Below are 112,088 nucleotides of genomic sequence, written 5' to 3' on the forward strand. Positions count from 1 at the left end.
TGATGCCCATGCGAATGCGTTTGGGCATGTGGATAAGCTCTTGATAAGCCTCAATTCCCTGCCATTTTTCTCTCAACTGTCCACAAAAAATAAATACAACATGTCCGAGGGACTCACCCCAGAATTTCAGATGGATGCCGGCCAGGCTTTGTGGCAGGCTTGCGTGGACGAACTGTCCCGCGAGCTGCCCGAACAGCAGTTCAACACCTGGATCAAACCCCTGACCGCACAGCTCTCGGAAGACCAGCAGCGCCTCACCCTGTTTGTGGCCAACCGCTTCAAACTCGACTGGATCCGGGCCCAATATGCCGGCCGTCTGGCTGCCTTGCTGGAGAACTTGCAAGGCCATCCGGTTCAAATAGAGTTAGCGATCACTCCGCGTGACGGCACCGTCAAACCTGTTCGTCAGTCCACGCCATCGTCGATGGAAAACGGCCCCGAGCCGATCGAGCTGCCCGAAGAACCCGCGACCAACACCTTCCGCAGCCGGCTCAACACTGCCCTGACTTTTGACAACCTGGTCGAGGGCACGGCCAACCGCATGGCGCGTGCAGCGGCCATGCACGTGTCGGGCTCGCCGGGGCATCTGTACAACCCCTTGTTCATTTACGGCGGTGTGGGTTTGGGCAAGACCCACCTGATGCACGCCATCGGCAACAAGCTGCTGGCCGACCGCCCGGAATCCAAGGTTCTCTACATCCACGCCGAACAATTTGTGTCGGATGTGGTTAAGGCTTACCAGCGCAAGACTTTTGACGAATTCAAGCAGCATTACCACTCGCTCGATCTGCTGCTGATCGACGATGTCCAGTTCTTTGCCAACAAAGACCGCACGCAAGAAGAATTCTTCAATGCCTTCGAGGCCCTGCTGGCCAAAAAGTCGCACATCGTGATGACCAGCGACACCTACCCCAAGGGCCTGGCCGACATCCATGAGCGTCTGGTGTCGCGTTTTGACTCGGGTTTGACGGTGGCCATGGAGCCGCCCGAGCTGGAGATGCGGGTGGCGATCCTGATCAACAAAGCCATCAGTGAAGGCAGCGAAATGCCCGAGGAAGTGGCGTTTTTCGTGGCCAAAAACGTGCGCTCCAACGTGCGCGAGCTCGAAGGCGCGCTGCGCAAAATCCTGGCCTATTCGCGCTTCAACCAGAAGGAAATTTCCATCCAGCTGGCCCGCGACGCCCTGCGTGACCTGCTGTCGATCCAGAACCGCCAGATCAGTGTCGAAAACATCCAGAAAACGGTGGCCGATTACTACAAGATCAAGGTCGCCGACATGTACAGCAAGAAGCGCCCGGCCAGCATTGCCCGCCCGCGCCAGATTGCCATGTACCTGGCCAAGGAAATGACCCAAAAGAGCCTGCCTGAAATTGGCGAGCTGTTTGGCGGTCGTGACCACACCACCGTGCTGCACGCCGTGCGAAAAATCAGCGCCGAGCGCCAGCAAATGACCGAGTTGAACCAGCAGCTGCACGTGCTGGAGCAAACCCTCAAGGGCTGATGACAGACCATTTTTCCCCTGTAGGAGGCCGCCCCTGCGGCCGAATGCTGGCGCCCCGGTCGTGCGGGCATTCGCGAGCGGGTGCTCGCTCCCACGAAGGCCCCAGCCGATCCCCGGCAAAAGAATGCCCAAACAGGCGTTTTGGGCAAAAAAACAGCCGAAAAACGGCGAAAATGTACCCTGTTTGCATCCACTCGCCCATTCTGGGCTGACGCCTGAAAAGAACCACCAAAGGTAGACAAATGATCGTCCTGAAGGCCACCCAAGACAAATTGCTGTCGGTCCTGCAATCCGTGTCCGGCATTGTCGAGCGCCGCCACACCCTGCCCGTGCTGGCCAACGTGCTGATCCGCAAAACCGGCCACGCCGTTCAGCTGACCACCAGCGACTTGGAAATCCAGATCCGCACCACCGCCGAGATGGACGGCGACCCAGGCGACTTCACCACCACCGTGGGCGCACGCAAACTCATCGACATCCTGCGCACCATGCCCGCTGACCAAACCGTCAGCCTCGAATCGTCGCAAGCCAAGCTGATCCTAAAGGGCGGCAAGTCCAAGTTCACCTTGCAGACCTTGCCCGCTGAAGACTTTCCGCTGGTGCAAGAAGCGGCCAGCTTCGGCCCCGTGTTCAGCGTGCCGCAAAAAACCCTCAAGCAATTGCTGGGGCAAGTCTCGTTTGCCATGGCCGTGCACGACATCCGTTACTACCTCAACGGCATTTTGTTTGTGGCCGAAGGCAACCGCCTGAGCCTTGTCGCGACCGACGGCCACCGCCTGGCCTTCACTGCCGCCACGCTTGATGTGGAAGTGCCCACCAAACAAGAAGTCATCTTGCCGCGCAAAACCGTGCTCGAGCTGCAGCGCCTGCTGTCGGACGCCGACGGCGCGATCGAGATGCAGTTCGCCAACAACCAGGCCAAGTTCAGTTTTGACGGCATGGAGTTCGTGACCAAGCTGGTCGAAGGCAAGTTCCCCGACTACAACCGCGTGATCCCCAAAGGCCACAGCAACAACCTGACCCTGGGCCGCCAAGCCCTGTTGTCTTGCTTGCAGCGCACCGCCATCCTGACCAGCGACAAGTTCAAGGGCGTGCGCCTGAATCTCGACCCCGGCAGCCTGCGCGTGGCCTCGACCAACGCCGAACAGGAAGAAGCCGTGGACGAACTCGACATCGACTACGGTGGCGACAGCATCGAGATCGGCTTCAACGTCACCTACATCATCGACGTGCTCAGCAACATGGGCCAGGACATGGTCCGCATCGATCTGGCCGACGCCAACAGCTCGGCGCTCATCACGATCCCCGAGAACGACAACTTCAAATATGTGGTGATGCCCATGCGCATTTAAGGCGAAAGCCCCCACGGCCCCTTTCTGGCCCACCTTATCGAAACCCGCGACCTCTCGCGGGTTTCGGCCATTCAAGCGACAGAGAAAATTGAACATGACCGACGAAATCAACCCCAGCGAAGACGCTTTCACCACCGCACAACCCAAGATCGACGCCAACCAGGCGGGCGCATCCGAAGGCTACGGCGAAGGCTCCATCCAGATTCTGGAAGGCCTGGAAGCGGTGCGCAAACGCCCCGGCATGTACATCGGCGACACCTCTGACGGTACGGGCCTGCACCACCTCGTGTTCGAGGTCGTCGACAACTCGATCGACGAAGCGCTGGCGGGCCATTGCGACGACATCGTCGTCACCATCCACAGCGACAACTCCATCAGCGTCACCGACAACGGCCGCGGCATCCCCACGGGCGTGAAGATGGACGACAAGCACGAGCCCAAGCGCTCTGCCGCCGAAATCGCCTTGACCGAGCTGCACGCAGGCGGCAAGTTCAACCAGAACAGTTACAAGGTCTCGGGCGGTTTGCACGGCGTGGGCGTGTCGTGCGTGAACGCTTTGAGCAAGTGGCTGCGCCTGACGGTGCGCCGCGAAGGCAAAGTGCACCAGATCGACTTTGCCAAGGGCTTTGTGCAAAACCGTTTGCTCGACACCGTCGACGGCGTCGAAGTCTCGCCCATGCGCGTCACGGGTGCCACCGACAAGCGCGGCACCGAAGTGCACTTCCTGCCCGACACCGACATCTTCACGCAGAACCACGACTTCCATTACGAGATCCTGGCCAAGCGTCTGCGCGAGTTGTCCTTCCTGAACAACGGCGTGCGCATTCGCCTCAAAGACGAGCGCAGCGGCAAGGAAGACGACTTCTCCGGTGCAGGCGGTGTGCAAGGCTTCGTGCAGTTCATCAACGCCAACAAAAAGGTGCTGCACCCTACGGCCTTCCACGCCAACGGCGAGCGCCCGGCCGACAGCTATGGCGGCATCCCCGGCACCAGCATTGGTGTGGAAGTCGCCATGCAATGGAACGACGGCTACAACGAGAGCGTGCTCTGCTTCACCAACAACATCCCGCAGCGTGACGGCGGCACCCACCTCACGGGCCTGCGTGCGGCGATGACCCGCGTCATCAGCAAGTACATCGAGAAAAACGAGATCGCCAAAAAGCAAAAGGTCGAAGTCAGCGGCGACGACATGCGCGAAGGCCTGTGCTGCGTGCTGAGCGTGAAAGTGCCCGAGCCAAAATTCAGCAGCCAGACCAAAGACAAGCTCGTGTCCAGCGAAGTGCGCGCCCCGGTGGAAGACATCGTGGCCAAGGCCCTGACCGATTATCTGGAAGAGCGCCCGAACGACGCCAAGATCATCTGCGGCAAGATTGTGGAAGCGGCCCGCGCCCGCGAAGCTGCACGCAAAGCCCGCGAAATGACGCGCCGCAAAGGCGTGCTCGACGGCATGGGCCTGCCCGGTAAACTGGCCGACTGCCAGGAAAAAGACCCGGCCCTGTGCGAAATCTACATCGTCGAGGGTGACTCCGCCGGAGGCTCGGCCAAGCAAGGCCGCGACCGCAAATTCCAGGCCATCCTGCCTCTGCGCGGCAAGATCCTGAACGTCGAAAAAGCCCGCTACGAAAAACTGCTGACCAGCAACGAAATCGTCACGCTCATCACCGCCTTGGGCACCGGCATTGGCAAGGCCAGCGCCGAATCCGGCAAGAGCGGCACCGACGACTTCAACGTCGACAAACTGCGCTACCACCGCATCATCATCATGACCGACGCCGACGTGGACGGCGCGCACATCCGCACCCTGCTGCTGACCTTCTTCTACCGCCAGATGCCCGAGCTGGTCGAGCGTGGCCACATCTACATTGCCCAGCCGCCGCTCTACAAAGTCAAAGCCGGTAAAGAAGAGCTGTACCTCAAGGACGGCCCGGCGCTGGACGGCTTCTTGCTGCGCATCGCGCTCAAAGACGCCAGCATCAGCACGGGCGGCGCTGCACCGCAAGTGCTGAGTGGCGAAACGCTGGAAGCACTGGCCCGCAAACACCAAGTGGCCGAGCACGTCATTGCACGCCTGTCCAACTTCATGGACGCCGAAGCCCTGCGGGCCATGGCTGACGGCGTGTCGCTGAACCTGGACACCATGGAGCAAGCCGCTGCATGCGCCCCCGCACTGCAAGCCAAACTGCGCGAACTCAACACCACAGGCATCCCGGCCGAAGTGAGCGCCGAGTTTGACGTGCGCACCGACAAACCCATTCTGCGCATCAGCCGTCGCCACCACGGCAACATCAAGAGCAGCATCATCACGCAAGACTTTGTGCACGGCGCGGACTACGGCGCTCTGGCCGAAGCCGCCGACACCTTCCGTGGTTTGCTCAGCGAAGGCGCCAAGGCCATTCGCGGTGAAGGTGAGCGCCAGAAAGAAGAAAAAGTCAGCGACTTCCGCCAGGCCATGCACTGGCTCATCAGCGAAGCCGAACGCACCACCAGCCGCCAGCGCTACAAAGGCCTGGGCGAGATGAACCCCGCCCAGCTGTGGGAAACCACCATGGACCCCACCGTGCGCCGCCTGCTGCGCGTGCAGATCGACGACGCCATCGAAGCCGACCGCGTGTTCACCATGCTCATGGGCGACGAGGTGGAGCCACGCCGCAATTTCATTGAGAGCAACGCGCTGCGGGCGGGGAACATTGATATTTGAGTGGGTGTTGTAGGCAAAGACACAAGCCATCGAACTCAAAACCACAAGCCATCGAACTTGTGGTCTCTCATTACTTCAAGGCATAAAAAACCAAGAAGCTAGATGTCAGTCTTTGAACGGCTGAGTGTTTTGCTGCTAACCCGCTTCAGTCATCCAGCGCCTTGAGCAAAGCATCTCGTCCATCCTGGTAGAACTCGATATCGAGCTTGGTGGCCATTTCGTCAGACAGGTCGAACAACTGGCGACGGCATGAGACTGGGAGCAGCAAGGCCTTAGCACCCTTCTCGACGGCAATCTCTGCCAGAGTGACGGCGTTGTGGACAGCCTCAATGGTGCCTCCCAGGGTCACTTCACCAACAATAACCAGGCCCCCCCGGACTGACTTCTTGAGCAAGGCACTCGACAAAGCGATGAGTGCACCGACCCCGGTCTTGGCTCCAGCCTTTGCCGCGTCAAAGCCACGCAGTTGCACAGAAAACTCATGTGACCTTGGGTCTCGGTCGCCCACCAGTTGCTGTGCACGAGCGTAGAGGTTTTGCTCTGCGCAGCGGATGGACTCTTTGAACGGCGCGGGGACTGGGTTGTTCAAAACTCTGACTCCATTGCCGGGACCTTCATTGATTTCGAGCCTGAACAAACCCGGATGTTCGTCATCTCCACCCGGGCTCAGCACCCATACCTGTCCACACTCGAGTGGCTCGTCTCCAATGCCTCCTTGACTCTGAAGTTCTGGGGTGCTGACAAACTTCTCTACGCCCTCCGTACCAATGGTATAGCTGAAGTGGGTGTTGCGGAACTCAGCTGCGCCAATGCGCTTTTGCTGCTCCTTGACTCGACGACGCACTTCAAGGGCCAGCCGCACGGCCCACTCCAGGTCTTCCTCGCTCACGGTCATGTCAGAGCCGGGGTAGAGCAGCTTGAGCAAGCCACTGACCGTCTTGTTGACCCCGTTGAGGTCTCGACCCGAGAGCGCCCCACCCCAACGGACACGGCCCTGCAATGTAGAGACACGGCTCTGACCGCGGAGCTGAGTGAAGCACTCAGAAAGGAAATCACTCACCAAGCCAAAGTGGGATGTGAAAAGACCCGGATTGAGCTTGGGTACGTCCCAACCAGGCAAGAAGCAATGAATCCGGTCCATGAACGCGGTGTCATCACGCATCTCTGGTGGCAGGGGTCCAAAAAGATGTCCAATCCGCTGCTGATGCTCAACGTCCACATCGAAGTTACCCACGAGAACAATGGAGCCATCTGCGCGAATGCTTTCCTTGCCACGAGAGAACTCACCGCTCTCCATGTAGCCCTTCATGATGTTGACGCCGTCTTTCTGGTCGAAAGAAACGCCAGACACCTCATCAAAGCAAACCACGTCGTACTGGCAAACCAAGCCACGCTGACCGCTGGCGTTGTTGACGAACATGCGCGCTACGGTTGCCTTGCCACCAGAGATAAGGTGGGCGTAGGGGGACACCTGCTGGAAAAGATGCGATTTGCCGGTGCCGCGAGGACCCAGTTCAACCAGGTTGTAATTGCGTTCAACAAATGGAACCATGCGCAACAGCAACGCATCCTTGGCGCGCTCTGGCAAGGTTTCCGGTTCAAACCCGACACTGCGCAGCAACAAATCACGCCACTCGGCAGTCGAAAACTGTTCCCGGCCTTTGGCCAAGACATCCAGCACTTCACGTTTGGACAGCTGGATGGCGCGCAAAGCATCCACGCCAAATGGACGACCACCCTTCTCCTGAGCGATGGATGCGTCGTACCCGAGAGTGATTTCGGCGTAGAAGCCACCCGTGAGCATGCGCTCATGGTCTTTGACCATTTCTGGGGTGAGCCGTACATCGGTCAGCCTGAGGCTGGGCAAGGTGGCCACGTATGAATCGGTTTTGGAATCTAAACGCGCCGTGATGATGTCGATGATTTTGACGGAGCCGGACTCACGAGCCCTGGCTTTGAAAAGCTCCTCTTCTCCAGCTTTCACAGTCCTGGAGGCCAACTGGCGCTGAACAATGTCCAGACCCTCCTGGATTTCAGCTTCATCCGTGGTGGCGCAATACCGGCCTAGCAAAAACTCAACCACATAGGTCGGCACAGGAAACTGGCGACTGAAAGTGCGCACCAGGTCCTTGCGAACCACATAGCCTTCGAAGGCAGAGGTTGCTTTAACGTCTAATTCATCGAGTTGCATATTCAGTTTCCTCCAACCGTCGTCGACTGTTTCTGCAGGACTTGACCCTCCGCAGACAGGACAACAACAACGGCTGCGACGCCCATGTTGTCATCATCAGCCACAGCCAGGCTTGCCTTACCGTTCTCGACAGCTTTCACACTCGCTGCCAAACTGGAAGCGGCCAAAGCCGGTTTGGTGCGCAAGTCAACCGACAAACCAGAAGCGGCACTTTCGACCTCTACGGAACAGCGCAGACCTTTCCAGGTTACAGCCTTGATGGTGACTTGCAGCTGAGTTGATTGAGCACCAGAGAAGTCAATATCCAAGACAGGCACCAAGCACTCCTGCAAGCTCAATCCGCCATGTGCGTAATCCGAACCGGCAATGAAGGATGACACGCCCGGGGCATAGGCCACCTGAACGTCCTTGCACCAATCCCAACCAAAGGTCAATGGCGTCCCGTGGGCAGAGTCCTTGAGAACTGCACAGCGGCCCCAGCGCGTTTCCGCCTGGTGCTTGGGCAATTCGGTCTTGGGCAAACCACCGGGTACCAGCAGCCAACCGTGGTCGGTAACGATGCGAATCCGACTCCAACCGGCGTCGCGGAGTTCTTGCACGCGTTCAACCACCGTAGCCAGCTGGGCATCCACGTCACGCGCCAAACGAACGCCGTGTTCATGGCCATAGTGGTCTAAGTCCCCGGATTCGGTCCAGCCGCATCCGCTCGGGTCGCCCGTCTCTTGCTTGTCCAGCGCTTGCACGCCGTTCTCACTGAGCAATTTGCGAAAGTGATGGCCAGAAAGAGGCTTGCCTTCTGCGGCAACGCGAGGCTCGAACTCCATGTCATCAGCTGTACCGGCAACCAAACCGGCCACCGGAGAACACCATGCTTTGCCTGAGGCTGTGACCGAAGGCATGCTGGTCCAGCGTGCTGTCAATGTAGCCGTGCCTAATCCTTGCAGTGTGGACTGCAGTCGCTGGGCGACGTCGTATCTCAACCCATCGACAAATACTGTGCAAGTGCCCTTGTCTTTCACCAACAGGTCCAGAGCAGACTCCAACGGAGGTAGGCCGCCCACTTTCTTCACTGCATCCTGAAAACGCTTGGCCGCTTCTTCCAGCCATGGTAAGTAAAGAGCACGGACCGCAGCACCGACGGCATCGGTATCCAACTTGGTGTGAACTGCTCCCATGGCTTTGGTTGCAGCATCGTCGACTCTCCAGCCACCCTGCTCATAGCTCGCAGCCAACTCATTGGGTGTATTGCCAATGGGCAATGCGGCGCTCAGCTCTGCCAAACGAGCCAAATGCTCCAAGGCTAATGCGAGGGAGGATTGCCCCATGCGTGACCACAACCAGCTACGTCGTGCACCGTGCTCTTTTTCAGCAGCAACGACGGCAGCACGCGCCTGCGCGGCATCCATCGCGGCACAAGCAGACATAGCGTACCGCAGGCTCGCTTCGCCTTGTTCGTTAGCCTGCGGGTAGCCGGCCAGTTGGTCCATGTCAGGGAAGAGCCCCATTTCAGGTGGTTGTACTGTGCGAAGCAGCGTCAACACCTCTGGGAAGCTGGTGTAGGAGTCCATGTAAAGCTCAGCCACGGCTGCCCACTTACCATCCCGACGAGCCAACTTTTCAGCTGCTACCAATGGTCCGTCGCTGACCGGGTCAAAGTTGAAATCAGTCTTGGCCAGCTTGCAGAAGACGTCCCAGCGAACACCAGCCCATTGATGTTGCGAAGTCTGAGGCGCATTCAGCCACACGAGCAAGTCGCGGGTCGGGTTGGGTGCCAATAAGCTAAGGAGCCATTCAGCGTTTATTTGTCGGCCCTTCAACTCATCAAGAGGTCTGTTGAGCAGTACACCAGCAGCTACCGCCTGGGCCAGTGCCTCCTGGGTAGCCTTGTCTTGTGCCACATCCAACCCGAGTCCGCCGTTGTTCGAGGACAGGAAAGCACTGACCGTCCAGTCCTTGGCATTAACTTGACACCAGAAAGCACCCCGGTACTGCAGCTCAGCCAGCGGCTGCAGGTCACGTGGGCAGCTCTCGATGGCCCGTAACTCGGCACGGCTCACACCAGGCAGGTATACGACTGGTACTCCGTTCAGCGGCACTTCGGACACGAGCCCAGCCAACGCACACTTCAGCCATATGGAAGGACCAGAGCGTCGCTCAACGTCGTAGCTGCCCAGTATCAGCAGGTTGGGCATCGCCTGCCGCAATAAGCCAATAGCCGGCTCCCACTGACGGTCCTTGTCGGGCCAGAGCACTGCGGCTGTCGGGGCGGCCGTGTGCGAGTTACCTTTCGCTGCGGACAAGAGGGCCTCAGCAAGCGCGTTGCTAAGCAAAGACATTGACGTAGTCCGGTTCGTAAAAGCCTTCACTGCTTAGCTCCTAGCAGACCCATTTCGAAAAGAAACCGCGATGGCGCCTTGGGCCATCCGTTGTACTTTTCTCCGTAGCTCATGGTCAGCGTTTCCAAGGTTCTTGTGATGGCAACGAAGCAGTTGCGACGCTCTTCCTGCATCTCGCGACTGTCATCGCCAGACTTCTTGCTCTGGAACGATGGCAACTGGTCCTCGGACATGCCAACGAGATAAACATGCTGGAATTCAAGCCCCTTGGAACTGTGAACGGTCAAGCAACGCACTGAGTTGGCCGGTGATTCAGGTGTCTTGTTGGCAAGCGCAAGCTCTTGCAGAAACTGGCCCAGCGAAAGCGAATAGGCGTCTTCCTCGCCTCCAATCTCCCGAATGATGCTTTGCCACACAGCGCGTTCCGACGGGTACTCGGCGTACTGCTCGTCACCGCTGTCTCGGCTTTCTCTCTCGACGGAATCGAAATAGGCCAACGCTTCTTGAATGAATCTCGCGTAGTCGCCACGGACCAAGGCAAAGACCGATTGCTGCAGCGGTCGAGGGACTGCTGCACTGTCTGTGACTAGCGCTCCAAGTGCTTCCAGTTGGTCACCATTGAGCTGTGCGGAGAAGCCCGCCAAATCTTCCTCGCTCGAGTCTTGCTCGACGCAGTCCGACAGCGCCTTCGTGACTGTTGCAGCCAATTCATCATCTGACCGCACCAACGCCAGCTTCAGAGCCGACGCTATGAATCGGAGAGGCGCGCTTTCGAACTGAGACTTCCGCCGCTGCACGTGGCTTGGAACCGAGACCTCGCCCAGGGCCTTATGAACACGCTCCAGCAGCTTGGTCGCACGGGCCAAAACCACCACATCTTCAGGGCGAGCCCCGGCTGCAAGCCTTTCCTTGATGCGTTCGGCGATACCTCGAGCCTCCTGCTGGTCATCTTCGAAGGCCAAAAGCTCGATGGGGTCCGCCCCCGAGTCAGCCTTCATGGAGAGCAGGGGCTTCTTGTCTGCAGAACGTTCACCGTTGTGAACGATAAGCGCGTTAGCCAAGGCCACCACCTTAGGCGGACATCTGTAGTTTTCCGGCAGTTGGATGGTCGTCAGGTCGTAGTGCTGCACAAGCTCTCGCACCCTGGTTGGACTGGCCCCGTTCCACTGGTAGATGACTTGGTCATCATCCCCCACGATAAAAACGTTGGCGGCCTTTTCAGGCGCCAGGGCACGCAGCAGGCGGTACTGCGCGACGTTGGTGTCCTGAAACTCGTCAACGCAAATGAAGCGATAGACCGTGCGCAGTTGCTTGCTGATGCGAGGACGCTCTCGGAGCAACTCCTCGCAAAAGTACAGGATGGCTCCATAGTCCAAGCAGTTCTGCAGCTTCAAGAGTTCCTTGTAGCGTGCGAACAGTACTTGGAGCTGCTGTCCTGCTTCTGGGTCCTTAAGCAGAGTCGGAACCTTTTCATTGGGCGTCGCGTTCCGAAGTAGGAAGTCGACGGCAGTCAATGCCCGCTCGGCAGAGACGAACTTTGTAAGTTCGTCTGCCTTCTCCGCCAGCAGCGACTTGATAAGGCCAACTCTCTCCGACTCCTCAAGAATTTCGAAGTCTGGGCTCAAGCCAAAGTGACTCCCGTGCTGCCGAAGGATATCGGTGGCGAACGAGTGAAACGTTGTCAGCAGCACTCGCTCTTTCGCGTCTGGCACCAGCTTCAGCAGCCGCTCGCGCATTTGAGCTGCCGCCTTTCTCGTGAAGGTCAAGCACAGAATTCGGAAGGCTTCATCACGACTCTGCTCGACGAGTCGCCCGACACGGGCAGTTAGGGTGGCCGTCTTACCAGACCCTGGGCCCGCCAGCACCAGTAAGGGGCCCTCGTTCCACTGCGCCGCTGCTAGCTGATTGGGGTTGAGCTTCTCAAGGTATTTCACTGGTCGCCCTTTGAAAGTTGAACAGCGGCTTTCAGGCATTCAGCGATTTCTGTTGGGACAGACTCGCTTCCTGCGACGACCATCGCCGCCACTACAGCGTGGGCTGCCGACGGCTTGCCGTTGTTGGGGAGACATTGGTAGAGCTGGCCGGGATAGGCATCGTCCGTCTTGTCTACCGTGATGTAACGTGGCCTGTTCTGCGCGCTGGCATGCTCTTCGAAGATTTCCATGAAGCCACGCCGACACAAGAACGGCTCAATTGGCTCGTTGTTCGGAAGAAGCGATACGTGTGCACCCTCGTCTCGGCCAGCAAGTGCATCCTGTGCCTTCTTAATGTTCTTGAGGCCCGCCGGGTCGCCGTCTGAGAACACATGCCACTGGATGCCAAGCGCATCGGCAGCGGCGACAAAAATAGAGAGGTCGCTTTGCGCGTAGTCAACGATACGCACTGCCGCTTGCTCCAATTCAATGCCGAGCACTCGAGCAGCGCCACTTAGGATGATTACGTCCGTTTCCCCCTCCACCAGAAGCCACGTCCTGGCAAAAAAGAGTTCTCCACGAGTCCTGCGTACGAAATAGTCGAATTTCTGCGACTGCCGCTCGTCCAGGAGTCCACGAGGTAGCGCGCCGACTTGTACTTTTCCATCCTTCTTGTACAGCCGGCGAATTGAATGGACGTCGACCTCGGAAAGCAGGTCGCCCGAATGTGTTGCGACCAACTTTTGGCCATCAATATCGTCAATGGTCTTCCACAGCGCCCTGACTGCGTTCGGATGCAAGTGAGCCTCGGGCTCTTCCAGCGCAACGATGGGCTTCGACTCCTTGACGCCTTGCTTCCTGGCCAGTTCGGACTTCAGGAATGCGTCGAAAAGCATCAGCACGGTCAAACTCTGCGTGCCCTCGCCATGTCGCCCAATAGGCAGTCGGGCACCGGTGGACGAAGCGATGCTAACCTGCGTGCGGCTCAGCATGTCGAACACCCTTGCCGGCACGGCGTCCACACTGACAACATCCTGCCCGCCCAGCGCGACCAACTCTTGAACCTTGGCCAGATGCTCACGCACCCCTTTGAAGGTGCCATGAGCCTCGATGATTTGGGCGTTGATGTCCTCTAGCTGTGTTTCGATGGCAGCTTTGGTCGCGTCGTCGATTTGGGAGTTCTTGACGAAGGGCGACCAGAACTGTGAAGTCCGCGAGAACTCTTTACCCGCGTCGCGCAAGGCCGACAGGTAGAACAGCGGGCGCAGCTGCTGCAGGCTTGTCAGTCTGCTGCGGTTCTTGGTGGGCAGAGGATTCCCAGCAGCATCGAGAAACTCAAAAACGGTCTCAATTTCTTGAGTCACTGGCGAATACTGAGCCGTGACACGCATCTGAACCCGGCTTCGGTCGTCGGGGGGCATCAAGGCAATCACGCCACCGTCGCCGCCAAGCCGCTGCTCGACCTCATCCGACCACTCACCCGCAGTCGCCTCTTCAAAGGTCAGTGTGATGACGATGGGCGGCGCGGTAGTGGGGTCCGCCGCCTTGCTGTCGAAATGCAGGTCGAACTCTTCAAACGGCGATGCTCGCCCAGCGGAGCGCAAGGTGTACAGGCAAGACCGCAGCGCATGGAGCACCGTCGTCTTGCCGCAGTTGTTCTCCCCAACCAAGACGGTCGTAGGGCCGAGCACGAGCTCGAGTGCCTTGATGCCTCGGTAGTGTTCAATCTTGAGACTGGTCAACAGCATCAGGCAGCCCCTCTGGCCCGTTGCTTCTCCGCCACTGTCAGATGGTGGTCGTTGATGCGGTCGCCCTTGAAGACCTTGAACCACGGTGCGCTCTCGACGTCCTTGCCCCGGTCCTTGTCCCAGGTGATGTTGAGCTTGGGCTTCTTGTTGTGGCGCAGGACCTCGGCGGTCATGAAGGGGCGGATGTTGAGCCGCACGCCATCGTTGAGGTCGGGGTTCCAGCCGATGGGCTGTTCGGCGAGCTTCTTCCAGCGGACGAAAATGTCGTAGGGCGGCTCGCCCTCCAGGATGAGTTCCAGCCGGCGCTTCAGGTCCTGCGCAGCGGCCAGGCGGGTGGATGCTCCATCTACGCCAGAGCGAACGCCGGCCTCCTGCTGGCGAATCCAGTCGCCCAGGTAGGTGTGGATGAGGCGCTCCAGCTTCTTGTGGTCGAGCTGGTGGTAGTTCACCAGCGCGGCAAAGCCATCCTTCAGGCCGTCCCACACGTGCCAGATGAACGGGCGGTGATGGAAGCGCTTGGCGTGCTGCTCGAAGAACTTCTCGCGCAGCCAGACGTCCAGACCCTTGCCGGCGCACTCGGCGTCGGCCAGCAGCTTGTCGAGCACGGCGGGCTTCCAGCTGCCAAGCTGCACAGTCTCCCAGGCGGCAATCAGCAGCTTGAGCAGACGGTCATGCGCGGGCGCCTCGCCGCGCACAGAGGGCAGGCAGACGATGCCGTCGTCGTCGGTGTGCTCGGCCAGTTGTTCGCAGCGGACAATCCAGGTGCGTGCCTCGTCGGCCAGTTCCATGGCGGTGTCGGTCTCGGCCGGCCAACGGTAGCCGGCCAGGCGGGCGACGGCGACTTGCAGCGGGTCAGTGGCGGGCTGCGGGTGGCCGTGGAACAGCCATTGGGTGGCGTCGTTTGAAGATTTTCCCGGAAGGCCAGCAGGGAACTGCTGCTCATAGACATTAGTCCATTCGTCAACGTCAAACGGCACTTCAAGCAAGGCGCCCCGCACCTTCAGTGCTTGGCTAACCTTTCTTACCTCGCTTGTATACCTGTCGGAGCTACAGAACGCCCAGATTGGTCCGAGGTACTTGGGCTTTGAGGGAAGCAAGACAACGCTGTTGTCATCGAAGCAATGCCCGGCATATAGGGACACGGGGAGCGCGCCCATCGCACTAACTTGAATACCTTCGCTACCCCAAGCTTCCTGTCCTCGCAGCCAGGCTCCTGTCGCTCCTTCCAACTTCTCCTTGACGTAGCTAACCAGGTCTCCGCGCCCCTGCTGCCAAAGGAGTGCCTGGGTGCAGCCCCCATACAAAGTGGTGCCATCCACCGTAGTTTGCTGAGGAATCCAGTCAATGCCGAACTTAGGCAATTCCCAATGGCAGCGACCAAAGCGCTGGTAGTCACCGGTCTGGAAGCCGTTGGTGAAGGAGGCGAAGTCACCGAGCAGAGTTGACATTTCGCGCTCATCGACGCGAATCACACTACTTGGGCTATCGAGTTGGTCCCTCTGGCGGAGCACAACCACCTCTTGTTGCGTGAGCTCCGCAGCCTTTCGGGCTACGGTATTGAAGCTCGTCACATCAAGACCCGCGAATCGATGCGCAAGACTTGGCGGCTGGCGCGTCACTACAAAGAGCATGACAGTGACGACTTCGCCAGAGATGCCTTCAAATGCGCCCGGCCCAAGCTTCGCCAGCAGGTTGAATGACACGTCTTCAAGCTGCTGACGCCGTTGGGCTTCGTATCGCGGCTGATAGAGCCAGTTCTGTGGCATGACCGGCGCTGCAACACCAGCGTCCCCCGCGAGTTCCAGGCAGCGCTCCAGGAAGACGTTGGCCAAGTCGTTCTTGGCCTCAGGGTAGTGGGTCTCGCAGTAGTCTTTCAGTGTGTCGTGCTGTTTGCCCCGCGCCAAGTAAGGCACGTTGGTCACAACCAATTGATAGCGCCCATCCAGTAGCCGGGCAGCATCCAGCAAGCCCTTCGCGGTAAGGGCCAAGTCCCAGCTGTCGTCTTGTAGCTCGCTCGCCTGCCCCCAAAGCGTCGCTGGACGCTCGGTGGCTAGTGCACGTCCCAGCAGGTCACGCAGGGTGTCAAAGCTCGACGTGGCCAGGTCGTTCTTCAGACTGCGCGCCGGGTCCAGCAGGCTGCCCAGCAGCGGCGCCTGGGCGAAGCTGGCATGCAGCAGTCGCAGTTCCTGCCGCAGGTAAGCCGCGTTCGGTGCGTCATCCGGCACGAGGGCCATCCAGTCCTCGGGCTTAGCGGCCACCTTCAGGCCGCAGCAGGCCACCTGCGGCGCGGGCATGTCGGCGCGCACGCCCAGCGGGTCGCCGTTTTCGTCCGGGAAGCGCCAGGCCGCCAGGGCCAGTGCGAACACGGCGATTTCCACGCAGCGGGCGTCCAGTTCCAGGCCGTGCAGGTTGTCGGCCAGCACGGCGTCCACCGCGTCCATCGCGCTCAGTCCCTCGGCCGCCATGCGCATCGGAACCAGCAGCAGGAAGGCCGCCACCAGGAAGTGGCCGGAACCGCAGCAGGGGTCCAGCAGCTTGAATTCGCTCAGTTCGTTCGGCCAGCCTTCGAACTTGCCGGCCGCCGGCGTGCCGTCTTCCAGCGTGCGCAGGTAGGTCAGCGGCACGGGGCAGGCCTTGCCCGGGTGCCGCGTCACCCACCAAGCCCCCAGCGAGTTGTGGAGCAGGAAGTCCACCATGTACGGCTCGGTGAAGAGCTGGGTCACGGCGGGCAGCTCGTCGGCGCCAATCTTCACTTCCGAGGCGTTGACCTCGTCCTTGCGCTTGGCCTGCCAGAACTGATAGACCCAGCCCAGGCTGTCGGAAGCCTTGAACACCTCGGGCGGCAACGCAGCCAGCAGACGCTCTAGCTCGCGCTGGTGCTCGGGCGCGAAGGCCAGCTCAAACACAGGGCTCTGCGGCTTGAACACCTGGGGCAGCATGCGGGCAGCCAGCTTCCCGGCCAGTTCCCAGTGGGTCTTGGAGCCGAGCTTCTCGCCCTCCAACATGGCCTGTTCGTGGTCGACCAGGTTCTGGCAGTCCTCCAGCGACACCGGTGCGCCCAGCTCCCACATCAGCAGCCCGTTCTCGGCCAGAAAGCGGGCGAACAGCATGCGGTGCCAGTGCTCGTAGGCCACCTCCCACACCAGATGCTGCAGGCCCTGGGTGTCGTCCTTGGCCTTCACGTCGCCCAGCGCACGGCCATGGGCGCGCAGGCGGCGGCGCAGGGCCTTGAGGTCGTCGCTCAGGTAGTCCGGGGCCTTCGCCTCGCTCACGGCTAGCTGCCGAAGCGCGGCCAGCGCGGCCTTCTCGGCCACGTCGCGGGCGGACTTGACGGTGTTCTCGAGCTGGCTGCGGAGGGGCTTGGCCAGCGGCTGGTTGTTTTGGGTTGTCATACGTGTCAATTCCAAATCGGGTCCGCTTCCCAACCCGTAGGAAAGCCCAGCTCGGCGGCTGCAATGGTGGGGTGGGCCTTGAAAAGGTCCATCAGGCGCACAGGCCATTCATCGTGAGTGTCAACCGCCCGAGAAAACAGTCGCATCACCACAGCCAGGCAGTAATAGCTTTGGGGGTCAGCGAAATGCTGAGGTGCTTGGGCGTACACCTCGGGGCGGTAGCCGAAGCGGCGGTTCCAGATGCGCCCGTGGTGGGCACAGGTATTACGCAAAATGGTCAAAGCGTGCAGCCACGACTCCAATAGGCTGACCGATAGGCCAAAAGCCTTGGCGACCGTCTTTTTCGGGTTGGGATGCGCTGGGTCTGCCTTCTGGAGGTGCTGGTAAAGCACCGACCACTTACCGAACGAGAGGCATTCGGCCATGAGCCAGCTAGGGGGCAGCAGCGGCTCTGTATATGTGCTGAAGTAATGCTGCGCAAACGTGTCTTTGGACCGTTGGGTTTCGCGCTCCACCTCTCCCAGAAAGCCCCCCAATTTGAAGGGCTCGAGTTTTCCCTTAGGGCCAGTCGCATGACCCAGAACCTGTGCGGGATGGTTAAGGTACCAAAAAGGCCCGTACTGCATCGACATGACATTGCTGATGACAGTGCGCACGGCCACTTCAATGCGTTCGAGCTGGCCCAGCGTTATGCGACGCAAGTCACGGTCCAGCTCGTAGCGAACCAAGATATCGTTAAAGGTCGCACCGGGATTGAACTGACGCCCTGCAGGGGTTTGCGTCATCAGTGGCAGGGCATAGCCCCTCAATCGGAAGTACCCGATGAAATTCAGCGCTCGCTCAGCATCTACAGCGCTAGCGATGACCAAACCTTTGGCGTGCCATCTGGCCAGCAGGTCAGCGTTGCTTAGGGCGGGTTTGTGGTACTTCACAGCAAACCCGCTCCGAAAAAGAGAAACCCGCCCTGGGAGCACTGTACAAGCGTCGAAACGCAGGCCTGAAGTGTGGCGGGTGTTGTTGCAGGGAATTTTGCCATAAAACGTTATTCGGTCAACAAATACCAGCCCATCACAGGGAGATAGGGCCTTGTTTGAGCTTGTCGCTCAACAGTGTCTCTACCTCGGTCAACCAGACTTTGAGTTCGGCTTCGTCGTTGAGAGTGCGCTTGGGCAGCGACACGCGTACGACATTGGGCTTGAGCAGTTGCACCGCCGCATGCCGTGCAGCCTCGAAGCGGCTTGGCAAGGCCTGAGTTTTGGAGACCCAGTGGTCCAAGTCGCAGTCGTCCAGTGCATCCTGCAGTTGCTCTGGCGTACCAATGACCACTTGAGCAGGTTTCGTCAGGTGGTGCTTAACCGTCAAATCCTCGCGCTGGGCGTCGCTGAGCTTCTTCCAGTCAGCATCTTCCTGCAGCTGCGACCATTGCTGCACGAAAACTTGCTCAAAACCATCCAGCTTGGCCTTCAAGGCTTGGCGCAGCAGGTCAACTGCTTCATCCAGCAGGGGTCGAACCGGGTCTGGTTCAGCCAGCAGACTGCGCTGGTTCAGAACAGCATCCGTCTCGGCCTTGAGCTTGGCGTAGGGACCTAAAGCTTTGGCATGGCGCAGCAGGTCGCCCAACTTGTTCCACGTGGGCAAGCGCTTGGCGATTTCTTCGGCGGTCTTGCTCCACGCCTGTGACAGCGCCAACACTTCATCGTTTCTATTGAACAGCTCCAGCAGCTGAGCATTACCACTTTGTGCCTCGATGGCTTCGACGACGGTCAGCTTTGGAGCCTCTGGCGCAGGGGCAATTCCTCCAGCCTTGGAGGCCTGCTCGCGCAGCCTGGACAGCAGCGCTGGCATCTTGTTTAACTCTTCCTTAGGCTGGCAAGGTACACCCACCGCGTCGAAGAGCTTGCGAATCTTGATGAGCTGAATCGGCGTGATGTTGATGCTTTCACGCCGGAAACTCGTTTGCGTGAGCTTGGCGCGGTCCAGGCTTTTGGCATCGACCGGCTTGGATGCTGCGTCGGTCGCGTTAATGTGCCCTGCCGCCAGCAGTGCGTAGAGTGCGCCATCAATGGCGTCACGCGGCCAGCCATAAGGCGGGGCATCAAAGTTTTCACGAATCTCCGAGCCTTTTTTGCCCGGGCCGATGTAGCCCAGCAGCTTCTGACAGACCGGATGTTTGTCAGCTTCCTGGGTGTGGCCAACAGCTTTTAGAGCCTCCAGGTTGCCCTTGCGTGCCTCTTCAAGCACTTTGCCCCATTGCTCATGGTCAGCCGCGTCAAACTGGCTGTAGAGACGGATGGCTGAAGATTTGGCCGCACGGTTGATGCGGTCGGCCAAGTCATTTCCATCGCTGGCTTCTTGCCCACCCGCCTGGAAAACGCGCACACCCGACATCAGCTTGTCGATTAAATCGGCCAGCTCTTTTTCTGCGTTGCGCTGTCGACTCTCCATGGAGCGCTGGGCATCCCGACCTTCTTCTGTGGCTGGCGTTCCCTTTTTCTGCAAGGTGGTTCGAGCAGCTTCGAGCGCCACGATGGCATTGGTGAGCTCTGTCTTGTTTTGCGCAGGCAGGTAGGCAAACAGTGTCGGGTTGTCCGCGCTCTTGCCTTTGGATTCGGCAATGACAGACTTCTCATCGTTTTGCCATCCATCCTGAATCCAGATGAACAGGTTTTTGTCGTTGTCTTTCGGAAGGCTGTCGTCGTAGCTGGGCGTGAGCGTGCGCACTTCTGGGCTCTTGCCCTGCGTCACTCTGACTTTCTTCAAGACTTCGCCAAAACGGGCCTTGAGTAACTCAGAACGCTTTTGCTCAACCCGCTGGGGCGCGGCCTTGAGTTCAGCCTCCTGAGCACGGAATTCGTCGTACCAGGCACTGGACTCGCGGGTCTGGAGACGGTATTCGGTACCCGAGCCACCTGCCATGGCCATGACCAGGCGGTCGTTGTTCTGCAGCTCATCGAGCAGTGCAGGCAAAGACTTGCGCAGTTCAGATGAACCTGCCGACAGGTCGGTGACCAACAGGTCAGCCAGTGACTCTTCAGTGGCCTTCAGACCAATGTCCAGCGCGGCATCGGCTGGCAATTTGTTGATGAGATAAATGAGCTTGAGCAGCTTTGCCTTGAGCTGGGCTTTCTCGTCTCCAGCCGCAAAGCGTTGCACGTTCTCAAAAACCTCTTTGGGCAGTTGCGCAGTAGAGACGAGGTTGGCGGCAATTTGGTCATACAGGAAGTCGCCAGAGACCACATGACCCAGCGGCACGTCTGCCGTAGCCAAAACTGCCTCGTGAACCACCCGAAGCTGGCTTCGCAACTGAGACACCGTACCGGTAGTGTCAATCGTGCGCAAAACACGTTCCCAGAAGCGACGACGGACCGGCAGTAGCGGGTAGTCGGACGTCATGACGCTTTCGTCTTCCGTCACATGCTCAAGCTTGGTGCCCCGCAGATGGCGAGAGATTTCACCCAGGTTGCCACGCCAGACTTTTTCAATGTCAGGTTGGACCGAAGGCTTCTTGGCCAAGATGATTTGACGGGTGACGTTTTCGACGTCCCAGTCACCCAGCATGACCTGAACCGGAAAACGTCCCATCAGGCGCTGCAGATTAGGCATGCCCGAGAGCGCAGACTGTCCGGTGCCCACAAACAGGAGCCGGCCATTGAAGTGTTTGCTCAGTGTCTCTGTCACTTCCTGAACCTGGAAGGCCTTTTCGGCATCAGCGCCAATGAACTGCTGCACCTCGTCCAGCACCACCAGGGTCAGCGGGAATTTGCCATCCTCCGCCAAGGCGGCCTCGATAGCTGTTGTCATTTGGTCGCTGGTGACATCGGTCACCTGAGGAAACTGCTCTTTGAGAAGCTTGCGGGCATCGGCTTCGGTATGCGCCAGGTCTGGGCGGGCTTTAAGAATCGCCTTGGCCAGGTACCCGGAAACGTACATGTGCGGCAACTCTTGCGCGAGCGTGCGGCCGTTGGCCTTGAGCTCAGACTCGACCTTGTCCAGAATCTCCTCACGCTTTAGCCAGAGCACCAGCTGGGCCTGGTTGTATTGCTCTGGCAGCCCTTTGGACTTGAACACGATGCCCAGCAGCGCCAGCCGCACCTTGTCACCAGCGCCAGAACCCAGCTTGCCGGCTGCGGCGTGCAGACCTCCATGGCGCTTGGACTTGTTGGTCAGCTCTTTGAGGGACTCAAAAACACCCGTTGGCACTTTGGCGATGCTGCGTGCAGTTGCGCCATCGGCAAACTGGTAGTCCGTCCAGAGGGTGCGCAGCATTTTGGCCAAGTGTGACTTGCCGCTACCGTAGAAGCCCGAAATCCAGACACCCGGCTGTTCGGTTTGTGAATCCAGGTTGAGAAGGAACTTCTCAAGGATGGTCTCCAAGCCCTTTTCGTACTGACCGTCGCAGACGAAGGTCTCGAGCTCGTAACGCAGGATGGCCTGCGCGGCCTCGGAGTGGTCCTCGGAAACTTCGGCCACGCCGTTATTCACGAGGCGGTTTTCTTTCGGGGGCTTGTTGTAGATGTCCCTGTTGAGCATGGTGGTCATTGCCTTTGCTTCGATGTTTTTTATCAATCCTGCGCCATGAGAGGCACGGCCAAATAATTCCATCCGTCCCTGGCATCCAACAGACGGTAGGTGTGGTTCTCGGGGTGATGCTCGCCCGGGAAGAACACCAGCAGACGACCCTCTACGGCGTCTTTGATGCCCTCCACCAGGGATGAGACACGGCCCAGTCCGAACAGAGCACCCACGCCGAGCAAAGCGACCACGGTGTCCGGACCAGCAACGCCCTCGATTTCAGCCTTCAGCTTGGCGGTGAGGTCTGCAACGAATTCGGTCAGTTCACCGCTTTGGTAGCCAGCCAAGTCTTCGGGCGATTCGAAATAGGCATCCCGATACTCCTGCGCTGCCATCCATTGCGGGAAGGCATTCGTGACATCCAGCAGCAGCCATTTCTTGCCTGCCTGCTGAGTGACCAACGCGAACTCATCGACATTCGCTCGCAGACGCAATTCATCAGTTTTGTCATAAACCGCAAAAATGACACGCTGAATCGCAGCGAGTCCGCCTTGCCATGGCACGGTCAGGTGTTGCCTGTAAGCGGCAACCAGCTTGGCCACCTTAGATGACATGCAAGAGCTCCTCTCGTACTTTTTCTTCTTCGGGCGTCAGGTATCCCGGAAAACGGACCTCTTTGACCCCACCTGCATTCATGAAAACCAGCAAGCCGCGGTGAGATGCCGAGCTTGCCATGGCCTCTAGCTCACCAGATGAGCCACTGAACAAATTCATCCAGTCCGAAGTGAACAAACGCTGGCCGGTTCGGCCTTCCAGGTAGCCTAGAAACAGCAGCATTGCCACAGACTCTGGATAGGGCTGCAGGTACTGACGCACTTTAATGGCGCGACCTTGCAACAAACCTGCAGCGGTCCATGTGCCCGCGATGTTTTGCGCCAAAGACTTCAATGAAGCAGCACTGAAACGTTCAGCATGTGCAGTACCGAGATTGGTCTCGACGTGCTCTCGCTGAACCTTGGCTCCTACTGGCAAAGACAGAAAGATGTTCTGCGTGCCCCTGAGCAAAGGGTCTCGCGCAAAAGCAACTGCGAGCGCCAAGACCGGCTGCGCCGCTTCATTGACAGGCCACAACCGTAACAGGGCCCGAAAAATCGGGTTGTCTGGATTCAAGCCGTAGAGGGCGACCAAGTATTTGAGGGTGAGCTCTCGCGTTTTGCGGGTGGCCTTGCCAAGCACGTTGTCATCAACGACAGCTCTGGCGTAATCCTCACGCGATGCGCCTGGTGGGGTGTGCGCGAGAAGCAAACGCAGGTCATCGAGCATCATGGTTCTTGATGCATGAGGCCCCCCGATACCAAACCGGAAACCCAGCTTCGCCAGCAATTCTTGCTGAAGTTCAGTCACGCAGATTTCCCCAGCAGGTTGGTGTTGGGCAGCGTTTCTTTCGGCACACCTTCCAAGGGGTAGCCTTGGGCGCGGCAATAAGCCACCACCATGACCTCCACCATGTTGGCCAGACTGCGCATTTCACGCTCAGCCGCCAGCTGAAGCGCCGCCTTGATATGCGGCTCCACTCTGACACTGACGACTTGAGACTTAACGACGGACATGGGTTCGCTCCTGCAAGCACAACGCTAGCAAAACGCTAGCTTAACGCAACATACTGCACTGCGCCAGTCTATTGTTACAGAAATTATTTTCCGGATTTGGGAGCTCATGCGCTTGCATCCATTCGAAATATCGAAGTCTTTTCGAGGTATTTTTGAATAATCATCCTAATGCTTGATTATTTTCAGAAAATACAGCTATACATATTGGCAAACCGATTTTCTGTTTGCCGCTCAACTGGTCGGGGCTTTTACTAACGACAGCGGTTGGGGGAGAGCCCGGGACTGTGGGAAAGTCTTGAGAACCCGGGGAAGGTGGCGAAGTTAGCGCCTTCAGACGAACGGCTGACGGGCGGCACCTTTTCTCTACGACTCAGCGGGGAGACAGGCCTGAAGGCATCTTGCGGTCTCTTGCCGCAGGATGGCTGGGCGTGCTCTCACTACAATAATATTCAATAGAATACAGAGCCTCTAAACATGGATAAACCGAAGGTTAAGAGGTTTATCCAAATATTCATAAATAACATATAGAGTTATATTCTATACATCACCTCTGTTTCTTCATCAATTGGATGGAGAACATGATTGGGTGATTTTCGATTTGATATTTGAACAAGATAATCCTGTGGTGTGACTGTCACCAGGCCAACCAGGAAGACATGGAAGGTGGAGACCCAAGCTCAGAGGCATGCTGGCAGGTCTGTGGTGCTTACCATGCGTTGCTGGCATAATTGAATTTGTGACGAATTCAAAAGATGCTCGTGGTGGTGCTCGGCAAGGTGCTGGTCGAAAGGCCCAGTACGGTGAGGCAACGACCACCATGCGGGTGCCTGTGGGTGCCAAGCCAGTCATCACTACCTTGCTCAGTGCCATCAAGGCCCAAGCGGCCAATGGCAGCGCACCTCTACCCAAGGACGCTTGGTTTCCTGCGGTCGACGCCCCCAGGCTTGAGCTGCCAGTGGGTCTGTCAAAGGTCTCTGCCGGTTTCCCATCCCCTGCAGAGGACTTCCAAGACCGCGAGCTCGACATCAACGAGTTCCTCATCTCCAGGCCCAAGAGCACGGTGTTTTTTCAGGTCGATGGGCCGTCTGTGCAGGAGTTCGGAGTGTACGACGGTGACTTCGTTGTCTGCGACCGCAGCAAGCCCCCTCAGTCCGGTCAAATCGTCGTGGCTTTCGTCAACGGTGAGCGCCTGGTCAAGAAGTACCAACAGACCCCCGATGGCCGGGTGTTCTTGGTGCCTGGGCACCCAGACTACAAGCCCCTGGAAATCAAGGAAGGCATGTCGTTCGAAATCTGGGGTGTGGTCGTCGGCAAGTTCGGCAAGATAGGGCTGTGAGATGGAGACCGGCACCGCGCCAGTCTTTGCACTGGTAGACGTCAACAATTTTTACGCGTCATGCGAGCAGCTGTGGGAGCCCAAGCTGCGTAACCGGCCCGTGGTCGTGCTCAGCAACAACGATCTTATTGATCAAGTTTGTTAGTAGGATGCTTCATGTCTTTCGGACTTTGGATATTTGGATTCATCGTCTCTTTGAGACGAGTAGCAGGTGGGGGTCTGGGGGAGGAAACGGAGCGTAATGAGATCTGTGGATAACTTTGACCTGGCGCGGTGGCGGGAGATGGATTCCCTCTATGTCCTGCGCCTGCTGGCTGAACACATCAAAGAAGATCCCTCGTTTCATCCACGATCGAGTCATCTGACCACCCGTTGGCACGCCCATGCTGCCGGCCATGATTGGGAGCTCTTGTGCACCGGACCGAAGTTTTGGGATGTGCGCATGGACCGTGGGGGTGGCGGCGCCATTGATTTGGTCATGCACATTCACGGCATCAACTTCAAGGCGGCCGCCAAGCTACTGAAAGAGAGGGGGGTGTGAGGCTTGTGCTGGCTACAACGGACCTCACGGTTGAAGGTCGTTCGTTTGCGGGTTTCCCGTTGCTTATCGACGATGACGGATGGCCCCTGGAACCTGCGCAATCGTTCCTGTGGCACACCTTGGTCACCCATGGAAGCATTGAGAGCAAGCTCACTTGGGAAGCGTATGGCCGCAGGCTATACGACTACTTTGCATTCTTGTCTGCCAACGACTTGACCTGGGATGAGGACCAAAAGCCGCATGGGCTGAGCGTTGTGGCCAAGTATCGTGATTGGTCGCTTGGCGAGCTAGGTCTGAATCCGAATACCGTGAATAAGCGGTTGAACCTGGTCGTGCGGTTTTACGATTGGTGCAAACGCCAGGGCTACGTCTCCCATCTGCCATTCGGCATGCGCGACGTTCGGACTCCATCCCATCAGGGGTTTCTTGCCCATGTGGATTGCACGGGTGGCATGGTCTCAAAGCCGGTGGTAATGGCCCGCGAGCGTAAGGCAACGATCAAATTCTTGATTAAAGAGCAGGTCAGGCAGTGCCTTGGCGCAAGGCTTGACCCAAGCCATGCTCTTTTGTTCAACCTGATGGTGCGCACCGGGATGCGCTCCTGTGAGGCGCGCTCCTTTCCATTGACGTATGTCTTCAACCCGAGAACCCGAACGGGGCTTACTCCTGGGCAGATGATCCGCGTCAATCTGGAGCCTGCTGACATGCACCTCAAGTATGGCAAGCCCAGAAGCGTGGATGTGCCGTGGTCGCTGATGGAAGACATGTGGACCTATTCGCTGCACCAGCGAGAGGTCCGGCGGCAAAGGGCTGGGCAGGTCCCGACGGCGCTTGTGCTGACAGAGCTTGGAACAGAATTCTCGAAAGGCGCGGTCGTCGACGCCATGAAAGCCATTGAGAAAAAAGTTGGCTTCCCGGTGAGGGCGCACATGCTTCGGCACACCTATGGAACCTACACGCTGTCGGCTCTGCGCAAAAGCACGGTCTTCCAGGGTGAGCCGTTGCTTTATGTCCGCGACCGCATGGGGCACTCGGATGTGCAAACCACTGCGATCTACCTGCATCTGATCAATCAGTTGGACGCCCAGATCGTTTTGGCCCATGAAGACGAAATGGACATGCTGTTCGCCAACGGTGGCGAGGCACAGATCGCGATGGGGAATCGTTGATGGCCCGCACAAAGAACTACAAGGCTAAGGCATCTGGAACCGCCACCGACCTGGCCGCTGGCTTGGGAGCAACTGATGCGCTGGTCGAGCTGCCTCCCAATCCGCGACATCAGAACCTGATTGACCTGCGCCCATGGTTGGGGCGTGGCATTGACGACTGGATTTCGGCAGTGACCACGGTATTGAAGGCCCGGCTCCACAGTGGGAACTATTCGGTGGCAACCATCGCGAGTTTTGCATCCAACGGGATCAAAGTGTTTCTCCCATACCTTACGGGAAGCCATGTGGACACCATGCCCTCTAGGCCGGCTGATATGCGGCATGGAGATGTCGCACGATACATCGCGTGGCTCAGGCTCAAATACCCCAAGGGCTCCACTGCCAAGAACTACTACAGCGCCTTCAAGTCGGTGGTGGTTGGCCTGATGGACTATGGCTTTATCGACCAAACTCCTGAGGCTTTACTGCCCGCCAATCCATTCCCCATGAACGCTAAGGTGACGCGAGGCGAAACATCTTTAAGTCAGGCGGAAATGCAGAAGTTGGCCACGGCCCTCAAAGCCGACCTTATTGCCATCCATCATGGACGATTTGTGGGATTGGAGTCGGAAGCCATTGCGGCCCTCATGCTCATCATTGGCATGCGCTCGGGCATCAACACAACCCCACTTCTGGAAATGAAGCGGGATTGTTTAGACCCACATCCTTTCATGCCCAATCTCATGCTAGTTAAAACCTTCAAACGCAGGGGCAAGGGCGCGCAATCTACGTCGTTGCGGCAGACCCAGGTCCACGATCGCGCCGCGATCATTCCTATGGATGGAGTTGCGGTGCTCAAGAAGGTATTGGCTTTAACGGAGTTACTGGTGCCCGATGCACCTGAGGCGATCAAGGATCGTGTTTGGCTCTACCGATCGGCGCAGCGTGGAAAAGGCAAAGGGAAAGTGCTTTGTCTGAATGTGGGAAACGTGTCCGAACTTACGCGGGCAATCGTTCAACGACACAGGTTAGTGGCAGATGACGACTCACCGTTGCGGGTGACACTTGGACGCCTGCGAAAAACCATGGAAAACCGGCTCTGGCAGCTCAGTGATGGCGATCTGCTTGCCGTGTCCGCTGTGATGGGACATTCCCCTCAGGTAGCAGACAACCACTACTTGCGCCTTGACGAGCGCACCAAGGCGGAAGGTGCGAAATTCATTGGCGAAGCGCTGCCAGCCAAACTCAGGGGGCAAGACCTCGTGCCAACCCCCACAGGTAGTTGCAAAGACAGCTTGCAAGGCGCGCACGCTCCGAAAGACGGCTCCACACATTGCGCGGAATTCACGCATTGCCTGGGGTGTCCAAGCTACGCCATTGTGGGGACGGTCAAAGACCTGCACCGGCTCTTCAGCTTCCAACGCTTCCTGATGTCGGAGATGCGCTACTACGCCAAAGAAGAGTGGCATGAGTGGCAAGGTCACCATCGAGACCTCATCGCGCAAATCGACCGAATTACAGTCGACAACTTCTTCCCAGAAATGGTGGAGCAAGCTAGGGCGCTGGCCGAAAAAGACCCACATCCCTTCTGGGCGATACGCATGCACCAGTCTCAATTGAATCGAGAGGCCCGCTATGGCCGGTAACGCCCTTGCATTGCTACCGCCTAAGGCATACGACCTATTGGCTGACCAGCCCGTTTCATCCAAAGGGCTATCGGAATCCGAGAAATCCAATATCGTGGTCAGCGCGGTGGCTGACACGGATGGCAGCAATCACGTTCTCTCCAGATTTGGTGATCCCATTTGGGACTTCAGGCCCTACTTTGAGCAATCCAACGTGGCCGATGGTCAGAAATACATTCCTTGGCCAGGGGATTGCTCACAGGAGTTGGTCGATGACTGCAAGGCTGTCCTGTATGCATGGTTCAAGCGAGGACTGCCAGGCTCGAAGCCTCCGGTGGCAATGGGTATCTGCCAGGCTGCCATTGCAGCAGCAATTCCGATGATGCGTTGGCTGACTGCACTGAACATCAAGGGATTCGACCAAGTGAAACCCATTCACGTCGCCAACTATGTTCATTACACGAAATCTCGACTTACACGCAATGCAAGTAGCGTCTACGACAGCTTGCGCATCCTGGACTTCTTATGGGTGTTTCGCAACGATACGTCATCCCCGCTTGCTGCATGCCCTTGGGGCGACAGCTCGCTGTGGCGGGTCAGTGGTTTGGCAAAACAAATTGGGCGAACTGAAACCGGGAAAACGCCCATCATCCCTCCTGATGTGCAAGCCAAGGTATTCAACTATTGTGAAGAGATTCTTGCAGCGGCACCGGGAATTCTGAACGAACGCGATACCGGGAGGTTGGGGTTTAGAAATCCTGCGCTGGTCCGCATTCGAGATGCTGCGCTTTATGTCCTGTCGATAACCAGTGGCATGCGCAATGAGGAGGCGATCGGGGTCGAGGCCGGATCATGGCGCAGCGAAGTGAGAGACGGCGTTGAATTCCACTGGGTCGCCACCACCGAGCACAAGACGGGAAAAGGCAAGGTGGAGTTCTTGATACCCGAGCTCACGGTTAAAGTCTTGGATCTGATGTGGCGCTATGCAAAGCCACTTCAAGAAAAGCTAACTCTTGAAATTGCGGAGCTGGAGTGCAACCCCACACATCAGGACATGACGGACCGGATGGTGCGGTTGGCAAAAGCGAAGAGAGACGCCCAAAAGTTATTTCTTTGCACAAGCATGTCTGGGCAGAGCGCATCGACTGGCTATCACGTTGACGCGCTGTCCAATGCTGGATCGAAGGTCTCATTCCGGCGATTGGCAAAGGCTGCTGGCACGGACTGGCAGTTGGCACCCCACCAGTGCCGCAGAACTTACGCGCGCAACATTGTGGAGTCGCGCATGGGTCGCTCCTCGCTTGTCTTCCTCAAATGGCAGTTCAAGCATTCCAGTATGAGCATGACCCAGTTGTATGCATCCAACCCGATGCAAGACGCATCGCTGTTCGATGAGGTTCTGGAAGAAATGACCGACTTCAAGGTGGACTTGATCGAGTCTTGGCTTGGTGAACAGTCCTTGAGCGGCGGTGCTGGACGAGAAATCAAAAAAGCGCGTGCGATTACCCTGAAAAGTCGAACCGCATTGTTGGCTGAAACAGCAGCCCAGGTTCACATCCGAGCAACGGGCCACGGATGGTGCCTGGCGCAAGAAAAGGGGTGTGGCGGCGCGGGTCTGTATGAAGCGACCCGGTGTGTTGGCTGCAAGAACGGCGTCATTGATGAGTCGTTCACCGACATCTGGAAAGGCATCTATGAGCAACAAATTGAATTGTTGAGCATTGACGATGCTGGACCGGCGGTTAAGCAACGTGCTGAGCGCGACGTTCAATGGGCGCGCCAAGTGATGGTAGACCTTGGTGTTCTGCTGACACCGGACACGTCAAATCTTAATGGAGCTTCAAATGAGTGACTCGAAGGCTCGTAGCCGAAAAAAGACCGTTGATGAGATCCAGCTGGCGATTGCGCAGGTGCAGGCTGACCAGGGCAAGGTTTCCATTTCTGCGGTAGCCAAGTTGGCAGGTGTGACCCCCGCACTGATTCACAACACCTATCCCGACCTTGCCGAAAAAATCAGAGGGCTAGTGGGCAAGGCGACGCGAACCCAACGCGATGCCAAGCATGATGCGCTGGTTCGTGAGCGCGAGGTCAACCGTGCTCTGAGGCAGGAACTGGCAGAGTCGCGCGTGGACTTGGCCAAACTTGCATCTGTCAACCAAGTCCTTCTGAACGAATTAGCCTTACTCAAAGGCATGGCTACTGGCAAAGTTGTTTCGATTCTTCAACCAAAAGGCACAGGAGTTTAGTCCTGTTCAGAGGCGCTGTTCATGTTCGCTCTGGTTGATGGCAATAACTTTTACGTCAGTTGATCTGACTGTATGAAGTTGTTAGTAATATTCAGCCTTGTATTCCTGCCTTCCTGACTTCGGGTTCATCGTCTCTTTGAGACGAGTAGCGGGTGGGGATCTGGGGGAGGACGATGCCTGTTGATAACTCTGAATTGGCCCGTTGGCAGTCTCTTGATGCAGCCATGTTCACTTGAGCGGCAGCCTCCAATCCATCGCGATGATGTAACTGCTCAACGGTCAAAGTGGCTGCAGGCTACAACCTCCAAATGCCGAAAGCTAATCGTCTCGGCACTCTTGCTCCAGCCAGCCACGAAAAGCTTTCATCCCATCGGTCTCTTTGCGAGGCTTGAGCTTGGTCAACCAGTAGCTTCCCGTCTCAATTCGAGTGTCAAATAAGGTCACCAGCCGACCGCCGAGTAGGTCCCGCCCAAAGAGGCGAATCGGCAACAACGCCACACCAGCTCCTTGTGCGGCTGCATCAGCAAGTACAAGGGACGAGTCAAATACAGGGCCTGTCAAATGTGGAGGGCTTAACCCAACCGCCTGAAACCATGCAGTCCATTCGTCTGCCCGATACGAGCGCAATAGCGTTGCCCGTACCAAATCACTGGGGGTGTGGATGCGACTTGCGATGAAAGGGGCGCAGACAGGCGTGAGTGGCGCAGAAAAAAGCTTCGACGCTTCTGTGCCGTGCCAGTGGCCATCCCCAAAGCGAATTGCGAAGTCCAGACCATCCCCTGCCAAGTCGACTCGGTTGTTGTTGGAGAACAGTCGAAGATCTATGAAGGGGTGCTTGACTTGAAAGTCGCGTAGGCGTGGCAGCAACCAGCCCACTGCAAACGTGCCCACGACGCCGACAGACAAAACTTCTTTCTTATGAGGCGTCTTGAAGTTCTCAAGCGTTGAACCGATCCGTTCAAAAGCATCGGTCAACACTGGTAACAGGGCGGCCCCTTCATCTGTCAAAGCAAGCCCTCGCGGGATACGCCGGAATAGTTTCTTGCCGAGGCGGTCTTCTAAGTTCTTGACGTGCTGACTGACGGCGGTCTGCGTCAGGTGCAGTTCAAGGCCCGCACGGGTGAAGCTCAAATGGCGTGCAGACACCTCAAATGCGCGCAGCGCGTTAAGCGGTAGGTCCATGATGATCTCAGTTTTTCTTGGGTCTGGGCTGCAGATTTCCCGTTTGAAGAGGCTACCGACGAACCATATGATCCCTCATTTTCAAACAGTGGGAACTATGAAAAGACGCAACTTCTCCGTCGGGATGGCATTTTCTGCCTTTGGCTTCAGTGCGATTTTGCCCAAGAAAAGCTTTGCCATCGGTGAGCAAAGACAGATGACTGCTGTGTTTCAGCAACTCGAGGCAAAAGCCCAAGGCCGGTTGGGCGTACATGTCATAGACACAGCGACCGGTCACGAATTTGGCTACCGCTCTGACGAACTTTTCATGATGCTCAGTTCGTTCAAGCTGCTGGCGAGTGCCTTGGTGCTGGCGCGCGTGGATCGTGGTGAAGAGTCGCTCACTCGACGTATTCGTTACCGTAAGCAGGACTTGGTGCCTTGGTCGCCAGTGACCGAGGCAAATGCGGATGGAGAGGGGCTGACTTTGGCCCAACTCTGTCACGCGACGATAACCACCAGCGACAACACAGCGGGCAATCTCATACTAGCCAGCTACGGTGGCCCTCAAGCTCTCACCCAGTATGCCCGTCAACTCGGTGACAAGGTCACGAGGCTCGATCGCAACGAACCCGACCTCAACACCCGAGTCGAGGGAGGAACCTTGGATACGACCTCACCGCGAGCCATGGCCATGACCATGAACAAGCTCCTCTTGGGCGATGCACTCTCACCCTCATCGCGGAATTTGCTTCGCCAGTGGCTGCTCGAAAATACGACTGGAGGAAAGCGCCTCAAGGCCGGAGCCCCTGCTGATTGGACCGTTGGCGACAAGACCGGAACCAACAAGACAGATGCGAACGACATCGGAATATTGCTGCCACCGCAAGGCGCACCGGTCCTTGTGACTGCTTACCTCGCTGACAGCACGGCAAGCAGCCAAATCAAAGATGCAACGCTTGCAGAGGTAGGTAGGCTCACCTCTATGGGCATACGATGAAGTCGGAGCGGGGATAAGGATTCGTTCCAGCAACCGCGTTGGCCGAAAGCAGTCAGACAAAGCGTTGTCCTCGACTTGCAGCATTCGCTGCTTTGCTGTAGCACCGTGATGAGGGAGGTGGGGCTGCGCAAGGCATGGCACCCCTCTCTTGTGCAGTCTCCGAATCGTCTGAAAACCGTTAGTTACGCTTCAATAAGCAAAACCTGTCACTTTATCCCGACTAACTGTTAGGGTCATTCAGAAATAACGATGGCTGCGTGGTCTCCCGCTCGAACGAGGCCAAGGCCATGGGGATCAGGATGGGCCAGCCGTGGTTTGAATGCAAAGCTTTGGCCGAAGAGCGTGGCATTCTGGCCATGAGCAGCAATTACGCGCTGTATGCCGACCTGTCCAACCGGGTCATGAACATCCTGAGCGACTATGGCCCGCAGCATGAGGTGTATTCGATCGACGAATGCTTTGTGGACCTGACCGGCATCCCCAAGCTGCGTGAAGTGAGCTATGCCATGCGCCAAAGGGTGATGATGTGGACGGGCATTCCGGTGTGTGTGGGCATTGGCCCGACCAAGACACTGGCCAAGCTGGCCAACCATGTGGCCAAGAAGCATCCGCGATCACGGGGTGTCTTCAACTACAACGCCCTGACCGATGACCAGAAAACACGACTGCTGCAGCGCATACCGGCCGAAGAAGTCTGGGGCGTGGGGCACAAGCTGACGCAGAAACTGGCAAGGCACGGCGTGCACAGCGTTCACGACCTGCGACAAGCCCATGTGCCGACACTGCGGGCTGAGTTTGGCGTGGTGATGGAGAAGATCCAGCGCGAGCTGCAAGAGATGCCTTGCATTGAGTTGCAGGAGATCCAGCCCGACCGACAACAAATCATCTCCAGCCGATCATTCGGAAAGATGGTGACGGAGTTGCCTGTGCTGCAGGATGCACTGTCCAACTTTGTGGCCAATGCCTGCGCCAAGCTGCGGGCACAGGGCAGCCATGCGTCGGTGATCCAGGTTTTCCTGCAGACCAACCGTTTCAGGAAAGACCTGCCGCAGTACATGCCCAGTCTGGCGGTGCCATTGCCGTACCCGACCAACGACAGCCTGGAGGTCAACCGCTGGGCCGGCTACCTGTGCGAGCGCATGTTCAAACCGGAGTACCAGTACAAGAAGGCCGGGATCATGCTCAGCGAGATCAGCCCTGTCACGCAAAGGCAAGGCGACTTGCTGGAGCCCGAGACCACCAGCAACGCCAAGCTGATGCAGGCGCTCGACAAGCTGAACCAACGCTATGGGCGCGGCACGGTGAAGGTGTCAACGCAGGGCGCGTTCAAGGGCTGGCAAATGCGCCAGGAGCTCAGGTCGCCCAACTACACGACGGCTTGGGATGACGTTCCGCTTGTTTAGCCGACGCATGACACATGCAACCGAAGCTGGACAGGGCCAGTTCTGAACTTGGGGAACATGCCTCCCTATAATTTCTGCATGTTGAAATACCAAACTATCCCTGTCACGCCCTTCCAGCAAAACTGCTCCTTGATCTGGGACGACCAGACCCTGCAGGCGGCGGTGGTGGACCCGGGTGGTGATCTGGATTTGTTGTTGGGGGCTGTCCAGCGTTTGGGCTTGAAGCTGGAGCAGATCTGGATCACCCACGGCCATGTGGACCACGCCTCAGGTACGGCCGAGTTGGCCGAGCGATTGGGTGGTTTGCCCATCATCGGACCGCATCCTGCAGACCAGTTCTGGATTGATGGCTTGCCTGCTGCGGCGGCGGCCTATGGTTTCCCACCTGCGCGTGTGTTCAAGCCCACGCGTTGGCTGGCCGATGGCGACACCGTCACTTTGGGTGCGCACACCTTGCAGGTGCGCCATTGCCCGGGCCATACACCTGGCCATGTGGTGTTTTATTCGCCTGAGATCAAGCGTGCGTTTGTGGGCGATGTGCTGTTTGCGGGCAGCATTGGCCGCACCGATTTCCCGCAAGGCAACCACGACGATTTGATTGCCAGCATCACCGAGCGTTTGTGGCCCATGGGCAATGACACGGTGTTCATTCCGGGGCACGGCCCCGAAAGCACATTTGGGCGCGAGCGGCAAACCAACCCTTATGTGCACGACCGTTGAGGGGATGGATGCCCGATCAAGTCGGGCATGACAGTTGATCGATTCAGGGATGGATGCCCGATTCAGTCGGGTACGACAACCATGCTGTCATATCACCCTCTGTCATACCCGCGAACGCGGGTATCCATGCCTTTGAAACCATGGATGCCCGATCAAGTCGGGCATGACAGCTCGCTTGTCGGGCATGAATGGTGGCTTTCCAGGCATGAATGGTCGCTTTCCGGGCGTGACAGGTCACTTTCCGTGCGGGATAGGTCATCGTTGAAGTGATGACCGCACGCTTGGCGCCTTGGGCCGTTTCAGCCCCTGCGGGCTTGTTCGTACAGGTGCTGAACTTTCGGCAGGTTGGCTTCGAGTTCCTGGATGCGGTTGGCGCCGCTGGGGTGCGTTGACAGGAATGAGGGGCTGCCGTTGCTGTTGGCGGCTTGCATTTTTTGCCACAGGCTCACGCTGGCTTCGGGTCGATAGCCGCCGCGTGCGGCGATCTCCAGGCCCACCAGGTCCGATTCGGTTTCGTCGTCGCGGCTGTATTTCAGGGTGAGCAATTGCGTGCCCAGGTTGGCCGCCACATCGCCCAAAGAGCCCAAACCCAGCAGTTGAGAAGCAATGGACAGGCCGATGCTGGTGGCCTGGCTTTTGGCCAGACGTTCGCGTGCGTGTTCGCGCAGGGCGTGTGCCATTTCATGCCCCATGATCATGGCCACTTCGTCGTCGTTGAGTTTCAGCTGGTCCAGGATGCCGGTATAAAAAGCGATCTTGCCGCCAGGCATGCACCAGGCGTTGATTTGCTTGCTGCCAATCAGATTCACTTGCCACTTCCACTCGCGAGAACGTGGGTTCCAAGACGCCGTGTGCGGAATGAGCTTTTGCGCGATGGTGTGCAGGCGCTGCAGTTGCGGGTGGCCGTCGGGGGCCAGGGCGCCTTTGGCGCGGGCATCGGCCAGTACCTGCGCGTATTGCTGCCGGGCTGAGGTTTCCAGCGTTTCGGCCGGCACCAGTTTGCGCAAACCCGAGGACGAGCCCACGTCCACCTGTGCCAAAGCCGATCCGGCAGCCGAGGCCCCGGCCGCCAGCAAAAAGGCGCGCCGGGCTTGCCAGCGCGGCGCGGCGGAGGCCGATGCGCTGGGCGCGGCATCGGCTGCAGGGGTTTTGAGGTCACAGAGCAAACACATGGTGTGTAAATGATAGCGACTTGGCCAACTTCAAGGTGCACGAAGCGTTGCGGGGTCGGTCGATAATGGGCATATGGCCGAAACCGCACCCTCCCCCGAAACCGCCCCACCGAGCACCGTGCGAACCTGGCGCGAGGCGCTGCGCCTGTATTTGCAGCCCGCCAGCTTGCGCATGCTGGCGCTGGGTTTTGCCGCGGGCTTGCCCTTGTTGCTGGTGCTGGGCACGCTCAGCTTTCGCCTGCGCGAGGCGGGCATTGACCGCAGCACCATCGGTTACCTCAGCTGGGTAGGCTTGGCCTATGGCGTGAAATGGATGTGGGCCCCGCTGGTGGACCGCATGCCTATTCCCTGGCTCACACGCCAACTGGGGCGCAGGCGCAGCTGGTTGCTGCTGTCGCAGCTGGTCATTGCGCTGGGGCTGGTGGGCATGGCGCTCAATGATCCCTCGCAGCTGCTCGGCCCTTTGGTGGCCTGTGCTTTGGCGGTGGCCATCGCTTCGGCCACACAAGACATTGCGCTGGACGCCTACCGCATCGAGTCGGCCGAGGTGAATGCCCAAGCCGCCTTGGCGGCCAGCTACCAGACGGGATACCGCCTGGCCATGATCTGGGCCGGAGCGGGGGTTTTGTGGGTGGCGGCCTGGGCGCAAGGCGATCAAGCCACGGGTTACTCGCAATCGGCCTGGCAAGCGGCTTATTTGGTGATGGCGCTGAGCATGCTGCCGGGCATGTGGGTGGTGCTGGCCTCGCCCGAGCCGGTGCCCGCACCCTTTGCGCCAGCGCGCAACGTGGCCGAATGGCTCCAGGGTGCTGTGCTTGAGCCCTTTGCCGATTTCTGGCTGCGCTACCGCTGGCAGGCGGTGCTGGTGTTGGCGTTGATCGCGGTTTACCGCATCAGCGACGTGGTCATGGGCATCATGGCCAACCCGTTTTATGTGGACATGGGCTTCACCAAAAGCGAGGTGGCCAGCGTGACCAAGGTCTACGGCGTCATCATGACTTTGGTGGGGGCGTTTGTGGGCGGCTTGTTGGCGGCACGGCTGGGCGTCATGCGTGTGCTCATGTTGGGGGCGCTCTTGAGTGCGCTCACCAATTTGCTGTTTGTCTGGCTCAGCGGCGTGGGCCACGATGTGCAGGCGCTGGTGTGGGTGATTTCGGCCGACAACCTGGCCAGCGGCATTGCGTCTGCGGCCTTCATCGCCTATTTGTCCTCGCTCACCAACATCAGTTATTCGGCCACGCAATACGCGCTGCTCAGCTCCATGATGCTGCTGCTGCCCAAGTTCATTGCCGGGTTTTCGGGGGAGTTTGTGGATGTCCACGGCTACGCCAGCTTCTTCACGGCCACGGCCTGGTTGGGTGTGCCGGTGTTGTTGCTGGTGATGCTGGCTTCACGTGTGCACGCCCGCCAGTTGTCACCCCGTACTCCATCTGACCCCAAACCCTCAAGAGCGTCACCTCGCGCTTGATCTGGCCCCAAGTCCCCAAGACTGTCACCCCGGACTTGATCCGGGGTCCATGTCTTCGTGGATCCCGGCTCGGAGGCCGGGATGACAAGGAGGAGGTCAGGGGGGCAAAGAATTGGCACCCTTCGGATTTACCCAGATTTACACAACCGACACGTTCAAGCCTTGCAAAAAGGCGATGATTCCCCCATGCAACAACTCTTGATGATCGAAGACGATGCCCGTCTGGCGGGCATGGTGGTGGACTATCTGGGGCAAAACGGGTTTGCTGTGGCCCATGCGCCCGATGCGCAGAGTGGTCTGGCCCGCTTGCAAAGCGCGGGCGTCGATCTGGTGATCCTGGACCTGATGCTGCCTGACATGGATGGTTTGCAGGTGTGTCAACGCATCCGCGCCTTGCCTGGGAGCCAGGGTCAGGTCCCGGTGCTCATGCTCACGGCCAAAGGCGATCCGATGGACCGCATCATTGGCCTGGAAATGGGCGCTGACGATTACCTGCCCAAGCCCTTTGAGCCGCGCGAGTTGCTGGCCCGCATCAAGGCCATCTTGCGCCGCCAAAACAGCGCCCCTGACAGTGCCCAGCAGCTGATGCAATTCGGTTCGCTCGAGATCGACCGCGATGCACGGCGCGTCAGTGTCAAGGGCCAGGCGTGTGATCTGACTTCTTACCAATACGACCTGCTGGTGGCCTTGGCCGAACGTGCGGGGCGCGTGCTCACGCGGGATCAGATCATGGAGGCCGTGCGGGGCAGGGAGTTGGAGGCCTTTGACCGCTCGATCGATGTGCACATGGGCCGCATTCGGGCCGCCATCGAGGCGGACCCCAAAGCGCCGCAACGCATCCTGACGGTGCGCGGTGTGGGCTATGTGTTTGCCCGCCAACAAGACTGAGCGGCCCATGCCCATTCGCAGCTTCTCGCGCCACTGGTCACGCCATCTGTACCTGCGCATTTGGTTGGCCGTGGTGCTGGTGGTGACGCTGTTGATGCTGGTGGTGGGCTGGGCCTGGCGCGCCACGGTCGAGCACCATGCGGCCCCGCCCGCGCCGCGCGAGTGGGTGGTGCTGAACGCCCAAGGTGAGGTGCTGGCCAGCACCACCCGGGCCGGGCCGGGTGCACCGTTGGCGTTTGATCTGACCTTGCCCGATGGGCAGCAACTCCAGCTGCAAGTGCAGCGGAACGGGGAGCGCAATGGGGAGCGCAATGGGGAGCGGGACCGCCCGCATGCCATGCCGGGCATGCCAGGTTTTGGGCCCGCAGGTGCGGGGCCTTTTTCATCCCATTTACCCCCTCACTTGCGCAAGGACATGCCCTGGTGGGCCAAGCCTTCGGGGTTTTTCTGGATGCTGGGCCTGATTGGCCTGGCGGTGGCGATGGGGCTGTACCCGGTGGTGCGCAGGCTCACGCAGCGGCTGGAAGGTCTGCAGCGTGGTGTGCAGCGTTGGGGTGAGGGTGATTTGTCGGTGCGCGTGCCAGTGCAGGGCGACGACGAGGTGGCCGACCTGTCCGAGCGCTTCAATGCGGCGGCCGAACGCATCGAAGGCCTCATGGCTTCGCAAAAGTCATTGCTGGCCAATGCTTCGCACGAGTTGCGCTCGCCGCTGGCCCGCATCCGCATGGGGCTGGAGTTGATGGGCAGCGCCACAGCCGATGCATCTGCGCAGGCCCGCAACCGGACTGAAATTTTGCGCAACATGGCCGAGCTGGACCAGCTGATCGACGAAATCTTGCTGGCCAGTCGCCTGGATGCCCAGGAAGCCGATATTGGCACCGTGGAGGCCGTGGATCTGGTGGGGCTGTGTGCCGAGGAGTGTGCGCGGGTGGGGGCGACGCTGGAAGTGCTGCCAGGTCAGCCGCAGCTGGAGGTGCCGGGGGTGGCCAAGCTGCTGCGGCGTTTGGTGCGCAACCTGCTGGAGAACGCACGGCGTTACGGGGCGAGCGGCCAGCCAGCGCCAGAGGAAGGGGGCATTGCCCTGACCTTGACTCAGCAGGGTTCAACGGTTCGCGTCACCGTTTGTGACCACGGCCCGGGCGTACCCCCTGAATACCGCGAGCGGATATTCGAGCCTTTTTTCCGCCTGCCCGGTGCCAGCGAACGCGTGGGCGGCGTGGGCTTGGGGCTGTCACTGGTCCAATCGATTGCCAAGCGCCATGGCGGTCGGGTGCAGTGCACAGACCGGCCCGGTGGTGGTGCCTGCTTCGAGGTGAGCTTGCCCCAAAGCAAAACGGCGAACACCTGAGTGTTCGCCGTGATGTGTCCGGCCATCGCAGGGATGGCGACACCGGGTACTCAGTGGTGGTGGCCCACCACCTCGCCCGCTTTCAGTTTGTAAACGGTGCCGCAATAAGGGCACTTGGCTTCACCGGTTTTGGCCACATCCAGATAGACCTTGGGGTGGCTGTTCCAGAGTTTCATGTCGGCTTTGGGGCTGGGACAAAACACACCGCCCTGGGGGTTCAGGTCGGTGGCCAGCAGTTCAACGGCTTGGGTACTCATGCTTGAACTCCTCAAACCCGGGTCAGCCAGTGGGCGTATTTGGGGTTGCGGCCGTTGACGATGTCAAAGAACGCGGTCTGGATTTTCTCGGTCACCGGACCACGGCTGCCCGCGCCCAGCTGGATGCGGTCGAGTTCGCGGATCGGGGTGACTTCGGCGGCGGTGCCGGTGAAGAAGGCTTCATCGGCGATGTAGATTTCGTCCCGGGTGATGCGCTTTTGCACGATCTCCAGGCCCAGGTCCTTGGCGATGTGGAACACCGTATTGCGTGTGATGCCGTTCAGGGCGCCAGCCGACAAGTCGGGGGTGTAGATCACGCCGTCCTTGACCACAAAGATGTTTTCGCCCGCGCCTTCGGACACAAAGCCCGAGGTGTCCAGCAACAGGGCTTCGTCGTAACCTTCGTCGGTCACTTCCATGTTGGCGAGGATCGAGTTGGTGTAGTTGCTCACCGCCTTGGCTTGCGTCATGGTGATGTTGACGTGGTGGCGGGTGTAGCTGCTGGTTTTCACGCGGATGCCGCGCTTCATGCCTTCTTCGCCCAGGTACGCGCCCCAGGTCCAGGCGGCGACCATCAGGTGGATGGTGTTGCCCTTGGGGCTGACGCCCAGCTTTTTGTCGCCGATCCAGGTCAAGGGGCGGATGTAGCCGCTTTCGAGCTTGTTTTCACGCACCACGGCGCGCTGGGCTTCGTTGACCTGCTCTTTGGTGAAGGGGATCGCCATGCGCAGGATCTTGGCGCTGTTGAACAGGCGGTCGGTGTGCTCCTGCAGGCGGAAGATGGCGGTGCCTTGCTCGGTTTTGTAAGCACGAACGCCTTCAAAAGCGCCGCAGCCGTAGTGCAGGGTGTGGCTCAGCACATGGATCTTGGCATCACGCCAATCGACCATCTGGCCGTCCATCCAGATTTTGCCGTCACGGTCTGACATCGAAGGAATGACAACGCTCATGAAAGTGTCCTTTAAAGAAGGGGCAGTCAACAATACAAAAAGGAGATTTTAAGGTCTCGCGTCCGGGGGGGGCTGGCGCTGGCGCCACCCGGGCTCAGTCGAGGGCAGGGCTTGCGCTGTTTGGTGTGGTGGCTTCGCTGCCTTCAGAAGCCGGGCGCTCCAGAGACCATTCGGTCAATTTGCCGCCGACAAAGGTGCAGTCCACACGTGACTGGCCAGCATCGGTCCAGCGGTAAACCTCGGGTTGGGCGTCTTTTTCGGTTTGCAGTGCACCCAGCGAGCGTGTCATGGCGATGACATGCATCAAGGTGACGCCTTTTTTCAATTTGGCGTTGAGCATCACGGCGCTGGCCACATGGCCGATGGGTCGGTTGGCAGCTTTTTTCAGGATGGTGACCATGCGGGTGAAGTGCAGCAGGATCCACATGACCACGCCCCCCACAGCCAGGGCAATGCCCGCCCATTGAAAGGCCTGCCAAGCCCCGACGGTGAAAACGATGATGGCCAGTGGGGTCAGTATTTTGGTGAAATTCATGGGCGTGGATTGTGCCTTCAGTCCAACCCTCGCACCACCTGCATGGCTTCTTCGATGCGTTCGACGGGGTAAATCGTCAAGCCCTCAAAAGCTTTGTCGTTCTTTTTGGGTGCGTTGGCTTTGGGCACCACGGCCACTTTGAAGCCGAGTTTTGCGGCTTCTTTCAGGCGGTCTTGCCCGCGCGGTGCGGGGCGCACTTCACCGGCCAGACCCACCTCGCCAAAGGCGATGAAGCCTTTGGGCAGGGGCTTGCCACGCAAGCTGCTGGTGATGGCCAGCATGACGGCCAGGTCGGCGGCCGGTTCGCTGATGCGCACACCGCCCACCGCGTTCACGAACACATCCTGGTCCATGCAGGCCACACCCGCATGGCGGTGCAACACGGCCAGCAGCATGGCCAGGCGGTCGCGGTCCAGGCCCACGCTCAAACGGCGGGGCGATGGCCCGCCGCTGTCGACCAGGGCCTGAATTTCGACCAGCAGAGGGCGTGTGCCTTCGAGCGTGACCATCACGCAGCTGCCGGGCACGGGCTCGGCGTGCTGGCTCAAAAAGATGGCGCTGGGGTTGCTCACACCCTTGAGGCCTTTTTCAGTCATGGCAAACACGCCAATTTCGTTCACCGCGCCAAAGCGGTTCTTGATGGCGCGGATCAAACGGAAGTTCGAATGCGTGTCGCCTTCAAAGTACAGCACCGTGTCCACCATGTGTTCCAGCACACGGGGGCCAGCCAGTGCGCCTTCTTTGGTCACATGGCCGACCAGCACGATGGTGGTACCGGTGGATTTGGCGGTGCGCGTCAGGTGCGCTGCGCATTCGCGCACCTGTGCCACCGAGCCGGGGGCGCTGGTCAGTTGGTCCGAATACACCGTCTGGATCGAGTCGATGATGGCGATGCCGGGCTGGCGCGATTGCAGGGTGTGCAAAATCTTTTCCAGCTGGATCTCGGGCAACACGGGCACCTCAGAGTCCGGCAGGCCCAAACGGCGAGAGCGCATGGCCACTTGTGCGCCGCTTTCTTCGCCCGTGACATACAGGGTGTTCATGCCGCTGCGCTGCAGCGCGTCCACCGCCTGCAGCAGCAAGGTGGATTTGCCGATGCCCGGGTCGCCGCCGATCAGCACCACGCCACCTTCGACCATGCCACCGCCCAGCACCCGGTCGAGTTCGTCGATGCCGGTGGGGTGGCGCTCGAAGTCGGCCGCTTCGATTTGGGCGAGCGGCAACACCTCCGAGGTGGGGGCCAGCGAGGCATGGACCGAGCCAAAGCGGTTCTTGCCGCCAGCGGGCTCAGCCGAGGCTTCGATCAGGGTGTTCCAGGCGTTGCAGCTGGGGCATTTGCCCATCCAGCGGGCGCTGGTGCCGCCGCATTCGGTGCAGGTGAATATCGATTTGTCTTTGGCCATGGGGTGCAAGTGTGCCTGAGCGCAAGGCTCATGCGCTGGCCCATGCCTGCAGAAATTCGCGGGTGATGTCGGCGGCGGGTAAATCGCGGCAGCCACTGGCGTTCTGGCCCGACCACAGCGGCGTGAAATCGCTGCTGCCCGCCGCTTCTGCGGCTGCGCGCAGGGGCGCGATGGCGGCCGTGGCCAAGGGAAAAGCGGGTGCCGCAGCGTTGAGGGGCCCGAGTTCGCGCATCAAGCGATTGAAGATGCCGCGCGCCGGGCGTCCAGAAAACAGGGTGGTCAAAGCGGTGTGCTGCGCGGCGGGCGACTGCAGAGCGCTGCGGTGCAGAGCGCTGGTGGTGGCTTCGTGGCTGCAGAGGTAGGCGGTGCCGACCTGCACGCCTGCGGCACCCAGCGCCTTGGCGGCCGCGATGCCTGCCGCGCTGCTGATCCCGCCAGCCGCAATCACCGGCAATTGGACCGCCTGCACGATCTGGGGCAGCAGGGCAAAGGTGCCCACCTGGGTGCTGAGCTCGTCGGTGAGGAACATGCCTCGGTGTCCCCCGGCCTCCAGGCCCTGCGCAATGATGGCGTCCGCCCCGTGGGCCTGCAGCCACAAGGCTTCGGCCACGGTGGTGGCCGAAGACAGGACCAGACTGCCCCAGCTTTTGACGCGGGCAACCAGTTCGGGAGACGGCAGTCCAAAGTGAAAACTCACCACCGCTGGACGAAAGGCCTCCAGCACATGGGCCGCTTCGGCGCTGAAGGGCACGCGTCCCGGCCCTGTCGGAATGGTTTCAGGGTCGAGCCCCAGTTCGCGGTAATAAGGTGCCAGGGTCCGATGCCAGGCCTGCTGGCGGACGTCATCGGGTGCGGGCGGGGCGTGGCAAAAGAAGTTGACGTTGTAAGGATTTTGGGTGGATTGGTGCAGCGCTTGGAGTTCGCTTTGCAGGTCGGGGAGACTGAGCATGGCCGCTGGCAGTGAACCCAGGCCACCGGCTTCGCACACAGAGGCTGCCAGTCGGTGGTTTTGCACGCCAGCCATGGGGGCTTGCACGATAGGAGGCAGGATGTCCAGCAATCGGTGATGGGGCTTCATGTGTTTGTGTCAGGGCCGTGGGCTTTGGATCAGTTTGACCAGATCGGCCAACATTTTTTCCTTGGCGGAAGGGTTGGAGCCGGTCCATGAGAAGGTGGTGTTGTCGGTGCCATAGGTCAGCATTTTTCGGTCGATGGGACCCTGAAAAATGCCGTGGGCAGCGTCGTCGTAAAACCAAACGTCGATGTCTGCGCCTTGGGTTTTGAGCCGCTGCATCCAGTCGATGGGTTTCTCGGTCATGTCTGCCGGGTTTTGTCGTGCGTTGCATTGTTGTGCATTGCCCATCGGGATCTCGGGGCTGGGCAGACGGTTGACACGGCAGCTCTCCTGGCGTTGCCACATCCAGTCCTCTTGGTGTTTGCCGCCGTAGTTGTCCAACTTGCCAAAGACAAGCCGGACGGGCACAGCCACGGTGTCGGGCAGACCGATGCCCATGCCCGGCAGGCCTTCCGGGATGACACCTCGAACATGTTCGGGACTGACCACGCTGGCCAGGTTGGCCACCACCGCTGCACCGTTTGACACGCCTTGCAGGAAGATGGCCCGGGTGTCGACTTTGTCTGACTGCGTGAGGGCCCATTCGTAAGCGCCTTTGGCGGCTTTGTAGATCATGCGTTGGCGTGATTCGTTCGTCGCTTGTGACCCCCAAAAGGGGTAGCCTTGGTAAAAACCGTTGAGTTGGTAGGCGTCAAAAACCAGTGTGGCGATGTCGTGCTTGCGCAGCGCTGTGGCCAGGTTGTTTTCAAGCATGCCCAGGCCGCCGCCGCCATGCGCAATGATGACCAAAGGGGGTTTGCTGGGCAGCGGACTGACATTCCAGCGGGTGGGAACGGACAGCCTGGATGCTTTGTGACAAGGGTCAAACTCAGCCAAAGGCCCCTTGACCGTATGAAAACGTGGACGGATTTGCACCAACTCGGCGACGTTTTCTGGGGCGGGTTTGCAATCCGACGCAGACTGGGCTGCACATCCCAGCCCCACGAGACTCAGGCATGCGGCCAGCAACCAATGTTTCAAATGACGGAAAAGGACCACGAAACCTCCAAGTGCTAAGCCATCTTATTGGAAAAGTTTCATCGGCTTGGAGTGCGTGATGGCGTTTCTCGGTAGAAACCCGCATGGGTAAAGGTTGGAATTCATTTAACATGTTAAATAAATGAGCCGTTCCACCCCCTTTGTCCACCGCAACCTGCCGCGCCTGCTGCTGCAGGCGCGTGAGGCCGTCATGGCCCACACGCGCCCCAGCCTGCGCGAGCATGGTCTGTCTGATCAGCAATGGCGTGTGCTGCGGGTGCTGGGCGAGCATGCCCATGAGCCGGCCGGCATCGAAACTGGTCGTGTTGCCCGCGAGGCCTACCTGCTGGGGCCCAGTCTGACGGGCGTGCTCTCGCGCATGGAGCGCGATGGCCTGATCGTGCGCGAGCGCTGCCCGCAGGACGCCCGCCGCAGTGTGGTGCGTGCCACGGCTCTGGGCTTGGACAAGGTGCAGGCGCTGTCGCAAACCATTGAGGCCCATTACAGCTGGATGGAGCAGCAGTTGGGCAAAGGCAAGCTCAGACAGATGTATGCCCTGCTGGATGAACTGATCGCGCTGGAAAGCCCTGACACCGAAACCGCCGAGGAACTGGCCGAGGAAGAAGAACGATGAACCCGTGGACCCTCCGATGGACCCCGAAAGGCACGGTGTACGGCACCTTGCTGAATTTCCGCCGAGAGTGGGACCTGTGGTCTGCGCGCATGACGCAGGACCCGCACAAGGCCGCACCCCAAGCGCCCGTGCTTTACGTCAAGACGGCCAACACTTTCTGCCCCGCTGGGCAGGACCTGCTGCTGCAGGACGGCGTGAGCGAAGTGGACATCGGCGCCACGCTGGGTCTGGTGATCGGTGAACAGGCGCAGGTCGTGGGCGCCGTACTGCTCAATGACTGGAGCGTGCCGCACACCAGCTATTACCGCCCACCGGTCAAGTTCCGCTGCCGCGACGGTTTTCTAGGCTTGCCCGCGCAGGTCACGAGCGGCCAGGTGCAGGACTGGGCCACATTGCAAATGGATGTGCGCCGCAACGGCGAGCGGGTGCAAACCGTCAATCTGCGGGGTCTGATGCGCAATCTGTCCGCACTGCTGGCCGATGTGGGCGAGTTCATGACGCTGCAACCCGGTGATGTGCTGATGGTCGGAACAGACTGCCTGGCAGACGGCACGCGCCCACGCGCCAAAGCCGGTGACCAGGTGGAGATTTCCGCGCCAGGCTTTGCCTCGGTCATCACTACGGTTCGAGGTGCCGCATGAAACACGCCCGCATCGCCTGGTCCGGCGCCATCCAGCAAGCCGTTGAAGCCGACGGCCAGTTGCTCATCACCCAAGGGCCGCACAAGGGCCGCCGCGTGGCTTTTGACGAGGTCGTCTGGCTGCCTCCGCTCGCATCCACAGCTCAGGCACGCACCGTGATCGCGCTGGGCCTGAACTACGCCGACCACGCCAAGGAATTGGCCTTCAAGGCGCCCGAAGAACCCCTGGCCTTCATGAAGGGAGAAGCCTCGCTGATCGGCCACAAAGCCTTCACCAAGCGCCCGGCCGACGTGAAGTACATGCACTATGAATGCGAACTGGCCGTGGTGATCGGCCGCACGGCGCGCCATGTGAAGAAGGCCGATGCCTACGACCACATTGCCGGCTACACCGTGGCCAATGACTACGCCATCCGCGATTACCTGGAAAACTGGTACCGCCCCAACCTGCGTGTGAAGAACCGCGACACCTGCACACCGATTGGCCCTTGGCTGGTGGACGCCGCCGACATCCCCAACCCCATGGCGCTCAAGTTACAGACCACCGTCAACGGCCAGGTCACGCAAAGCGGCAGCACGGCCGACATGATTTTTGATGTGCCCACGCTGATCGAATACTTCAGCAGTTTCATGACGCTCAATCCCGGCGACCTGATCCTGACCGGCACGCCCGACGGCATCGTGAACGTGGAGCCCGGCGACGTGATCGTCACCGAGATCGAGGGCATCGGGGCTTTGACCAACACCATCGTGGCCGCATGAGCAAGGTCACGGCATCTGGTCAGCCGGACATCATGCACCTGATGTGTCATACCCGCGTTCGCGGGAATGACAGCCCAGTAGGTCGGTGGCTTCAGCCCCGACAAGCCTGAAAGAAAGACACGACATGAAAATCGACCACCTCATCAACGGCCAATCCGTCGCGGGCAGCGACTACTTTGAAACCATCAACCCCGCCACGCAAGAAGTGCTGGCCGAAGTCGCTTCGGGCGGCGAAGCGGAAGTCAACGCCGCCGTGGCCGCCGCCAAAGCCGCCTTCCCCAAATGGGCCAACACGCCAGCGACCGAGCGCGCCAAGATCATGCGCAAGCTGGGCGACCTGATCACGAAACACGTGCCCGAGATTTCGGAAACCGAAACCAAAGACTGTGGCCAGACCATCAGCCAGACCGGCAAGCAGCTGGTGCCGCGTGCGGCCGACAACTTCCACTATTTCGCCGAGATGTGCACCCGCGTGGACGGCCACACCTACCCCACGCCCACGCACCTGAACTACACCCTGTTCCACCCGGTGGGTGTGTGCGCGCTCATCAGCCCGTGGAACGTGCCCTTCATGACCGCCACCTGGAAGGTCGCGCCCTGCCTGGCTTTTGGCAACACCGCTGTGCTCAAGATGAGCGAGCTGTCGCCCCTCACGGCCGCCCGCTTGGGCGAGCTGGCGCTGGAAGCGGGCGTGCCTGCAGGCGTGCTCAACCTGGTGCATGGCTACGGCAAAGAAGCGGGCGAGCCGCTGGTCTCGCACCGCGATGTGCGCGCCATCAGCTTCACTGGCTCCACCGTCACGGGCAACCGCATCGTCCAAAGCGCGGGCCTCAAGAAGTTCAGCATGGAACTCGGCGGTAAGAGCCCCTTTGTGATTTTTGAAGACGCCGATCTCGATCGCGCCTTGGACGCTGCCGTGTTCATGATTTTCAGCAACAACGGTGAGCGTTGCACTGCGGGCAGCCGCATTCTGGTGCAGCAAAGCAGCTATGCCGACTTTGCCGCGAAATTTGCCGAACGCGCCAAGCGCATCACCGTGGGCGACCCGCTGGATGAAAAAACCATCGTCGGCCCGATGATCTCCAAGGCCCACCTGGCCAAGGTGCGCAGCTACATCGAGCTGGGCCCCAAAGAAGGCGCGACCATGCTCTGCGGCGGTCTGGACCAGCCGTCTTATGCCGCCGACCTGTCCGCCCATGTGCAAAAAGGCAACTTCGTCTGGCCCACGGTGTTTGCCGATGTTCAGAATTCCATGCGCATCGCGCAAGAAGAAATCTTCGGCCCGGTGGCTTGCCTGATCCCGTTCAAGGACGAGGCGGACGCGATTGAAAAGGCCAACGACATCGAATATGGATTGAGCAGCTACGTCTGGACCGAAAACCTGGGCAAGGCCCACCGCGTGGCCGCCGCAGTCGAGGCGGGCATGTGCTTCGTCAACAGCCAGAACGTGCGCGACCTGCGCCAGCCCTTCGGCGGCACCAAAGCCAGCGGCACCGGCCGCGAAGGCGGCACCTGGAGCTACGAAGTGTTCTGCGAGCCCAAAAACGTGGCGGTCTCGATGGGTTCGCATCACATTCCACATTGGGGAGTTTGACCATGGGACAACTCGAAAACACCAGGAGTGCTCGTCATGGGTAAGCTCGCATTGGCCGCCAAAATCACCCATGTGCCCAGCATGTACCTGAGTGAGATTCCCGGGCCGCGTTTTGGCACGCGCCAAAGCGCCATCGACGGCCACAAGGAAATCAGCCGCCGCTGCCGTGCTCTGGGGGTGGACACCTTGGTGGTGTTTGACACGCACTGGCTGGTGAATGCGAACTACCACATCAACTGCGCGCCGCACTTCAAGGGCAGCTACACCAGCAACGAGCTGCCGCATTTCATCAACCACATGGCGTTCGAGTCGCCCGGCAACCCCGAGCTGGGGCACCTGCTGGCCAAGGTTGCCAATGAACATGGCGTGGAAACGCTGGCGCACGACAACACCACGCTCGACCCCGAGTACGGCACGCTGGTGCCGCTGCGCTACATGAACGAAGACCAGCACTTCAAGGTTGTCTCGGTCTCGGCCCTGTGCATGGTGCATTACCTCAACGACAGCGCCCGCCTGGGCTGGGCCATGCGCGAGGCGGTGGAAAAGCATTACGACGGCAAGGTGGCGTTCCTCGCCAGCGGCTCGCTCTCGCACCGCTTTGCGCAGAACGGTCTGGCGCCGGAGTTCGCCCACAAGATCTGGAGCCCGTTTCTGGAGCAGCTCGATAAGCAAGTGCTCCAGATGTGGGCGAACCGCGAGTGGAAAGCCTTTTGCGAGATGCTGCCCGAGTACGCCAGCAAAGGCCACGGCGAAGGCTTCATGCACGACACCGCCATGCTGATGGGGGCCCTGGGCTGGACGGGCTATGACGGCACAGTGGACATGGTGACCCCGTACTTTGGCGCGAGCGGCACGGGCCAGCTCAATGCCATTTTTGAAGTCACACCGCAGGACGGCGCCAAAGTGCCCGCTGCTGTGGCCAGCCATGCCGAGGGTTACACGGCGGTGAGCACCAGGCTGTGAAATGAGCCAGCGGGATGTCTCTCCCTGTCATCCCGGACTGGATCCGGGATCCCTCTGTGGTTCAGCATGGATCCTCGGGTCAAGCCCGAGGATGACAAAGTCTGAAGTTCGCATGACAAAGTCAGAAGGTCCACCATGCCTCACCTCGTGATCCTTTATACCGGTCAGCTGGACGCTGAGGTCAATATGACCACCCTCTGCCGTCAAATGGCCGACGCCATGCTCACCGTGCAGGACGAGCAAGGCCAACAAGTTTTCCCTACGGGCGGCACGCGTGTGCTGGCCTACCCCGCGCCGCACTACGCCGTGGCCGATGGCGGTGCAGCAGGTCAAGCTGCGGGCGGCACAGGCGACTACGCCTTTGTGTACCTGAACCTGCGCATGGGCCGAGGGCGCAGCGAGGCGGTGCAGCAAGGCGCAGGCCAAACCCTGGTCGAAGTGGCCAAGGCGTTTTTTGCCCCGGTCATGGCGCAACGCCACATCGGCATCACGCTGCAGATCGACGTTGGCCCCGAAGTGTTCGACGCCAAGCACAGCAACCTTCACCCCCTCTTCAACAAGGTCTGACATGACATTGAATCTGATTTTTGTGGGAACGCCGACATGTTTGACGACGCCTTGATCCAGCAGCTCGCGCAAGAGCTCAACCAGTCCGAAAAATCGCGCACCCAGATCGAGCACTTTTCCAAGCGCTTCCCGGGCATGACCATCGACGATGGCTACCGCATCAACCGCGCCTGGATGCAGATCAAGTTCGCCGAAGGGCGCACCCTGATTGGCCACAAGATTGGCCTGACAAGCCGCGCCATGCAGGTCTCCAGCCAGATCGACGAGCCCGACTACGGCACCCTGCTCGATGACATGCTCTACACCTGCACGCCCGGTCAGGTGCTGGACATCCCGTTCACGAATTTCATCGCGCCGCGTGTCGAGGTGGAGCTGGCCTTCATCCTCAAAAAAGAACTGCGCGGCCCCCATGTGACGGTGCAGCAGGTCCTAGAGGCCACCGATTACGTGACACCCGCCATCGAGATCATCGACTCGCGCATCGAGCAGTTCGACCGCCACACCAAGGTGATGCGCAAGGTCTACGACACCATCAGCGACAACGCGGCCAACGCGGGCATCGTGCTCGGCGCCAAGCGGGTCGACCCGCTCACCACCGACTTGCCCTGGTGCGGTGCGGTGCTGCGACAAAACGGCGTGGTCGAGGAAACGGGTCTGGCTGCGGGCGTGCAGGGCCACCCGGCCGTGGGCATCGCCTGGTTGGCCAACAAGCTCGCGCCTTGGGGCGAACATTTGCAAGCTGGCGAGATCGTGCTGGCCGGTTCCTTCACCAAACCAGCTCCGGCTAAAGTAGGCGATGTGTTCGACGCGGACTACGGGCCTTTGGGCAAGCTGGAGTTCAAGTTCACTTAACACCTGGCCGCTACGAATGCCCGCGCTGATCGGGCCAGGCCCGCCAGGCCCGATCAGCACCCTCTTCTAAGCCATCACCCAAGGAACTGACCCATGAACACCCCTGTGAACCTCTTCAAGCAAGCGCTCCAAGACAAACGCCCTCAAATCGGCCTCTGGATGGGACTGGCCAGCGCCTACACCGCCGAAATCTGTGCTTTGGCCGGATTCGATTGGTTGGTGATTGACGGTGAACATGCGCCCAACGACCTGTCCAGCATCCAGGCCCAGTTGCAAACCCTGGCTGCTTACCCCGTCAGCCACCCGGTGTGCCGTGTGCCTGTGGGGGAGACGGCGCTCATCAAACAATACCTGGACCTGGGGGCGCAAAACATCCTGGTGCCCATGGTCGATACCGCCGAGCAGGCCGCGCAGTTGGTGCGTGCCATGCGTTACCCGCAAGACGACGGCCAGGGCGGCGTGCGGGGCATGGCCGGGGCACGTGCTTCGCGCTGGGGTCACTACAGCGACTACTTCAAGCGCGCCAACGAAGAGGTTTGCCTGCTGGTGCAGGTCGAATCACGCGAAGCGCTGAAGAACCTCGATGCCATCGTCGCCACGCCCGGCGTGGACGGCGTGTTCATTGGCCCAGCCGACCTCTCGGCCTCCATGGGCCATGTGGGCAACGCCGCGCACCCCGATGTGCAGGCCGCGATTGCCGACGCGATCGCCCGCATCCTGAAAGCCGGCAAGGCGCCGGGCATCCTGACCCCCGACCGTCAGTTGGCCGAGCAGTACTTGAAACTGGGCGCAGTGTTTGTCGCGGTGGGTCTGGACACACAAATCCTGATGCGCCAGACTGCCGAGCTGGCTGCGCACTTCAAAACCACAGTCAAGGCGGTGTCGGCCGACAAAGGCCAGACTTATTGACACGGTGCCAGTGGCCCCATTCCATTTTTCAGCGAGCGTTTTTCACATTCAACCAGGAGACTTCCATGCGCATTTCCCGTCGTCAATTCGTCCAATCTGCCAGTGCCGGCGCTGTACTGGCCACACTGGGCCGGCAGGTCATGGCCCAGGCCCAGATTGACAACTTCAAGATCGTCACCGGCTTTGCCGCTGGGGGCACCTCGGACACCACTTGCCGCCGCGTGGCCGCTCGCCTGACGGGCAGCTATGCCAAGACCGCTGTGGTCGAAAACAAGACGGGTGCGGGCGGTCAGATCGCCATTCAGTTCGTCAAGAGCCAGCCGGCCGATGGCAGCACCATGCTGCAGACGCCCACCTCGATGCTGACGATTTACCCGCACATCTACAAAAAGCTCAGCTACGACCCAGCCACCGACCTGAGCCCGGTGTCTTTGGCTTGCGTGTTCGACTTCGGCTTTGCCGTGGGCCCGGCTGTGCCCGACAGCGTCAAGAACATCAACGACTTCATGGCCTGGGCCAAGGCCAACCCCACTTTGGCCAACTTCGGCTCGCCCGCCGCAGGCTCTACACCGCACTTTGTGGGCGCTTTGCTCGGACGCCATGCCGGGGTCGAGATCAAGCACGTCGCTTACCGTGGCACCCAACCGGCCATGCTTGACCTGCTGGGCGGCCAGATCGCAGCAGTCAGCGGCCCCATCGGTGACATCACCCAGCACCTGTCCACGGGCAAGGTGCGCATCCTGGCCACATCGGGTGCCAAGCGCAACCGTTTCGCGCCCGATGTACCCACTTACGCTGAGCAAGGCCTCAAGGACATGGTGCACAGCGAGTGGTTCGCCTTCTTCCTGCCTGCCAAGGCCACGCCCGAGGTGGTGGCGCGCCTGAATGCGGCCGTCAAGAGCGCCCTGGCATCCAAGGACGTGATCGACGGCCTGGCCACTTTTGGCCTCGAGGCCATGTCCAGCTCGCCCGCCGAGCTCACCGAGCTGATCCGCAAGGACACGGCCAAGTGGGCCCCCATCGTCAAGACCATTGGCTTCACCGCCGAGGCTTGATTTTTATAGGTCTGGAGTTCGCGCCATGAATGCCATTTTGAAATCTGTGCCCACCGATGTGCCTGCCCCAGCGCACATGCACCCTGATGAATGGCAGGCGCGACGCCAGCTGGCCAGCTGCTACCGCGTGTTTGCCATGCTCGGCTGGACCGAGATGATCTACAACCACATCACGCTGCGTCTGCCCGACAGCGCCACGGGGGGTGAAAAGCATTTCTTGATCAACCCTTTTGGGCTGCATTACAGCGAAGTCACCGCCAGCAACCTGGTCAAGATCAACCTGCAAGGCGAGGTGCTCGATGGCTCGCCCTACAAGGTCAACCCCGCCGGGTTCGTGGTGCATGCTACGCTGCACGGCGGCATCGAAGGCGCGCACTGCGTGATGCACACCCACACCACGGCGGGCGTGGCGGTGGCGTGCCTGGAGGGGGGCCTGTCGCAAAGCAATTTTTATTCGGCGCAGTTGCACGGCATGGTGGCTTACCACGACTTCGAGGGCATCACCATCCACGCCGAAGAGGGCCCGCGTGTGCTCCAGAGCATTGGCGACAAGCCCGCCGTGATTTTGCGCAACCATGGCTTGTTGTCCTGGGGTCATACCTTGCCGCAGGCCTTTGCGATCTTGTGGACGCTGCAGCGCGCCTGCGAAATCCAGCTGGCCACGCAAAGCATGGGCACACCGATTCCCGTGCCCGAAGCGATTGCCGCCAAGTGCACGCGCGACGCGCTGCAGTTCAACCCGAACCACGGTGCAGGACAGGATGTGTTTGATGCCCTGGTGCGCCAGGTGGACCGCATCGATGCGGGGTGGCGTGCATGAGCGACAAGATGAACGAGATGCCATTCCAAAAAATCGCCATCGTCGGTGCAGGAGCCATCGGCGGCTGGATGGGCGTGCATTTGGCGCGTGCTGGTGCGCAGCTGAGCGTGCTGGCACGCGGGGACACGCTGCAAGCTTTGCAGCAGCACGGCTTGCAATTGCACCAAGGCGGCGAGTCGCACACCGTGCCCGTGAAGGCCTCCAGCGATGCTGCCGCGCTGGGCGAGCAGGACCTGGTGGTGATCGCTGTCAAGGCCCCGGCCTTGGCCACAGTGGCACAGCAGGTGGGTCCGTTGATCGGCCCGCACACCGTGGTGTTGACGGCCATGAACGGTGTCCCGTGGTGGTTTTTGCAGGGTTTCGGTGGCCCTGTGGCTGGGCGTTCGCTCGACGCGGTGGACCCGGGCGGTGCCATCGCCCGTGCCTTGCCTGCTCGGCACATCATCGGCTGCGTGGTCCATGCCAGCTGCTCGGTGGATGCGCCTGGCGTCATTCGCCACCACTTTGGTGACGGACTGATCGTGGGCGAGCCTTCTGGAGAGACCACCCCGCGTGTGCAAGCGCTGCACGCGCTGCTGCGTCTGGCGGGCTTCAATGCCACGCTGTCGCCGCAAATCCAGAAAGACATCTGGTACAAACTTTGGGGCAACATGACGATCAACCCGATCAGCGCCTTCACCGGGGCCACCACCGATCGGATCCTGGACGACCCCTTGGTGCGCCAATTTATCTCGGGCGTCATGCTCGAAGCCAAAGCCATCGGGGCTCAGATCGGCATCCCCATTGCGCAGGAGCCTGAAGACCGTCATGCGGTGACGCGCAAACTGGGGGCGTTTCGCACCTCCATGCTGCAGGACGTGCAGGCGTCAAAGCCTGTGGAGCTCGATGCGCTGGTGTCGGCGGTGCGTGAGTTGGGTCAACTCACCCAGGTCCCAACGCCACTGACCGATGTTTTGCTGGGCCTCAGCCGCTTGCATGCCCAAGGGCTGGGGCTGTACGAGACCCGCGCTGACCGTTGAACAGCACCCATCTAACAATCTTTAACAACTTAAGCAGTATCTTTGACTCATAATCACCTTAGCAAACAATTATAGATGCTTTGGTATTAAAAGGTGCTTTTATGTTGATTTCAATGCTTCTCTTGGGTGTTTTGATGGTTTTTCTGGGTGTTTTGTATTTCAAGACCGTTCAGGACATCGAACGCGACGACATCCACGAGGCCATGGCCCGCGCAGAGCGACTGAAAAACAAACGCGCTGCCAACACCTACGCCGGGGCCTGACCCCCTTCATCCAGTCGCTTGGATGTCATCTCCCAGGCTTGCGGGGCGTTAAATTGCCCCCATGTCCTCTGCCTCAGCACCCCCCGCTCCCTTGTCCCGGTTGTCCCTGACCGGATTCCTCACGCTCTTGCTGATCGCCCTGATGATGGGCGCCAACCATGTCGCGGCCCGCACGGCCTTCAACCATGGGGTGGACGTGGTGACCGCCGTCACCTTTCGCAGCACCGTCACCGCCTTCGTGGTCGCCTTGATTCTGTGGCAACAAAAGGTCTCGCTGCAACTCACGGGCCGTCACCGAAAAAGCCTCTTGCTGATCGGCGCTTTGATCGCCATTCAAAGTGTTTGCCTTTACTCGGCCGTGGCACGTTTGCCCGTGGCCTTGGCCTTGCTGGCCTTCAACACCTACCCTTTGTTGACCGCGTTTTGGGCGCGTGTCCTGTACGGCCACCGCCCTGAGCGCATGGTCTTGCTGGCCATGCCGGTGATGCTGCTGGGTCTGGCGCTGGCGCTGGATGTGCTGGGCGCGGCTTCAGGCCTCGGGGCTGCCGAGCACTGGGGCCAGATTGGCGCAGGCGTGGCATTTGCGCTGGCTGCGTCCGCCACCTTCGGTTTGGCGCTGGTCATCACCCAGCACGAAGCAGCCGACGTGGACGGGCGCTTGCGCACTTTCACCACCATGGGCACGGTGGCGATTTTGGCGGCTGTGGTGGCCCTGACCCAAAGCGGCATCCATTTGCCCAACGCCAGTGCAGGCTGGTGGGGCCTGGGGGCCTTGACGTTGTTGTACGGCACGGCCTTCACCATCATGTTCACCGTGCTGCCCAAGTTGGGCGTGGTGGGTAACTCGGCCATCATGAATGTGGAGCCGGTCTTTGCGCTGGTGCTGGCCTGGGCGCTCTTGGGGCAAACGATCGCGCCCATGCAATTGGTCGGCGCTTTGGTGGTGGTCGCCACCGTCATGTGGCTGGGTCTGCGCAAGCGCTGAAACCTTTCGTTAGCGGCCCACCATGGCTGTAAAAAATTTGAAGCCTTTGTTGTGGGAGGCTGCCCCTTCGGCCGAATGCGTGATGTGGCTCCGGCCAAAATTCGCGAGCAGGGGCTCGCTCCCACCAAGAGGCTGATCCCATATGCGAGCAGCCGCCTGCACAGCGCTCAGCCGTTCTTCAGCGCCAAGGCCTTGTCGTAAAGCTCGTTTTTGGACTCGCCCGTGATCTCGGCAGCGAGTTTGACGGCGGTTTTCAGGGGCAGTTCGGGCAGCAGCACTTGCAACACCCGCAAGCCCTCACCTGCAGATGCCGCCACTGGCGCGTCGTGCAGCACCAGCACAAACTCACCGCGCAGACGCTCGGGTTTTTCAGCCAACCAGCCCGGCAGGGCCTGAGCGCTGAGGGTTTCGATTTGTTCAAATTGCTTGCTCAACTCGCGCCCCACAGTGATGGCGCGTTCGCCCAGCACCGACAGCGCTTGTGCCAAGGCTTCGATGCGGTGCGGTGCTTCCAGCAGCACCACGGCTCGGCTTTCCATCGCCAGGCTTTGCACGGCGCGTGCGCGTTCGGCCGACTTGCTGGGTAAAAAACCCGCGAACACAAAGCCGTCGTCACCCGTCATGCCCGATGCGCTGAGCGCGGTGGTCACGCTGCTGGCCCCCGGCAAGGGCAACACGCGGTAACCGGCTTGGCGCACGGCGCTCACCAGCCGGGCACCGGGATCGCTGATGGCGGGGGTGCCTGCATCGCTCACGTACGCCACCCGCTCGCCTTGGCCCAGGCGGGTGATCACGTTGTGGGCGGCTTCGGCTTCGTTGTGCTGGTGAACCGCCAACAGCTGCGAGCCAGGACGGTCCAGACCATAGGCCCTGAGCAGCTGCTGGGTGTGGCGGGTGTCCTCGCAGGCAACGGCATCCACCTGCGACAAAACATGCAACGCACGCAGGCTGATGTCGGCGAGGTTGCCAATCGGGGTCGCCACGACATACAGTGTGCTGGCCGGGTGGTTTTGCGATCCGGCGGCGTCGTGCGCGGCTTCTAGGGCTTTGGCGAACGAGGCAGACAAGGGAGAGGGCGTCAATGCAATTCCTCAAAAAAGACAAGGTGGGCCAGACCACCAAAGCCCGGGGTGATGCGGGCGAAGACGAGGCGCTGGCCTATTTGCAGGCGCGTGGTTTGCGCTTGCTGCAGCGCAATTATCGGACCCCCGGCCGTGGCGGCGGTGAAATCGACCTGATCATGCAGTCCGCCGATGGCACCGTGGTGTTTGTCGAGGTCAGAAAACGCAGCCGCACCGACCATGGCGGTGCGGCCGCGAGCATCGGCCATGCGAAGCAAAGGCGCATTATTTTTGCGGCCCACCATTACCTCTTGCGCTGGCGTCAACTTCCCCCAGCACGCTTTGACGTGGTGACCATCGAGGCCAATGGGCCGCAATGGCTGCAGGCCGCTTTTGATGCCGCCTGAAATCCCGGGTAAAAAACTGTATTTCAGGGCGGCAGCGCTGTGGGCGGGGTTATCATCCCCTGCGCATGCTAGACCTTCGAATCCAACAACATTTCATCGACAGTGCAGATCTGCACTACCAGGTGGCCGAGACTTTGGCCAAGCCTGTGGATGCGGCTGTTCAGGCGGTTCTGGCCTGCGTCACAGGGGGTGGCAAAGTTCTGGTCGGTGGCATGGGCCCATCTGCTGCTTTGGCCCAGTACCTGGCCAATTTGCTGGTGGGCGGGTTCGAGCGTGAGCGCCCGGGTTTGGCGGCCATGGCATTGGCCTCGGACGCCTTGACAGCCACCCGCTGGGCCGATGGTCAGGCCTTGGCCCGCCAGGTGCTGGCGCTGGGCCAAACCGGTGATGTGCTGGTGCTCATCAGTGCCGATGGCGGTGAGCCGGCCCTGATCGATGCGGTTCAGGCCGCCCACGACCGTGAAATGACGGTGCTGGCCTTGACCGGACACCATGGCGGCGGCCTGGCCCGCCAGTTGCGTGAAACCGATGTGCATGTGTGCGTGCCGCACGAGCGGGCGGCAAGAATTCGTGAGGTGCAGCACCTGGTGCTGCACTGTCTGTGTGATGGAATTGACACCCAGTTGTTGGGTGAACAGGAGCCTGTTTAAATGAAACGCAATCTTCAATCTTGGGTTTTGACCAGTGCCGTGTTGGCCAGCACCTTGACGGCGCTCTCCGGCTGCGCACCGTTGATCGTGGGCGGCGTGGTGGCCACGGGCATTGTGGCCACCGACCGACGCACCACGGGTGCGCAGGTGGAAGACGAGGGCATTGAGCTCAAAGTGGCCAGCGCCGTGCGTCAGGAGCTGGGTGACCGTGTGCACCTGAATGTGACCAGCTTCAACCGCAAGGTGCTGCTCACTGGCGAGGCCCGCACGCAGGCCGACAAGGACCGTGCTGAGAAATTGGCGCAAAGCCAGGAAAACGTGCAGTCTGTGGTGAACGACCTGGCGGTGGCACCCCCCAGCAGCCTGACCCAGCGCTCCAAAGACACGGTGACCACCAGCCAGGTCAAGGCCGCCTTCATCGACGCCAAAGACCTGCAGGTCAACTCGATCAAGGTGGTCACCGAGCGGGGTATCGTGTATTTGATGGGCCGCGTGACCGCCCGTGAAGCCAAACGTGCCAGCGACATCGTGCGCGGCATCGGTGGCGTGACCAAAGTTGTGCGCGTGTTTGACGAAATTTCTGAAGAAGAACTCAAGCGCTTGAGCCAGCCACCTTTGGCCAAGTGACACCGGGCATGCGCCCAAAAAAAGAGCGGCTTGTGGGCCGCTCTTTTTTTGCCAAGGCCATCTCAGCCGCGTTGAGCGGCTGGCGATGACCTGTGGTTAGCCGCTCAGCGCAGGCGACGGATCAGGCTGGAGGTGTCCCAGCGGCCGCCGCCCATTTTTTGGACATCGGCGTAAAACTGATCGACCAGGGCGGTCACAGGCAGGCGGGCACCGTTGCGCTTGGCTTCGTCCAGCACCAGGCCCAGGTCCTTGCGCATCCAGTCCACCGCAAAACCGAATTCGAATTTGTCGTCGGCCATGGTCTTGCCGCGGTTGTCCATCTGCCAGCTTTGCGCCGCACCCTTGCCGATCACGTCCAGCACCTGGTGCATGTCCAGTCCGGCTTGCTGGCCGAAGGCAATGGCTTCAGACAGGCCCTGCACCAGACCGGCAATGCAAATCTGGTTGACCATTTTGGCCAACTGGCCCGCACCGGATTCGCCCAGCAAGGTGAACGCGCGAGAGAAAGCCATGCCCACGGGCTTGACGGCGTCAAAGGCGGCAGCGTCGCCACCGCACATGACGGTGAGCAGGCCGTTCTGTGCGCCAGCCTGACCGCCCGAGACGGGGGCATCGATGAACTGCAGGCCCTGTTTTTGCGCTTGCGCCGACAATTCACGGGCGACGGATGCCGAGGCGGTGGTGTGGTCCACAAAAATCGCGCCGGGCTTCATGCCCGCAAAAGCGCCATCTGCCCCCAAGACCACGCTGCGCAAGTCGGCATCGTTGCCCACGCAGGCAAACACGATGTCGGCACCCGCTGCCGCTTCACGCGGCGTGGGTGCGGTGGCGTTGCCTGGGCATTCGCCGGCCCAGGCAGCGGCCTTGGCGGCGCTGCGGTTGTACACGGTGACGTGGTGTCCAGCGCGGGCCAGGTGGCCGGCCATGGGGTAGCCCATCACGCCCAGGCCCAAAAAGGCGACTTTCTTGGCGGGGGTGGCATCGTAGGTTTTGGCAGCGATTTGGCTCATGGGTGTCTCGTTGTGAAGTGGATAAAAGGGCTATTTTGGCAGCCTGTCGGTGTTCTGGCGCGCACCGGGTGCTTTGGGCTGACCATTGCGAGACATCAGGGGTGACAGCGCCGCTTTTGGTACGCTCAGACCATGAACTCCTCGATCGCCGACAACATCGCCCGTGTGCGGGCGCAAATTCAGGCCGCTTGTCAGGCCGCAGGCCGTGCGCCGGACAGCGTGCAGTTGCTGGCCGTGTCCAAAACCTGGGGGCCGGATGCGGTGCGACAGGCCCATGCTGCCGGGCAAACCGCTTTTGGCGAAAACTACATCCAGGAAGCGGTGGACAAGATCACCGCTTTGCGAGATTTGCCGCTCGAGTGGCACTGCATCGGCCCGATCCAGAGCAACAAGACGCGCTTGGTGGCCGAGCATTTCGACTGGGTGCACAGTGTGGACCGCCTCAAAATCGCCCAGCGCCTGTCCGAGCAGCGCCCGCCCGAGCTGCCACCCTTGCAGGTGTGCATTCAGGTGAACATAGACGGCGGCGAAAACAAATCGGGCGTGAGCCCGCAAGAGCTGCCCGCGCTGGCGCAGGCCGTGGCCGCCTTGCCGCGTTTGCAGTTACGCGGCCTCATGACCATTCCCGAGCCCGCCGAGACCGAAGCGCAGATGCGGGCGGTGCACGCTCAGGCCCAAGCGCTTTTCGAGGCTTTGCGCCAGCAAGGCCTGCCGCTGGACACCTTGTCGATGGGCATGAGCGCCGACATGTCAGCCGCCATTGCCGAGGGCAGCACGATGGTGCGGGTGGGCACGGCGATTTTTGGCCAACGCTGAACGCTCAAGACCTGAGTTTCAGGCGCCCTCGCCTGTGCGCAACTGAAACAGGCTGCGCCGCTCGCCCACAGGCACCCCGGCGACATTGAGCAGCACTTGCGCACGCCAAGGGGCCAGTGCCTGACGCTGCGCATCGTCGAGCCAGCCCAGCTGGTCCAGCGCCTCTACGGTGGCGGCAAACAGCGCCGCCTTGTTGCCGTCCATGATCTTGATGGCCAGGGCTTGGCCCCTGGAGCGACTGCCCACCACCTGTACACCGTCCGCACCCACCTTGGTCACCCAGTCGCCGCGACCCACCCGCATGAAGTCGGCGTCGTTGCGGCCGGTGCCCGAGACCAGTTCGGGGTGGGCGCTCATGGCCTCGCCCAGTTGCTTGAGGCTCTCGCCATACAGCCCGTCCGACTCCGGCTGGGCCAGCCGGGCATAGCTGCGGGCCAGGCGCGACAGGGGCATGGCGTAGTTGGGGGCCGAGCAGCCGTCGATGCCCAGCGCCAGATCTTCTTCGCGCAGGCCCGCCAGGTGCGCCACGGCCTGGCGAATCTTTTGTTGCAGCGGGTGGTCCACCTCGGTGTAGCTGTCGGTGGGCAGGCCGTGCTGGACGCAATACGCCAAAAAACCGCTGTGCTTGCCGCTGCAGTTGTGGTGCCGCTCGTCGTAGGCAAAGCCTTCGGGCATGGGGCGGTCAAAAAAAGTGAAGCGGTAGGGCACATGGCAGCCGCAGCGCATCTGGCGCGTGCTGCTGCCACTTTTGTGCAGGATGGATGTGACCTGCTCGACGTGTATGTCCTCGCCGTTGTGGCTGGCGCACATCAGGGCCAGCTCGGTGGGCGTGAAGCCGAAATGCGCCACCCCGCCTGACTGCACCAAGGGCAGCGCCTGCATGGCCTTGAGGGTGGAGCGGGTGAAGCACAGCCAATGCGGGTTGCCCACCTGGGCCAGCACCCGGCCTTCGGTGTCGGTCACGGCCAGCGCGCCCATGTGCACGCATTCCTGGATGCCGTTGCGGGTCAGTTCGATCAGGGGTTCAAAGTTCATGGGCTTGTTCGGACGCATGGAAAAACCCAGTTTAAATTGTCCCGGACTTGACCCGCTGTCGCCGGGGCAGCCGCGCACAATGAATGGATGCACAACATCCATTCCCCCCTTCAGGCGCAACTGGTTCAGTGGTTGGTGGCCCCCGGTGCGACCGTGGCCGCTGGCGACGTGTTGGTCATTCTGGAAGCCATGAAAATGGAGCACGAAATCCGCGCCAACCAGCCCGGGCGCGTGGGCGAGTTGTACTTTCAGGCAGGCGAAGCGGTGGGCGAAGGCGAGGTGCTGGGTGTGCTCGCGCCCTTGACCGAGGATGCCCCCCGACCTGAGGCGCTTGCCGCCCACACGCCAAGCGCTCCTTTTTCAAAGGACCGCGCCGATCTGCAAAAACTGCAAGAGCGCCTGGCCTTCACCCAGGATGCTGCACGCCCCGAAGCCGTGGCCAAGCGCCATGCCTTGGGGCTGCGCACGGCCCGCGAAAACATCGCCGATCTGTGCGATCCCGATTCCTTTGTCGAATACGGCGCCTTGGCCGTGGCCGCACAAAGCCGCCGCCGCAGCGCCGACGATTTGATCCGCAACACGCCCGCCGACGGCATGGTCACGGGCATTGGCACAGTCAACGGCCAGCGCGTGGTGGTCATGGCCTACGACTTCACCGTGCTGGCCGGCACACAGGGCATGCGCAACCACCAGAAGACCGACCGCATGCTGGGTGTGGCCCTGCAAAACCACTTGCCCGTGGTGCTGTTCGCCGAGGGCGGCGGCGGCCGCCCGGGCGATGTGGACGTGGCCATCGTGGCGGGCCTGAACCTGGCCACCTTTGCCTCGTTTGCGCGCCTCAACGGCCGGGTGCCGGTGTTGGGTGTGGTGGCTGGGCGCTGCTTTGCAGGCAATGCGGCGTTGTTGGGCTGCTGTGACGTGATCATCGCCACCCAGGGCAGCAACATCGGCATGGGCGGCCCGGCCATGGTTGAAGGCGGCGGGCTGGGTGTCTTCAAGCCCGAGCAGATTGGCCCCAGCGACGTGCAGCACAACAACGGCGTGATCGATGTGCTGGTGGATAACGAAGCGCAAGCCGTGGCGGCGGCGCGGCATTACCTGTTGTTTTTTCAGGGCGTCACCTCCAGCTGGCAGACACCGCCTGCCGAGGCCCTGCGCCATGTGGTCCCCGAAAACCGCCTGCGCGTGTACGACACCCGCGCGGCCATGCAGGGCATCGCCGACGAAGGCAGCCTGTTGATGTTGCGCACGGGTTTTGGCGTGGGCATCCATACCGCACTGGCCCGCGTGGCCGGGCGCCCGGTGGGGCTGATGGCCAACAACCCTTTGCATCTGGGCGGCGCGATCGACGCCGACGCGGCCGACAAGGCGGCCCGTTTCATGCAGCTGTGCAACGCGCACGGGCTGCCGATTGTGAGCCTGGTGGACACGCCCGGCTTCATGGTCGGGCCCGACACCGAAGCCACCGCGCAGGTGCGCCATGTCTCGCGCCTGTTCGTGGCGGCGGCACATCTGCGGGTGCCGCTGCTCAGCGTGGTGCTGCGCAAGGGCTACGGGCTGGGCGCGATGGCCATGACCGGTGGGGGCTTCCACGAAACCCTGGCCACGGTGGCCTGGCCCACGGGCGAGTTTGGCGGCATGGGCCTCGAAGGCGCGGTGCGCCTGGGTTACCGCAAGGAGCTGGAGGCCGTGCCCGAAGGCCCCGAGCGCCAAGCCCTGTTTGAGCAGCTGCTGGCGCAGCAATACGACAACGGCAGCGCGATCAACATGGCCGCCACGCTGGAAATCGATGCGGTGATCGACCCTGCCACCACGCGCGATTGGCTGGTGTCGGGACTGCAGGCCGGGCGGGTGAGGCCCGTCGATGGCACGTTGGCCATCGACACTTGGTGATGGCCGTCATGGGCCCCCGATCAAGTCGGGGGCGACAAAGGTCTGTCATACCCGCGCAGGCGGGTATCCATTCACCACTGGAGGCATGGACACCCGATCAAGTCGGGTGTGACAAGTGGAGCTGTCATACCCGCGAATGCGGGTATCCATTCACCACCGGAGGCACGGACACCCGATCAAGTCGGGCGTGACAAGAGGAACTGTCATACCCGCGAATGCGGGTATCCATTTCCCACCGAAGCCATAGACGCCCGATCAGGTCGACCGTGATCAAGGCACCCGTGCAGGCAGCACCGTGCCCACGCATTCGCCAAAGCCGATCCGCGCTGCGCCATCGCGCTCGCACCAGCCGCGCAGCACCACGCTGTCACCGTCTTCCAGCCAGGTGCGTTGCTCGCCGTTCGGCAGCGCAATCGGGTTCTTGCCACCCGTGGTCAGCTCGATCAGGGCTGCGGCCTGGTCCAGCGTCGGGCCTGAGAGCGTGCCGCTGCCAAACAGGTTGCCCGGTTGCAGGTTGCAGCCGTTCACCGTGTGGTGTGCAACCATTTGCGCCACCGTCCAGTAGGCGTGGCGGTAGCTGGTGCGGCAGATGCTGGCGTCCGCCTGTCCGGCCTCACGCATTTTGGGCGTTTGCAGGCCCACCTGCAGCTGGATGTCGAAAGCACCTTGCGTGCGGTTGGCTTCGGAGTCCAGATAGGCCATGGGCTGCGGGTCGCCCTCGGGCCGGGTGAAGGCCACGCGGTAGGGGGCCAGCGCTTCGAGCGTGACGACCCAGGGCGAGACGGTGGACGCAAAGTTCTTCGACAGGAAGGGGCCCAGGGGCTGGTATTCCCAGCCCTGGATGTCCCGCGCCGACCAATCGTTGAGCAGGCAAATGCCGAACACATGGTCTTCGGCTTCGGTGATGGCGACCGGTTCGCCCAAGGCATTGCCGCTGCCGATGAAAATGCCCAGCTCCAGCTCGATGTCCAGCCGCTTGCAAGGGCCGAACGATGGCTCGGTGGCACCGGGCGGCATGGTTTGGCCCACAGGGCGGTGAAACTGCTGGCCGGACACGCCAATGCTGGACGCGCGGCCGTGGTAGCCAATCGGCACCCATTTGTAGTTGGGCAGCAGCGGGTTGTCCGGGCGAAATTGTTTGCCGATGTTGGTGGCGTGGTAGACCGAGGTGTAGAAGTCGGTGTAGTCGCCGATGCGGGCGGGCACGTCGTATTCGGCCTCGGCTTGCGGCACCAGGCAGGTTTGCAAGGCGGCCTGGACTGTCGAGCCTTCGCGCAGGGCGCGTGACAGGGCCAGGCGCAGCGCGCTCCAGGCGGTGCTGCCCAGCGCCATCAAGGCGTTGAGTTTGTCTTGCGCACCCGCTTGTGCCGCAGTGGCGGCTTCGCCTTTCAGTAGGCCTGACTTGGCGAGTGCAGCCAGGTCCACGATCTGGTCACCAATGGCCACGCCGCCACGGAAGGCTTCGGATGAGCCCTTGCGGCGGAACACCGCAAACGGCAGGTTTTGAATCGGGAAGTCACAGCCTGCGTTGTTGGCCGAGTGGAGCCAGCTTTGGAGGGCCGGGTTGTGGGTTTCGTTGAGCAAGGTCATCACCCTTCCTCAAGAAGTCATGCTGCCGTCGTGCATCCAGGCGGCGTGCTTGGGTGCGCGCTTGGTCTGGCTCCATTCTTCGAGCATGTCCCATTTCACGTCGTCGAGTTTTTTCATCATCTCGGGCGTGCCGCAATCGGCGGCCAGCTCCAGGCGGTGGCCGTTGGGGTCAAAGAAATAAATGCTCTTGAAGATGGTGTGGTCGGTGGGGCCGAGCACCTCGATGCCCGCATCGACCAGTTTCTTTTTGGCTGCCATCAGGGTGTCGAGTGAGTCGACCTTGAGCGCCAGGTGCTGCACCCAGGCGGGGGTGTTTTCGTCGCGGCCCATTTCGGGCTGGTTGGGCAGCTCAAAAAAAGCCAGGATGTTGCCGTGGCCCGCATCCAGAAAGACGTGCATGTAGGGGTCTGGGGCCTTGGTGGAGGGCACTTCGTTTTCGGCAATGGCCAGCACGAATTTCATGCCAAGGTGCTTTTCGTACCACTGGACGGTTTCTTTGGCGTCTTTGCAGCGGTAAGCGACGTGGTGAACGGATTGAACGAGCATGGGGGTCTCCTGGTGAATGAGGGGGTTCAGAGGTCTTGCAGGGCGGTGGTGATCTGCTGCTGGAAGAGTTGTGCGTCGGCCAGCGCGTTGGCGTTGAGCAAGGCGAGTTTGACGAGGAACAATTGGGCCTTGTCCGGGCCGGCCTGGTCAATGGCAGTAGCCAAGGCGTCATACACGGACTCCAGCCCTTCGATGGTGAGTGTGGGTTGTGACATGGGGTGTCCTTATTGGGGCAGTGCGGTGGTCAGCGCGGCTTGCAGGCGCGTGGCGTCGAGGGTGAGCCAGCGCGCACAGATGTGCTGGTCGGGGCGCAGCAAATACGCACCGCCGTTGGCGGGCACGCCGTAGCGCTGGCGCAGGTGGCCGTCGGCATCGGGCAGGGTTTTGTCAGCCCCTGTGACAGGCTGGCTCGCGCCGACAGCGATCACTTTGATCGGCAGGCCTTGTTTTCGCGCCTGTTGAATGACTTGCTGCAGTGCATCGGGGACAGCGGGCGCGTCGGTGAAGTACAGCAAATCAAAGCCGCCGCCCAGGTGGTCGAGCAGGAAGTCGTTGGCGCCCAGGCGCACGTTTTGCGGCGGCGCGCCGTGGGCCGGGCCGCTCTTGAACAGGGCGTTGTCATCGCCCGTGCTGTTGAGCATGGAGTGCGTGTACTCGTGCGGTCTGGAGGTGCGCCAGTGGTACAGGGGGCGCACGAATTCCTGCGTGAGCGAGAGCGACAGCACCGCGTCGCGCAGCAACCTGAAGCCCGGGCTGGGCGGTGTCATGAAGCGGGTGCTTTTGCCTGCTTCGGTGATGATTTCTCGGGCGGCGCCCACGCGCTCGGCGCTGTGGTTGGCCAGCAATTTCTTGCCCGCGAGGCCCTTGACCACAAAGGCCAGATGCCAGCCCAGAGACTGCGCATCCTGAAAGGCGGTGTTGGCCCCGCGCACGCCAAAAATCGGCAGCAGGTGCGCCGCGTCGCCCGTGAAGATGACGCTGCCGTGAACGAAGTCGGGCAGGGTGAGCGTGCGGGCCGAGTAGACCGAAGACCAGTCCATCTCCCAGGGCAGGCCTGCGTGGCCGATCATGGCCAGTTGCGCGTCGATGCGGGCCTTGAGCGATTCGGGTCGCAGTGCCTCTTCGGGCGTCTCGCCGGGGGGCAGCTGGTAGTCCACGCGCCAGATGCCGTTCGGTTCGCGGTGCATCAGGATGGTGTTGCCGGGGTTCCACTCGGGGTCAAAAAAGGCCAAGCGCTCGGTGGGGTAGGGCAAATCGATCTTGATGTCGGCGATCACGAAAAAGCCTTCGTAGGACGCGCCTTCCATCTGCAGGTTCATCGCGCTGCGGATGGCCGAGCGCCCGCCGTCGGCGGCCACGACCCAGTCGCTTTCCAGCGCGTAAGGACCTTCGGGCGTGTCGACTTCGAGCACGGCGTAGCCGTCTTTCTGGTCCACCCGGGTGACCTTGTTGCCCCAGCGGAAGTCGATGAGCGGGTTGGCTTTGCACGCGTCGTGCAGGTACTCCTCCATGAACTGTTGCTGCACGTTGATGATTGGGAAAAACCGGTCATCGGCATCGTGCGGCGCCTCCATGCGGAACACGCGCTGGCCCCGGTAAAACGAGTTGCCAAAGCGCCAGGGCAAGCCGCCTGCGGTCATGCGATCGGCCACGCCGACTTGCTGCAGGATCTCCATTGAGCGGCGGGTGAAGCAAATCGCCCGACTGCCTTGCGAGAACTGCAGCTCGGCGCTCAGCACCACGCTGGGCACGCCGTGGCGGGCGAGTTCGAGCGCGGTGACCATGCCTGCTGGGCCGGAGCCGACAACCACGACTTTTTGGCAGTCTTGCTGTGGGTGCGCCGAGGCCAGCCAGGGCTTGAAAACCTCGTAGTGGTAGTAAATCGAAGGCCGTGCTTCGGTGCTGGGGGTGTGCATGTGTTTTCCCGTGGTGTGGGGTTCAGCGGGGGCGGGCGTGCGAAATCAGGCGGTCGAACATGGCGCTCAGGCTGGCTTGTTCTTTGTCAGACAGGCAGCCAAAAATCTGTTCGTTGCGCTGGTTGACCATGTCCATGGCGCGTTTGAAGACTTTGCGTCCGGCGGGGGTCAGGGTCAGCACCACGCCGCGGCCATCGTCGGGGCGGTCCTCCTTGCGCACCAGACCCTGGTCCACCAGGGCTTGCGCCCCGCGGCTGGCCTGGGCCTTGTTCAGGTTGGATTTTTCGGCCAGCTCCTTGACCGACAAGGGCTCGAAGGTGCCGATCGTGGTCAGGCAGCGCCCGTCGCTCATCGACAAGCCGGTCTGCTCGGGATAAACCGACTGGCTGTCCGCATCGGTCAGCTTGTGCAACTGGTGCAGACGGTAGGTCAGCGTGCGGTCAAGGGGCGTGGACATGCCGTGTTTCAGTCTGAATGGTGTGTTGAAGCCTTGATCTTAGGCTTATTTGGTTGCGCTCGCAACTAAGTAGAAACACGGATGGTTGCGGTTGCAACCAGATTTCTCTTGTAGGTCGGTGGCTTCAGCCCCGACGGGGTGAACCATCGACATGTGTCAGAGGTGAAGCCGCCGATCTACCAGACTGCCGTTCCCATTCCTGAATCCATACTTGCTGACTCGTTCAAATCGTGGCTCAATGACTACAAAAAATCAGGGAGAAGCAGCCATGCAATACCGTCGTTCAGACACGCCGGGCGGCACATTCTTTTGTACGGTGGTGACCCACGAGCGGCAGCCCTGGCTGGTGGAGCCTTGGTGTGTGAAGACTTTGGGCGATGTGATGCGGCATGTGCGCGCGCAGCGGCCTTTTGAAAACCTGGCCATGGTGCTCATGCCCGACCACCTGCATGCCATCTGGCGTTTGCCGACGGATGACGCTGATTTTTCGACCCGTTGGATGCTCATCAAGCAAGGTGTGGTGCACCAGCTGCGCGGTCGCATGGGGGTTCAGGCTTTATGGCAAGGGCGATTTTGGGAGCACACCTTGCGTGATGAGCGCGATGTCGAGCAGCACATGCATGACATCCACTACAACCCAGTCAAGCACGGCCATGTGCAACACGTGCGCGATTGGCCGCACAGCACGTTTCATCGGTATGTCAAAAATGGCGTTTATCCAACCGACTGGGGTAGCGCCCCAGGCCCCTTGCCTGGTATCAGAGAGTGACGTGTTTCTGTTTTTTGTAGGTCGGTGGCTTCAGGTCCGACGATGTCTTCAGCATCGCTGACGCTGCGGAATTTGCAAAGGCCTTATGTCGGGGCTGAAGCCGCCGACCTACAGCCTACTGGCACTGGATGGTTCAGAACCGGGGCAAATCGGGGTGCTTGATCGCCCCCGCTCGCACCAGCATCTTCCCGTATTCGGCGCAGCGGTTCAGGGTCGGGATCACCTTGCCGGGGTTCAAAAGGCCTTGGGGGTCGAAGGCGCGTTTGACGGCGAACATCTGTTCGTTTTCTTCAGCACTGAACTGCACGCACATGCTGTTCACTTTCTCGATGCCCACACCGTGCTCGCCCGTGACGGTACCACCCATGGCCACGCTGGTTTCCAGGATGTCGGCGCCAAACAGCTCGCAGCGGCGCAGCTGGTTCGGGTCGTTGGCATCAAACAGGATCAGCGGGTGCAGGTTGCCGTCCCCCGCGTGGAACACGTTCAGGCAACGCAGCGCGTACTTTTCTTCCATCTCTGAGATGGCCTGCAGGATGTCGGCCAGGCGCTTGCGCGGGATGGTCGAGTCCATGCACATGTAGTCGGGGCTGATGCGGCCCGACGCCGGGAAGGCGTTCTTGCGGCCACTCCAGAACTTCAGGCGCTGGGCTTCGTCTCGGCTCACGGTGATGGCGGTTGCGCCGCAGTTGCGCAGCACTTCGCTCATGCGGCCGATTTCTTCTTCGACTTCTTCGGGTGTGCCGTCGCTCTCGCACAGCAAAATCGCCGCTGCGCTCAGGTCGTAGCCCGCGTGCACAAAGTCTTCCACCGCAATCGTCATGGGGCCGTCCATCATCTCCAGCCCGGCCGGGATGATGCCTGCCGCGATGACGGCCGCCACCGCGTCGCCCGCTTTGCGCACGTCGTCAAAGCTGGCCATGATGCAGCGGGCCAGTTGGGGCTTGGGCACGAGCTTGACGGTGACCTCGGTGGTCACGGCCAGCATGCCTTCGCTGCCCACCAGCACCGCCAGCAGGTCGTAGCCGGGGGTGTCGAGCGCGTCGCTGCCAAACTCGATCGGCTCGCCTTCGATGGTGAAGCCCTTCACTTTGAGCACGTTGTGAACGGTCAAGCCGTATTTGAGGCAGTGCACACCGCCTGAGTTTTCGGCCACGTTGCCGCCAATCGTGCAGGCGATCTGGCTGGATGGGTCGGGTGCGTAATACAGGCCGTAGGGCGCAGCGGCTTCGCTGATGGCCAAGTTGCGCACGCCGCACTGCACCACGGCGGTGCGGCTGACCGGGTCCACGGTTTTGATCTGGTTGAAACGCGCCATCGACAGCGTCACTCCCATGCGGTGCGGCATGGCCCCGCCCGACAAGCCCGTGCCCGCGCCGCGGGCCACCACCGGCACCGCCAAGGCGTGGCAAGTTTTGAGCACGGCTTGCACTTGTTCCTCGGTCTCCGGCAGGCAGACCACCAGCGGCCGCTCGCGGTAGGCGGTCAGGCCGTCGCATTCGTAAGGCGTGGTGTCCTCGGGGGTGTAGAGGATGGCGTCGGCGGGCAAGACCCGGCCCAAAGCCTGCACCACGGCGCGTTGGCGCTCGGCACGTTCGGTGGCGGTCAGTTCGCGGATTTCGGTGGGGGTGTTGGCGCTCATGGCATGCAAAACCTCAAAATGAAGGCTCCACTGTAAGCCCAAGCCCGGCCGTCAGGGCTGAATAATCTTTGATGGGCTTGTGAAAATGGCTGTGTCTGTCGGGAGTCCGGTGTTGTTGTGGGAGGCAGCCCCTGCGGCCGAATGCGGGCTGTGCCAATGCACACATTCGCGAGCAGGGGCTCGCTCCCACGGGGGAATGCTTTCCCGAAGGACTTCAGGCCAACACGCTTTTGAGCCAGTCGGCAAAGGTCGCGCATTCCCAGCGCTCCATGGTGCCGGTGCGCCAGCACAGGTAGTGGGCGTGCGGGCTGGGCACGCTGCGCTCAAACAGGCGCACCAGCTGGCCGCTCTCCAGCCAGGGCGCACCCAGCTTGGTGCGGATCAGGCCGACACCCAGACCTTGGGCAGCGGCGTCGCACATGAGGCCAATGTCGTTGAAGGACGACCCGTCCATGGGTTCGGGCCAGTCGAGGTCGTGCGCGGCAAACCAGGTGCGCCAGGGCTCCAATGGGCTGCGCAACAAGGGCACGCGCTGCAGGTCTTCCACGCTGGCAAAGGGGCCGTTTTCACGCAACCAGGCGGGCGATGCCAAGGGGGTGACGTCGTCCTTGGCCAGGCAAATGTGTTCCACATCCGAATAGCGACCCGTGCCAAAACGCACCGTCAAATCGGCGTCTTCGGCCACCACGTCGAGCAGGGGAATGCTCACTTGCAGCGTGATGTCGATTTCAGGATAAGCATCTAAAAAATGCTTGAGGCGCGGCATCAGCACCGAGCGTGCAAAGGTGGGTGTGACCGCCAGCCGCAGTTTGCGCCGCCCGGGTGTGTTGCTGGCGCTGGGAAAGCGCTGCAGCGACACCAGGCCTTCGCGCACATGGGCGAGGTATTCGTTGCCTTCGGTGGTGAGCGAAAAATCGGCCCGGCCAAACAGCTTGGTGCCGATGATCTGTTCGAGCTGCTTGACACGGTGGCTCACGGCGCTGGGCGTCACGCACAGCTCTTCTGCCGCTTGGGTCACGCTGCGCAATCGCGCCAGCGCCTCGAAGGTCAAAAGACACTGGATGGGCGGGATGCGTGAGTTGGCGGACATGTTGAATCAGTTGGTGAAAGAGCTAAAGATCTGTCCCGTAAGGTTATTTATTTGAAAATCACCGTCTTGTGGCCGTTGATCAGCACGCGGTGCTCGCTGTGCCATTTGACAGCGCGGGCCAGCACCTGGCTTTCGGTGTCGCGGCCCGTGGTCGTCAGGTCTTCCACCGTCTTGCTGTGGTCCACTCGGGCCACGTCCTGCTCGATGATCGGGCCTTCGTCCAGGTCGGCCGTCACATAGTGGGCGGTGGCACCGATCAGCTTCACGCCCCGGTCGTGGGCCTGGTAGTAAGGCTTGGCCCCCTTGAAGCTGGGCAAAAAGCTGTGGTGGATGTTGATGGCGCGGCCAGCCAGCTTGCGGCACAGATCGTCGCTCAGGATTTGCATGTAGCGGGCCAGGACCACCAGTTCGGCGCCTTCAGCCTGGATGATCTCGTACTGGCGGGCTTCGGCCTGCTCTTTGGTGGCCGCCGTCACCGGGATGTGGTGAAACGGCACGTTGTAGCTGGCGGCCAGTTGGTAAAACTCGCGGTGGTTGCTGATGATGGCGCGGATGTCCAAAGGCAGCAGGCCGCTTTTCCAGCGGAACAGCAGGTCGTTGAGGCAATGCCCTTCCTTGCTGACCATGAGCACGGTGCGCATGGGCTGAGTGGCCGTGTGCAAGTCCCATTTCATCTGGAAGGACTGGGCAAACGCGCCCCACTCGGCGTTCAGGGCCTGACCATCGGCTTGGGCGCAGGCGAACTGCACCCGCATGAAAAACAGGCCCGTATCGTGGTCGTTGTACTGCGCCGCTTCTTCGATGTTGCCGCCCCGCTCCAGCAAAAAACCCGACACGGCGTGCACGATGCCGGTACGGTCGGGGCAGGAGAGGGTGAGGATGTAGGTGGTCGTCATGGCTGAAAACTGCGGGGTTCGCCGTGACCTTGGAGAGGGTGGGCACGGTCGTTTCGTCGCCTTCTATTGTAGGAGACCCCTGTTGGCCGATCGCGCAGGGTGTCACGCCGGAGCGAGCGCCTGCCCGTTTGCGCTTTAAACTGACTGGCTTGATCGATTCAGAGGAGTTTTTGCCGTGGCCCATACCGACCTGAACATGGACAACCAATGGTTGCCCTTCACCCCCAACCGCACTTTCCGCCAGGACCCCCGGGTGTTTGTGGGTGCCGAGGGCATGCACTTCACCACGCACGACGGCAAAAAAGTCATCGACGGCATCTCCAGCCTGTGGTGCGTGGGCGCGGGTCACAACCGCAAGCCGATCAACGAAGCCATCAAGAACCAGCTCGACACGCTGGACTACGCCACCGCTTTCCAGGCCAGCAACGACAAGGCCTTCAAGGCGGCGCAAATGATCGCCGCCATGGCCCCCGGCGACCTGAACAAGGTGCTGTTTTGCAATTCGGGCTCGGAAGCGGCCGACACCGCCCTGAAAGTGGCGCTGGCTTACCACCGCGCCCGGGGCGAAGGCCACCGCAACGTGTTCATCGGCCGTGAAAAGGGTTACCACGGCGTGAACTTTGGCGGCATGAGCGTGGGCGGCCTGCCGGCCAACCGCAAGGTGTACGGCGCGCAGCTGCTGCCGCGTGTCGACCACATGCGCTTCATCCACGACCCGGTGAACCATGCCTACATCCACCACGAAGAGCCCGTGTGGGCCGAAGACCCGCTGCTGGAGCTGGAAAACCGCATCCTGGTGCTGCACGACCCGAGCAACGTGGCGGCCGTGATCGTCGAGCCGATTGCAGGCAGCGCGGGCTGGTACATCCCGCCCAAGGGCTATGTGAAGCGCCTGCGCGAGATTTGCGACAAGCACGGCATTCTGCTGATTTTTGACGAGGTCATCACCGGCTTTGGCCGCCTGGGCGTGAACTTTGGTGCCGACTACTACGGCGTGGTGCCCGACATGCTGAACTTCGCCAAGGCGGTGACCAACGGCGTGATCCCGCTGGGCGGCGTGATTTGCCGCGACTTCATCTACGACGCGATGATGAACGCCAATTCGCCCGCCCACGCCATCGAGTTCTTCCACGGTTACACCTATTCGGGTCACCCCGTGGCTTGCGCGGCCGCCATTGCCACGCTGGACCTGATGAAGGAGGAAAACCTGTTTGCCCGCGCAGGGCAAAAGGGCCGCGTGCTGGGCGACGCGATGCACAGCGCCCTGAAGGGCTTGCCCAATGTGATCGGCATCCGCACCCTGGGCCTGGCCGGGGCTGTGGAGCTGGCCAGCATCCCGGGCACGCCAGGCAAGCGGGCTTATGACATTTTCATGGACTGCTTCCACAAGGGCGTTTGGGTGCGTCCGGCGGGCGAGAACCTCGTGATTTGCCCGCCCTACATCGTGGAAGACGCGCACATCGACCAGATCGTGCAGACGGTGGCCGACAGCATCCGCCGCCACGCCTGAAGCGACCACTTTTGACCTGACCCTGACCGCCTGCGTGGGCGGTCTTTTTTTGAGCCCATGAATTTTCGTGAATTGACCCGGGTGGCGCTGACCCTGCTGGCGGCGCTGGCTGCCGCGCAATTGTGCGTCTGGCTGCACACGCCCATCCCCTGGATGTTGGGGCCCTTGCTGGCCACGGCGGTGGCGTCGGTGCTGGGCGCGCCGACACGCAGTGCGCCACTGCTGCGCAACGGCGGGCAGTGGGTGATTGGCGCGGCGCTCGGCCTGTATTTCACACCGCAAGTCGGCGAGCTGGTGGTCAGCCTGTGGTGGGCGATTGCACTGGCCGTGGTGTGGGCGCTGGCATTGGGGGCCTTGTTTGGCCTGTGGTTGCAACGCCAGCATGTGGCCGATTTTGCGCACCTGCCGCCCGGCGCTTGGCGGGCCACCAGCTACTTTGCCAGCGCCATTGGCGGCGCGTCCGAGATGACTTTGCTGGCCGAGCGGCACGGTGCACGCACCGATCTGGTGGCGGCAGCGCACAGTGTGCGGTTGGTGATCGTGGTGGTGTCGGTGCCCTTTGCCATGCAATGGGCGCAAAACCACTGGGGTTTGCAGGTCGATGTCCGCTTGCTGCCCGGCCCGCTTGTGGCGCAGTGGCCAGGTTTGCTCTGGTTGGCGCTGGCCACGGCGGGCGGTGCCTTGCTCATGATCTGGTTCAAGCGCACCAACCCCTGGTTCATGGGGGCTTTGCTGGTGTCGATGGTGCTGACGCTGTCGGGTGTCAACTGGTCGGCGGTGCCCACGGCGTTGTCCAATGCCGCGCAGCTGGTCATCGGGGTGAGCTTGGGCGTGCGCTTTCAGCGCGAGTTTGTGCACACCGCGCCGCGCTGGCTGGCCTCGGTGGCCACAGGCACGGTGGTGATGATGCTGTTGTCATTGGGGTTTGGCCTGTTCCTGGCCCACACCACGGGCCTGCACCCGGCCACCCTGATTTTGGGCACCTCACCCGGCGGCATTGCCGAGATGGCGATCACCGCCAAGGTTTTGCAGCTGGGGGTGCCCGTGGTCACGGCCTTTCAAGTCTGCCGTCTGGTGGCGGTGCTGATTTTGGTGGGGCCGATTTACAAGTGGGTCGGTGGACGCAATCAAGCCGCCTGAGGGGTCACAGATCAAAGAACTCTGTCATACCCGCGCATGCGGGTATCCATGGCTTGAATTCCGTTAATGCCCGATCAAGTCGGGCATGACAAAACAACAATCCACCGATACCGACAAGCGGTGTCAGTGCACCACCACCGGTTGTTGGGCCAGGCCTGTGTAGCCCTCCAGGGTGTCTTCGACTTCTTCCTGCGTGGGGGTGTGCTGTTGCCAGGCCTGGATTTGCTGCTGGAACATTTCGGCCCATGAGCCGTCCAGGTACACCTCCTTGCCCGAGCGCTTGTCCACGATTTCAAAACCATGGCGCTCCAGCTGGGGTTGGCTGGTCACGGGAGCCGGTTCCGCAGGCGCGTTGGCCAACACATGCATCACGGCAAAAGTCTCGGATTCGTAAAGCAGGTTCATGCGTTCATTCTCCCTCAAGTTCTGCTTCACAAGTGGGGCTTCGCAGAACAACTTCAAGATGGTGTGGTTTTTTCTCCGGCAGGGGCCGTGGCAGGCAGTGGGGGCAGGGCTTCCTGGCCGCGCAGCATCAAGTCAATGAAGCTGCCGCTGACCTGGGTGATGCGGATGCGCACCGGCATCCACGCGTGCTGGGCCGAGACCCAGAACTCCACGGTGGCATCGAAACGGTTACGCGGCTGACACACCCATTTGAGGGTGGAGACCGCTTGACCGTTCAGCTGCAGGGTTTCGGGTGGACCCAGGGTCAAGAGCCAGGGCAGGGCGTCCCGGACGGTGGCGGTCTGCAGCTGCAAACGTGTGCCGGGCTGAAAGCGCTGCGGCTCACCGGCCATGGCCGCGGCCAGTTGCACATACAGGCTGATCTGGTCTTGCGCGCCTGCCTCCAGTGCGGCTACCGGAGCGTTGTTGCTGAAGACCACCCGGTTTTGCACGCGGTCAAAGTGGGCGGCTCGCTCGTTGCGCCAGCTGTCTGAAAACCGGGTGGGGGTCAGGCCGGCGCTGGTGATGTCACCCTGGCTGCGCCAATGGCGTGAGCCCACCAAGAACGCCTTCACCGACAGGGCCAGCGCATAGGCTGATTCGTTGTGCTGCCAGCGCAATTCACCGCTGGCGTGGTAGGTCAATCCCTTGTCCTGGCCCGTCAAACGGTAGCTCAACAAAACCGGGGGCGGCAATGCGCCCAGCGGAATGGGCGGCAAGGTCACACTGGCCGTTTCGGGGGGGGCGGCAGGCGTTGGGGTGTCAGGTACGGGCACGCTGGTGTTCGGGCTGGCGCTGTGCCCTGATGCCTCCGCTGAAGCGGGCACCTCGGCAGGGGCTTGCCCCGTCTGCTGAGGTGGGGGCTCGGCCGCGCTGCTGTCGTTGGCGCTGGCCACATCGACAGGCGGGGCCGTGGCGGGTTCTATAGACGGTGGCGGTGCGGCTTTGGGCTCGGTGGCCACCCGGGTGCGGGGCTTGGGGGCGGCTGCTTGGACGGGCGTGGCCTTTGGCGCAGGGGTGGGCGGCACCCAGCGGGTTTGCATGGGGGCAACGCGGACCGGTTCTGCCGTTTGCAACCGCCACTCCAAGGGGCCGGTCAGGCCCAGGATCAGGGCCACATGCACGGCCAACACCGCCGCCACCAGCCATACCGGCGCACGACGCAGCGGTTGCGCTGGCCCGGTCAAGGCAGCGTTGGCGTTGGGACGTGCAGACACCCGACCGCTCCAGTTCAGCGGCCGGACCAGCCCAGATCGGCCGACAGTTGCTGGGCAAACTGGCGCAAGCTTTGCGCAATCGGCCCGTCCCATGCGGTGTCGAGCGTGGCGGACGAACCCAGCGCCACCACGCCCAGCACCAAGTGCCCGTCGGCATCAAAAACCGGGGCACAAAAGCCCGAAATGCCGGGCAGCAACACATTGACCACGCGGCCCAGGCCCTGTTCCCGGGTTTCTTTCACCATGGCCTGCAGTTGAGCGGGCGTGCTGGGCAAGTCGGTGCGGCCCAGTTTGCGGGCCAAAGCCAACTCTTCTTCGATCATGGGGCCCGCTTTTTCGGCCGCACCGCCGTGGCTGTTGAAGGCGGCAAAGCACCGCCCCGTGGCCGAAGACAACAGCGGCATCACATCGCCCAGGCGCAAGCTGACCGGCATGGCCAGCGGAGTTTCTTGCCAATGCACCAAGGTGGGCCCCCGGTTGCCCCAGACGGCCAGGGCCATGGTGTGGCCGGTGGCCTCGATCAAGGCGGGCAAACGCTCGCGGGCCATCTTCACGGCGTCCAGACGCGACAAGGTGGCCAGCCCCAAGCGCAAGGTGGCGGGCCCCAGCTCGTAACGGGTGCTGGTGCTGTCTTGCACCACCAGGCCCAAACGCTGGAAGCTGACCAAATAACGGTGGGCTTTGGCCGCGCTCATGTGGGCGGCGGCCGCAAGGTCTCGCAGCATCAAGGGGGCGGGCGCTTGCGCCAGCACATCCAGCAGGGCAAAACCGACCTCCACCGACTGAATGCCTGCGCGTTCCTTGTCGCTGTCTTTGGCTTGGATGGCTGTGCTGTCTGGGTTCATGTCGCCTAAAATCCGGTTCCGTTTAGTTAAACGGGTTTAACAATGCGTAACTTCTCGGTGGTGCACACTGTAGCCCATTGCGACCCGAACGGACACATTCAACATGAAACTGGCGACCTACAAAGACGGCTCACGCGACGGACAACTGGTGGTGGTCTCACGCGATTTGAGCACTGCCCATTATGCGACCGGCATTGCCAGCAAACTCCAGCAAGTCCTGGACGACTGGAACTTTCTGGCCCCCCAGCTGGAAGACCTCTACACCACCCTGAACCAGGGCAAGGCCCGCCACGCTTTTCCGTTTGACCCGGCCCAATGCATGGCCCCGCTGCCCCGCGCCTACCAGTGGGCTGACGGCTCAGCCTACATCAACCACGTGGAGCTGGTCCGTGCGGCACGCAACTCCGAAGTGCCCAGCAGCTTCTACACCGACCCGCTGATGTACCAGGGGGGCAGCGACGACTTCATCGGCCCCTGCGACCCGGTGGTGTGCGCCAGCGAGGCCTTTGGCATCGACTTTGAAGCCGAAATCGCCGTCATCACGGGCGACGTGCCCATGCAAACCAGCGCTGACGATGCGGTCGAAGGCGTGCGCCTGATCATGCTGGCCAACGACGTGAGCCTGCGCAACCTGATCCCGAACGAGCTGGCCAAAGGCTTTGGCTTCTTCCAAAGCAAGCCCGCCACCGCCTTCAGCCCTGTGGCCATCACACCCGACGAATTGGGTGACGCCTGGCAAGGCGGCCGGGTGCACCTGACGCTGCAGTCCACCTGGAACGGCCGCAAAGTGGGCATGTGCGAAGCCGGCCCCGAGATGACCTTCCACTTTGGCCAGCTGATCGCCCACATCTGCAAAACCCGCAACGTGCGGGCTGGCTCCATCGTGGGCAGCGGCACGGTGAGCAACAAGAGCGTGGAAGTGAATGGCAAACCCGAGTGGCCCAAGGGCTACAGCTGCATTGCCGAAAAACGTGCCATCGAAACCATCCTCGACGGCAAGCCTTCGACCGAGTTCATGAAATACGGCGACACCATCCGCATCGAGATGAAGGGCCTGCACGGCGAGAGCTTGTTTGGGGCGATCGAGCAGGAAGTGGTGCCGTTGAACCAGGCTTGAGTCGGAGGCGATTGGTCATCCAGCCCTGCGCTTTTTCACCCGACCTTCGTCATGTCACCCCCGACTTGATCGGGGGTCCATGCCTTCACTCACCATGGATACCCGCGTTCGCGGGTATGACAACCACGACTGTTTCACCCCGTCATGGGGCTGGCACCCTTCACGCTCACTTTGACTTGAAGCGTAAAAAAAGCCGTTTATGCTTCATCAATGAAGTGCAAACGGCGATGGTGGCAGAGGACGGTCAACCCAGCTTCTTCATCAAGAGCGCATTCACCTGCCCCGGGTTGGCCTTGCCCTTGCTGGCCTTCATGATCGGGCCGACCAAACCGTTCAGGGCTTTTGCGTTACCCGCCTTGAACTCTTCCACGTTCTTGGGGTTGGCGGCGAGCACCTCGTCGATGATCTTTTCCAGCTCGCCGGTGTCGTTCATCTGCTTGAGGCCTTTGGCTTCGATGATGGCGTCGACTTCGCCCTCACCGTTCCACAAGCCTTCAAACACCTGACGCGCCGCGTTGTTGCTGATGGTGTTGTCGCTGATGCGGCCGATCAGGGCGGCCAATTGGGCGGCGCTGACGGGCGCTTGCTCAATGGTCAATTCGCTCGCGTTCAGGCGGCGCGACACTTCGCCCATGATCCAGTTGCTGGCGAGTTTGGGCTGGCCGCAGGCCTTGGCGGTGGCTTCAAAGTAGGCGGCGACCGCCTTGCTTTGGGTCAGTTGGGTGGCGTCGTATTCGGGCAAGGCGTAGTCTTTGACAAAGCGCTCGGCCATCACGCGGGGCAGCTCGGCCATCTCGCCTTTGACGCGTTCGACCCAGTCGCGGCCGATCACCAGCGGGGGCAGATCCGGGTCGGGGAAGTAGCGGTAGTCGGCAGCGTCTTCCTTGGTGCGCATGGCGCGGGTCTCGCCCGTATCGGGGTCGAACAGCACGGTGGCTTGCTGGATGGTGTGGCCGTCCTCGATCTGGTCGATTTGCCAGCGCACTTCGTAGTCGATGGCTTGCTGCATGAACTTGAACGAGTTCAGGTTCTTGATCTCGCGGCGGGTGCCCAGCGGCTGGCCGGGCTTGCGCACCGACACGTTGGCATCGCAACGGAAGCTGCCTTCTTGCATGTTGCCGTCGCAGATGCCGATCCAGGTGACGATTTTGTGCAACTCTTTGGCGTAGGCCACGGCTTCTTCGCTGCTGCGGATGTCGGGCTGGGTCACGATTTCGAGCAGGGGTGTGCCCGCACGGTTCAGGTCAATGCCGCTTTGACCAATGAAGTCTTCGTGCAGCGATTTGCCCGCGTCTTCTTCGAGGTGGGCACGTTCCAGGCGCACGGTTTTGCGCACCGTTTCTTTGCCCTCTTCCAAAAAGAAGGACACTTCACCGCCTTGCACCACCGGGATCTCGAACTGGCTGATCTGGTAGCCCTTGGGCAGGTCGGGGTAGAAGTAGTTTTTGCGCGCAAAAATGCTGCGCTCGGCAATGTGGGCGTTGATGGCCAGGCCGAATTCGATGGCGCGTTCCACCGCGCCGATGTTCATCACGGGCAGCGTGCCGGGCAGGGCCATGTCCACCGCGCAGGCTTGCGTGTTGGCTTCGGCCCCAAAGGCAGTGGGGGCGCGGCTGAAGATCTTGCTGGTGGTCGAGAGTTGGGCGTGTGTTTCAAAGCCGATGACGACTTCGTAGCCTTGGACGAGTTTGCTCATGTGTGGTTCACCTGATGAATCAGAAGTTGTGGGAGGCCGCCTCTGCGGCCAAAGCATTCGCGAGCAGGGGCTCGCTCCCACAAAAACCTGGGTTCACTGAAGGCCCTCCGGTTGGCGGAGGTGGAAATCGGTCGCTTGTTGCAGGCGGTGTGCGGCGTTCAGCAGCTGGGCTTCCTTGAAGTAGTTGCCGATCAGCTGCAGGCCGACGGGCATGCCGCCCGCGCCAAAGCCTGCGGGCACGCTCATGCCGGGCAGACCGGCCAGTGAGGCGGGCAGGGTGAAGATGTCGGCCAAATAGTCGGCCACCGGGTCGTTGGCGTTCTCGCCAAACTTCCAGGCCACCGAAGGGGCCACGGGGCCAGCGATCACGTCGCACTGCTTGAACGCATTCTGGAAGTCGTCGGCGATCATGCGGCGGATTTTTTGGGCCTGCAGGTAGTAGGCGTCGTAATAACCGTGGCTCAACACATAAGCGCCCGTCATGATGCGGCGTTTGACCTCGTTGCCAAAGCCTTCAGCGCGGGTCTTTTTGTACATGTCCACCAGGTCGGTGTAGTCCTTGGCGCGGTGGCCAAACTTCACGCCGTCAAAGCGGCTGAGGTTGGAACTGGCTTCGGCCGGGGCAATGATGTAGTAGACCGGAATGGACAGTTCGGTGCGTGGCAGGCTGATGGGCACCAGCTTGGCGCCCAGCTTTTCATACTCGCGCAAAGCGCCGTCTACTGCAGCGCGCACATCGGCCGCCAGGCCTTCGCCAAAAAACTCTTTGGGAATGCCAATGCGCACACCTTCTAGGGAATTGTTGAGCGATGCCGAAAAGTCTTCGGTCGGCATGTCCAGCGAGGTCGAGTCGCGGTCGATGTCGCCGCCGCACATGGCGCTCAAGAGCAGGGCGCAGTCTTCGGCGCTGCGGGCCATGGGCCCGGCCTGGTCGAGGCTGGAGGCGTAGGCGATCATGCCGTAACGGCTGGCGCGGCCATAGGTGGGTTTGATGCCGGTGATGCCGCAAAAACTGGCAGGCTGGCGGATCGAGCCGCCCGTGTCGGTGCCCGTCGCTGCGGGGGCCAGGCCAGCGGCCACAGCGGCGGCGCTGCCGCCCGATGAACCGCCGGGCACGCGGGCTGTGTCCCAGGGATTTTGTACCGGGCCGTATGCCGAGTTTTCGTTGGCCGAGCCCATGGCAAATTCGTCGCAATTGAGCTTGCCCAAAGTGACCATGCCCGCCGTGCGCAGGCGCTGCACCACGGTGGCGTCAAAGGGTGAGCGGTAGCCGCTGAGCATTTTGGAGCCCGCGGTGGTGTCGAAATCTCGGGTGACGAACACGTCTTTGTGCGCCACGGGCACGCCTTCGAGCGGGCCAGCTGTGCCGTCGGCCAGTTTGGCGTCCGAGGCGCGAGCCTGGGCCAGCGTCACTTCGCTGTCGATGTCCAGAAAGGCGTTGTGAGGGTTGCCGCCCATGCGGGCCAGAAAGCGCGTCGCGACCTCGACGGCGCTGACTTCTTTGGACTGTAAAAGGGTGGCCAGCGCTTTCACGCTGAGGTTGTGCAGGTCACTCATGGCTTACTCGATGACTTTGGGGACCAGGAACAGGCCGCGCTCGACGGCCGGGGCGCTTTGCTGGTTCAGATCGCGTTGGTTGGGCTCGCTGGCCACGTCGGGGCGCAGGCGCAGCGTGATGTCCTGGATGGCGGCCACGGGGTGGGCCATGGGGGTGATGCCGGTGGTGTCCACCGCCTGCATGGCTTCGACGATGCCAAAGAAGCCGTTGATCTGAGTGAGCATGCGCTCGCTTTCGTCGGGCTTGAGCTCCAGCCGGGCCAGATTGGCGATCCGGGCAATATCCTGCGGGGTCAGGGACATGGTTTGAAAAGAGTTGTAAAGGACGTGTTTTTCCGGCCCAAACGGGGCTGCTGCGCAGCTGTTTTACCGGGGGATCGGGTATTATCCTGCGTTTGGTGCCGCTCACTGCGCCGTCTCTGAGCCCGCCCTGACGACACCCCTGATTTGACAGCCGCGCTTGCCCCAGCACTGCCACCCATGCGCTTGGTGTATGGCGCGTCAAAGGACCCCCGAATGTTTTCCTCTTTCCGCCGTTATTTTTCCAGCGATCTGGCCATTGACCTGGGCACCGCCAACACCCTGATTTTTGTGCGTGACAAGGGCATCGTGCTCGACGAGCCTTCGGTGGTGGCCATTCGCCACGAAGGCGGCCCTCAGGGCAAGAAAACCCTGCAAGCCGTCGGTCACGAAGCCAAGGCCATGCTGGGCAAAGTGCCCGGTAACATCGAAGCGATTCGCCCCATGAAGGACGGCGTGATTGCCGACTTCACCGTGACCGAGCAGATGCTCAAGCAGTTCATCCGCATGGTGCACCCCCGCAGCACCTTTCGCCCCAGCCCCCGCATCATCATTTGCGTGCCTTGCGGCTCGACCCAGGTCGAGCGCCGAGCCATCCGCGAATCGGCGCTGGGCGCAGGTGCATCCGAGGTCTACCTGATCGAAGAACCCATGGCCGCAGCCATTGGCGCGGGCTTGCCCGTGTCGGCCGCTTCCGGCTCCATGGTGGTCGACATCGGCGGCGGCACCACCGAGGTGGGCGTGATCTCGCTGGGCGGCATGGTCTACAAAGGCAGCGTGCGCGTGGGTGGCGACAAATTTGACGAAGCCATCATCAGCTACATCCGCCGCAACTACGGCATGCTGATCGGTGAGCCCACCGCCGAAGCCATCAAAAAGACCATCGGTTCGGCTTTCCCCGGCAGCGAAGTCAAGGAGATGGAAGTCAAGGGCCGCAACCTGTCCGAAGGCGTGCCACGCAGCTTCACCATCAGCTCCAACGAAATCCTCGAAGCCCTGACCGATCCGCTCAACCAGATCGTCTCGGCCGTCAAGACCGCGCTGGAACACACCCCGCCCGAGCTGGGTGCCGACATCGCCGAGCGCGGCATGATGCTCACGGGCGGCGGCGCTTTGCTGCGCGATCTGGACCGCTTGCTGGCCGAAGAAACCGGCCTGCCCGTGCTGGTGGCCGAAGACCCGCTGACCTGCGTGGCCCGTGGTTGCGGCATGGCGCTCGAGCGCATGGACCAGCTGGGCAGCATTTTCACCAGCGAATAAGGTTTGCTTCGGGCTGTCGGCCATCGGTCAACGAACTCGCTTTTCCTCACCTGAATCCGGCGCAACACATTCATGGCTCTGGATACCCTCGAACGCAGTGCCCCGCCGATCTTTCGGCAGGGTCTGTCTGCGACCTCCAAACTGGTGTTGCTGTCCTTGTTGTCCATTTTGTTGATGGCTTCGGACCACCGTTTCCAGATCTCGCAACCCTTGCGCTCGGGCATCGCCGTGGTGTTGGCCCCTTTGCAATGGATCGCACTCCAGCCCGTGCGCGCGGTCAGCGGTTTGGGCCAATACTTCAGTGATCTCGAGGCGGCCCAGGACGCGGCGCAAAGCTTCCAGACCCGCACCATCGCACAGGCTCGGCGGCTGCAACAAGTGGAGCAGCTGACCCAGGAAAACGCCCAGTTGCGCGAGCTGCTGGATTTGCGCGAGCAAATGGCCGGACCATCCAAGGCCGTTGAAGTGCTCTACGACACAGCAGACCCCTACACCGACCGCATCGTGGTCGACCGCGGGCAAGTGGCGGGCATTGTGCAAGGCTCGGCCGTCATCGATGTGGGCGGTGTGGTGGGCCAGGTCACGCGCGTTTACCCTTTGGTCAGCGAAGTAACGCTGCTGACCGACCGTGACCAGAGCATCCCGGTCATGAACGCCCGCACTGGCAGCCGCCATGTGGCCGTGGGCAACCCCGGCATAGCGGGTGGCGCACTGGAGTTGAAGTTCGTGCCTTCAGGGACCGACGTCAAGCAAGGTGATTTGCTCACCACCAGTGGCATTGATGGCGTCTACCCCCCGGGCTTGCACGTGGGACAAGTCAGCCAGATTGACCGCCGTGTGGATTCCTCGTTTGCCCGGGTGCATGCCACCCCGTCGGCCAAACCACGAGGGCGGCATTTGCTGGTGTTGATGCCTGTGAAAGATTGGCCTACATTGCCAGCGGCTGCACCAGAGCCCAAGCGCAGCGGCAAAGGCCGTGCGGTGGCCCCTTCAGCATCAGGAGGCAAGCCATGATCATGCCCGCAGGGCGTCCCCTGCTCTTGCCTGCCAACCCCCGCTTCATCGCCTTGACGGTGGTGGTGGGCTTGCTGCTGAACATGTTGCTGGGCCTGGTCGGCTGGCGCTGGCTGCCCGATGTGCTGGCCATCGTGGTGGTGTTCTGGAATGTGTACCAGCCACGGCGTGTGGGCGTGGTTTTGGCGTTTGTGCTCGGCCTGGCGCTGGATGTGCACGAGTCGGCTTTGCTGGGGCAGAACGCCTTGTCTTATGTGGTGCTCAGCAGCATGGCGCTGGCCGTTCAGCGCCGCCTGTTGTGGTTCCCCCTGCGCGAGCAAGCCCTGCAGATCGTGCCCTTGTTTTTGGTGGCGGCCCTGCTGGAGTGGGCCACCCGACTGATCGTTCACGATGCCTGGCCGCACTGGAGCCAATTGCTGGCGCCGTTCTTGCAGGCCGCCCTGTGGCCCTTGGTCGGTGCGGTCTTGCTGGCGCCACAGCGGCGTGCGTTTGACCCCGACAACATCCGCCCCCTTTGACCATGTCGCTCAGGCTGCCTTCCCTTGCCGAGTTGCGTGACAGCCAGGCCGAATTGCAAAGATTCCGCGCCCGGGTGGCGGTGGCGCAGGTGTTTGTACTGGTGTGTTTTTTGTTGCTGGTGGCCCGTCTGTCTTATTTGCAGATCGTGCGCCATGAAGACTTGCACGAACAAGCCGAAAGCAACCGCACGGCCGTGATCCCGACGGTGCCGCCCCGCGGCACCATCCTGGACCGCAACGGCGTGGTGCTGGCCAGCAATTACTCGGCCTACACCCTCGAAATCACACCGTCGCAGGTGCCTGACCTGGAGGCCACGATCGACGCTCTGGCCGAGGTGGTGGAGATTCAGGGCAAAGACCGCCGCAGGTTCAGGCGTTTGCGCGAAGACGCGCGCAGCTTTGACTCCTTGCCGATCCGCACCCGCTTGAGTGACGAAGAGGTGGCGCGTTTCAGCGCCCAGCGCTACCGTTTCCCGGGGGTGGACATCAAGGCCCGATTGTTCCGGCAATACCCTTACGGCGAATTGGCCAGCCATGTGATCGGCTACATCGGCCGCATCAACGCCAAAGAAAAAGAGCGCATCGAAGAAGAAGACGATGCAGGCAATTACCGGGGCACCGAATACATCGGCAAATTGGGCGTGGAGCAACGCTACGAGCGCGAGCTGCATGGCATCACGGGGGTGAACCGGGTCGAGACCTCGGCGGGCGGGCGGGCCACCCGCAGCCTGTCCAGCCGTCTGGCCACACCCGGCCAGAACGTGGTTTTGTCGATCGACATCCAGTTGCAGAAAATGGTGGAGGACCTGTTTGGCACCCGCCGTGGCGCGCTGGTCGCGCTCGACCCGAACACCGGGGAGGTGTTGGCGTTTGTCAGCAAGCCCACGTTCGACCCCAATTTGTTTGTCGACGGCATCGATGTCGAGAACTGGCAAATGCTCAACGAGTCGATCGACAAGCCCTTGCTGAACCGTGCCTTGCGTGGCACCTACCCACCGGGTTCCACCTACAAGCCTTTCATGGCCATGGCCGCTCTGGCCACGGGCAAACGCAGTGCCACGACCATCATCCACGATGCCGGCTCGTGGACCTATGGCGGCCACACTTTCCGCAGCCATGGCGACACGGGGCTTGGGCCTGTGGACATGGTGCGTTCGATCGCGCTGTCCAGCAATGTCTATTACTACTCGCTGGCCAACGAGATGGGGGTGGACGCCATCCATGACTTCATGAAGCCGCTGGGCTTTGGCCAAATTACGGGCATCGACTTGCCGGGCGAAGTGCGTGGCATCTTGCCCAGCACCGAGTGGAAGCGGAACTATTACAAAAAGCCCGAGCAAAAGAAGTGGTACGGCGGCGAAACCATTTCGCTGGGCATTGGGCAGGGTTACAACACCTTCACCATGTTGCAACTGGCCTCGGCCACGGCCACGCTGGCCAGCGGCGGGCTGCAGTTCAAGCCCCGGGTGGTCACGGCCACGCAAGACGCCTTGACGCACGCCCAGACGCGGGTCAATACGACCGAGCCGGTGAACCTGGGCTTTAAGCCCGAGCACATGGAGGTCATCCGCAACGGGCTCACGGGGGTGGTGACCTCAGGCACTTCGGCCCGCGTGTTTGCCGGAGCGGCCTACACCAGCGCGGGCAAAACGGGCACGGCCCAGGCCGTGACCATTGGCCAAAAGGAAAAGTACAACGCGGCCAACTTGTCCGAATACCAGCGTGACCATGCTTTGTACATGGCCTACGCGCCCGTTGAAAAGCCGCAGATTGCGGTGGCGGTGGTGGTGGAAAACGCGGGTTTTGGTGCGGCTTCAGCCGCCCCCATCGCCCGGCGTGTGTTTGACTATTGGCTGCTGGGGCAATACCCCAGCGAAGAAGACATGGCGGCCACGCAAAAAGGCCAGTCGGCCGCCCCGATCGGCAAGCCACGCGCCAAACAGGACGTGCCTCTGGAAAGCCGAAGGCTCAATTCGGCCAATTGAGGCCAGGCCGCAGGCGCCTCAGTGTGGCCAGCTTTGCGCCAGTGACTTCAGGCCCCGGATCAGCATCTCCACCGAGATGGACACCAGAATCAGGCCCATCAAACGCTCAAAGGCCGAGACCACGCGCAAACCCACCACACGCTGCAAACGCTCGGCCAGCAGCAGCACCACGGCGCACACCAACATGGTCACCGTGAGCGCCGCGACCCACTCCAGCCGACGTTCGGGGGCTTGGCTGACCAGCAGCAGCACGGTGGCCATGGCCGATGGACCCGCCAGCGCGGGAATGGCCAAAGGCACGATCAAGGGCTCGGCCACCGGCACGGGCGAGTCCTGCGGTGGTGGCGGAAAGATCATGCGCAGGGCGATCAAGAACAGCACCACCGCGCCGCCGATTTGCAAGGACACGTCCGACAGGCTCATGGCCTTCAAGAACGACTGGCCGACAAACATGAAGGCCAGCAGCAAACCAAAAGCGATCAAGACCTCGCGCACGATGACGCGTGCACGACGCTCGGGTGGGACAGCCCGCAAGCTGTTGACAAAAATCGGGATGTTGCCCAGCGGGTCGGTGATCAGCAGCAGCAAGATGGTGGCCGAAGCAAAGGTGTGCTCCATGCCCATCAGCTCGCGTACACCGTGCTCAGGTCGGCAAAGCCTTTGACCTCGATCGGGTTGCCAAACGGGTCCATGAAGAACATGGTCCATTGCTCGCCCGCAAGGCCTGCAAAACGCAGATGGGGTTCGACCACAAATGGCATGCGGGCCGCTTGCAGGCGGTCGGCCAGCGCTTGCCAGTCGTCTTTTTGCAAGACCAGACCGAAATGCGGCATCGGCACCAAATGGTCGCCGACATGGCCCGTCAGGCTGGTCTTGAAGGGCTCGCCCAGGTGCAGGGAAATCTGGTGCGTGAAAAAGTCAAAGTCCACCCAGGTGTCGGTAGAGCGACCCTCTTGGCAACCGAGCACGCCGCCATAAAAACGGCGGGCTTCGTCGAGGTTGGTGACGTGAAAAGCGAAATGGAACAGGCTGTGCATGCGTCAAAGCATATCAGCCCGCCAGCGGCTGGAACAGCGGGAAGAACCCGCAGTGCAGCTGTTTCAGCGGCGCAGTTCGGCCACAGTCTGGCAATCGAGGCAGCGTTTAGCGGTGGGGTAAGCGTTCAGGCGTGCAGGCGCAATGGTCACGCCGCAGTCGGTGCATTGCCCGTAAGTGCCGACCTGAATGCGCTCCAGCGCGGCGTCGATGTCGCCGAGCTCGGCGGTTTCGTGTTCGTTCATGGCGAACTCGGTTTCCCGCTCGGAGCGGATCTGGGCACGCGACTGAAAGCTGTTGTCAAAGTGCTCAGCGGCCATGTCGGCGCGCGACACCACGCCGCCGCGTTCGAAGGCGATGCGTGCCAGCAGCTGCGACCGGGCCTCGATCAGCTGGGCCTTGTAAATGTCGTGAGGGGAAGATGTGGATGTGCTCATGAAATTCATCATGAGCCTCGGATGCAGGACGCTTGTTGATGCAGGTCAACCATGCGGGGGCTGGCTGGGCATGGGCTCGCCGCATTTGACCTGCATCAATCGGAAGGCGCGTGGAGGTGCCTTCCGCTGGGTCAGGCTTTGGCTTTGGCGCGGGCCATCATCAGTTCGGTGTTGGCTTTGCGGTCGGCGTTGACTTGTTGCAGGGTGGGGCGTTCGCCCATGCGCTTGAGGTAATCGCGCACGGGCAGATCGGCCAAGAAGTCGCGGCCGTAAACGATTTTGGTGGCCGCCGACACCAGCGGCAGATGGACCACCGCCGCACAGTCGGCCAAGCTCAGGCTGTCGCCGAGCATGTAGGGGTTGAACTTGGCGAGTTGCGCGAACGCCGCCACGTTCTTTTCAAGTTGGGCACCCGTTTTTTCTTTGGCGCTGTCGCTGATCTGCCCGCCAAAAAAGGCTTGCGGGTAGAGGTTGCGCGCTACCAGTTCTAGGTGCAGCTCCAGAAAGGTCACCAGTTCACGCACCTTGGCCGCCGCAAACGGGTCGGCGGGCAGCAAGGGGTGCTGTGGGTATTGGTCTTCGATGTACTCCATGATCACGCCCGACTCGCACAACGTGCCTTGTGCGGTCTTGAGGTAGGGCACCTTGCCCAAGGGGCTAGCCGCCGGATCGGTCTGGCCCACCCAGGCCAGCTCTTCGGTGAAGGGCACACCTTTTTCGAGCAGGGCAAATTTGACTTTGTTGTAGTAGTTGCTGGCCGAAAAGCCGCAGAGTGTGAGCATGGGGGTCTCCTCGTGAGGGTGTTGAAATGTCCCAGCGTAATGGGCCACAGCCGATTGACGCGTCGCCAAGTTGACCAGCTGCGCGCGTCGCGTGCGGGCATGGTCTGCTGCGCCATAATCTGGCCTCATGTCATCCCTTCACAACGCCCATTCACTCGCCCGCTGTGTGCTGGTTTGGTGGATGTTGTTCATGGGGGCCTCGGTGGCATCGCCTTGGGTCAAACCCGAGGCTTCGCAGCTGGTGTGCACCGCCACCGGCAGCATCAAGATGGTGCAGGTCGGCGCAGACGACGCGTCCGCGCCCTTGACGCATGCTTGGCTTGACTGCCCCGCTTGTTTGCCCTTGATGGGACCCGCCGCCGCATTGGCGGTGACCGAGTGGTCCTGGGGCGCCGCGCCGCATGTGTTGCCCTCGCCATCGACGGCGCGCTTGGCCAGTCGGCCGCAGCAGCCCTGGCAAGCCCGCGCACCCCCCGCTTTTGGGGCCTGATGCCCTTGTGCCTCAGGGCTTGACCTCGGACCTGAGGTTTGAGCTTGCGCTGTTCTTTGCTGGTGAGACCACGGTGTCTGCCAGCCCCTTCGGCTTGACCGATTGATGACCCATTTTCAGGAGTGATCCATGTTCCGTTTCGTTTTGTCTTTGTCTGTTCTTGTTTTGTCTTTTGCTGCATCGGCCCAGGTGACCGTCAAAGACGCCTGGGTCCGTGCCACGGTGGCCCAGCAAAAAGCCACAGGTGCTTTCATGCAGTTGCTGTCGGCGCAAGACGCCCAGTTGATTTCGGCCCAGTCCCCCGTGGCGGGTGTGGTGGAAGTGCACGAAATGCGCATGGATGGCGGCGTCATGAAAATGCGCGCGGTGCCCAAGCTGGCCTTGCCCGCGGGCAAAGCGGTAGACCTCAAGCCGGGCAGCTACCACGTCATGCTGATGGACCTGAAGGGCCAGATCAAAGACGGTGATACGGTGCCCGTGACCCTGGTGGTCGAAGGCCAGGACGGCAAGCGCCAGACCCTCGACATCCAAGCCTTTGCTCGCGCTGCTGCAGCTGCGGCCATGAAGCATGACGACGGGCATGCCCACAAGCACAAACATTGAGTGAGCGGGTGCTCGTGCAGGAACGCATGTGCTTTGAAAGCGTCTTCAGGTAAGCTTTGCAGACCACTTTTCAAGGAGCAGCCATGAGCGACACTTCCGCCTTCGGCTTTGGCCAATTTGTGCCGGGCTTTGACTTTTTGCAAAACCTGTCCAAAACCGCTGCGCAGGCCCAGCCTGCGGCGGCTGCGGGCATGCCTGGGATGGCCAGCTGGGTGGCGCCCACGCTCAGCATCGAAGAGATCGACAAGCGCATTCAGGAGCTGAAGTCGGTGCTGTTCTGGCTGGAGCAAAACACCACGGCGCTCAAGGCCACCATCCAGGCGATGGAGGTGCAAAAAATGACCTTGACCACCTTGCAAAGCATGAATGTGAACATGGCCGATCTGGCCAAGGCGTTCACGGCCAAGCCCCCGACGCCGGAAGCCGCGCCTGCAGCCGCTGCGGCCAGCGCTGCAGACAAACCCAGGACCTCCTTGTTCACCCCCAAGCCCGCTCCCCACGCTGAAACCGAGCCGGCCACACCGCAGGCGTCGGCATCGAGCGCCGATGCGACGGCCCAGGCTGCAGCGGACCCGTCGGCCGACAAGGCGGAAAGCGGGTCTGCCAGCGAAGCGGCCAAGCCCGCGGTGGACCCGATGCAGTGGTGGGGTGCATTGACGCAGCAGTTTCAGGGCATTGCCGCAGCGGCCTTGAAGGACGTGGCGGGCGAAGCCATGAAGGCCGGCATGGCGGCCCAAGCCGCCTCCTCGGCGAAAGCCCCGGCCGCCCGCAAATCGGCGGCGACCAAAACCACCCGGGCCAAGCCAGCAGCCCGTGGGGCAGCGGTCAAGCGGCAGGGCGCCAAAGCGGCGCCTGCCAAGGCCGCTCGCACGGCCAGCCAGACTGCTGCCCGCAAAGCCACCAAGAAGTGAAGCGCCCATGAAGCTGTTTCCTTGTGGCCACGCCACCCACCCGCAGTGGCGCATGGCCGCAGGCCTGGTGCTGGCGCAGCTGCGTGCTCAGATGGAACTGCCGGAGTACGCCCGTCATCCGAAATTGGGGCTGCTCTACATCACCGACCATTACGCGCCCGAGGCGCAAGCGCTGCTGGACCATTTGCGCCAGGCTTTGCCCGAGGTGCCCGACTGGGCGGGCACGGTGGGCATTGGCGTGGCGGTGAGCAACGCCGAGTACTTTGACGAGCCCGCCATGGCGCTCATGCTGTGCGACCTGACGCCTGAGCAATACCGGGTGTTCTCTGGCGTGTCGTCCTTGCCTGCGGGCTGGGCCGATGCGGCCTTGGTGCACGCGGACTCGCACACGCCCGATTTGGCCGACTTGATCAGCGAGATGGCAGCCCGCACCCGGCAGGGCTATTTGTTTGGCGGCCTGAGCGCCAGCCGCACACGCAGTGTGCAGTTTGCGCTGCGGGCTGAAGACGCAGGGGGGGCCAATGCACACGGTGGTGTGCTCGAAGGCGGTTTGAGTGGCGTGGCGTTCTCGCCCGAGGTGGCCTTGTTGTCACGCGTGACGCAAGGCTGCCAACCCGTGGCCCCGGAGCGCGAAATCACCGAAGCCGATGGCCATGTGGTGCTCCAACTGGCAGGTGAGCCCGCGCTGGATGTGATGCTGGCCGATCTGGACATCAGCCTGAGCGAGCCACAAAAAGCCATTGCGGTGGTGCGCTCCACCCTGGTGGGCTTGAGTGCCGCCGGGCAGTCGGGCGTGGGCCGTGCGGGCAACTTGGGCAGCGACGTGCGGGTGCGCCACATCATTGGCCTGGACCCTTTGCGCCAAGGCGTGGCGATTGCCGAGCACCTGGAACCGGGCATGCGCTTGACGTTTTGCCGCCGCGATGTGCAGGCCGCGCGTGCTGATTTGGTGCGCGTGTGCGCCGAAATCCGCGAAGCCCTGGAGCCCGAGATGCTGTCCATTGAGGCGATCAATGCCCTGAGCGACGACCCGGTGCCCACGGTGCCTCAAGCGGGCCAGCGCATCGCGGGCGCGGTGTATGTGAGCTGCACCGGGCGCGGCGGTCCGCACTTTGGCGGGCCGAGTGCCGAGATGCAGATCATTCGGCATGCTTTGGGCGATGTGCCTTTGGTCGGGTTTTTTGCGGCAGGCGAAATTGCCCGCAAGCAGTTGTACGGTTACACCGGGGTGTTGACGGTGTTCACGACCGATTGAGGGCGAGCTTCTCGCACAGGCCGTGCAATGAAATGGCTTGAATGTCTGTGGTGAGTGGGTAGGTTTCCTGGCCCGGGTAGACCACCCATTTTTGACTGGGTTTTAAGTCATCGCAGGCGCTGTTGAAACCGCGCTCCACTTTGGGGGCGCTGCTGCGTTTGATCTCGATGGCCCAGAGTTCACCACCTGGCCAGGCCAGCAGCAAATCAATTTCTGCGCCCCCGCTGGTTCTGTAAAAGTGGCCCGTCACGCCCGCAGGCGCACAGGCCAGCAGGGTTTCAATGCAAAACCCCTCCCAGCTGGCACCCACCACCATGTGCGAAAGCAGGCTTTCTTTGGATTCGATGTTCAGCAGCGCATGCACCAGACCACTGTCGCGCACATACACCTTGGGAGCCTTGACCAAGCGCTTGCCGGTGTTGGTGTGCCAAGGGGCGAGCCTGCGCACCAGCAGCAAGTCACACAAGAGGTCAATGTAGCTTTGTGCGGTTTTGACATCCACACCCAGGTTGCGCGCCAGTTGGGCCACGTTGAGCAGGCCGCCTTGGTGGTGGGCCAGCATGGTCCAGAAGCGGCGCAATGTTTCGGCAGCGATGCGCGGCCCGAATTGCGGAATGTCGCGTTCCAGATAGGTGCGGATGAAGTTATCTCGCCAGCGCAGGCTACGGGCATCTGAGGGGGCCGTCAGACTTGGCGGAAAACCACCCCGCAACCACAGCTCATCCATGGCGCTTTGGCCTGTTTCCAGGACATTCAAAGGCCCCAGCTCCAGATAAGCGATGCGACCGGCCAGTGTTTCGCCTGACTGCTGCAGCACATCCAGGCTGGCGGAGCCCAGCAACAAATACTGCCCGTATGCTCGGCCTGAGCGCCGGGCTTGGTCAATCAAGCCGCGCAGCACCGGAAACAGGCCCGGCGCCCGGTGCACCTCGTCCAGGATGACCAGCTTGTCCAGGTGGCTTTCCAGATACAACTCGGCCTGGGCCAACTTGCCGCGATCCCGGTCCGATTCCAGGTCGAGATAGACGTGCGGGATGGTGCGCGCCACTTCCAGTGCCAGCGTGGTTTTGCCCACCTGCCGCGGGCCGAGCAAGGCCACAGCCGGTGAAAACTGGAGTTCTTCACCCAGTAATGATTGCAAATGGCGTTTAAACATCCTTGTAATTATGGAGTTTCATTCCATGATTTGCAAGGATAAATGCCTCAGACCCCGCGTGCCCGATCCGTCTTGAACTGCGCCCGGAACTGCGCGAACTGACCCGCGTCCAGCGATTCGCGCACTTCGCGCATCAGGTTCAGGTAGTAGTGCAGGTTGTGGATGGTGGTCAGCATGGGGCCGAGCATTTCGCCGCAGCGGTCCAGGTGGTGCAGGTAGGCACGTGAAAAGCCGTCACGGCCTCCCTGGTCCCATGAGACCCCCGATGCACCCGCGCAGGCGTGGCAGGTGCAGGTGCTGTCCAGTGGTTGCGGGTCGTTTTTGTGCCTTGCGTTGCGCAGTTTCAGGTCGCCAAATCGAGTGAACACCGTGCCGTTGCGGGCATTGCGGGTGGGCATCACGCAGTCGAACATGTCCACGCCATCGGCCACGCCTTGCACCAGATCTTCGGGTGTGCCTACGCCCATCAGGTAGCGCGGCTTGTGGGCGGGCAGGCGGTGCGGGGTGTGCGCCATGATCTGCAGCATCAGGTCTTTGGGCTCGCCCACGCTGACGCCGCCAATCGCATAACCGGGGAAGTCCATCTCCACCAGCGCTTCCAGCGACTCCTGGCGCAGGTTCTCGAACATGCCGCCTTGCACGATGCCAAACAGCGCGTTGGGGTTTTCCAGGCGCGCGAACTCGTCCTTGCTGCGCACGGCCCAGCGGCGGCTCATCTCCATCGACTTGCGGGCTTCGGCCTCGGTCGTCAGGTGGCCCTTGGTCTCGTAAGGCGTGCACTCGTCGAGCTGCATCACGATGTCCGAGTTCAGGATGGTCTGGATCTGCATGCTCACTTCCGGTGACATGAAGAGCTTGTCGCCGTTCACGGGAGAAGCAAAGGTCACGCCTTCTTCGGTGATCTTGCGCATGTCGCCCAGCGACCAGACCTGAAACCCGCCCGAGTCGGTCAGGATGGGCTTGTCCCATTTTTCAAACTGGTGCAGGCCGCCAAAGCCTTTCATGATGTCCAGCCCCGGGCGCATCCACAGGTGGAAGGTGTTGCCCAAAATGATCTGCGCACCCATCTCGTGCAGGCTGCGCGGCATCACGCCCTTGACGGTGCCGTAGGTCCCCACGGGCATGAAGATGGGGGTTTGCACCACGCCATGGTTCAGGGTCAGCGTGCCGCGACGGGCGTGGCTGGAGGGGTCGGTTTTGAGCAGGTCGAATTGGAGCATGGCAGGGATTGTAGGAGGGGGTCAGTCGGTGCCGTCGCCAAAGCACTGCGCCACCATGCTCCGCAGCCATTGGTGCCCGGGGTCTTTGTGCAGACGGGCGTGCCAGAACTGGTGGATCACGCTGCCGTCCACCGCCAGCGGCAATGGCCGTGTGGTCAGGCCAAAAGGTGTGGTGACGCGCTGCGCAAAACGTTCGGGCACCGTGGCGATCAGGTCCGAATGCCCCAGCACGTCGCCCAGGGCCACGTAGTGCGGCACCGTGAGGCGAATGCGCCGTTGCAGGCCCTGGCGTTCCAGCGCTTCATCCACCCGGCCATGCCCCGTGCCTGCTGCAATCACCCGCACGTGGCTGGCGGCGGCAAAGTCGGCCAGCGCCAAGCTGGGCGCAGCGGCCAGCGGGTGCCCTTCGCGCATGAGGCACACATAAGGCTGGCGAAACAACGCCTGCTGGAAAAACCCCGCTTGCAGTTGCGGCAGCAGGCCCAGCGCCAGGTCGGTGCGGCCAGACGCCATGTCGGCCCCCAGGCTGGCGCTGGTCACGGCCACCACCTGGAGGGTGACACCGGGGGCGGTTTGGGCGAGCTCGTCCATCAGCACGGGCAGGAAATACATCTCGCCCACATCGGTCATGGCCAGGGTGAAGCGGCGTTCGCTGGTGGCTGGGTCAAACGCGGCGCGCACGTTCAGCGCTTGTTGCAGCCCATCGAGCGCGGTGGCCACCGGCTCGGCCAGTTGCAGGGCGTACGGTGTGGGGGCCATGCCGTGCTGGGTGCGCAAAAACAGCTCGTCGCCCAGGCTGGTGCGCAGGCGACCCAATGCGCTGCTGACGGCGGGCTGGCTCATGCCCAGCACCGTGGCCACGGCCGAGACGCGCTTTTCGCGCAGTAGGTGGTGAAACACCAGCAGCAGGTTGAGGTCGAGTCGGGCGAGTTCCATGGCGCAGTGTTATTTGAAATTCGAATAATGATTATCTTTGAGTTTCGATTTACGGAATTCGAAGGCGGCGACATGATGTGCATCAAGACCTGTGGGAGGTCGCCCCTGCGGCCGAAAGCATGCAATGCCCAAGCGCTCATTCGCGAGCAGGGGCTCGCTCCCGCAACAAGCATTTGAGGAGACTGACACATGACTGAACACCCCATCCACTGGGAAACGGAAGGCACCAGCCGCGTTCCGTTTGCCGTGTACACCGACGAAGACCGGCACAAGAAGGAGCTGGAGCGCTTTTTTTACAAAAGCCACTGGAGCTATGTGGGCCTGGAGGCCGAGATCCCCAACCCCGGCGATTTCAAGCGCACGGTGGTGGGTGAGCGCTCGGTCATCATGACGCGCGCCCAGGATGGCCAGATCCATGTGGTCGAGAACGTCTGCGCTCACCGAGGCATGCAGTTTTGCCGCGAGCGCCATGGCAACAAGAAAGAGTTTGTCTGCCCCTACCACCAGTGGAGCTACAGCCTCAAGGGCGACTTGCAGGGCGTGCCGTTCCGGCGCGGCGTGCGCCAGGACGGCAAGGTCAATGGCGGCATGCCCGCCGACTTTGACCCCAAAGACCATGGCCTCACGGCCCTGAAAGTGGCCACGCGCGGCGGCGTGGTGTTCGCGTCGTTTGACCACAACGTGGAGTCGCTCGAAGACTTCATGGGCCCGACCATCCTGAAATACTTTGACCGCCTGTTCAACGGCCGCAAGCTGGTGGTGCTGGGCTACAACCGCCAGCGCATCCCGGGCAACTGGAAGCTGATGCAGGAAAACATCAAGGACCCTTATCACCCGGGCTTGCTGCACACCTGGTTTGTGACCTTTGGCCTCTGGCGTGCCGACAACAAGAGCGAGCTGCGCATGGACGCGCACCACCGCCACGCGGCCATGATCTCGACCCGCGGTAGCGCGGGCCAGGCCACGGGCGCTGCGGCGCAGGTCACGCAGGTGAGCAGCTTTAAGGAAAGCATGCAGTTGCACGACGCCAGTTTTCTGGACATCGTGCCCGAGGGCTGGTGGCAGATGGGCGAGCAGATGCCCACGGCGGTGATGATGACGCTGTTCCCGAGCGTGATTTTTCAGCAGCAGGTCAACAGCGTGTCTACGCGGCACATCCAGCCCGACGGGCATGGTGCGTTTGACTTTGTGTGGACGCACTTCGGCTTTGAAGACGACACGCCCGAGATGACCGAGCGCCGCTTGCGCCAGTCCAACCTGTTTGGCCCGGCGGGTTTTGTGAGCGCCGACGACGGTGAGGTGATCGAGTTCTCGCAGCAGGCCTTCGAGACCAAGCCCGAACACCGCATGCTGGTGGAACTGGGCGGGCGCGATGTGGGCGAGACCGACCACATGGTGACCGAGACCCTGATCCGGGGCATGTACGCCTACTGGCGCAAAGTGATGGAGGCTTGACCATGGTGAGCTTTGAAACCCACATGGCCTTGAGCCGCCTGTACGCCGATTACGCCCTGGCCGTGGACAGCGGCCAGTGGGATTTGTGGCCCGAATTTTTCACCGAGCAATGCGTGTACAAACTCATCCCGCGTGAAAACCACGAGCGCGGCTTTCCGCTGTGCACGCTGTCGTTCACCAGCAAAGGCATGCTGAAAGACCGCGTGTACGGCATCCAAGAAACGCTCTACCACGACCCGTATTACCAGCGGCATGTGGTGGGTGCACCCGTGGTGCGAAAGGTGGAGGACGGTCGCATCCACGCCGAAGCCAATTACGCGGTGTTCCGCACCAAGCTCGACAAGGAAAGCACCGTGTTCAATGTGGGCCGCTACATCGACACCCTCGTGCAAACCCCCGAAGGCCTCAAGTTCGCTGAACGCCTGTGCGTGTACGACAGCGAAATGATCCCCAACGCCATCATTTACCCGATATGACCATGACAAACTGGACCGACGTGGCCGCCGAGGCCGATTTGTTTGAAGGTGCGGGCATCGCCGTGAGCCCCGAGGGGCAAGACATTGCCCTGTTCAGCGTGGACGGCGAGGTGTTTGCCATCAACAACCTCTGCACCCACGGCAACGCCAAATTGTGCGACGGTTTTGTGGAAGGCGACCATGTGGAGTGCCCCTTCCACCAGGCCCAGTTCAGCCTGCGCGATGGCTCAGTGGCCTGCGGCCCGGCCACAGAACCCGCCAAGACCTGGCCTGTCAAGGTGGAGGGCGGGCGGGTGTTTCTTCAGTTGGGCTGATGCCAGCTGAGGGCCATTGCCATCAGTGGAAATCGTCTTCTCGCTGATGTCGCAATGCGAGGACGGTCACCGTGTGAGCGTCTTCAATTTCGAAAAGTGCCAGATACCCGGTCGCACCAAACGAAATGATGAGCTCTCTGAGCAGAGGGCCATGCTCACCCTCGGCTGCTTTGCGACACGAAAAAGGTGATTTGCGCAAAAAATCCAGACCGTTTTCAATGGCTTGCAATGCCCGTTCAGCGGTATGAATGTCAAATTCCAAAAGGAATTCATAAAGCCGATTCAGATCGGATTGGGCTTTTTCAGTGAAGCGAACCTGAAACTCATCCATGATCGAGACCGGCCCGACTCAAGAGGCCGAGGACTTGGCCTTCACCAGTTTGCGCTTCAATTCCTTCAGGACGTCTTCCGCTGAAAAGTAGACCTGACTTTGACGTGCTTCTTCTGCAGAACGCAAACCACGGGCGATGAACTCGTCCTCGGCTGCACGGTGTGCGATGAATCTTTCCAGTGAGGTTTCCATCAGCTTGGAAATGGTCTCGTTGGGGCGCAGTGCCTTTTCGGCGGCTTGTCTGAGATCCGGGCTGACACGAAGGGCCGGGAGTGTGGCGGTTTTCATAGGAGGCCTTTCAATTGCGATGCAATTGTAATGCGCGAGCGTTTCAACCCGTTCAATCGATCTGGGTGCGCGTCAACAGCATCGCATCCCCGTAGCTGAAAAACCGGTACTGCTGCGCGATCGCGTGGCGGTACAGGCCCATGATGTGCTCGTAGCCCGCAAAAGCGCTGACCAACATCATCAGCGTGCTCTTGGGCAGGTGGAAGTTGGTGATCAGGCGGTCCACCACCTGGAATTCAAAACCTGGCGTGATGAAAATCTGCGTGTCGCCGCTGGCCTGGCCAAATTTAGCCCACGATTCCAGCGTGCGCACCGTCGTCGTGCCCACTGCGACCACCCGACCGCCACGCGCCTTGCACGCGGCAATGGCTTGTTGTGTGGCCTCAGGCACTTCGTACCATTCGCTGTGCATGGTGTGTTCAGCGATGTTTTCGGTTTTGACGGGCTGGAAGGTGCCCGCGCCCACATGCAAAGTCACGCTGGCGGTTTGCACGCCTTGCGCTGTCAGGGCGTTCAGTACGCCTTCGTCAAAGTGCAGCGCGGCCGTGGGCGCAGCCACCGCACCCGGTGCCCGCGCAAACACGGTCTGGTAGCGCTGGGCGTCTTCTTCGGTGTCGGTGTGTTCAATGTAGGGGGGCAGCGGCACATGTCCATGCTTTTCCATCAAGGCGTGCGGCTCGTCGCTCAGCTGCAGGTGAAACAGCTGGCCGTTGTCGTCGGGCCAGCGGCCCAGCAGCACGGCATCAAACCCACCGTTGCGGGCACCGCCTGCCAGGAACATCTTGCCGCCCACCAGTGGCTTTTTGCTCACCTTCATGTGCGCCACCACCTGGTGGCCGGGCAGCACACGCTCGATCAGCAATTCGAGTTTGCCGCCCGATGCCTTCTCGCCAAAGATGCGCGCCTTCACCACCTTGGTGTCGTTGAACACCAGCAGGTCGCCTGCGTTCAGCAAGCCGGGCAGTTCATGAAAGATACGGTCCACCACCTTGGCGGACGAGCCATCGAGCAGGCGCGAGCCGCTGCGTTCGGCGGCGGGGTGCTGGGCAATCAGTTGGGGGGGGAGCTCGAAGTCAAAATCACTCAGGGTGAATTCGCGGGGGGCGGTGAAAGCAGTCATGGTGCAGGGCTGGACAGGCCCGAACAAATCAAAAGAAGCCCGGATTTTGCCTGAACGGTGCATTTCCCCGGGGAGGTTTTGGGCTGAGGCGCTCACGGCACAATCGGGGCATGCCCCCCAAGCCCGCATCCACGCCCGCCAAAACGCTGTCCGCGCCCCAAAAGGCGCTGATCAAGCTCGGGCTGGTTCGCGACATCGATCTCGCGCTGCACCTGCCGCTGCGCTACGAGGACGAGACGCGCATTGTCAAGTTGCGCGATGTGCGCGAAGGCGATACCGCGCAGATCGAGGCGACGGTGACGGCCTGTGAGATCACGATGCGCCCGCGCCGCCAGCTGCTGGTGACGGTGGATGACGGCTCGGACACCTGCGTGATGCGTTTTTTCAGCTTCTATCCTTCGCACCAGAAGGCGCTGGCGGTGGGCAACCGCATCCGGGCGCGGGGCGAGGTCAAGGGCGGTTTCATGGGGCTGACCATGATGCACCCCACCTTCAAGGCGGCGGGCGGCCATCTGGCCGAGGCGCTGACCCCGGTGTATTCCACCGTGGCCGGGCTGGCCCAAGCCTATTTGCGCCGGGCGGTGATCAATGGCCTGAACCATGCCGACCTGAGCGAGACTTTGCCACCGGGCGTGCCCTGGCCGGACCCGCGTGGAGCCTGGTCGCTGCGCGATGCGTTGCAGTTTTTGCACCACCCCACGCCCGATGTGTCGCTGGCGGCGCTTGAAGACCGCAGCCACCCGGCCTGGGTGCGTCTCAAATGCGAGGAGTTGCTGGCGCAGCAGTTGTCACAACTCACGGCCAAGCGCGAGCGCGATTTGTTGCGGGCCCCGGCCCTGAAGCTCAAGGGCCAAGGGCTGTATGGGCAGCTTTTGGCGGCCTTGCCTTTTGGGCTGACGAATGCCCAGCAGCGCGTGGGGCAGGAGATTGCCCAAGACCTGGCCCGCCATGTGCCCATGCACCGCTTGCTGCAAGGCGATGTGGGCGCAGGCAAAACCGTGGTGGCGGCGTTGGCGGCTATGGTGGCTGTGGATACGGGTTGGCAATGCGCGCTGATGGCGCCCACCGAAATTCTGGCCACCCAGCACTTTGCCAAATTGGTGGGCTGGCTGGAGCCGCTGGGCGTGAAAGTGGCCTGGCTGATTGGCAGCCAGAAGAAAAAAGAGCGCGCCGCCATGCTGGCGCTGATCGAGTCGGGCGAGGCCGCGCTGGTGGTGGGCACGCACGCGGTGATTCAGGAGCATGTCAAGTTCAAAAACCTGGCGCTGGCCATCATCGACGAGCAGCACCGCTTTGGCGTGGCGCAGCGCCTGGCCTTGCGCGGCAAGATGCAGGCCGATGGCATGGAGCCGCACATGCTGATGATGACGGCCACCCCGATCCCGCGCACGCTGGCCATGAGCTATTACGCTGATCTGGACGTGTCGGTGATCGACGAGTTGCCGCCGGGGCGCACGCCCATCGTGACGCGGGTGGTGTCGGACCACCGCCGCCATGAAGTGGTCGAGCGCATCGGGGCGCAAATTCAGCAGGGGCGGCAGGTGTATTGGGTGTGCCCGCTGATCGAAGAGAGCGAGGCGCTGGACCTGACCAACGCCACGCAAACCCATGCCGAGCTGAGCGAGGCTCTGCCGGGCGTGATGGTGGGCCTGCTGCATTCGCGCATGCCGGTGGCCGAAAAGAAGGCGGTGATGGACCTGTTCACCAGCGGCCAGATGGGTGTGCTGGTCAGCACCACGGTGATCGAGGTGGGGGTGGACGTGCCCAATGCCTCGCTGATGGTGATCGAGCATGCCGAGCGCTTTGGCCTGTCCCAGTTGCACCAGCTGCGCGGCCGGGTGGGCCGGGGCGCGGCGGCTTCGGCCTGCGTGCTGCTGTACGGCACCCCCGAGGGTGGCCGCCTGAGCGAGACCGCCCGCGAGCGCCTGCGCGCCATGGTGGAGACGAACGACGGTTTCGAGATCGCCCGGCGCGATCTGGAGATTCGCGGGCCGGGCGAGTTTTTGGGGGCGCGCCAGTCGGGTGCACCTTTGCTGCGTTTTGCCGATCTGGAGGCCGACGGCCATTTGCTGGACTGGGCCCGCGCCCTGGCGCCGCAGATGCTGGACCAGCACCCGCAACTGGCCGAGCGGCACATCCACCGCTGGCTGGGCGGAAAATCCGAATACCTCAAGGCTTGATGTTCAAATAGCACCCATGACCCTGACCGAACTCAAATACATCGTGGCCGTGGCCCGCGAAAAGCATTTTGGCAAGGCGGCCGAGGCCTGCTTCGTGTCGCAACCCACGCTGTCGCTGGCCATCAAGAAGCTGGAAGAAGAGCTGGAGGTCAAGCTGTTCGAGCGCAGCGCCAGCGAGGTGTCGGTCACCGCGCTGGGCGAAGAGATCGTGCGCCAGGCGCAAAGCGTGCTGGAGCAGGCCGCCGAGATCAAGGAGATTGCCAAGCGCGGCAAAGACCCGCTGTCGGGCACCATGCGGCTGGGGGTCATCTACACCATCGGGCCGTATTTGCTGCCCGACCTGGTGCGCCAGATCATCACCGACATCCCGCAAATGCCGCTGATGCTGCAAGAGAACTTCACCGTGCGCCTGCTGGAGATGCTGCGCACGGGCGAGATCGACTGCGCCATCCTGGCCGAGCCTTTCCCCGAGTCGGGGCTGGCGGTGGCGCCTTTGTACGACGAGTCGTTCATGGCGGCCTTGCCACTGAACCACCCGCTGGCCAAAGAGGCGTTCATCACCCCCGATCAGCTGAAAAACGAAACCATGCTGCTGCTGGGCACAGGCCACTGCTTTCGCGACCATGTGCTGGAGGTCTGCCCCGAGTTTGCCCGCTACGCCAGCCAGACCGAAGGCATCCGCAAGACCTTTGAAGGCTCGTCGCTGGAGACCATCAAACACATGGTGGCCGCGGGCATGGGCGTGACGCTGGTGCCCCGCCTGTCGGTGCCCGAACTCAAGCCCGTGCTCAAGCGCTCGGGTGGGCGGCACGATGCGCCTGTGCGCTACCTGCCCATTGTCGATCCGGCGGGCGGCAAGCCGCCCACACGCCGTGTGGTGCTGGCCTGGCGCCGCAGCTACACCCGTTACGAAGCGATTGCCGCCATGCGCAATGCCATTTATGCCTGCCCGCTGCCGGGCGTGACGCGCCTGTCCTGAGTGCTGTCTGTGGGAGCGAGCCCCTGCTCGCGAATGTGGGCTTGAGCCACGGCATGCATTCGGCCGCAGGGGCGGCCTCCCACATGACATCGGCACACGGATAATTCACCCATGACCGACAAACTCAAGCTGTATCTGGATTTGATCCGCTGGAACCGGCCTGCAGGCTGGTTGCTGTTGCTTTGGCCTTCATTGGCCGCCTTGTGGGTGGCCGCCGGGGGCTTTCCTGGTTGGCAGCTGGTCGTGGTGTTCACCCTGGGCACCATCCTCATGCGCAGCGCCGGGTGCTGCATCAACGACGTGGCCGACCGCGACTTTGACAAGCACGTCAAACGCACGGCCAACCGCCCGGTGACCAGTGGACGCATCGGCACGCGTGAAGCTTTGGGGCTTGGCGCTGTGCTGGCCCTGTGCGCGTTTGGCTTGGTGCTCACCACCAACTCGGCCACCATCGCCTGGTCTTTCGCGGCGCTGGCCGTGACCCTGGTCTACCCCTATGCCAAGCGTTATGTGTCCATGCCGCAGGCGGTTTTGGGCGTGGCCTTCAGTTTTGGCATCCCGATGGCGTTTGCGGCGGTGCAAGGGCAGGTGCCGCTTTTGGCTTGGGGCTTGCTGCTGGGCAACTTGTTTTGGGTGCTGGCTTACGACACCGAATACGCCATGGTGGACCGCGACGATGACCTGAAGATCGGCATGAAGACCTCGGCCATCACGCTGGGCGACAAGGATGTGCCCGCCATCATGGGTTTTTATGTGGCCTATTTGTGCATTTGGGCCTGGCTGCTGGACGCACTCCAGCAAGGCCTGTGGTTCTGGCTGGCCTGGGCGGTCTCGGCAGGCCAGGTGGTTTGGCACTATTTCCTGATCCGCCAGCGCAGCCGCGAGGGCTGCTTCAAGGCGTTCCGGTTGAACCACTGGCTGGGGTTCAGCGTGTTTGTAGGCGTGGTCTTGTCCTACGGCTGACGCTGCCGACCTGCACAGGGCACTGCTCAGACTTTGCCGAATTCGTCGCCCAATTCACGCGCCCTGTGCTCGGCCGCTTGCATGGCTTTGACAAAAGCGGGTTTGATCCCGGCCGCTTCCATCGCGGTGAGGGCTGCATAAGTGGTGCCGCCTTTGGAAGTGACGCGCTGGCGCAGCACTTCGGGTGATTCGCTCGAGGCCGCCGCCAGCGAAGACGCGCCCGAAAACGTGGCCACGGCCAGTTGGTAGGCCTGCTCGGCGCTCAGGCCCATGCCCACGCCCGCTTCGGTCATGGCTTCAAGGAAATAAAACACATAGGCCGGACCGGAACCCGACAAGGCGGTCACCGCGTCCAGATGCGACTCTTGTTGCACCCACAGGTATTGTCCGGTGGTGCCGATCACTTGCTCCACCAGTGCTTTGTCGCCAGCGGTGACCGATGGGCAGGCAAACAAGCCGGTGATGCCCTGGCCCACCAGCGCCGGGGTGTTGGGCATGCAGCGCACCACGCGCTCGGTGCCGACCCAGCGGCCAATGCTGTCGGTGCGGATGCCAGCAGCCACCGACAGGTGCAGCGCACCTCGGGTGTGCGGCATGACGGGGGCGGCGGCTTCGCTGAAGATTTGCGGCTTCACCGCCCAGACCACCAGATCGGCCTGGGCCAAAGCGGGGCCAGCGGCGGTCAGGGCGGTGATGCCGAAGTCTTTGAGCAGCTTGGCAGCGGTGTCGGCAAAGGGCTCGACCACGGTGATTTGTTCGGGCTTCATGCCCTGGCGGATCAGGCCGCCGATGATGGCGCTGGCCATGTTGCCGCCGCCGATGAAGGCGATGTGTTGTGTGGGGTGAGGCATGTTGTTTGGCGTGAGGGCGGGCCAGGCGCTTTGCGCCCGGCCTGGGACTGAGAAACCGGAATTGTCGCTGTTTATGCCAGGCGTCCGAACACCGGGGTTTCAGCGTGCAGTGGCCTGGCGCACCGCACGCTCCCAGCGGTCCATGCGCTCTTGGGCCTGGTCTCTGGGCAAGGTGGGGTAGAAGGTGCGGTCGGCGCGCCACTGCTGGCTCAATTCCTCCAGGCCGCTGTAGACCCCGGCGTGCAGACCGGCCAGATAGGCCGCGCCCAGGGCCGTGGTTTCGGTCACGGCGGGGCGCACCACCGGAATGCCCAGCAAGTCGGCCTGGATTTGCATCAAGAGGTCGTTGACGCAGGCGCCGCCGTCCACGCGCAACTCGGTCACGGCCACGCCGCCGCCAGCCAAGGCGTCGCGGTTCATGCTGTGCAGCAGGGCAGCGCTTTGGAAGGCGATGCTTTCGAGCGCAGCGCGTGCGATGTGCGCCACGGTGGAGCCACGCGTCAGCCCGACAATAGCCCCCCGGGCTTCGGCGTCCCAATAGGGGGCGCCCAGACCCGTGAAGGCGGGCACGAACATGACGCCCCCAGCGTCGGGCACGCTGTGGGCCAGGCCTTCGACCTCGCCGCTGCTGGAGATGGCCCGCAGGCCGTCACGCAGCCATTGCACCACGGCGCCGCCGATGAAGACGCTGCCTTCCAGGGCGTATTGCGGGGTGCTGGTGGCCTGGGCGGCCGAGGTGGTGATCAGGCCGTTTTGGCTGCGCTGAAAGGTGTTGCCGGTGTGCATGAGCATGAAACAGCCCGTGCCGTAGGTGTTTTTGGCCATGCCGGGGGTGAAGCAGGCCTGGCCGAACAAGGCGCTTTGCTGGTCACCGGCCACGCCGCCAATGGGCAGGCTTGTGCCCAGCAGCGCGGCTGTGGTGTCGCCAAAGTGGGCGCTGGAGGGCAAAACCCGAGGCATGAGCGCGTCCGGGATGTTCAGCAAACTCAGCAACTCGCTGTCCCAGGTGTTGGTGTGGATGTTCAGCAGCAGGGTGCGGGCTGCGTTGCTCACATCGGTCACATGCGAGCGGCCATCGGTGAGCTTCCAGATCAGCCAGCTGTCCACCGTGCCAAAGGCCAGCTCGCCTTGTTCGGCCAAGGCCCGGGCACCCGGCACATGGTCCAGAACCCATTGCAGCTTGGTGCCTGAAAAATAGGCGTCGATGCGCAGCCCGGTTTTGCCCAGCACCGTGTCCTCGTGGCCTTGCGCGCGCAAGGCGGCGCAGGTGGGTTCGGCACGGCGGTCTTGCCAGACGATGGCGTTGTAAATCGGCTCGCCCGTGCGGCGGTTCCAGACCACGGTCGTCTCGCGCTGGTTGGTGATGCCGATGGCCGCCATGTCGCTGGCCTGGAGCTGGGCTTTGGCCAGCACTTCATGCACGGTGGCCAGCTGTGAGGTCCAGATTTCCAGCGGGTCGTGCTCGACCCAGCCGGGTTGGGGGTAAATCTGCCGGAACTCGCGCTGGGCCATGGCCACCACCTGGCCGGCCTGGTCAAACACGATGCTGCGGGAGCTGGAGGTGCCCTGGTCCAGGGCGAGGAGGTAGCGCATGAGAAATCCTCAGAATGTCATTGGGGAGCGGCCGTGACACATTCCACATGGGCTTGCGTCATGAGGTCGGAAAAGCTGGCGGGGGGCGCTTCGTCGGTGAACAGCACGTCGATGTCGCGCAGGTGGCCCAGCTCGACCATGGCTGGGCGGTTGAATTTGCTGTGGTCGGCGGCCAGCCAGACCTCGCGGGCATGTTCAATGATGGTGCGTGCGACCTTGACTTCCCGGTAGTCGTAGTCGCGCAAGGTGCCGTCGGATTCGATGCCGCTGATGCCAATCAGGCCAATGTCGACCTTGAACTGGCGAATGAAGTCCACCGTGGCTTCGCCCACGATGCCTTGGTCGCTGCCACGCACCTGGCCACCGGCCACGATCACTTCGCAGTCGCGGTGCGTGCTCATCAGCGCGGCGATGTGCAAGTTGTTGGTGATGACGCGCAAGCCCCTGTGGTTGTGCAGCTCATGGGCCACGGCTTCGATGGTGGTGCCGATGTTCATGATCAGCGAACAGCCGTTGGGAATGCGCTGGGCAATGGCACGGGCAATGCGCAATTTGCCCTCGGACTGCATGGCCTGGCGTTGGCGGTAGGCGATGTTTTCGGTGGTGGAGCCGGGTAGGCGCACGCCGCCATGAAAGCGCGTGAGCAGTCCCGTTTCTGCCAGACGTTGCACGTCGCGGCGCACGGTTTGCAAGGTGACGCCAAACCGTTCAGCCAGCGCCTCAATGGAGATGGGGCCTTGGGTGCGGACGGCGTCAATGAGGGCGGTTTGTCGGGGATTCAGGTCCATGGTGATGACGGCTCTTTGCTGTATTCGAACATAAACGAAAATAAATTCAGCCCTACCTAGGGTAAATACCGGTTAAAAAAGCACCGAAACGAACTTTAAAATTTGTCAAACGAAAAAATTGGAACTTAGATGAACTTGAATTCTCTGCACGGAGAGCCGACATGCAACTGATTCTGGAAGGGGTGGGCAAGTCCGTTTCGGGCCAGGTCCATCTGTATCCACAGACCCTGGCGCTGCATCCGGGCCAGGTCACGGTCTTGCTGGGGGCCACCCAGGCGGGCAAGACCAGTCTGATGCGCATCATGGCAGGGCTGGATACGCCGACGCAAGGCCGCGTGCTGGTGGATGGGCAAGACGTCACCGGGCTGGCGGTGCGCCATCGCAATGTCGCCATGGTCTATCAGCAGTTCATCAATTACCCCTCGATGACGGTGTTTGACAACATCGCATCACCTTTGAAATTGAGCGGGCAAGCCGATGTGGCCAAGCGGGTGCATGAGTTGGCCGCCAAGCTGCACATCGAGATGTTTCTGAACCGCCTGCCCGCCGAGCTGTCGGGTGGGCAGCAGCAGCGGGTGGCCTTGGCGCGTGCCTTGGCCAAGAAGGCGCCGCTGATGCTGCTGGACGAGCCGCTGGTGAATTTGGACTACAAGCTGCGTGAAGAGTTGCGCGAAGAATTGGCGCAGCTGTTTGCCAGTGGTGATTCCACCGTGGTGTATGCCACCACCGAACCGGCCGAGGCCTTGCTGCTGGGCGGCTACACGGCGGTGCTGGACCGTGGGCGTTTGTTGCAATACGGCCCGACTGCCGAGGTGTTTCATCAGCCTGCATCCATCCAAGTGGCCAGCGCATTCAGTGACCCGCCCATGAACCTGTTGCCTGCACAGACCAGTGCCACGGGTGTGGCCTTGCCGGGTGGTTTTGAGCTGCCTCTGGTTTTGCCGACTTCGGCGCCCCAAGACGTGGTCTTGGGCGCACGCGCCAGCGCCTTGCGTGTGCAGGGGCAGCCGGGTGACCTGCAATTGCCGGGTGTGGTGGAACTGGCGGAGATTTCTGGTTCGGACACCTTTGTGCATGCAAAGACCCCGGTGGGCAATCTGGTGGCGCAACTCACAGGTGTGCACGAGTTCAAGCTGGGGGCGCCCATCAGTTTGTTTTTGCAGCCTTCGCAGGTGTATGTGTTTGATGCTGCAGGCCCCTTGGTGATGGCACCTGTGCGCAGCGGGAGGATGGGCTGATGGCTCAAATTGAATTGGACTTGGCGCATGCCTACAAACCGAATCCACAGGTGGAGACGGATTACGCCTTGCTGCCCCTGAAGATGAGCTTCCGCGATGGCGGGGCCTATGCCCTGCTGGGGCCGTCAGGCTGCGGCAAAACCACCATGCTCAACATCATGTCGGGGCTGGTGGTGCCCTCGCAAGGCACAGTGAAGTTTGACGGGCTGGATGTCACGCGCAGCAGCCCGCAAGAGCGCAACATTGCGCAGGTGTTCCAGTTTCCGGTGATCTACGACACCATGACGGTGGCGCAGAACCTGGCGTTTCCGCTCAAAAATCGCCAGGTGCCCGCCGATCAAATCCACAAGCGCGTGGGGCAAATTGCCGAAATGCTCGATATGAGCCATCAGTTGGACATGCGCGCAGCGGGCTTGTCGGCCGACCAGAAGCAAAAAATATCTTTGGGTCGGGGGCTGGTGCGCTCGGACGTGTCGGCGGTGCTGTTCGACGAACCGCTGACGGTGATCGACCCGCATCTGAAATGGCAGCTGCGGCGCAAGCTCAAGCAGATTCACCACGAACTCAAGCTCACGCTGATTTATGTCACGCACGACCAAGTCGAGGCGCTGACTTTTGCAGACGAGGTGGTGGTCATGACGCGCGGCAAGGCGGTGCAGGTCGGCTCTGCCGAGGCGTTGTTCGAACGCCCAGCACACACCTTTGTGGGGCATTTCATCGGTTCGCCCGGGATGAACTTTTTGCCAGCGCAAGCGCTCGGGGGCGTTTTGACCGTGCAAGGTCAGGCCGTGCAGGTGCCGCAAGGCCTGGCAGTGCCCGAAGGTGTGCTCAAGCTGGGCATTCGACCGGAATACCTGCAGGTCTCGGCGGGGGCTGAGCCGGGTACTTTGGCCGCTGTGGTGCGCCAGGTGCAAGACGTTGGTACCTACCAAATGGTCACCTGCGATGCAGCAGGCGTGGTGCTCAAGCTGCGATTGACACCGCAAGCGCAGGCGCCGCAGGTGGGTGCGCAGGTGTTTTTGCATGTGCTGGGGGCGCACACCTGCTTTTACAAGAATGAGGAGCTGGTGGCATGAACTCGATAGAAAAACCCGTCAATCAAAAAGCCTGGTGGCTCGTACTGCCTGTCTTGTTGTGTGTGGCGTTTTCGGCCATCTTGCCCTTGATGACGGTGGTCAATTATTCGGTGCAAGACATCATCTCGCCCGAGCGCCGTGTGTTTGTGGGCACGGAGTGGTTTGCCGCTGTGATGCGCGATGAGGAGCTGCACGGCGCCTTGTGGCGGCAGTTGCAGTTTTCATTGGCTGTTTTGGCGGTGGAAATTCCTTTGGGAATTGCGTTGGCGCTGTCCATGCCTGCACAGGGCTGGAAGTCTTCTGCCGTGCTGGTTCTGGTGGCCTTGTCGCTGCTGATTCCCTGGAACGTGGTGGGCACCATTTGGCAAATTTATGGCCGTGCTGACATCGGTTTGCTGGGCCACACTTTGCAGGTCATGGGTTTTGAGTACAGCTACACCGGCAGTCCCACCCACGCTTGGGTCACGGTGTTGATCATGGATGTGTGGCATTGGACGCCGCTGGTGGCTTTGCTGGCTTTTGCCGGTTTGCGCAGCATTCCCGATGCCTATTACCAAGCCGCGCGCATCGATGGCGCCAGCAAGTTCGCGGTGTTTCGCTACATCCAGCTGCCCAAGATGCGCGAGGTGCTGATGATCGCAGTGCTGCTGCGCTTCATGGACAGTTTCATGATTTACACCGAGCCTTTTGTGCTGACCGGTGGCGGCCCCGGCACTGCGACCACCTTCTTGTCGCAGTACCTGACGCAAAAGGCTGTGGGGCAGTTTGACCTGGGTCCCGCAGCGGCGTTTTCCTTGATCTACTTCCTCATCATTTTGCTGTTGTGCTTTGTCCTCTACAACTGGATGCAAAGCCTGGGCACCGCCCACAAGGAGCACGCACATGCATGACCAGCGTTTTCACAAGCGGTCGATTTTTCTGGCCGTCTACATCGTCTTTGCCTTGTTGCCCATTTACTGGATGGTCAACATGAGCTTCAAGACGAATGAGGAAATCCTGTCGAGTTTTTCCTTGTGGCCGCAGCACTTCACCTGGGGCAACTACCTGACGATCTTCACCGATCCGTCTTGGTACTCGGGCTATATCAACAGCCTGATCTATGTGGCCATCAACACGGTGATTTCGGTGTCGGTGGCTTTGCCCGCAGCCTATGCGTTTTCGCGCTACCGCTTTTTGGGTGACAAGCACATCTTCTTTTGGTTGCTGACCAACCGCATGACGCCGCCAGCCGTGTTTTTGCTGCCGTTTTTCCAGCTCTACACCACGCTGGGCCTGATGGACACGCACATTGCCGTGGCCATGGCGCACCTGTTGTTCAACGTGCCTCTGGCGGTGTGGATTCTGGAAGGCTTCATGAGCGGCATTCCACGCGAAATCGACGAAACGGCCTACATCGACGGCTACAGCTTTCCGCGCTTTTTCGTCATGATTTTCTTGCCCCTCATCAAGGCTGGCGTCGGTGTGGCCGCTTTCTTTTGTTTCATGTTCTCGTGGGTGGAGTTGCTTTTGGCGCGCACCCTGACCAGTGTGAACGCCAAACCGATTGTGGCCACCATGACGCGGACCGTGAGCGCTTCGGGCATGGACTGGGCCACGCTGGCGGCAGCCGGTGTGCTGACCATCGTTCCGGGCGCCATCGTGATCTGGTTTGTGCGGCATTACATCGCCAAAGGCTTTGCCATGGGAAGGGTTTGACATGTTTGACTGGATGGTCTGGACCACGCCTGTGGCCGTTTTCTTTTCGTGCATCGGGCTGATGCTGGTGGGCATGACGGTGTGGGAAATCAAGTCCCCCACGGTGATGCGCAAGGGTTTTTTGCCCATGGCCACCACCCGTGGTGACCGCTTGTTCATTGGCTTGCTGGGGGCGGCCTACATCAACCTCGCGTTTGTGGGGGTGGCCGGTTGGCTTACCGAACGCTTGTCGCTGGACAGTGAGCCCAGTGTCTGGATCAGCCTGGGGTTGTCCATCGTCTGGCTGCTGGGTGTCATGCGCAAGGGCTGATTCATTTTCCCGGAATTGCGGCCCGGAGCTTCCCCGGGGGCCGCGGTACCTTTTGACTGCACTCGGGGAAATTCACATCATTGAGGAGACATCATGAAATTGCGCTATTCCATATTGGCCGTTTCTGCGGCGCTGGCTCTGGGCTCGAATGTGGCCTGGTCCGACGAGGCGGCGGCCAAGCGCTGGGTCGATACCGAGTTCCAGCCTTCCACGCTGAACAAAGACCAGCAGCTGGCCGAGATGAAGTGGTTCATCGACGCGGCCAAGAAACTTCAGGCCAAGGGCGTGAAGGAAATCTCGGTGGTGTCAGAGACCATCACCACCCATGAATACGAGTCCAAAACGCTGGCCAAAGCCTTCAGCGAAATCACCGGCATCAAGGTCAAGCATGACCTGATCCAAGAGGGTGATGTGGTTGAAAAACTGCAAACGTCCATGCAGTCCGGCAAGTCGATTTATGACGGCTGGATCTCGGACTCCGACCTGATCGGCACGCACTACCGTTACGGCAAGATCCTCAACCTGTCTGACTACATGACCGGTGCGGGCAAAGAATGGACTAACCCTGGCCTGGACCTGAAGGATTTCATCGGCACCAAGTTCACCACCGGCCCCGATGGCAAGCTCTACCAGTTGCCCGACCAGCAATTCGCCAACCTGTACTGGTTCCGCGCCGACTTGTTTGATCGCAAGGATCTGAAGGACAAGTTCAAAGCCAAATACGGCTATGACCTGGGCGTGCCCTTGAACTGGAGCGCTTATGAAGACATTGCCGAGTTTTTCACCAATGATGTGAAAAACATCGATGGCAAGGCGATTTATGGCCACATGGACTACGGCAAGAAGGACCCTTCTTTGGGCTGGCGCTTCACCGACGCCTGGTTGTCCATGGCGGGAACGGCCGACATCGGCGCGCCCAACGGTTTACCGATTGACGAGTGGGGCATTCGCGTGGCCGACGACAAGTGCACCCCGGTGGGCGCATCGGT

105 protein-coding genes and 1 pseudogene (1 of these 106 running past the window's edge) are annotated in these 112,088 nt (G+C 61.3%); 58 read left to right on the forward strand and 48 right to left on the reverse strand.

Annotated elements, in window-relative coordinates:
- Positions 1-100 precede the first annotated feature (100 nt).
- The 3 genes from dnaA to gyrB all read left to right on the forward strand — a co-directional run bounded on the left by dnaA (position 101) and on the right by gyrB (position 5,551).
- Positions 101-1,501, forward strand: coding sequence for a chromosomal replication initiator protein DnaA (gene dnaA / locus ACZ5RT_RS00005; RefSeq protein WP_464453138.1), 1,401 nt, complete (start codon positions 101-103; stop codon positions 1,499-1,501).
- Positions 1,502-1,743: 242 nt separating this feature from the next.
- Complete coding sequence (gene dnaN, locus ACZ5RT_RS00010; protein WP_100118079.1) at positions 1,744-2,853, forward strand: DNA polymerase III subunit beta; 1,110 nt, start codon at positions 1,744-1,746, stop codon at positions 2,851-2,853.
- A gap of 94 nt (positions 2,854-2,947) precedes the next feature.
- A complete protein-coding gene (gyrB, locus tag ACZ5RT_RS00015; RefSeq protein ID WP_464453139.1) occupies positions 2,948-5,551 on the forward strand; it encodes a DNA topoisomerase (ATP-hydrolyzing) subunit B in 2,604 nt (867 codons plus the stop codon).
- Positions 5,552-5,696: 145 nt separating this feature from the next.
- Here gyrB and brxL read toward each other — a convergent pair whose 3' ends face one another.
- The 10 genes from brxL to ACZ5RT_RS00065 all read right to left on the reverse strand — a co-directional run bounded on the left by brxL (position 5,697) and on the right by ACZ5RT_RS00065 (position 23,253).
- Complete coding sequence (brxL, locus tag ACZ5RT_RS00020) at positions 5,697-7,742, reverse strand: protease Lon-related BREX system protein BrxL (RefSeq protein ID WP_464453140.1); 2,046 nt, start codon at positions 7,740-7,742, stop codon at positions 5,697-5,699.
- Positions 7,743-7,744: 2 nt separating this feature from the next.
- The gene (gene pglZ, locus ACZ5RT_RS00025) at positions 7,745-10,078 is read right to left on the reverse strand and encodes a BREX-1 system phosphatase PglZ type B (RefSeq protein ID WP_464453141.1); all 2,334 of its coding nucleotides are present in this window, start codon (positions 10,076-10,078) and stop codon (positions 7,745-7,747) included.
- A 26-nt stretch (positions 10,079-10,104) separates the two neighbouring features.
- Positions 10,105-12,051, reverse strand: a complete 1,947-nt coding sequence (locus ACZ5RT_RS00030) for an ATP-dependent helicase (RefSeq protein ID WP_464453142.1) — start codon at positions 12,049-12,051, stop codon at positions 10,105-10,107.
- Entirely contained in the window at positions 12,009-13,739 is a 1,731-nt protein-coding gene (locus ACZ5RT_RS00035) for an ATP-dependent nuclease (protein ID WP_464453143.1), read from the reverse strand. Before ACZ5RT_RS00035 ends, ACZ5RT_RS00030 begins: the two co-directional genes overlap by 43 nt.
- The gene (locus ACZ5RT_RS00040) at positions 13,739-17,131 is read right to left on the reverse strand and encodes an Eco57I restriction-modification methylase domain-containing protein (RefSeq protein ID WP_464453144.1); all 3,393 of its coding nucleotides are present in this window, start codon (positions 17,129-17,131) and stop codon (positions 13,739-13,741) included. The genes ACZ5RT_RS00035 and ACZ5RT_RS00040 overlap by 1 nt, the downstream gene beginning before the upstream one ends.
- A gap of 5 nt (positions 17,132-17,136) precedes the next feature.
- Positions 17,137-18,063, reverse strand: coding sequence for an Abi family protein (locus ACZ5RT_RS00045; RefSeq protein WP_464453145.1), 927 nt, complete (start codon positions 18,061-18,063; stop codon positions 17,137-17,139).
- A 136-nt stretch (positions 18,064-18,199) separates the two neighbouring features.
- Positions 18,200-21,670, reverse strand: coding sequence for a BREX system P-loop protein BrxC (gene brxC / locus ACZ5RT_RS00050; protein ID WP_464453146.1), 3,471 nt, complete (start codon positions 21,668-21,670; stop codon positions 18,200-18,202).
- A gap of 23 nt (positions 21,671-21,693) precedes the next feature.
- Complete coding sequence (locus tag ACZ5RT_RS00055) at positions 21,694-22,245, reverse strand: DUF1788 domain-containing protein (protein ID WP_464453147.1); 552 nt, start codon at positions 22,243-22,245, stop codon at positions 21,694-21,696.
- Position 22,246: 1 nt separating this feature from the next.
- Positions 22,247-23,047, reverse strand: a complete 801-nt coding sequence (locus ACZ5RT_RS00060) for a hypothetical protein (protein WP_464453148.1) — start codon at positions 23,045-23,047, stop codon at positions 22,247-22,249.
- Positions 23,044-23,253, reverse strand: a complete 210-nt coding sequence (locus ACZ5RT_RS00065) for a hypothetical protein (protein ID WP_464453149.1) — start codon at positions 23,251-23,253, stop codon at positions 23,044-23,046. The genes ACZ5RT_RS00060 and ACZ5RT_RS00065 overlap by 4 nt, the downstream gene beginning before the upstream one ends.
- Positions 23,254-24,070: 817 nt before the next feature.
- On the opposite strand from ACZ5RT_RS00065, the gene ACZ5RT_RS00070 reads away from it, so the two are divergent.
- From ACZ5RT_RS00070 to ACZ5RT_RS00100, 7 genes and pseudogenes are all read left to right on the forward strand, one after another.
- Positions 24,071-24,589 (forward strand): LexA family protein, encoded by a 519-nt coding sequence (locus ACZ5RT_RS00070; protein WP_464453150.1) that lies wholly within the window; start codon positions 24,071-24,073, stop codon positions 24,587-24,589.
- A 1-nt stretch (position 24,590) separates the two neighbouring features.
- A pseudogene (locus ACZ5RT_RS00075) lies at positions 24,591-24,713 on the forward strand (Y-family DNA polymerase); the annotation flags it as partial.
- A gap of 159 nt (positions 24,714-24,872) precedes the next feature.
- Positions 24,873-25,130 carry a hypothetical protein gene (locus tag ACZ5RT_RS00080; protein ID WP_424380868.1) on the forward strand — a complete coding sequence of 86 codons (258 nt, stop codon included), beginning with the start codon at positions 24,873-24,875 and terminating at the stop codon, positions 25,128-25,130.
- Entirely contained in the window at positions 25,127-26,299 is a 1,173-nt protein-coding gene (locus tag ACZ5RT_RS00085) for a tyrosine-type recombinase/integrase (RefSeq protein ID WP_464452876.1), read from the forward strand. The genes ACZ5RT_RS00080 and ACZ5RT_RS00085 overlap by 4 nt, the downstream gene beginning before the upstream one ends.
- Positions 26,299-27,924, forward strand: coding sequence for a hypothetical protein (locus tag ACZ5RT_RS00090; protein WP_422169968.1), 1,626 nt, complete (start codon positions 26,299-26,301; stop codon positions 27,922-27,924). The genes ACZ5RT_RS00085 and ACZ5RT_RS00090 overlap by 1 nt, the downstream gene beginning before the upstream one ends.
- Entirely contained in the window at positions 27,914-29,755 is a 1,842-nt protein-coding gene (locus ACZ5RT_RS00095) for an integrase (protein WP_464452875.1), read from the forward strand. Before ACZ5RT_RS00090 ends, ACZ5RT_RS00095 begins: the two co-directional genes overlap by 11 nt.
- A complete protein-coding gene (locus tag ACZ5RT_RS00100; protein ID WP_422169970.1) occupies positions 29,748-30,149 on the forward strand; it encodes a TetR family transcriptional regulator in 402 nt (133 codons plus the stop codon). The genes ACZ5RT_RS00095 and ACZ5RT_RS00100 overlap by 8 nt, the downstream gene beginning before the upstream one ends.
- A gap of 318 nt (positions 30,150-30,467) precedes the next feature.
- On the opposite strand, the gene ACZ5RT_RS00105 is transcribed toward ACZ5RT_RS00100, so the two are convergent.
- Positions 30,468-31,331, reverse strand: coding sequence for a LysR family transcriptional regulator (locus ACZ5RT_RS00105; RefSeq protein ID WP_422169971.1), 864 nt, complete (start codon positions 31,329-31,331; stop codon positions 30,468-30,470).
- Positions 31,332-31,428: 97 nt separating this feature from the next.
- Between ACZ5RT_RS00105 and blaPAU the strand changes: the two genes are divergently transcribed.
- From blaPAU to ACZ5RT_RS00120, 3 genes are all read left to right on the forward strand, one after another.
- Positions 31,429-32,310, forward strand: a complete 882-nt coding sequence (gene blaPAU / locus ACZ5RT_RS00110) for a PAU family class A beta-lactamase (RefSeq protein WP_422169972.1) — start codon at positions 31,429-31,431, stop codon at positions 32,308-32,310.
- Positions 32,311-32,567: 257 nt separating this feature from the next.
- Positions 32,568-33,713, forward strand: a complete 1,146-nt coding sequence (locus ACZ5RT_RS00115; RefSeq protein ID WP_464453151.1) for a Y-family DNA polymerase — start codon at positions 32,568-32,570, stop codon at positions 33,711-33,713.
- Between the two features lie 78 nt (positions 33,714-33,791).
- Positions 33,792-34,433, forward strand: a complete 642-nt coding sequence (locus ACZ5RT_RS00120; RefSeq protein WP_424374130.1) for an MBL fold metallo-hydrolase — start codon at positions 33,792-33,794, stop codon at positions 34,431-34,433.
- A gap of 299 nt (positions 34,434-34,732) precedes the next feature.
- Here the strand turns inward: ACZ5RT_RS00120 and ACZ5RT_RS00125 are convergent, their stop codons facing one another.
- Positions 34,733-35,605 (reverse strand): M48 family metallopeptidase, encoded by an 873-nt coding sequence (locus ACZ5RT_RS00125; RefSeq protein WP_291929912.1) that lies wholly within the window; start codon positions 35,603-35,605, stop codon positions 34,733-34,735.
- Positions 35,606-35,678: 73 nt separating this feature from the next.
- On the opposite strand from ACZ5RT_RS00125, the gene ACZ5RT_RS00130 reads away from it, so the two are divergent.
- The 3 genes from ACZ5RT_RS00130 to ACZ5RT_RS00140 all read left to right on the forward strand — a co-directional run bounded on the left by ACZ5RT_RS00130 (position 35,679) and on the right by ACZ5RT_RS00140 (position 39,309).
- Positions 35,679-37,073: an AmpG family muropeptide MFS transporter gene (locus ACZ5RT_RS00130; protein WP_464453152.1), complete on the forward strand. Its 1,395-nt coding sequence runs from the start codon at positions 35,679-35,681 to the stop codon at positions 37,071-37,073.
- Positions 37,074-37,259: 186 nt separating this feature from the next.
- Positions 37,260-37,961, forward strand: coding sequence for a response regulator (locus ACZ5RT_RS00135; RefSeq protein WP_422170526.1), 702 nt, complete (start codon positions 37,260-37,262; stop codon positions 37,959-37,961).
- Between the two features lie 7 nt (positions 37,962-37,968).
- The gene (locus tag ACZ5RT_RS00140) at positions 37,969-39,309 is read left to right on the forward strand and encodes a HAMP domain-containing sensor histidine kinase (protein WP_464453153.1); all 1,341 of its coding nucleotides are present in this window, start codon (positions 37,969-37,971) and stop codon (positions 39,307-39,309) included.
- 50 nt (positions 39,310-39,359) lie between these two features.
- Here ACZ5RT_RS00140 and ACZ5RT_RS00145 read toward each other — a convergent pair whose 3' ends face one another.
- The 6 genes from ACZ5RT_RS00145 to ACZ5RT_RS00170 all read right to left on the reverse strand — a co-directional run bounded on the left by ACZ5RT_RS00145 (position 39,360) and on the right by ACZ5RT_RS00170 (position 44,282).
- A complete protein-coding gene (locus ACZ5RT_RS00145) occupies positions 39,360-39,566 on the reverse strand; it encodes a zinc-finger domain-containing protein (protein ID WP_291915176.1) in 207 nt (68 codons plus the stop codon).
- Between the two features lie 11 nt (positions 39,567-39,577).
- Positions 39,578-40,516 (reverse strand): branched-chain amino acid transaminase, encoded by a 939-nt coding sequence (locus ACZ5RT_RS00150; RefSeq protein WP_291929920.1) that lies wholly within the window; start codon positions 40,514-40,516, stop codon positions 39,578-39,580.
- A gap of 94 nt (positions 40,517-40,610) precedes the next feature.
- The gene (locus ACZ5RT_RS00155) at positions 40,611-41,051 is read right to left on the reverse strand and encodes a glycerate kinase (RefSeq protein WP_422170532.1); all 441 of its coding nucleotides are present in this window, start codon (positions 41,049-41,051) and stop codon (positions 40,611-40,613) included.
- A 17-nt stretch (positions 41,052-41,068) separates the two neighbouring features.
- Complete coding sequence (gene radA, locus ACZ5RT_RS00160) at positions 41,069-42,454, reverse strand: DNA repair protein RadA (RefSeq protein ID WP_464453154.1); 1,386 nt, start codon at positions 42,452-42,454, stop codon at positions 41,069-41,071.
- Between the two features lie 28 nt (positions 42,455-42,482).
- A complete protein-coding gene (locus ACZ5RT_RS00165; protein ID WP_464453155.1) occupies positions 42,483-43,532 on the reverse strand; it encodes an NAD(P)H-dependent flavin oxidoreductase in 1,050 nt (349 codons plus the stop codon).
- A gap of 9 nt (positions 43,533-43,541) precedes the next feature.
- Positions 43,542-44,282, reverse strand: a complete 741-nt coding sequence (locus tag ACZ5RT_RS00170) for an alpha/beta hydrolase (protein WP_464453156.1) — start codon at positions 44,280-44,282, stop codon at positions 43,542-43,544.
- Between the two features lie 406 nt (positions 44,283-44,688).
- On the opposite strand from ACZ5RT_RS00170, the gene hpaR reads away from it, so the two are divergent.
- From hpaR to ACZ5RT_RS00235, 13 genes are all read left to right on the forward strand, one after another.
- Complete coding sequence (gene hpaR, locus ACZ5RT_RS00175) at positions 44,689-45,180, forward strand: homoprotocatechuate degradation operon regulator HpaR (RefSeq protein ID WP_464453157.1); 492 nt, start codon at positions 44,689-44,691, stop codon at positions 45,178-45,180.
- Positions 45,177-45,821 carry a fumarylacetoacetate hydrolase family protein gene (locus ACZ5RT_RS00180; protein ID WP_464453158.1) on the forward strand — a complete coding sequence of 215 codons (645 nt, stop codon included), beginning with the start codon at positions 45,177-45,179 and terminating at the stop codon, positions 45,819-45,821. The genes hpaR and ACZ5RT_RS00180 overlap by 4 nt, the downstream gene beginning before the upstream one ends.
- The gene (locus ACZ5RT_RS00185; RefSeq protein WP_422171321.1) at positions 45,818-46,582 is read left to right on the forward strand and encodes a fumarylacetoacetate hydrolase family protein; all 765 of its coding nucleotides are present in this window, start codon (positions 45,818-45,820) and stop codon (positions 46,580-46,582) included. Before ACZ5RT_RS00180 ends, ACZ5RT_RS00185 begins: the two co-directional genes overlap by 4 nt.
- A 124-nt stretch (positions 46,583-46,706) precedes the next feature.
- On the forward strand, positions 46,707-48,176 hold the full coding sequence (gene hpaE / locus ACZ5RT_RS00190; protein ID WP_464453159.1) for a 5-carboxymethyl-2-hydroxymuconate semialdehyde dehydrogenase: 1,470 nt from the start codon (positions 46,707-46,709) through the stop codon (positions 48,174-48,176).
- Positions 48,177-48,212: 36 nt separating this feature from the next.
- Positions 48,213-49,139, forward strand: a complete 927-nt coding sequence (gene hpaD, locus ACZ5RT_RS00195) for a 3,4-dihydroxyphenylacetate 2,3-dioxygenase (protein ID WP_291929936.1) — start codon at positions 48,213-48,215, stop codon at positions 49,137-49,139.
- A 135-nt stretch (positions 49,140-49,274) separates the two neighbouring features.
- Positions 49,275-49,706: a 5-carboxymethyl-2-hydroxymuconate isomerase gene (locus ACZ5RT_RS00200; RefSeq protein WP_464453160.1), complete on the forward strand. Its 432-nt coding sequence runs from the start codon at positions 49,275-49,277 to the stop codon at positions 49,704-49,706.
- A 36-nt stretch (positions 49,707-49,742) separates the two neighbouring features.
- Positions 49,743-50,558, forward strand: coding sequence for a 2-oxo-hept-4-ene-1,7-dioate hydratase (gene hpaH / locus ACZ5RT_RS00205; RefSeq protein WP_464453161.1), 816 nt, complete (start codon positions 49,743-49,745; stop codon positions 50,556-50,558).
- A gap of 93 nt (positions 50,559-50,651) precedes the next feature.
- Entirely contained in the window at positions 50,652-51,467 is an 816-nt protein-coding gene (locus tag ACZ5RT_RS00210) for an HpcH/HpaI aldolase/citrate lyase family protein (RefSeq protein WP_291929942.1), read from the forward strand.
- Between the two features lie 65 nt (positions 51,468-51,532).
- Positions 51,533-52,522 (forward strand): Bug family tripartite tricarboxylate transporter substrate binding protein, encoded by a 990-nt coding sequence (locus ACZ5RT_RS00215; protein ID WP_464453162.1) that lies wholly within the window; start codon positions 51,533-51,535, stop codon positions 52,520-52,522.
- A 25-nt stretch (positions 52,523-52,547) separates the two neighbouring features.
- On the forward strand, positions 52,548-53,342 hold the full coding sequence (locus tag ACZ5RT_RS00220; protein ID WP_464453163.1) for a class II aldolase/adducin family protein: 795 nt from the start codon (positions 52,548-52,550) through the stop codon (positions 53,340-53,342).
- A gap of 8 nt (positions 53,343-53,350) precedes the next feature.
- Positions 53,351-54,361 carry a 2-dehydropantoate 2-reductase gene (locus ACZ5RT_RS00225; RefSeq protein ID WP_464453164.1) on the forward strand — a complete coding sequence of 337 codons (1,011 nt, stop codon included), beginning with the start codon at positions 53,351-53,353 and terminating at the stop codon, positions 54,359-54,361.
- A 101-nt stretch (positions 54,362-54,462) separates the two neighbouring features.
- Entirely contained in the window at positions 54,463-54,624 is a 162-nt protein-coding gene (locus ACZ5RT_RS00230) for a hypothetical protein (RefSeq protein ID WP_158268723.1), read from the forward strand.
- A gap of 61 nt (positions 54,625-54,685) precedes the next feature.
- Entirely contained in the window at positions 54,686-55,609 is a 924-nt protein-coding gene (locus tag ACZ5RT_RS00235; protein WP_291929952.1) for a DMT family transporter, read from the forward strand.
- Positions 55,610-55,776: 167 nt separating this feature from the next.
- Here the strand turns inward: ACZ5RT_RS00235 and rsmI are convergent, their stop codons facing one another.
- Positions 55,777-56,676 (reverse strand): 16S rRNA (cytidine(1402)-2'-O)-methyltransferase, encoded by a 900-nt coding sequence (rsmI, locus tag ACZ5RT_RS00240; RefSeq protein ID WP_291929991.1) that lies wholly within the window; start codon positions 56,674-56,676, stop codon positions 55,777-55,779.
- Between the two features lie 14 nt (positions 56,677-56,690).
- Between rsmI and ACZ5RT_RS00245 the strand changes: the two genes are divergently transcribed.
- From ACZ5RT_RS00245 to ACZ5RT_RS00255, 3 genes are all read left to right on the forward strand, one after another.
- Positions 56,691-57,077 (forward strand): YraN family protein, encoded by a 387-nt coding sequence (locus ACZ5RT_RS00245; RefSeq protein ID WP_291929954.1) that lies wholly within the window; start codon positions 56,691-56,693, stop codon positions 57,075-57,077.
- A gap of 65 nt (positions 57,078-57,142) precedes the next feature.
- Positions 57,143-57,727 carry an SIS domain-containing protein gene (locus ACZ5RT_RS00250; RefSeq protein ID WP_291929956.1) on the forward strand — a complete coding sequence of 195 codons (585 nt, stop codon included), beginning with the start codon at positions 57,143-57,145 and terminating at the stop codon, positions 57,725-57,727.
- Positions 57,728-58,354, forward strand: coding sequence for a BON domain-containing protein (locus ACZ5RT_RS00255; RefSeq protein WP_291929958.1), 627 nt, complete (start codon positions 57,728-57,730; stop codon positions 58,352-58,354).
- 104 nt (positions 58,355-58,458) lie between these two features.
- On the opposite strand, the gene ACZ5RT_RS00260 is transcribed toward ACZ5RT_RS00255, so the two are convergent.
- Positions 58,459-59,364, reverse strand: coding sequence for an NAD(P)-dependent oxidoreductase (locus ACZ5RT_RS00260; protein ID WP_464453165.1), 906 nt, complete (start codon positions 59,362-59,364; stop codon positions 58,459-58,461).
- Between the two features lie 132 nt (positions 59,365-59,496).
- On the opposite strand from ACZ5RT_RS00260, the gene ACZ5RT_RS00265 reads away from it, so the two are divergent.
- Complete coding sequence (locus ACZ5RT_RS00265) at positions 59,497-60,180, forward strand: YggS family pyridoxal phosphate-dependent enzyme (protein ID WP_464453166.1); 684 nt, start codon at positions 59,497-59,499, stop codon at positions 60,178-60,180.
- 18 nt (positions 60,181-60,198) lie between these two features.
- On the opposite strand, the gene ACZ5RT_RS00270 is transcribed toward ACZ5RT_RS00265, so the two are convergent.
- Entirely contained in the window at positions 60,199-61,215 is a 1,017-nt protein-coding gene (locus ACZ5RT_RS00270; protein ID WP_464453167.1) for an asparaginase, read from the reverse strand.
- Between the two features lie 96 nt (positions 61,216-61,311).
- Between ACZ5RT_RS00270 and ACZ5RT_RS00275 the strand changes: the two genes are divergently transcribed.
- The gene (locus ACZ5RT_RS00275; RefSeq protein ID WP_464454237.1) at positions 61,312-63,108 is read left to right on the forward strand and encodes a carboxyl transferase domain-containing protein; all 1,797 of its coding nucleotides are present in this window, start codon (positions 61,312-61,314) and stop codon (positions 63,106-63,108) included.
- Between the two features lie 270 nt (positions 63,109-63,378).
- Here the strand turns inward: ACZ5RT_RS00275 and fahA are convergent, their stop codons facing one another.
- The 5 genes from fahA to ACZ5RT_RS00300 are packed head-to-tail and all read right to left on the reverse strand — an operon-like array spanning position 63,379 to position 67,617.
- Positions 63,379-64,698 carry a fumarylacetoacetase gene (gene fahA, locus ACZ5RT_RS00280; RefSeq protein ID WP_464453168.1) on the reverse strand — a complete coding sequence of 440 codons (1,320 nt, stop codon included), beginning with the start codon at positions 64,696-64,698 and terminating at the stop codon, positions 63,379-63,381.
- Between the two features lie 9 nt (positions 64,699-64,707).
- The gene (locus ACZ5RT_RS00285) at positions 64,708-65,244 is read right to left on the reverse strand and encodes a VOC family protein (protein WP_464453169.1); all 537 of its coding nucleotides are present in this window, start codon (positions 65,242-65,244) and stop codon (positions 64,708-64,710) included.
- A gap of 26 nt (positions 65,245-65,270) precedes the next feature.
- A complete protein-coding gene (locus tag ACZ5RT_RS00290; protein WP_464453170.1) occupies positions 65,271-65,459 on the reverse strand; it encodes a DUF2783 domain-containing protein in 189 nt (62 codons plus the stop codon).
- A 9-nt stretch (positions 65,460-65,468) separates the two neighbouring features.
- Positions 65,469-67,160 carry an FAD-dependent monooxygenase gene (locus ACZ5RT_RS00295; protein ID WP_464453171.1) on the reverse strand — a complete coding sequence of 564 codons (1,692 nt, stop codon included), beginning with the start codon at positions 67,158-67,160 and terminating at the stop codon, positions 65,469-65,471.
- A gap of 22 nt (positions 67,161-67,182) precedes the next feature.
- On the reverse strand, positions 67,183-67,617 hold the full coding sequence (locus ACZ5RT_RS00300) for a MarR family winged helix-turn-helix transcriptional regulator (RefSeq protein ID WP_291929974.1): 435 nt from the start codon (positions 67,615-67,617) through the stop codon (positions 67,183-67,185).
- Between the two features lie 268 nt (positions 67,618-67,885).
- On the opposite strand from ACZ5RT_RS00300, the gene ACZ5RT_RS00305 reads away from it, so the two are divergent.
- Positions 67,886-68,386, forward strand: a complete 501-nt coding sequence (locus tag ACZ5RT_RS00305; RefSeq protein WP_464453172.1) for an REP-associated tyrosine transposase — start codon at positions 67,886-67,888, stop codon at positions 68,384-68,386.
- A gap of 133 nt (positions 68,387-68,519) precedes the next feature.
- Here the strand turns inward: ACZ5RT_RS00305 and ACZ5RT_RS00310 are convergent, their stop codons facing one another.
- The 3 genes from ACZ5RT_RS00310 to purU form a co-directional block, all read right to left on the reverse strand.
- On the reverse strand, positions 68,520-70,028 hold the full coding sequence (locus ACZ5RT_RS00310) for an FAD-linked oxidase C-terminal domain-containing protein (RefSeq protein ID WP_464453173.1): 1,509 nt from the start codon (positions 70,026-70,028) through the stop codon (positions 68,520-68,522).
- A gap of 214 nt (positions 70,029-70,242) precedes the next feature.
- The gene (locus ACZ5RT_RS00315; RefSeq protein WP_464453174.1) at positions 70,243-71,118 is read right to left on the reverse strand and encodes a LysR substrate-binding domain-containing protein; all 876 of its coding nucleotides are present in this window, start codon (positions 71,116-71,118) and stop codon (positions 70,243-70,245) included.
- Positions 71,119-71,165: 47 nt separating this feature from the next.
- Entirely contained in the window at positions 71,166-72,014 is an 849-nt protein-coding gene (purU, locus tag ACZ5RT_RS00320) for a formyltetrahydrofolate deformylase (RefSeq protein ID WP_108428232.1), read from the reverse strand.
- Between the two features lie 175 nt (positions 72,015-72,189).
- Here purU and aptA point away from each other — a divergent pair, with 175 nt between their 5' ends.
- Together aptA and ACZ5RT_RS00330 are read left to right on the forward strand one after the other, a co-directional pair.
- Positions 72,190-73,524 carry an omega-aminotransferase AptA gene (gene aptA, locus ACZ5RT_RS00325; protein ID WP_464453175.1) on the forward strand — a complete coding sequence of 445 codons (1,335 nt, stop codon included), beginning with the start codon at positions 72,190-72,192 and terminating at the stop codon, positions 73,522-73,524.
- Between the two features lie 57 nt (positions 73,525-73,581).
- Positions 73,582-74,664: an AbrB family transcriptional regulator gene (locus ACZ5RT_RS00330; protein WP_464453176.1), complete on the forward strand. Its 1,083-nt coding sequence runs from the start codon at positions 73,582-73,584 to the stop codon at positions 74,662-74,664.
- Positions 74,665-74,787: 123 nt separating this feature from the next.
- Here ACZ5RT_RS00330 and ACZ5RT_RS00335 read toward each other — a convergent pair whose 3' ends face one another.
- Genes ACZ5RT_RS00335 through ACZ5RT_RS00345 form a run of 3 tightly spaced genes read right to left on the reverse strand, consistent with a single transcriptional unit; the run spans position 74,788 to position 77,170 of the window.
- Complete coding sequence (locus ACZ5RT_RS00335) at positions 74,788-75,069, reverse strand: BTH_I0359 family protein (protein WP_108428235.1); 282 nt, start codon at positions 75,067-75,069, stop codon at positions 74,788-74,790.
- A gap of 53 nt (positions 75,070-75,122) precedes the next feature.
- Positions 75,123-76,325 (reverse strand): DUF3108 domain-containing protein, encoded by a 1,203-nt coding sequence (locus tag ACZ5RT_RS00340; RefSeq protein WP_464453177.1) that lies wholly within the window; start codon positions 76,323-76,325, stop codon positions 75,123-75,125.
- A gap of 14 nt (positions 76,326-76,339) precedes the next feature.
- Complete coding sequence (locus ACZ5RT_RS00345; RefSeq protein WP_464453178.1) at positions 76,340-77,170, reverse strand: IclR family transcriptional regulator; 831 nt, start codon at positions 77,168-77,170, stop codon at positions 76,340-76,342.
- 103 nt (positions 77,171-77,273) lie between these two features.
- Here ACZ5RT_RS00345 and ACZ5RT_RS00350 point away from each other — a divergent pair, with 103 nt between their 5' ends.
- Positions 77,274-78,287 (forward strand): fumarylacetoacetate hydrolase family protein, encoded by a 1,014-nt coding sequence (locus ACZ5RT_RS00350; protein ID WP_464453179.1) that lies wholly within the window; start codon positions 77,274-77,276, stop codon positions 78,285-78,287.
- A 244-nt stretch (positions 78,288-78,531) separates the two neighbouring features.
- Here ACZ5RT_RS00350 and gatB read toward each other — a convergent pair whose 3' ends face one another.
- The 3 genes from gatB to gatC form a co-directional block, all read right to left on the reverse strand.
- On the reverse strand, positions 78,532-79,983 hold the full coding sequence (gatB, locus tag ACZ5RT_RS00355) for an Asp-tRNA(Asn)/Glu-tRNA(Gln) amidotransferase subunit GatB (RefSeq protein ID WP_464453180.1): 1,452 nt from the start codon (positions 79,981-79,983) through the stop codon (positions 78,532-78,534).
- 93 nt (positions 79,984-80,076) lie between these two features.
- The gene (gene gatA / locus ACZ5RT_RS00360) at positions 80,077-81,540 is read right to left on the reverse strand and encodes an Asp-tRNA(Asn)/Glu-tRNA(Gln) amidotransferase subunit GatA (RefSeq protein ID WP_464453181.1); all 1,464 of its coding nucleotides are present in this window, start codon (positions 81,538-81,540) and stop codon (positions 80,077-80,079) included.
- Between the two features lie 3 nt (positions 81,541-81,543).
- Complete coding sequence (gene gatC, locus ACZ5RT_RS00365) at positions 81,544-81,843, reverse strand: Asp-tRNA(Asn)/Glu-tRNA(Gln) amidotransferase subunit GatC (protein ID WP_108428244.1); 300 nt, start codon at positions 81,841-81,843, stop codon at positions 81,544-81,546.
- Positions 81,844-82,056: 213 nt separating this feature from the next.
- Between gatC and ACZ5RT_RS00370 the strand changes: the two genes are divergently transcribed.
- The 4 genes from ACZ5RT_RS00370 to mrdA all read left to right on the forward strand — a co-directional run bounded on the left by ACZ5RT_RS00370 (position 82,057) and on the right by mrdA (position 86,617).
- Positions 82,057-83,100, forward strand: coding sequence for a rod shape-determining protein (locus tag ACZ5RT_RS00370; protein ID WP_090044524.1), 1,044 nt, complete (start codon positions 82,057-82,059; stop codon positions 83,098-83,100).
- Between the two features lie 72 nt (positions 83,101-83,172).
- Entirely contained in the window at positions 83,173-84,114 is a 942-nt protein-coding gene (mreC, locus tag ACZ5RT_RS00375) for a rod shape-determining protein MreC (RefSeq protein WP_464453182.1), read from the forward strand.
- The gene (gene mreD / locus ACZ5RT_RS00380) at positions 84,111-84,632 is read left to right on the forward strand and encodes a rod shape-determining protein MreD (RefSeq protein ID WP_291924373.1); all 522 of its coding nucleotides are present in this window, start codon (positions 84,111-84,113) and stop codon (positions 84,630-84,632) included. The genes mreC and mreD overlap by 4 nt, the downstream gene beginning before the upstream one ends.
- 2 nt (positions 84,633-84,634) lie before the next feature.
- A complete protein-coding gene (gene mrdA, locus ACZ5RT_RS00385) occupies positions 84,635-86,617 on the forward strand; it encodes a penicillin-binding protein 2 (protein ID WP_464453183.1) in 1,983 nt (660 codons plus the stop codon).
- A gap of 18 nt (positions 86,618-86,635) precedes the next feature.
- Here mrdA and ACZ5RT_RS00390 read toward each other — a convergent pair whose 3' ends face one another.
- The 4 genes from ACZ5RT_RS00390 to ACZ5RT_RS00405 all read right to left on the reverse strand — a co-directional run bounded on the left by ACZ5RT_RS00390 (position 86,636) and on the right by ACZ5RT_RS00405 (position 88,871).
- Positions 86,636-87,235 (reverse strand): MarC family protein, encoded by a 600-nt coding sequence (locus ACZ5RT_RS00390; protein ID WP_291924369.1) that lies wholly within the window; start codon positions 87,233-87,235, stop codon positions 86,636-86,638.
- Between the two features lie 5 nt (positions 87,236-87,240).
- On the reverse strand, positions 87,241-87,654 hold the full coding sequence (locus ACZ5RT_RS00395; RefSeq protein ID WP_464453184.1) for a VOC family protein: 414 nt from the start codon (positions 87,652-87,654) through the stop codon (positions 87,241-87,243).
- Between the two features lie 63 nt (positions 87,655-87,717).
- Positions 87,718-88,089 (reverse strand): TraR/DksA family transcriptional regulator, encoded by a 372-nt coding sequence (locus ACZ5RT_RS00400; RefSeq protein ID WP_464453185.1) that lies wholly within the window; start codon positions 88,087-88,089, stop codon positions 87,718-87,720.
- 131 nt (positions 88,090-88,220) lie between these two features.
- Positions 88,221-88,871 (reverse strand): glutathione S-transferase, encoded by a 651-nt coding sequence (locus tag ACZ5RT_RS00405; RefSeq protein WP_291924363.1) that lies wholly within the window; start codon positions 88,869-88,871, stop codon positions 88,221-88,223.
- 127 nt (positions 88,872-88,998) lie between these two features.
- On the opposite strand from ACZ5RT_RS00405, the gene ACZ5RT_RS00410 reads away from it, so the two are divergent.
- The 4 genes from ACZ5RT_RS00410 (at position 88,999) to ACZ5RT_RS00425 (ending at position 92,130) form a co-directional block, all read left to right on the forward strand.
- A complete protein-coding gene (locus tag ACZ5RT_RS00410) occupies positions 88,999-89,361 on the forward strand; it encodes a DUF2946 domain-containing protein (RefSeq protein ID WP_464453186.1) in 363 nt (120 codons plus the stop codon).
- A gap of 129 nt (positions 89,362-89,490) precedes the next feature.
- Complete coding sequence (locus ACZ5RT_RS00415) at positions 89,491-89,964, forward strand: copper chaperone PCu(A)C (protein ID WP_464453187.1); 474 nt, start codon at positions 89,491-89,493, stop codon at positions 89,962-89,964.
- Positions 89,965-90,047: 83 nt separating this feature from the next.
- A complete protein-coding gene (locus ACZ5RT_RS00420; protein ID WP_464453188.1) occupies positions 90,048-90,875 on the forward strand; it encodes a PhaM family polyhydroxyalkanoate granule multifunctional regulatory protein in 828 nt (275 codons plus the stop codon).
- A 7-nt stretch (positions 90,876-90,882) separates the two neighbouring features.
- Positions 90,883-92,130: an FIST signal transduction protein gene (locus tag ACZ5RT_RS00425; protein WP_464453189.1), complete on the forward strand. Its 1,248-nt coding sequence runs from the start codon at positions 90,883-90,885 to the stop codon at positions 92,128-92,130.
- Here ACZ5RT_RS00425 and ACZ5RT_RS00430 read toward each other — a convergent pair.
- Genes ACZ5RT_RS00430 through ACZ5RT_RS00440 form a run of 3 tightly spaced genes read right to left on the reverse strand, consistent with a single transcriptional unit; the run spans position 92,117 to position 95,442 of the window.
- On the reverse strand, positions 92,117-93,286 hold the full coding sequence (locus ACZ5RT_RS00430; RefSeq protein ID WP_464453190.1) for an ATP-binding protein: 1,170 nt from the start codon (positions 93,284-93,286) through the stop codon (positions 92,117-92,119). The genes ACZ5RT_RS00425 and ACZ5RT_RS00430 overlap by 14 nt on opposite strands.
- 47 nt (positions 93,287-93,333) lie before the next feature.
- Positions 93,334-94,506: a tRNA guanosine(34) transglycosylase Tgt gene (tgt, locus tag ACZ5RT_RS00435; RefSeq protein WP_464453191.1), complete on the reverse strand. Its 1,173-nt coding sequence runs from the start codon at positions 94,504-94,506 to the stop codon at positions 93,334-93,336.
- A gap of 21 nt (positions 94,507-94,527) precedes the next feature.
- Complete coding sequence (locus ACZ5RT_RS00440; RefSeq protein ID WP_464453192.1) at positions 94,528-95,442, reverse strand: LysR family transcriptional regulator; 915 nt, start codon at positions 95,440-95,442, stop codon at positions 94,528-94,530.
- Between the two features lie 189 nt (positions 95,443-95,631).
- Here ACZ5RT_RS00440 and ACZ5RT_RS00445 point away from each other — a divergent pair, with 189 nt between their 5' ends.
- The 3 genes from ACZ5RT_RS00445 to ACZ5RT_RS00455 are packed head-to-tail and all read left to right on the forward strand — an operon-like array spanning position 95,632 to position 97,687.
- Positions 95,632-96,897 (forward strand): aromatic ring-hydroxylating dioxygenase subunit alpha, encoded by a 1,266-nt coding sequence (locus ACZ5RT_RS00445; RefSeq protein ID WP_464453193.1) that lies wholly within the window; start codon positions 95,632-95,634, stop codon positions 96,895-96,897.
- Positions 96,898-96,899: 2 nt separating this feature from the next.
- Positions 96,900-97,373, forward strand: coding sequence for an aromatic-ring-hydroxylating dioxygenase subunit beta (locus ACZ5RT_RS00450; RefSeq protein ID WP_108428264.1), 474 nt, complete (start codon positions 96,900-96,902; stop codon positions 97,371-97,373).
- The gene (locus ACZ5RT_RS00455) at positions 97,370-97,687 is read left to right on the forward strand and encodes a non-heme iron oxygenase ferredoxin subunit (protein ID WP_291927656.1); all 318 of its coding nucleotides are present in this window, start codon (positions 97,370-97,372) and stop codon (positions 97,685-97,687) included. Before ACZ5RT_RS00450 ends, ACZ5RT_RS00455 begins: the two co-directional genes overlap by 4 nt.
- A 22-nt stretch (positions 97,688-97,709) precedes the next feature.
- Here the strand turns inward: ACZ5RT_RS00455 and ACZ5RT_RS00460 are convergent, their stop codons facing one another.
- From ACZ5RT_RS00460 to queA, 3 genes are read right to left on the reverse strand one after another with little or no spacing between them, the layout of a single operon-like run.
- Positions 97,710-98,018 carry a type II toxin-antitoxin system RelE/ParE family toxin gene (locus tag ACZ5RT_RS00460; RefSeq protein WP_291927653.1) on the reverse strand — a complete coding sequence of 103 codons (309 nt, stop codon included), beginning with the start codon at positions 98,016-98,018 and terminating at the stop codon, positions 97,710-97,712.
- 18 nt (positions 98,019-98,036) lie between these two features.
- Positions 98,037-98,306 (reverse strand): YlcI/YnfO family protein, encoded by a 270-nt coding sequence (locus ACZ5RT_RS00465; protein WP_108428267.1) that lies wholly within the window; start codon positions 98,304-98,306, stop codon positions 98,037-98,039.
- A gap of 52 nt (positions 98,307-98,358) precedes the next feature.
- On the reverse strand, positions 98,359-99,426 hold the full coding sequence (gene queA / locus ACZ5RT_RS00470; protein WP_464453194.1) for a tRNA preQ1(34) S-adenosylmethionine ribosyltransferase-isomerase QueA: 1,068 nt from the start codon (positions 99,424-99,426) through the stop codon (positions 98,359-98,361).
- A gap of 110 nt (positions 99,427-99,536) precedes the next feature.
- On the opposite strand from queA, the gene recG reads away from it, so the two are divergent.
- The 3 genes from recG (at position 99,537) to ubiA (ending at position 103,548) form a co-directional block, all read left to right on the forward strand.
- Entirely contained in the window at positions 99,537-101,606 is a 2,070-nt protein-coding gene (gene recG / locus ACZ5RT_RS00475) for an ATP-dependent DNA helicase RecG (RefSeq protein WP_464453195.1), read from the forward strand.
- Between the two features lie 16 nt (positions 101,607-101,622).
- Positions 101,623-102,585 (forward strand): LysR substrate-binding domain-containing protein, encoded by a 963-nt coding sequence (locus ACZ5RT_RS00480; protein ID WP_108428270.1) that lies wholly within the window; start codon positions 101,623-101,625, stop codon positions 102,583-102,585.
- A 111-nt stretch (positions 102,586-102,696) separates the two neighbouring features.
- Positions 102,697-103,548 carry a 4-hydroxybenzoate octaprenyltransferase gene (gene ubiA / locus ACZ5RT_RS00485; protein ID WP_416559658.1) on the forward strand — a complete coding sequence of 284 codons (852 nt, stop codon included), beginning with the start codon at positions 102,697-102,699 and terminating at the stop codon, positions 103,546-103,548.
- A 26-nt stretch (positions 103,549-103,574) separates the two neighbouring features.
- Here ubiA and proC read toward each other — a convergent pair whose 3' ends face one another.
- From proC to ACZ5RT_RS00500, 3 genes are all read right to left on the reverse strand, one after another.
- Positions 103,575-104,399: a pyrroline-5-carboxylate reductase gene (gene proC, locus ACZ5RT_RS00490; RefSeq protein ID WP_464453196.1), complete on the reverse strand. Its 825-nt coding sequence runs from the start codon at positions 104,397-104,399 to the stop codon at positions 103,575-103,577.
- Positions 104,400-104,498: 99 nt separating this feature from the next.
- Positions 104,499-105,992, reverse strand: coding sequence for a glycerol kinase GlpK (glpK, locus tag ACZ5RT_RS00495; protein WP_464453197.1), 1,494 nt, complete (start codon positions 105,990-105,992; stop codon positions 104,499-104,501).
- A gap of 17 nt (positions 105,993-106,009) precedes the next feature.
- Complete coding sequence (locus tag ACZ5RT_RS00500) at positions 106,010-106,780, reverse strand: DeoR/GlpR family DNA-binding transcription regulator (RefSeq protein ID WP_464453198.1); 771 nt, start codon at positions 106,778-106,780, stop codon at positions 106,010-106,012.
- A 161-nt stretch (positions 106,781-106,941) separates the two neighbouring features.
- On the opposite strand from ACZ5RT_RS00500, the gene ACZ5RT_RS00505 reads away from it, so the two are divergent.
- The 6 genes from ACZ5RT_RS00505 to ACZ5RT_RS00530 form a co-directional block, all read left to right on the forward strand.
- Positions 106,942-108,018, forward strand: coding sequence for an ABC transporter ATP-binding protein (locus tag ACZ5RT_RS00505; protein ID WP_464453199.1), 1,077 nt, complete (start codon positions 106,942-106,944; stop codon positions 108,016-108,018).
- Positions 108,018-109,094 (forward strand): ABC transporter ATP-binding protein, encoded by a 1,077-nt coding sequence (locus ACZ5RT_RS00510; RefSeq protein WP_464453200.1) that lies wholly within the window; start codon positions 108,018-108,020, stop codon positions 109,092-109,094. Before ACZ5RT_RS00505 ends, ACZ5RT_RS00510 begins: the two co-directional genes overlap by 1 nt.
- A complete protein-coding gene (locus tag ACZ5RT_RS00515; protein ID WP_464453201.1) occupies positions 109,091-109,984 on the forward strand; it encodes a carbohydrate ABC transporter permease in 894 nt (297 codons plus the stop codon). Before ACZ5RT_RS00510 ends, ACZ5RT_RS00515 begins: the two co-directional genes overlap by 4 nt.
- Positions 109,977-110,789, forward strand: coding sequence for a carbohydrate ABC transporter permease (locus ACZ5RT_RS00520; RefSeq protein ID WP_464453202.1), 813 nt, complete (start codon positions 109,977-109,979; stop codon positions 110,787-110,789). The genes ACZ5RT_RS00515 and ACZ5RT_RS00520 overlap by 8 nt, the downstream gene beginning before the upstream one ends.
- Before the next feature lies 1 nt (position 110,790).
- On the forward strand, positions 110,791-111,099 hold the full coding sequence (locus ACZ5RT_RS00525) for a DUF2160 domain-containing protein (protein ID WP_464453203.1): 309 nt from the start codon (positions 110,791-110,793) through the stop codon (positions 111,097-111,099).
- A gap of 93 nt (positions 111,100-111,192) precedes the next feature.
- Positions 111,193-112,088: the 5' portion of an ABC transporter substrate-binding protein gene (locus ACZ5RT_RS00530; protein ID WP_464453204.1), read on the forward strand. 838 nt of this gene lie beyond the right edge of the window; 896 of the gene's 1,734 nt are visible here — the first part of the coding sequence; its start codon is at positions 111,193-111,195; its stop codon lies beyond the right edge, outside the window.

The sequence above is a fragment of the Limnohabitans sp. TEGF003 genome, assembly GCF_055395455.1.

Coding starts and splice junctions, on each gene's coding strand:
- ACZ5RT_RS00335 (WP_108428235.1), bottom strand. CDS start 75,069: ATGAACCTGCTTTACGAATCCGAGACTTTTGCCGTGATGCATGTGTTG.
- glpK (WP_464453197.1), bottom strand. CDS start 105,992: ATGCGCTACCTCCTCGCCCTGGACCAGGGCACCTCCAGCTCCCGCAGC.
- ACZ5RT_RS00315 (WP_464453174.1), bottom strand. CDS start 71,118: ATGTCCGCCAACTCACGCATCCCGCCCATCCAGTGTCTTTTGACCTTC.
- ACZ5RT_RS00245 (WP_291929954.1), top strand. CDS start 56,691: ATGCAATTCCTCAAAAAAGACAAGGTGGGCCAGACCACCAAAGCCCGG.
- ACZ5RT_RS00130 (WP_464453152.1), top strand. CDS start 35,679: ATGGCCGAAACCGCACCCTCCCCCGAAACCGCCCCACCGAGCACCGTG.
- ACZ5RT_RS00140 (WP_464453153.1), top strand. CDS start 37,969: ATGCCCATTCGCAGCTTCTCGCGCCACTGGTCACGCCATCTGTACCTG.
- brxL (WP_464453140.1), bottom strand. CDS start 7,742: ATGCAACTCGATGAATTAGACGTTAAAGCAACCTCTGCCTTCGAAGGC.
- ACZ5RT_RS00100 (WP_422169970.1), top strand. CDS start 29,748: ATGAGTGACTCGAAGGCTCGTAGCCGAAAAAAGACCGTTGATGAGATC.
- ACZ5RT_RS00350 (WP_464453179.1), top strand. CDS start 77,274: ATGAAACTGGCGACCTACAAAGACGGCTCACGCGACGGACAACTGGTG.
- gyrB (WP_464453139.1), top strand. CDS start 2,948: ATGACCGACGAAATCAACCCCAGCGAAGACGCTTTCACCACCGCACAA.
- ACZ5RT_RS00065 (WP_464453149.1), bottom strand. CDS start 23,253: ATGTCCGTCGTTAAGTCTCAAGTCGTCAGTGTCAGAGTGGAGCCGCAT.
- ACZ5RT_RS00460 (WP_291927653.1), bottom strand. CDS start 98,018: ATGGATGAGTTTCAGGTTCGCTTCACTGAAAAAGCCCAATCCGATCTG.
- mrdA (WP_464453183.1), top strand. CDS start 84,635: ATGTCGCTCAGGCTGCCTTCCCTTGCCGAGTTGCGTGACAGCCAGGCC.
- ACZ5RT_RS00450 (WP_108428264.1), top strand. CDS start 96,900: ATGGTGAGCTTTGAAACCCACATGGCCTTGAGCCGCCTGTACGCCGAT.
- ACZ5RT_RS00405 (WP_291924363.1), bottom strand. CDS start 88,871: ATGCTCACACTCTGCGGCTTTTCGGCCAGCAACTACTACAACAAAGTC.
- ubiA (WP_416559658.1), top strand. CDS start 102,697: ATGACCGACAAACTCAAGCTGTATCTGGATTTGATCCGCTGGAACCGG.
- tgt (WP_464453191.1), bottom strand. CDS start 94,506: ATGCTCCAATTCGACCTGCTCAAAACCGACCCCTCCAGCCACGCCCGT.
- ACZ5RT_RS00525 (WP_464453203.1), top strand. CDS start 110,791: ATGTTTGACTGGATGGTCTGGACCACGCCTGTGGCCGTTTTCTTTTCG.
- ACZ5RT_RS00455 (WP_291927656.1), top strand. CDS start 97,370: ATGACCATGACAAACTGGACCGACGTGGCCGCCGAGGCCGATTTGTTT.
- ACZ5RT_RS00510 (WP_464453200.1), top strand. CDS start 108,018: ATGGCTCAAATTGAATTGGACTTGGCGCATGCCTACAAACCGAATCCA.
- ACZ5RT_RS00135 (WP_422170526.1), top strand. CDS start 37,260: ATGCAACAACTCTTGATGATCGAAGACGATGCCCGTCTGGCGGGCATG.
- ACZ5RT_RS00410 (WP_464453186.1), top strand. CDS start 88,999: ATGTCATCCCTTCACAACGCCCATTCACTCGCCCGCTGTGTGCTGGTT.
- proC (WP_464453196.1), bottom strand. CDS start 104,399: ATGCCTCACCCCACACAACACATCGCCTTCATCGGCGGCGGCAACATG.
- ACZ5RT_RS00415 (WP_464453187.1), top strand. CDS start 89,491: ATGTTCCGTTTCGTTTTGTCTTTGTCTGTTCTTGTTTTGTCTTTTGCT.
- purU (WP_108428232.1), bottom strand. CDS start 72,014: ATGACGACCACCTACATCCTCACCCTCTCCTGCCCCGACCGTACCGGC.
- gatB (WP_464453180.1), bottom strand. CDS start 79,983: ATGAGCAAACTCGTCCAAGGCTACGAAGTCGTCATCGGCTTTGAAACA.
- ACZ5RT_RS00250 (WP_291929956.1), top strand. CDS start 57,143: ATGCTAGACCTTCGAATCCAACAACATTTCATCGACAGTGCAGATCTG.
- hpaH (WP_464453161.1), top strand. CDS start 49,743: ATGTTTGACGACGCCTTGATCCAGCAGCTCGCGCAAGAGCTCAACCAG.
- ACZ5RT_RS00515 (WP_464453201.1), top strand. CDS start 109,091: ATGAACTCGATAGAAAAACCCGTCAATCAAAAAGCCTGGTGGCTCGTA.
- ACZ5RT_RS00145 (WP_291915176.1), bottom strand. CDS start 39,566: ATGAGTACCCAAGCCGTTGAACTGCTGGCCACCGACCTGAACCCCCAG.
- ACZ5RT_RS00285 (WP_464453169.1), bottom strand. CDS start 65,244: ATGCTCGTTCAATCCGTTCACCACGTCGCTTACCGCTGCAAAGACGCC.
- ACZ5RT_RS00040 (WP_464453144.1), bottom strand. CDS start 17,131: ATGACAACCCAAAACAACCAGCCGCTGGCCAAGCCCCTCCGCAGCCAG.
- ACZ5RT_RS00155 (WP_422170532.1), bottom strand. CDS start 41,051: ATGAATTTCACCAAAATACTGACCCCACTGGCCATCATCGTTTTCACC.
- ACZ5RT_RS00235 (WP_291929952.1), top strand. CDS start 54,686: ATGTCCTCTGCCTCAGCACCCCCCGCTCCCTTGTCCCGGTTGTCCCTG.
- ACZ5RT_RS00035 (WP_464453143.1), bottom strand. CDS start 13,739: ATGCTGTTGACCAGTCTCAAGATTGAACACTACCGAGGCATCAAGGCA.
- ACZ5RT_RS00425 (WP_464453189.1), top strand. CDS start 90,883: ATGAAGCTGTTTCCTTGTGGCCACGCCACCCACCCGCAGTGGCGCATG.
- ACZ5RT_RS00520 (WP_464453202.1), top strand. CDS start 109,977: ATGCATGACCAGCGTTTTCACAAGCGGTCGATTTTTCTGGCCGTCTAC.
- ACZ5RT_RS00150 (WP_291929920.1), bottom strand. CDS start 40,516: ATGAGCGTTGTCATTCCTTCGATGTCAGACCGTGACGGCAAAATCTGG.
- ACZ5RT_RS00095 (WP_464452875.1), top strand. CDS start 27,914: ATGGCCGGTAACGCCCTTGCATTGCTACCGCCTAAGGCATACGACCTA.
- ACZ5RT_RS00120 (WP_424374130.1), top strand. CDS start 33,792: ATGTTGAAATACCAAACTATCCCTGTCACGCCCTTCCAGCAAAACTGC.
- ACZ5RT_RS00180 (WP_464453158.1), top strand. CDS start 45,177: ATGAACCCGTGGACCCTCCGATGGACCCCGAAAGGCACGGTGTACGGC.
- ACZ5RT_RS00125 (WP_291929912.1), bottom strand. CDS start 35,605: ATGTGTTTGCTCTGTGACCTCAAAACCCCTGCAGCCGATGCCGCGCCC.
- ACZ5RT_RS00265 (WP_464453166.1), top strand. CDS start 59,497: ATGAACTCCTCGATCGCCGACAACATCGCCCGTGTGCGGGCGCAAATT.
- ACZ5RT_RS00185 (WP_422171321.1), top strand. CDS start 45,818: ATGAAACACGCCCGCATCGCCTGGTCCGGCGCCATCCAGCAAGCCGTT.
- ACZ5RT_RS00400 (WP_464453185.1), bottom strand. CDS start 88,089: ATGAGCACATCCACATCTTCCCCTCACGACATTTACAAGGCCCAGCTG.
- hpaD (WP_291929936.1), top strand. CDS start 48,213: ATGGGTAAGCTCGCATTGGCCGCCAAAATCACCCATGTGCCCAGCATG.
- dnaA (WP_464453138.1), top strand. CDS start 101: ATGTCCGAGGGACTCACCCCAGAATTTCAGATGGATGCCGGCCAGGCT.
- ACZ5RT_RS00070 (WP_464453150.1), top strand. CDS start 24,071: ATGCGGGTGCCTGTGGGTGCCAAGCCAGTCATCACTACCTTGCTCAGT.
- fahA (WP_464453168.1), bottom strand. CDS start 64,698: ATGACCTTGCTCAACGAAACCCACAACCCGGCCCTCCAAAGCTGGCTC.
- gatA (WP_464453181.1), bottom strand. CDS start 81,540: ATGAGTGACCTGCACAACCTCAGCGTGAAAGCGCTGGCCACCCTTTTA.
- ACZ5RT_RS00260 (WP_464453165.1), bottom strand. CDS start 59,364: ATGAGCCAAATCGCTGCCAAAACCTACGATGCCACCCCCGCCAAGAAA.
- ACZ5RT_RS00105 (WP_422169971.1), bottom strand. CDS start 31,331: ATGGACCTACCGCTTAACGCGCTGCGCGCATTTGAGGTGTCTGCACGC.
- ACZ5RT_RS00225 (WP_464453164.1), top strand. CDS start 53,351: ATGAACGAGATGCCATTCCAAAAAATCGCCATCGTCGGTGCAGGAGCC.
- gatC (WP_108428244.1), bottom strand. CDS start 81,843: ATGTCCCTGACCCCGCAGGATATTGCCCGGATCGCCAATCTGGCCCGG.
- ACZ5RT_RS00300 (WP_291929974.1), bottom strand. CDS start 67,617: ATGTCCACGCCCCTTGACCGCACGCTGACCTACCGTCTGCACCAGTTG.
- brxC (WP_464453146.1), bottom strand. CDS start 21,670: ATGACCACCATGCTCAACAGGGACATCTACAACAAGCCCCCGAAAGAA.
- ACZ5RT_RS00465 (WP_108428267.1), bottom strand. CDS start 98,306: ATGAAAACCGCCACACTCCCGGCCCTTCGTGTCAGCCCGGATCTCAGA.
- ACZ5RT_RS00430 (WP_464453190.1), bottom strand. CDS start 93,286: ATGTTTAAACGCCATTTGCAATCATTACTGGGTGAAGAACTCCAGTTT.
- queA (WP_464453194.1), bottom strand. CDS start 99,426: ATGACTGCTTTCACCGCCCCCCGCGAATTCACCCTGAGTGATTTTGAC.
- ACZ5RT_RS00480 (WP_108428270.1), top strand. CDS start 101,623: ATGACCCTGACCGAACTCAAATACATCGTGGCCGTGGCCCGCGAAAAG.
- mreD (WP_291924373.1), top strand. CDS start 84,111: ATGATCATGCCCGCAGGGCGTCCCCTGCTCTTGCCTGCCAACCCCCGC.
- ACZ5RT_RS00210 (WP_291929942.1), top strand. CDS start 50,652: ATGAACACCCCTGTGAACCTCTTCAAGCAAGCGCTCCAAGACAAACGC.
- ACZ5RT_RS00295 (WP_464453171.1), bottom strand. CDS start 67,160: ATGCACACCCCCAGCACCGAAGCACGGCCTTCGATTTACTACCACTAC.
- ACZ5RT_RS00230 (WP_158268723.1), top strand. CDS start 54,463: ATGTTGATTTCAATGCTTCTCTTGGGTGTTTTGATGGTTTTTCTGGGT.
- ACZ5RT_RS00305 (WP_464453172.1), top strand. CDS start 67,886: ATGCAATACCGTCGTTCAGACACGCCGGGCGGCACATTCTTTTGTACG.
- ACZ5RT_RS00255 (WP_291929958.1), top strand. CDS start 57,728: ATGAAACGCAATCTTCAATCTTGGGTTTTGACCAGTGCCGTGTTGGCC.
- ACZ5RT_RS00390 (WP_291924369.1), bottom strand. CDS start 87,235: ATGGAGCACACCTTTGCTTCGGCCACCATCTTGCTGCTGCTGATCACC.
- ACZ5RT_RS00090 (WP_422169968.1), top strand. CDS start 26,299: ATGGCCCGCACAAAGAACTACAAGGCTAAGGCATCTGGAACCGCCACC.
- ACZ5RT_RS00440 (WP_464453192.1), bottom strand. CDS start 95,442: ATGGAACTCGCCCGACTCGACCTCAACCTGCTGCTGGTGTTTCACCAC.
- ACZ5RT_RS00370 (WP_090044524.1), top strand. CDS start 82,057: ATGTTTTCCTCTTTCCGCCGTTATTTTTCCAGCGATCTGGCCATTGAC.
- ACZ5RT_RS00395 (WP_464453184.1), bottom strand. CDS start 87,654: ATGCACAGCCTGTTCCATTTCGCTTTTCACGTCACCAACCTCGACGAA.
- ACZ5RT_RS00505 (WP_464453199.1), top strand. CDS start 106,942: ATGCAACTGATTCTGGAAGGGGTGGGCAAGTCCGTTTCGGGCCAGGTC.
- ACZ5RT_RS00330 (WP_464453176.1), top strand. CDS start 73,582: ATGAATTTTCGTGAATTGACCCGGGTGGCGCTGACCCTGCTGGCGGCG.
- ACZ5RT_RS00200 (WP_464453160.1), top strand. CDS start 49,275: ATGCCTCACCTCGTGATCCTTTATACCGGTCAGCTGGACGCTGAGGTC.
- radA (WP_464453154.1), bottom strand. CDS start 42,454: ATGGCCAAAGACAAATCGATATTCACCTGCACCGAATGCGGCGGCACC.
- hpaR (WP_464453157.1), top strand. CDS start 44,689: ATGAGCCGTTCCACCCCCTTTGTCCACCGCAACCTGCCGCGCCTGCTG.
- pglZ (WP_464453141.1), bottom strand. CDS start 10,078: ATGTCTTTGCTTAGCAACGCGCTTGCTGAGGCCCTCTTGTCCGCAGCG.
- ACZ5RT_RS00080 (WP_424380868.1), top strand. CDS start 24,873: ATGGATTCCCTCTATGTCCTGCGCCTGCTGGCTGAACACATCAAAGAA.
- ACZ5RT_RS00500 (WP_464453198.1), bottom strand. CDS start 106,780: ATGGACCTGAATCCCCGACAAACCGCCCTCATTGACGCCGTCCGCACC.
- ACZ5RT_RS00215 (WP_464453162.1), top strand. CDS start 51,533: ATGCGCATTTCCCGTCGTCAATTCGTCCAATCTGCCAGTGCCGGCGCT.
- ACZ5RT_RS00445 (WP_464453193.1), top strand. CDS start 95,632: ATGACTGAACACCCCATCCACTGGGAAACGGAAGGCACCAGCCGCGTT.
- ACZ5RT_RS00270 (WP_464453167.1), bottom strand. CDS start 61,215: ATGAACTTTGAACCCCTGATCGAACTGACCCGCAACGGCATCCAGGAA.
- ACZ5RT_RS00030 (WP_464453142.1), bottom strand. CDS start 12,051: ATGCCTGAAAGCCGCTGTTCAACTTTCAAAGGGCGACCAGTGAAATAC.
- dnaN (WP_100118079.1), top strand. CDS start 1,744: ATGATCGTCCTGAAGGCCACCCAAGACAAATTGCTGTCGGTCCTGCAA.
- ACZ5RT_RS00220 (WP_464453163.1), top strand. CDS start 52,548: ATGAATGCCATTTTGAAATCTGTGCCCACCGATGTGCCTGCCCCAGCG.
- ACZ5RT_RS00170 (WP_464453156.1), bottom strand. CDS start 44,282: ATGCTTGAAAACAACCTGGCCACAGCGCTGCGCAAGCACGACATCGCC.
- hpaE (WP_464453159.1), top strand. CDS start 46,707: ATGAAAATCGACCACCTCATCAACGGCCAATCCGTCGCGGGCAGCGAC.
- ACZ5RT_RS00290 (WP_464453170.1), bottom strand. CDS start 65,459: ATGTCACAACCCACACTCACCATCGAAGGGCTGGAGTCCGTGTATGAC.
- recG (WP_464453195.1), top strand. CDS start 99,537: ATGCCCCCCAAGCCCGCATCCACGCCCGCCAAAACGCTGTCCGCGCCC.
- ACZ5RT_RS00310 (WP_464453173.1), bottom strand. CDS start 70,028: ATGAGCGCCAACACCCCCACCGAAATCCGCGAACTGACCGCCACCGAA.
- mreC (WP_464453182.1), top strand. CDS start 83,173: ATGGCTCTGGATACCCTCGAACGCAGTGCCCCGCCGATCTTTCGGCAG.
- blaPAU (WP_422169972.1), top strand. CDS start 31,429: ATGAAAAGACGCAACTTCTCCGTCGGGATGGCATTTTCTGCCTTTGGC.
- ACZ5RT_RS00420 (WP_464453188.1), top strand. CDS start 90,048: ATGAGCGACACTTCCGCCTTCGGCTTTGGCCAATTTGTGCCGGGCTTT.
- ACZ5RT_RS00345 (WP_464453178.1), bottom strand. CDS start 77,170: ATGAACCCAGACAGCACAGCCATCCAAGCCAAAGACAGCGACAAGGAA.
- ACZ5RT_RS00165 (WP_464453155.1), bottom strand. CDS start 43,532: ATGAAGCCCCATCACCGATTGCTGGACATCCTGCCTCCTATCGTGCAA.